The following is a 111,828-nucleotide window of genomic DNA, read 5'->3' as shown; positions in this document are numbered from 1 at the left end:
ATGGTGAACATGGCGCGCTCCAGTGGAGGGGCTGACACGGTGTGAGAGTCAAGCGCGGCCGTCGCTGCGGGGCGGCCGGGGGCGGTCTCCGGGGCGCGGGGGCGCGGCTCGGGGCGGTGTGCGGGGCGGCCGGGGGCGGGCTCAGGTGGGGTCGTCGGCGAGTTCCGCGGCGCCGGTGATGCGGTGCAGGGGGTAGGTGCGGACCTCGTCGGCCGTGTGGTCGTACGCGGTGACGTAGCCGCCCTCGACGCGGACCGGGGCGATGACGCGCTGGCTGGCGGCGCCGTCGGCGTTGACGTAGCCGATCCAGACGGCGGCGCTGCCGAGTGCGGCGGCCTGGAGGACGGCCAGGGTCTCGGCGGAGGGGGTGCGGGGCAGGCCGCCCGGGGGCGGCGTGTCGGTTTCCGGGGTCTGCGGGGCGCCGGTCTCGCGGGTGCCGCCGCCGGGGGCGGTGCGCAGGGGGGCGGTGGCGGCGCGGTCTCCGGCCCGTACGGCGCGGACGGCGGCCGAGAGCAGGGTGGCGTCCGGAACCGGCGGGCCGTCGGGGACGGGCGCCGGCGGCGTACGGGGCGGGGTGCGGTGCTCGGCGGCGCGGGCGACGAGGACGGCGCCGTCCGGCGACTCGGCGGCGGGGGCGTAGCCCATCGCGCGGAGCCGGGCCAGCAGCACGTCGGGCGGGGTGGGGGTGACCAGGACGGTGGGCGCGAGGTGGCGCAGCCGCAGCTCCTCGGAGCGCCGGTCGGCGACGATCTCGGCGAGGAGCGCGTCGTCGTCGCAGCGCAGATACGCGCCGGCCGCTCCGATACGCAGCCTGCCGTGCTTGCGGGCAACGTCGTCGATGAGGTAACTGAGCGGCTGCGGCACGGGGGTGCGGGAGTGGGCGGCGAGGAAGTCGTGCAGCTCGGCGGCGGACCGCCCGGCGTCGAGCGCGCGGCGCACGGAATCCTGGGTGAAGCGGTAGACGGTGGCCCCGCCCTTGGACTCGACCTCGGCGAGCACGCCGAGCACCGCGGCGAGTTCGCGCTTGAGCGGCCCGGGAGCGATGGCGGTGAGGTCGGCCTGGAGGAGCACGTGGTCGACGGGCGGCGGCAGATGCGGCGCCAGCGCCCCGGCGGCACCGGCCGCGGCGGCGCGCGCTTCTGCGGGGGTGGGGGGCGCCGGGTCGCCGGCGTCCGCCCCGGCCGCGGTCAGCAGGGCGCCGCCGTGGGTGGACAGGGCGCCGCGGCCCGTGACGCCGAGGAGTTCCGCCTCCGCCAGCGTCCAGCGGGCCAGCCGCGTACGCAGGTCGTCCTCCTCGCCGTCCGCCGGGCCCCCGCCGCGCGGCGGGCGTTCCCAGCGGAGCCGGGCCACCACCGAGTCCGCCGTCGCCGCCGTGCCCTCCGGCAGCCCCGCGAGGAGCCGCAGCACCGCGCGCCGCACCTCCGGCGCCGCGCCGCGGTCCAGCCCCTCGCCCAGCGCCGACAGCGCCCGGCCCTTGCCGTCCCGGCCGCCGACCAGCCCCGGCGTCCGCGTCGCCGCCAGCCACGCCGCCGCCAGCTCCGCCCACCGCTCGGCCGCGGGCAGCGCCAGCCAGTCGTCGTACGCGGGCGTCGGCGCGTACCGCTCGTCCGTCTCCCCGTCCGACGCCAGCAGCCCGGCCCCGTACGCCAGTTCCACCCAGAACGCCGCCAGCGGCTCCGCGACGTCCAGCGCGGTCGCCGTCCGCTTCAGGTCCCGTACGGCCAGACCGCCCGCCCGCAGCACCGACGGGCTCGCCTGCGCCCACTCCGCGAGCAGCTCCTCGACCGTCTCCACCGCCACCGCCGCCTGCCCCGCGGCCGTCGCGTCCACCACCCGCGTCCCGTACGCACCGGCCGCCTCCGGCTCCGGCGGCACCGCCGCCACGCTCCGGTGCGCCCGGCCGTCGCGCAGGTACAGCGCCACCTCGCGCGGCAGCAGCACGCTCCCCGGCGCCGTCGGCAGCAGCAACCCCCGGTCCAGCAGCCACCGCACGTGCGCCGGCGGCTGCGCCGAGACCGTCCCGTACGGCGGCCCCCACGTCAGCCGGCCCAGCACCGTCAGCGCGTCCGGCGGCGCCTGGTCCAGCAGGTCCGCCATCCGCTTCGGGTCGCAGAACAGCGCGGTCAGCGACTCCACCGCGGAGACGGGGTCATGGGTGGTCGGCAGCCCCGCGTGCGCCAGTACTTGTTGCAGCCGCCCCGGCGACATCCCCATCGCCGCCTCCGCGGCGGCCGGCCCCAGGCCGGTCGGCGAGCCCGACGCCTGCGGCGTCAGCAGCTCCCGGGCCGTACGCACCAGCCGCAGCCGCCGCTCGTCCCCCCACACCAGCGCCTGCGCCCGCAGCTCCGCGACGGCGCGCGGCAGCGCGGCCACGGTCTCGGGCTCGTCGCCCATCAGGCCGGCCAGCACGTCGTACGGGCACGGGTCCGGCCCGATCGCGAGCGCCTGGGCGGTCTGCTGCGTGAACCGGTCGAGCCGTTCGAGCGCGCGGACGACGGAGGCGCGGGTGCCGGCGCGGGTGGCGAGTTGGGTGAGGTCACCCGGTACGGGGGTGAGCAGATCGGGCCGAGCGCGGAGCAGCTCGGCCAGCGCGGTGTCCGGTCGGCCGCGGAGCTCCTCGGCGAGGGTCCGGGCGGGGTTGCCGGTCGTCATCCGCTCCACAGTAGTCCCCGCCCGCCGCGGGGCCGTACGGGCGGAGCCGTGGCCGGGGCCGGAACCGGGGCCCGGGCCGGGGCCGGGGGCCGGGCCGGGGCCGGGGGCCGGGCCGGGATCCGCGGTGCGCGGCCGGCCGCGGCGGCCCGGGCCCGTCCGGGCCGGCACCGCCTCCGGCGGCCACGCGCGGGGCGGCGGCCGGACGTTCGTCCGGCGGGGGACGTACGGCGCGGACCAGCGGACTAGGTCGGGTCCGCGCCCATCGTGTCCAGCACCGGCGGCGCGGGCTCCACCGCCTTCGGCATCACCGCCGCCTCCGAGTGCCCCCCGCAGCCGTACGCGAGCGAGACCACGTGCCCGTCCGCCGGGGCGAACTCGTTCGCGCAGACGCCGAAGGCGCGGCGCAGCGAGCCCGCAAGCGGCATGAGGAAGCCGCAGCTCACGCACGACGCCGGCGCGGCCTGCGCCATCGGCGTCTTGGGGCCGAACTCCTCTTCCCAGCGGTCCGCGGCGCTGTGCAGCCCGTAGCGGGAGAGCACCCGGTGCCGGGTCATGCCCAGTTCGTCGGCGACGGCCGCGATCTCCGCGCGCCGCGGCAGGCCCCCGGGGCGCGCCCGTTCGGCGTCCGCGTCGGCGACCGTGGCCGCGCCCGCTTCCTCCGCGTCCCCGGCGCCGGCCTCCGCGAGGTCCGCGAGGTCCACGGGCAGGGTCGGCTCCAGCTCGTCCTCGCCGACCGCGAGCCCCGGCTCCAGCCGCAGGTCCTGGTCCTCCGTGGGCAGCAGGTCGCCCGGCCCGAGGTCGCCGGGGCGCAGCCGCTCGTGCCACGGCACCCACTCCGGCGCCAGCAGCGCGTCCGTGCCGGGCAGCAGCACCGTTTCGTCGAGCGTCACCGCCCGCGCGCGCGACGCCCGCGCGACGGTCACCGCCCACCGCCAGCCGCGGTAGCCGGGCAGCCGGCACTCGAAGAGGTGGGTCACCACGCGCGTGTCGTCGGCGGTGACGCCGATGTGCTCGCCGACCTGGTCCGCACCCGCGGCCTCTTCGGCCGCCGCGCGGGCGAGATCGACGGCGTCGGCGCACTGCTGGTCGGGGGTGACGCGGCTCCGCACCGCGGCGCCGCGCACCGCGGTCGTCTGGACGGGGCTGTTCGCAGGGCTCATCTGGCTCACAGTCTTTCGGTACGGACGGCCGGGCGAGGCGCGGGAGCCGAGGGAGCGGACCGGGGGGCCGCGTCAACGCTCGTATCCTCACGACACACTCAGAGGCGCGTCATTCACCCTACCTGGCGCCGCGCCTGGACCGTACGCCCACCACCTGCCGTACGGGCCCGCCGCGCCCCTGCGCCCCCGGCCGGGCTGCCGTGTGCCCCGTACGGACCACCCGTGGAAACTCCGGATGACCGCATGCGCCCCCACCGGGTTCTCGCCCAACGGTGCCGCGTGCGGGCACTATGGCGAGGTGGCCGAGGACAGCACCGCTCCGGCGACCGGCCCGCTGAAGCACGCGGGCCGGGCGGTCGGGCGCGCCGTGCGCCTGCCGGTGGTCGGCGCGGGCCGCCGGATCCGCAAGGCCACGCACGCGCAGGGCGCGGGGGAGTCGGGCCTCGGGCGGCTGATGGAGCTGCACATGGTCAACGCCGCCGGCGACATGATGATCACCGTCGCGCTGGCGTCGACCGTCTTCTTCTCCGTACCGACCGACGAGGCCCGGGGCCGGGTCGCGCTCTACCTCGCCATCACCATGGCCCCGTTCGCGCTGCTCGCCCCCGTCGTCGGCCCCCTGCTGGACCGCATCCCGCACGGCCGTCGCGCCGCCATGGCCGGCACGATGCTGGTGCGCGTGCTGCTGGCGCTGGTGTTGTCGGGGGCGGTGAAGACCGGCGACCTGAGCCTGTACCCGGCGGCCCTCGGGGTGCTGGTGTGCTCCAAGTCGTACGGGGTCGTGCGCTCCGCGGTCGTGCCGCGGCTGCTGCCCCGGCGCATCTCGCTGGTGAAGGCCAACAGCCGGGTGACGCTCGCCGGGCTCCTCGCCACCGGGCTGGCCGCGCCGATCGGCGGGCTGCTGCACGTCATCGGGCCGAGCTTCCCGCTCTACGGGGCGATGGTCATCTTCGGCTTCGGCGTCTTCCTGGCCTTCCGGATGCCGCCGGCCGTCGACTCCGCGCGCGGCGAGGGCAAGGCGCGGCTGGCGTCCGGGGAGGGCGGCCGGCTGCGGTCGTCGCGCAAGCCGGGGCTGCGCTCCGTCGGCCCTTCCGTGCTGTACGCGCTCCAGGCCAACTCCGCGCTGCGCGTGCTGTCCGGACTGATGACGCTGTTCCTGGCGTTTCTGCTGCGCGACAACCCGCCGGGCGGGCTGCGGCCGGAACTGACGCTCGGCATGGCGGCCGTCGCCGCCGGCACGGGCAACGCGCTGGGCTCGGTCATCGGCTCGTGGCTGCGCGCCCGCGGACCGGAGAAGCTGATCGCCGTGCTGCTGTCGCTCGCTCTGACGACGACGGTGCTGGCGGCGGTCTTCTACTCGCTGCCGGCGCTGATCTGCGTCGCGGCGATGGCCGGGTTCGCGCAGTCGCTGGCGAAGCTGTCGCTGGACGCGCTGATCCAGCGGGACGTACCGGAGTACGTGCGCACGTCGGCGTTCGCGCGCTCCGAGACGGTGATCCAGTTGTCGTGGGTCGCGGGCGGCGCGACCGGCATCCTGCTGCCGCTCAACGGGGTCGGCGGCATGGCGGCGGGCGCGGCCGTCGTCGCCTTCGGACTGGCCGCGACCGTACGAGGGCTGCTCACCGCCGGCCGCCACGGCACGCCGCACCCGCGCGTGGCCTGACCGGGGGCGACAGGTAGCCTGCCCGCATGACCAGTGCGCCCGCCACCACCGCGTTCTCCCCTGCCCGGGGCCCCCGCGGCGGCCGCCGCAGCCGCCGCACCGCGGCGGCCCTCGGCGCCGTCGTGGTCTCCGCCTTCGCCCTGTCCGCGTGCGAGAAGCCGACACCGCTGGCGCAGATCACGGTGGGCGGCCGGACGGCGAGCACGGAGGCGCAGTGCTACAACGACGGGAAGAACATCCCCAACGACGAGCTTGAGGTGTGCGTCGGGGAGCGGGCGGAGGCGTCGATCACCGTGGACGCGGGCGACCCGGTACGGATCGGCGTGGAGCCGGACATCGCGGACAGCGGGTGGGTGCTGTTCGTGGACGGCCGGCTGGTGACGCCGCGGCCGAGCAAGCACACGTACGCGTCGTACAACTCGGACCAGTTCTTCAACGCGCAGTCGCAGCCGGGGCAGGCGCCGGTGCAGAGCGACAAGGCGAAGGTCGGCATCGTGGAGATCGACGACGACGGCAACTACAAGGGCGCGTGGAGCTTCGACCTGAAGCGGAAGCAGTCCTGACGGGACGACGGCAGTGACGCCCGCCGGCGGCGCGGCGACGCCTGACGGCGGGCGGCGGGGCGCCGGGGGCACAGGGCCGGGCGGGGGCGGCGTGCGCCGTTTCGCGGTCGGCGAGGCGGTGGATTCCGGGGTCGGCCACGGGGCCGGTGGCGCGGGCCGTTGCGGGGGCGGCGACGTGGGCGGTTACGGGGACGGCGTTGCGGTCGGCCGCGGGGGTGCAGTGGTGTCCGGCCGTGGGGATGGCGTTGTGGTCGGCCGCGGGGGCGGCGATGTCGCTGCCCGTGGCGGTGCTGTCGCCCGCGAGGACGCTGTCGGTCGTGCGGACGCGGTGGTGGCGGGCGGTGGGCAGGTGTTGTTGTCAGCGGAGGCGCCTACCCTAGGGCGGGTGCGTGGGGCGCGGGTGTTGGTGATGTGTGCCGTCGCCGCCGAGGCCGAGGCCGTCGGGCGGGCCGGGCGGGGCTTCGACGTCGTGGCCGGCGGGGTGGGTCCCGCTGCCGCCGCCGCTGCCACCGCCACGGCGCTGGCCACGGCGCCCGTTCCGTACGACCTCGTCGTCTCCGCCGGGATCGGCGGCGGCTTCGCGGGGGCCGTGCCCGTGGGCGGGGTGGTCGTGGCGGACGAGATCACGGTCGCGGACCTGGGCGCCGCGACGCCGGACGGGTTCGTGCCGGTCACGGAGCTGGGCTTCGGCGCCGTCGTGCACCGCTCGCCGCCGGAGACGGCGCGGGCGGCGGCGGAGGCGACCGGCGCCGTGCTGGGTACCGTGCTGACCGTGTCCACCGTCACCGGCTCCGCCGAGCGCGCCGCCGAGCTGCTGCGGCGTCATCCGCGCGCCGCCGCCGAGGCGATGGAGGGCTTCGGCGTCGCCGAGGCCGCGGTCCGGCACGGGGTGCCGGTGCTGGAGATCCGCGCGGTGTCCAACGCCGTGGGCCCCCGCGACCGCGCCGCCTGGCGCATCCCGCAGGCCCTTGCCGCCCTGACGGCCGCCTTCGCGGCCCTGCCCGACTTCGCCCCCCTACCTCCCCCGCACTCCCACCCAAGGGTAGGCGGCTCCGCTGACAACCCCGGCGTGCCGCCGTAGGCACCCTCCTCGGTCACGGCGCGATCCCGCCGCCCCCCGACCCCCGTCGCCTCCCGATCCCGACGCCGCAGGCCCACCCCGCCGACACCGGCCCCGCCCGCCGCAGGTCCGCCCGCCGCCGGCCCGGGGCCGTACCGCCCGCCCCGCCCCACCCAGACGGAGAGGAGCCACCGATGACCTCGCCGAGCACCCCCGCGCAGGCGCTCCGGATCGCCTACTCCCCCTGCCCCAACGACACCTTCGTCTTCCACGCCTGGGCCCACGGCCTCGTCCCCGGCGCCCCGCCCCTCGACGTCACCTTCGCCGACATCCACCTCACCAACGGCATGGCCGAGCGCGGCGAGCTGGACGTGCTCAAGGTGTCGTACGCCGTCCTCCCGTACGTCCTCGACCGGTACGCCCTCCTCCCCTGCGGCGGCGCACTCGGCCGGGCCTGCGGGCCGCTGGTGCTGACCGCCGGGCGGCAGGACCCCGCCGACCTCGCCGGCCGCACCGTCGCCGTGCCCGGGGAGCGGTCGACCGCCTACCTGCTCTTCCGGCTCTGGGCCGCGACCGAAGTGCCGGGCGGGGTCGGCGAGATCGTCGTCATGCCGTTCCACGAGATCATGCCCGCCGTCCGCGACGGCAAGGTCGACGCCGGGCTCGTCATCCACGAGGCCCGCTTCACCTACCGGGACTACGGGCTCCACAGCCTCGCCGACATGGGTGAGCACTGGGAGGCCACCACCGGCCTGCCCATCCCCCTCGGCGCCATCGTCGCCCGCCGCGCGCTGGGCACCGAGACGCTGCACGCGCTCGCCGCCGCGGCCCGCTCCTCGGTGCGGATGGCGTGGGACGACCCGGAAGCGTCGCGGGCGTACGTGATGGCGCACGCGCAGGAGATGGACCCGGCGGTGGCGGACCAGCACATCGGGCTGTACGTCAACGAGTTCACCGCCGACCTCGGCGAGGACGGCTACGCGGCGGTGCGCGGGCTGCTCACCCGGGCGGCGGCGGAGGGGCTGGTGCCGCCGCTCGGCCCGGACGCGCTGGCGTTCCCGTAGCGGACGGCCCGCGTCCCCCGCCGCGGGCCCGCGGCAGCGCCGCCCGTACGGGCGGCTGCGTGCCCGTACCCGCAGGCGTACGTACCCGTGCGCGTAGGCGTCCCCGTGCCCCCCGCCCTCAGACGTCCAGCTGATCGGCGACGGCCCGGAGCATCCCGGCGATCTTCCGGCCGGATGCCTTGTCCGGGTACCTGCCGCGTTCGAGCTGCTGCGTCACGTTCTCCAGCAGCGTCGTCAGGTCCTGCACGATCGACGCCAGCTCGTCCGGCTTGCGCCGCTGCGCGGCCGCGACCGACGGGGTGGGGTCCAGCAGCGTCACGGACAGCGCTTGGTCGCCGCGCTGGCCGGCCACCACGCCGAACTCGACGCGCTGGCCCGGCCGGAGCGTGTCCACTCCGTCCGGCAGCACCGACGAGTGCACGAAGACGTCACCGCCGTCGTCGCGGGAGAGGAAGCCGAAGCCCTTCTCGCTGTTGAACCACTTGACTTTGCCGGTAGGCACGTGTCGTCGCCCTGTCTTCGTTTTCGTGCTCGCTGCCGTGAAAGAGCAGGAGAGCGGGTCCAGTGACCCGCCACCTCAAGGCTAATGGTCCCCCGCGTGGTGACAAGATGTCGCCGGGTGCTTCCTCAGCGCATATCCCGCGCCGCCGAGAGCGCCGCCTACCCTGGTGGCGTGAACACCGGAACCTCCCGCCCCGGCGATCTGCTCGTACGCGCCGGAGCGATCGTCTTCCTCGTCGGCGCGCTCGGCACGTTCGTCACTTTTATCCCCTTCTTCATCGGGGCGGATCCGCTGCCGACAGCCGCGTATCTGGTTTCGATGCTGATGGGCGTCGGCTTCGGGCTGGCGCTGGCCGGACTGTTCCGTTCCGCATCCGCGGCCCGGCGCGAGACGCGGCAGGCGGCGCCGTAGCGTACGGGCCGCGCCCCCGGCCCCCGGGCCCGCGCGCAGGACGCGCTCAGCCGGCCCCCGCCGCCCCCGCCCGGTGCTCCGCCAGCCACCCCGGGAACGCCGTCAGATCCGGCAGTACGACATCCGCCCCCGCCGCCCGCAGTTCCTCCGCCGGGCACGGCCCCGTGGCCACCGCCACCGACAGCACCCGCGCCGCCCGCGCGCCCGCGACGTCACCGACGTGGTCGCCGACGTACGCCGACGCGCCGTACTCCGTCAGCGCCTCCGCCTTCGCGTCCGCCCACAGCCCGCCGACCACCGCGTCCGGCGCCAGGCCCAGGTGGTCGATGTGCAGCTTCGCCAGCGGCCGGCTCTTGGCGGTGACCACCAGGGCCCGGCCGCCCGCGGCCCGTACCGCCGCGATGGCCGCGGCGGCGCCGGGCAGGGCGGTGGTGGGGGCGATGCCCAGGTCGGGGTAGAGGGCGCGGTAGCGGTCGCCCAGGGCTGCGACGCGGTCCGCGGGGAACCAGTTCGCCAGCTCGCTCTCCACCGGCGGCCCGAGGCGGGAGGTCACGAGGTCGGTGTCGACGTACACGCCGGTCTCGGCGACGATCGCCTCGTACACCGCCTTGATCCCGGGCCGGGAGTCGATGAGGGTCATGTCCAGGTCGAAGCCGACCGTGAAAGACGGCGGCGCGGAGGGAGTAGGCACACGTCGATTCTGCCCGCCGCCGATTTCGCCGGGACGGGCGGTACGCCGGGACGTGTGGCCGGGCGTGCGTCAGGACATGCGCGAGGCCGGGCGTCAGGACAGCAGGATGGCCTGGAGCCGTTCGTCCAGGAACTCGCCCACCGTGGCGGTGCGCTCCCCCCGCGCGGCGGCGGCCGGCGGCATCGGCGTGTCCGGGCCGGGGTTGTAGAACCAGACCAGCGACATGAGCTGTTCCGCCGGCGCGTCCGCCGGCGGCGGCAGCACCCGGTGCCAGCCCGCCCGCCACCGCTCGCCGCTCCACATGGCGCCCAGCTCACCGAGGTTGACGGTCAGGGCGTCGACCTCGGGGTGGTACGGGGCGTCCTGCCAGCCGGCCTCCCGGCCGTCGTCCGTCTCCGCCTCCGCGTCCGCGGGGTCCGGCGGATCCGTGCGGACCTGGAGGCAGCCCAGGCCGTGCTGGCGGTCCAGTACGGCCATCAGGTCCCAGTCCTGGTGCGCGCCGAGCCGGAACTGCCCCGGGCGCGGCGCGCCGGTCTGCTGCCTGCTCCCGTACCAGTTGATGGTGCACTGCCAGGCCGCGTCCGTGTCGTGGCGGGTGAGGAAGTCGGACGGTTCGCCGAGTGCGGCGGCGAGGAGTCCGAGCAGTTCGCGCGACAGGCGCCGCATCTGGCGCAGGTACTCCTCGACCGGCTCCCGCAGGTCGGGCACCTCGGCCGGCCACACTCCCGGGTGGTGCGGGTAGAAGCTCCACAGCTCCACCAGGTCCGGCGGGCTCGCCGCGTCCTGGATGGCGCCCGCGGATATCCCCCCGGGGCCGGTCCAGCCGCCGCTGCCCACGTTGCGGTAGCCGTCCTTGACTCCCGAGGGCAGGTCGAAGGCGGTGTGCGCGGCCTTCCTGACGGACTCGCGCAGGGCGGGGTCCACGCCGTGGCCGGTGACCATCACGAACCCGGTCCCGCGCAGCGACGCGTCGAGCCGGGCGAGGACCTGCCGCCGCTCGTCCGGGCCGCCGGACCGCCACGCTTCGAGGTCGACGAGGTCGACGGGGGGTCTGCTCATGCGGCTGCCTCTCTCTGCGGAGTGGTGCCTCATTGTGGCGGCGGCTGACGGCTCCGTACAGCGGCCCGGTGCGACCGCCGGGCCCGTACGGTACGGCGCTCGCGACCCGCCGCAGCACGCGGCCCGACCCGCCGCAGCACGCGGCCCGACCCGCGGCCGTACGCCGCCCGACCCGCCGCCGTACGCCGCCCGACCCGCCGCCGTACGCCCGCGGTTCGCCGCCCTACGCCCCCGCCCCCGGCGCTAGCCGCGCAGCCGCCGCCGGGCCCGCCACAGCAGGAAGAGCGTCGAGGCGACCGCCGCGACCCGGATCAGGGTGGGGAGCATGTCCGAGAACTCCTGCCCCATCGTCCCCTCCTTCACCGGCTCACCCCACCGCTCGGTGTACCGCCCCCACAGCCACACCAGCGCACCGAACCCCACCGTGCCCGGCATGCCGAGCGCGGCCCACTTCTTCTCCGTCATCGACAGCCGCCGCGACCCGTACACCAGCAGCCAGCCGACGACCGACGCCATCCACTGACCGAGCGCCGCGCCCCCCAGCAGCGCGCCCATCGCCAGCACCTCCAGCAGGCCGGCGCTGCGCAGCAGTTCGCGGGTGGCGGCGCCGCGGGGGGCCGAGGGGGTGTCGTCCTCGTAGTCCTCCTCGTCCTCGGCCTCCGCCGCCTCGCGGCGGGCCTCCTTGGCCTTCGCGGCCCTGGCCGCGCGCGCCGCGTTCGCCGCCTTCGCCGCCTTCGCGGCGCGGGCGGCGCGTCCCACGGCGCCCGCGCCGCCGCCCTGCTGCGTCCCCGGCTTCTTCCCCGCCCCGTCCTCGGCCTGCTGCTCCGGCGGCTGGAACAGCTCCGGCAGCTCGATGCCGCCGCTGAACCCCGGCACGTTGTCGGCGCCGCCGCCGGCGCCGGGCATCGGGCCGCCGAACGGCGCGGGCTCCACACGCCACCAGTCGGGGTCGCCGTGCGCGGTGTCGAGTTCGTCCTCGCCGGCGAGGTGCGGCGGGGCGGCGGCGGTGGGGGGCGGCTCGGCGGGCGGCGTGAAGTCCGCGGGCGCGGGCGCGGGCCCGGGGACCTCGGGGACGGGGCGCGCGGAGCGCTTCGCCTCCCTGCCGCCCGGCTCGCCGCCGGTACGCGGCCGGGGGAGCCGGCCCCGCCACCCCTCGGACCCGCCGACCCGCGGGCGCGGCAGCCGCGACGCCAGCCCGCCGCCCCCGGCCGGCGGCTCCCCGGGCTGCACCGCGACCTCCGGCACCGCGGAGGCGGGGTCCCGCTTGGCGGCCTCGACGATGTCCCCGGGGCTGCCGAACCGGGCCAGCACCTGCTTCACCGCGGACACGGTGTGCGCGCCCTCGGCGGCGCGCACCTTGTCGATGCCGGCCCGCAGTTCGTTGACCAGCCGCATGCGCTGCCCGGAGGGCAGGGCACGCTGCTGCGCGAGGTCGCCGACGCGGCTCAGGTAGTCGTACACGAGCTGGTCGCTCTCGATGCCCACCGAATCCCCTACGGCCGTGCGCTGTTGACTTCTCGACGGTACCGCGCGCGGGGGCACCCCCTCGCCCCCGCGCACGGCTGTCCGGCGCCCGCGGGGGCCGGTGCGCCGCCCGTACGCGGCCGGGGACCGAATACGCTGCGGCGACCGGCACCCCCCGCGACAAGGAGCCCTCAGTGGACCCCGTGGACCCCCTGGACCCCGTGGCCGACCCCACCGCCCGGCTGCGCGCCGCGGCGCTCGACGCCTGGGCGGCGTCGGCCGCCCGCTTCCGGGAGGACGCCAACGCCGAGGAGGACCTGGCCCTCGGCGGCTACCGCGACCGGCTGGTGGTCGAACTGGCCCAGAACGCCGCGGACGCGGCGGCCCGCGGCGCGGCGGCGGGCCGGCTCCGGCTGACGCTGACCCCGGACACCGCCGCTGCCGCGGACGCCGCCCCGGGGTCCGCCGCGGGTTCCGACCCGGGTTCCGCGACCAGTTCCGCGACGGGTTCCGGCGCGTCCGCCGGGGTGCTGACCGTCGCCAACACCGGTGCTCCGCTCGACGCCGCCGGCGTCGAGTCGCTGTCCACGCTGCGGGCGTCCGCCAAGCGCGGGGAGGACACCGACGAGGCCGTCGGGCGGTTCGGCGTGGGGTTCTCCGCCGTGCTGGCCGTCAGCGACGCGCCGGAGGTCGTCTCCCGGGGCGGCGCCCGGGTGCGGTGGTCGCTGGCGGAGGCGCGGGAGCTGGTCCGTACGACGGCCGAACGCAACCCCGCGCTCGCCGACGAAGCCGACCGCCGCGACGGCCACGTCCCCCTGCTCCGCCTGCCGCTGCCCCTCGCGGAGGCCGACGCCACGGCCGTACCCGAGGGCTACGACACCGCCGTCCGGCTCCCGCTGCGCGACCCGGCCGCCGCCGCCCTCGCCCGCCGCCTGCTCGCCGGCGTCGACGACGCGCTCCTGCTCGCCCTGCCCGGCCTCGCCGAGGTCGTCGTGGAGACCCCCGAGGGCGTACGGACGCTGCGCCGCCGCGAGGACGGCCCGTACACGGTCATCGAGGACACCGGCCGTACGGGCCCACGGCCCCGCACCGGGACGGAACCCGCCGCCCACCCCCTCGCCGCCGACCCGACCGCCGACCCCACCACCGCCCCGGAGCCGGCCCCCACCGCCACCCGCTACCGCACCCGCGCCGCCGCCGGCCGGCTCGACCCCCACCTCCTCGCCGACCGCCCCGTCGAGGAACGCCTCCGCCCCACCTGGATTGTCACCTGGGCCGTCCCCGTGGGCGCCGACGGCGCCCCCGCCGCGCCGACCACGGCTCCCGTGCTCCACGCCCCCACCCCCACCGAAGAGCCCCTCGGCGTCCCCGCGCTCCTCATCGCCTCCTTCCCCCTCGAACCCACCCGCCGCCACCTCGCCCCCGGCCCGCTCACCGACCACCTCGTCGCCCGCGCCGCCGACGCCTACGCCGCACTCCTCGCCGACTGGGAGCCCCTGGGCCCCGGCACCATCGACCTCGTCCCCGGGCCCCTCGGCCGCGGCGAGCTGGACGGCGCCCTGCGCGCCGGCATCCTGCGGCTCCTCCCCGACATCGCGTTCCTGCCGCCCGCCGCGCCCGAGGAGGGCGCCAAGCCGCAGCCGCTGCGCCCCCGCGACGCGCTCGTCGCCGAGGGCGGCGGCGCCGAGACGGTGCGGCGGCTCGGCGACGTCTTCCCGCACCTCCTGCCCGCCGGTCTGGAGCGCCGCGGCGAGCTGCGCACCCTCGGCGTCGCCCGGCTGCCGCTCGGCGAACTCGTCGAGCGGCTCAGCAGCGTCGAGCGGCCCGCGACCTGGTGGCACGCCCTCTACGGGTCCCTCGCCGGCACCGACCCCGAGGAGCTGGGCGGCCTGCCCGTGCCGCTCGCCGACGGCCGCGTCGTCGTCGGCCCGCGGCAGGTGCTGCTGCCGGCCGGCGGCGACGACCGGCAGCCCCCGCGCCTGGCCCGCCTCGGGCTGCGTGTCGCCGACCCCGACGCCGCGCACCCCGTGCTGGAGCAGCTCGGGGCCGTGCCCGCCACGCCGCGCGCCGTGCTGACGACGCCGCAGGTGCGGGCGGCGGTGGCGGGGTCGCTGGACGCGGGGGAGGTGTGGTTCGACGAGGGGCCCGAGCAGGGCGCGCCGGGTCCGGAGGAGCTGGCGGACATCGTCCTCGGGCTGGTCCGCGACGCCCACCTGGAGCCGGGCGACGAACCGTGGCTGGGCGCGCTCGCGCTGCCCGACGAGGACGGCGAGCCGGCCCCCGCCGGCGAACTCGTCTACCCCGGCAGCCCGTTCGCCGCCGTCATCCGACCGGGTGAGCTGGCTGTCTGCGCCGCCGACCTGGTCGAGCGGTGGGGCGAGGAGCCGTTGACGGCGGTCGGGGTGCAGGCGGACTTCGCGCTCGTACGGGCAGAGGACGTCGTCCTCGACCCCGACGAGCTGGAGCCCCGCGAAGCCGACTACCCCGAACCCGACGACGCCGGGCTCCTCGACGCCGTCGACGTGTGGTGCGAGGACGTCCTCGACCAACTGCCGGACACCGGAGTGCCGCCGGTGCTCACCGAGCTGGTGGGCGTACGGGACCTGGACCTCGTGGACGAGGAGCACTGGCCGCAGGCGCTCGCGCTGCTCTCCCGCCCGCCGCTGCGCGAGGCCCTGACGCGCCCGGCGCGCGTCCTGCTGCCGGACGGCGAGGCGCACCTCGTACGCCCGTACACCGCCTGGTGGCTGCGCGGCAACCCCGTGCTCGACGGCCGCCCGCCCGCCGGCCTGCGCGCCGCGGGCGGCGACCCGCTGCTCACCGGCCTGTACGAGCCGGCCGACGCCTCCGCGGTCGCCGACGAACAGGTCCTGCGGGCCCTGGGCGTACGCACCTCCGCCGCCGCGCTCCTCGACGAGCCGGGCGGCGCCGCGGAACTGCTCGCCCGCCTCGCCGACCCCGCCCACGAGGTCACCCCGGACCGGCTGCACGCCCTGTACACCCTCCTCGCCGACCTCGACCCCGCCGACGTCACCCTCCCGGACGACCTCCGCGCGGTCCGCGACGGCGCCACGGAGGTGGTGCCGGCCGGCGAGGCCCTCGTCGCGGACGCCCCCGACCTGGTGCCGCTGGCCACCGCCCACCCCCTGCTCCCGGTCGCCCCGCGGCGGGCGGCGGCGCTGGGCGAACTCCTCCAGGTCCGGCGGCTGACGGAGGCGTACGAGGCCCGGGTGGAGACGGCCGGCGAGGTCCGCGAGGTGCCGTGGGCGGTACGGGACCTGCTGGGCGCGGACACCCCGGCGACGTACCAGGAACACGGACAACTGACCGCCGGCGGCACCGAACTCGACTGGCGCCGCACCCCGGACGGCACGGTCCACGCGGCGACGATGGAGGGCCTGGCGGCGGGTCTCGCGTGGGCGACGGGGCAGTGGGCGCGCCGGTTCGAGGCGGCGGCGCTGCTGGAGGACCCGACGCGGACGCGGGAGCTGGGGGAGGCCCGCTGGTTCGACTGAGGGCCCGTACGGCACGACGGGGGCGCGCACGGCACGAAGTGGGGCCGTACGAAACGTCGTACGGCCCCAGGGAAGGCGAGCGGCAAGAAGGAAAGCAGCCCGGGCGTCAGGCCGCCGGAGCCAGCTCCTCCGCCCGCTGCGACGGCACGAACGCGACGTGCTTGCGCCCCCGCCGCAGGTCTATCCGCAGCCGCAGCCCTCCGACCCGGGCCAGCACCAGCCCCACCGTGACGGCCGCCACCGCCGATATCACCCCGCACGTCAGGAACCCGATCCGCGCGCCGAACGTGTCCGTCGCCCAGCCCACGATCGGCCCGCCGATCGGCGTGCCGCCGACGAACACCATCACGAACAGGCTCATCACCCGCCCGCGCATGGCCTCGTCCGTGGCGAGCTGGACGTTCGCGTTCGCGGTCGTGTTGAACAGCAGCCCGGCCGCGCCCACCGGCACCAGCAGCGCCGCGAACAGCCAGAACGCCGGCGACACCGCCGCGACGATCTCCAGCACCCCGAACGCCACCGCCGCGATCACCGTCAGCCGCATCCGGCTCACCCCGCGCCGCGCCGCGAACAGCGCGCCGCCCAGCGACCCGGCGGCCATCAGCGAGTTCAGCAGGCCGTACGTGCCGGCGTCACCGTGGAAGACCTCGTCCACGTACGCCGTGAGCCAGATCGGGAAGTTGTAGCCGAACGTGCCGATGAAGCCGACCAGCACGATCGGCCACAGCAGCTCCGGCCGCCCGGCGACGTACTTCAGGCCCTCGCGCAACTGCCCCTTGCCGCGCGGCGCGCGCTCGACGCGGTACAGCTCCGCGGAGCGCATGAGCAGCAGCCCGGTGATGGGGGCGATGAAGGACAGCCCGTTGAGCAGGAAGGCCCAGCCGCTGCCCACGGCGGTGATGAGGACACCGGCGACGGCGGGGCCGAGCAGCCGCGCCGTCTGGAAGTTGGCGGCGTTGAGGCTGACGGCGTTCTGCATCTGCTCCTTGCCGACCAGTTCGGCGACGAACACCTGCCGCGCCGGGTTGTCGACGACCGTGGCGAGGCCGAGCAGGAACGCCATCAGGTAGACGTGCCACACCGTGACGGCTCCGCTGAGCGTGAGCGCCGCGAGCGCGAGGCCGATGAGGCCCATGGCGGCCTGGGTGGCGAGGAGCAGCTTGCGCTTGGGCAGCCGGTCGGCGAGTACGCCGCCGTAGAGGCCGAACAGCAGCATGGGCAGGAACTGGAGCGCCGTGGTGATGCCGACGGCGGTGGCGGAGCCGGTGAGGCTGAGCACCAGCCAGTCCTGCGCGATGCGCTGCATCCAGGTACCGGTGTTGGAGACCACCTGGCCGCCGGCGAAGAGCCGGTAGTTGCGGATCCTCAGTGAGCTGAAGGTGCTGCGCCTGCTGCTCTCTTCTTCGTAGTCATCGGGTGCGGGTGCGGAGTCTGCTCCGGGTCCCGTACGCAAAGCTTTCTCCTCCGGTCATCGTCTTCCGTCAGCGTGGTGCGCCTCCGACATGGGCAGGTGTGCCAGCTTTTCGAGCACCGGCGCGGCCTCGCGGAGCGTGGCCCACTCCTCCTCGGACAGCCCCGCGGCCAGCTCGGCGAGCCAGGCGTTGCGCTTGCGGCGGCTCTCTTCGAGCATCGCCTCGGCCTGCTCGGTCTGGCTGACCACCTTCTGCCGCCGGTCCTCCGGGTGCGGCTCCAGCCGGACCAGCCCCTTGGTCTCCAGCATGGCGACGATGCGCGTCATCGACGGCGGCTGGACATGCTCCTTGCGCGCCAGCTCACCGGGGCCGAGGGGGCCGCAGCGGAAGAGGGTGCCGAGCACCGACATCTCGGTCGGGCTCAGCGACTCGTCCACGCGCTGGTGCCGCAGCCGGCGGGTCAGGCGCATGATCGCGGAGCGGAGTGAGTTCACCGCGGCGGCGTTCTCCTCCTGGGACAGGTCAGGCATGGTCATTAGAGTACCTCATTACCTTGTCTAAGTAAAACGCAGAAGTCGAGACAGAGGAGGTTACGGCCTGCGCGCCCCGCGCCACCCGAAAGGATGACCCTGTACGGGAAAGCCCGCCCCCGGTACACACGACGGGCAACCCTGAGCGGCATGGGGACATACGTGCTGAGTCTGCGAATAGACGGCGAACTCCTCGACCGCCTCCGCGACCACGCGGCGAAGCGGGACATGGCGGTACAGGACTACGTGCTGCAACTGCTCCAGCGCAACGACTTCGACGAACGCTTCCGGGCGACCACAGAAGCAACCGCCCGCCTCACCCACTGGCCCACCCCCGGCCCCGGCAACCCGCCCACCGCCCCACACCCCTGGCACCTCGACGCCCCCCACAAGTAACCGCCACGCGGCGGCGCCGTCGGTGTGTGGTGTGGCGCGTTACACCCGCTGGCTCGGCACCAGCGGCGAACGAGTGGTGTCTGCCTGCTTGCGTGGAGCCAGGCGCATCTGAGCAACTACGAACTGCACTGGCCCGCAGACCTGTTCGCTTCGGAAGGTGAACGCGTCCTCCGAACCTCAGATTCTTCGTGGGCAGACCGGGCCGCGTGGCTCATGACCGAGGCGCTCGCCGGTACGACGGCCGTCGCCGACTTCGAGGGACTGGAAGACGGTCGTGGCGAACCCACTGCGGACCCTTGGTCATCCACTGCTAGCGGCTGGGGCGGCAGGACTGGGCCCAGCAAACGTGAGTGGTTTGCTGAGTTGGTCGACATGGAGGTGTGCGGCACGTGAGACCGGCCAGTCTTTCGGGACCGCGAACTCCGACGCATGCCCCGGCGCCCGGCCGTACCCGCGCATCTCGATGGTCGCCGACACCGCGTGGGCCGCGACGTTGGTGGGGCCGAAGGACAGCCAGTGCACGTCCACGGCCTCGCCCACTCGTTCCGCATGCGCGCGGGCCTCGGTGAGATGCGTGTCCACGGCACCGCGGTCGCGGGCTCGGGCCGCGATGATGCAGGCGCCCAGGTGGAGCTGGCCGGCGACCGCGTTCCGCTCCCTCGACGGTGCGGCCTGGCCCAGCAGGCCGTGGCCGGAGGAGATGAGGCGTCGGCCGATCGTGTATTCGCCCTCGCGGAAGTAGACGAGCGCGCGCATGTACTGGCGTACCGCGCCGAGCGGCGGTGGTGATCTCGGCGATCACGTCCGGGAGGTGCAACGCCGCGTCGTGGAGCCGCGTCGCCCGTACCTGGCCGCACAGGTGCGCGGCGGCGGCGAGGAGCTGTGGCGCGGGCCGGGGGGTGACTTCCGGGTCCGCCCCCAGGTCGTAGAGGTCGAGGGCTTCGCGGATGGGGCGGATCAGCTCGGCCAGGCGGTCCTGCTGCAACTCGGTCACGTCGGGCTGGCCGGTCAGCGCCGTGACGTCGATGGCCAGCGTGCGCGCCACGGCGGCGATCAGGTCGGGACTCGCCGGCTTGTGGCCGCTCTCGACCTGGGTGAGGAGGCTGTACGAGTACGGAATTCTGCCGGCCAGGGCGCGCTGGGTCGGCCCTGCCCGCTTCCGGTGGTCAGCGATACGTGCGCCCGGGTGATCGTCGCTGGGGGAGGGCATCCACGGCTTCGTTCCGTCGCTGCTTCCTCGAAGCTACCCGCTTGCGCTGGGCCGTTCCGGCGCGATGGACTGCGCGGGTGGTCGACAAGGGTGTGCTCTATCTGATGGGCTGTGCCGCTCCGCCCGTGGTGCACGTCGGAGGTGTCATCCAACGGGCGCAGGCGCTCGGGTGGACCGTGTGCCTGGGGTTGACGCCCACCGCTGCGCGGTGGCTGGAGGGGGACATCGACCGGCTTGCGGAGATGACCGGGTTTCCCGTGCGGAGCGCGTACAAGATGCCGGGTGAGCCGGACGTGTGGCCGCCCGCCGATGTCGGGGTCGTCGCGCCTGCGACGTTCAACACGCTCAACCAGTGGGCCCTGGGGATCACGGAGAAGTTCGTCGTCGGCTTCGCTGCCGAAGGGATCGGCAAGGGCATCCCGCTGATCGCCATGCCGTGCGTGAACGCGGCCTACGTCCGGCACAGCCAGTTCCACCGCAGCGTCGCCGCGCTGCGCGACATGGGCGTGCGGGTTCCCTACGGCGACGGCGGCTTCGTGCCGAACGAGCCCGGTGAGGGGCGGCCCGAGGCGTATCCGTGGGAACTGGTGCTCGACGCTGCCCAGGCGGCGCGGGGCGGGGTCAGGTGAGGCCGAGCCAGCGTTCGATGGGGTCGAGGGCGAAGTAGACGACGAACACCGCCGACGTCACCCACAGCGCCGGGCGGACGCTCGCCGGGCGGCCCACCGCCGCGCGGAGCAGGGTGTGGGCGAGGAAGCCCATGCCGATGCCGACCGTGATGCTGTACGTGAAGGGCATCAGGGTGATCGTCAGGAAGGCCGGGGCCGCGATCGTCGGGTCGGACCAGTCGATGCTGCGGATGTTCGCCGACAGGATCAGGAAGCCGACCACCACCAGCGCCGGCGTCGCCGCCTGGGCCGGGACGATCGTCACCAGCGGCGTGAAGACCAGGGCCAGCAGGAACAGCGCCCCCGTGACGACGTTCGCCAGGCCCGTACGCGCCCCTTCGCCGACGCCCGCCGTGGACTCCGCGAAGGCCGTGCTCGCCGAGGCGGAGGCCGCGCCGCCGAGGGCGACGGCGGCGCCGTCGACCATCAGGACCCGGTTCATCTCGGGGAGCCGGCCGTGTTCGTCCAGGAGCCGGGCCTCCTCCGTGACGCCGAGGATCGTGCCCATCGCGTCGAAGAAGCCGGACAGCAGCACGGTGAAGACGAAGAGGCAGCCCGTCAGGATCCCCGCCTCGCGGAAGCCGCCGAAGAGGCTCGCCTCGCCCAGCAGGCCGAAGTCGGGGGCCTCGACCAGGCTGTCCGGGACCACGGGGGCGGTCAGGCCCCACGCCTCCTCCGGGAGGTCGCCGGTCGCGTGGATGATCATCGCGACCAGCGTCATCGTCACGATGCTGACGAGGATCGCGCCGCGGAAGCGCCGGGCCAGCAGGGCGAAGGTCAGCCCCAGGCCCGCCACGAAGACCAGCACCGGCCACCCTTTCAGGTGACCCGCGGTGCCCAGGCCGAGCGGGACGGTGGTGTGCGCGGAGTCCGGGTTGCGGGTGACGAAGCCCGCGTCGACCAGGCCGACCAGGGCGATGAACAGGCCGATGCCGATCGCGATGGCCTTGCGCAGGCCGTCCGGGATCGCGGACATCACCCGCTCCCGTAGCCCCGTGGCCACCAGCAGCATGATGACCAGCCCGGCCAGCACCACCATCCCCATCGCGTCCGCCCACGACATCTCCGGCGCGAGCTGGAGCGACACCACGGCGTTGATGCCGAGGCCCGCGGCGCAGGCGACGGGGACGTTGCCGATGACGCCCATGAGGAGCGTGGTCACCGCGGCGACCAGCACCGTGGCCGTGACCAGCTCGCCGTGGTCGAGCTTGTGGCCGAACTTGTCCGTCGCCGAACCCAGGATGATCGGGTTCAGCACGATGATGTACGCCATGGCGAAGAACGTCGCCAGCCCGCCCCGCAGCTCCTGGGTGACGGACGAGCCGCGCCGCGAGATGCGGAAGTAGGCGTCCAGGGGTGAGGGAGAAGGGGACGGGGGAGGGGGCGGGGGCCCGTCGGCGGGGTCCGTGCTGCCGGTCTTCGCGGTGGGGGGCATGCGTGACCTTCGTGCTGAACGGCGGCCGAACTTCGGCGCCCACTCAGTATGCGGCGGCGAGAGGGCCCGTACCCTGGTGACATGGGCAAGAAGGCGTACAGGCATCCGGCGCCGGAGCCGTTCGAGGGCGACATCATGGCGGTGACCGTCGGGGGCACCGTGCTGTGGCTCGTCCTCTTCCTGGTCCAGTTGCCGTTCCTCGGCTGGCTGGACGACCACGACCGCGTGTGGTGGCTGTGGACCTGCCTCGCGGGCGCGGGCCTCGGTGTCGTCGGCATGTGGTACGTACGCCGCCGCGAGGCCGCACTTGCCCGGGGCGGGCGCGCAGGCGCCGGGGCGAACACGTAACGTCGTACGCATGACGCAGCGGGTCGAGACAGCCTCCGACGGCGGCGAGGGGCAGGAGCCGGGAGGCGGGCCGGGTGGGGACGCGGGCGGGTCCGGCGGGGTAAAAGGGGCGGGGGCGGCTGACGTTGCGCGTCGCCACGACGGGCTCACCGCCGCCGAGGTCGCCGAGCGCGTCGCCCGCGGCGAGGTCAACGACGTTCCCGTACGCTCCTCCCGCTCCACCTCCGACATCGTCCGCGCCAACGTCTTCACCCGCTTCAACGCCATCATCGGCGTCCTGTGGGTCATCATGCTGGCCGTCGCGCCCATCCAGGACAGCCTCTTCGGCTTCGTGATCCTCGCGAACACCGGCATCGGCATCATCCAGGAGCTGCGCGCCAAGAAGACCCTCGACAGCCTCGCCGTCATCGGCGAGGCCAGACCCCAGGTGCGCCGCGACGGGCGGACCCTGGAGATCCCCACCGCCGAGATCGTCCTCGGCGACCTCGTCGAGCTGGGCCCCGGCGACAAGGTCGTGGTCGACGGCGAGGTGCTGGAGTCCGACAGCCTGGAGATCGACGAGTCCCTGCTCACCGGCGAGGCCGACCCCGTCGTCAAGCAGCCCGGCGACAAGGTGCTCTCCGGCAGCTTCGTCGTCGCCGGCGGCGGCGCGTTCACGGCGACGAAGGTGGGGCGCGAGGCGTACGCCGTGCAGTTGGCGGAGGAGGCGTCGCGCTTCACGCTCGTCCACTCCGAGCTGCGCAGCGGCATCAGCGAGATCCTCAAGTACGTGACGTACATGATGATCCCGGCCGCCATCGGCCTGGTCATCAGCCAGCTCGTGGTCGAGAACGAGAACCCGCAGGACGCCATCCGCCGCATGGTCGGCGGCATCGTGCCGATGGTGCCCGAGGGGCTGGTGCTGCTCACCTCGGTCGCGTTCGCGATAGGGGTCATCCGGCTCGGCCGCAAGCAGTGCCTCGTCCAGGAGCTGCCCGCGATCGAGGGCCTTGCGCGGGTCGATGTCGTCTGCCTCGACAAGACCGGCACCCTCACCGAGGGCGGCATGGACGTCACCGGGCTGCGCCCGCTGGGCGGGGCGGCGGAGGCGGACGTACGGCGGGTGCTGGGCGCGCTCGGCTCGTCCGACCCGCGGCCGAACGCCAGCCTCCAGGCCATCATCGAGGCGTACCCGGACAGCGAGGAGCTGCGCTGCACGGACTCGCTGCCGTTCTCGTCGGCGCGCAAGTACAGCGGGGCGGCGTTCAGCGACACGGGCGGTGGGGACGGCGGCGGTGGCGGTACGTGGCTGCTGGGCGCCCCCGACGTGCTGCTGCCCGCCGGCGACGCCTCGCTCGCCGAGATCGACGACCTGAACGCGCAGGGCCTGCGTGTGCTGCTCCTCGCCCGCGCCGTACGGGAGCTGGACGACCCGGACGTGGCGCGCGGCGTCGAGCCGACCGCGCTGGTCGTCCTGGAGCAGCGGCTGCGCCCGGACGCCGCCGACACCCTCCGCTACTTCGCGGAGGAGCAGGTCGAGACGAAGATCATCTCCGGCGACAACGCGGTGTCCGTGGGCGCCGTCGCGGCGAAGCTGGACATGGCGGGCGCGGACCGTACGGTCGACGCGCGCACGCTGCCGGCGGACCGCGACGAGATGGCCGCCGTCCTCGACGACAACGCGGTCTTCGGCCGCGTCAACCCGCAGCAGAAGCGGGACATGGTCGCCGCGCTGAAGTCCCGCGGACACGACGTGGCGATGACGGGCGACGGCGTCAACGACGTGCTGGCGCTGAAGGACGCGGACATCGGCGTGTCCATGGGCTCGGGCTCGGAGGCGTCGAAGGCCGTCGCGCAGATCGTGCTGCTGAACAACAGCTTCTCCACGCTGCCCTCGGTGGTCGCCGAGGGCCGCCGGGTCATCGGCAACATCGAGCGGGTCGCGAACCTTTTCCTGGTCAAGACGGTCTACTCGGTGCTGCTGGCGCTGCTCGTCGTCGCCACACAGGTCCCGTACCCCTTCCTGCCGCGGCATCTGACGCTGCTGTCGACGCTGACGATCGGCGTGCCGGCGTTCTTCCTCGCGCTGGCGCCGAACAAGGAGCGGGCGCGGCCGAACTTCGTGCGCCGGGTGATGCGGTACGCGATCCCGGCGGGGCTGATCGCGGGGGCGGCGACGTTCCTGACGTACATGCTGGCGCGGCGGCACTACACCGGGGACGGGGCGCTGGACGCGGAGACGTCGGCGGCGACGCTGACGCTGTTCCTGATCGCGATGTGGGTGCTGGTGATCATCGCCCGGCCGTACACGTGGTGGCGGGTCGGGCTGGTCGCGACGATGGCGCTGGGGTTCGTGATCGTGCTGGTGACGCCGTGGCTCCAGGACTTCTTCGCGCTGAAGCTGGTGGGTACGGAGATGCCGTGGACGGCGGTGGGGATCGCGGTGGCGGCGTCGGTGCTGCTGGAGTTCGCGTGGCGGTGGGTGACGCGGCGGTTCCCGGACTGAGGTGGCAGGGGTGAGGCCGGGGCTGCGGCCGAGGCGGTACGGGAGAGGCTGAGGCGGTACGGGTGAGGGTGCACCGGTGAGGCTGTTCGCCGCCGTGATCCCGCCGGCGGAGACGCTGGCGGAGCTGACGGCGGCGGTGGCGCGGCTGCGGGCGCTGCCCGGCGCCGCCGGGCTGCGCTGGGCGCGGCCCGAGGGGTGGCACGTCACGGTGGCTTTCTACGGGGAGGTGCCGGCCGGGTCCGTCGCGGAGCTGGGCGAGCGGCTGGCGCGGGCGGCGCGGCGCCGGGCGCCGGTCGCGCTGGGGCTGGCCGGCGGCGGGCGGTTCTCCGACACCGTGCTGTGGACGGGGGCGGCCGGCGACGTCGAGGAACTGGGCCGCCTCGCGGCGGGCGCGGCGGCGGCGGGCCGCCGCACGGCGGGGGTACCGGAGCCGGCACCGGGGCACGCCGGGGGCGCCGGCGGCGCCGGAGGGCGGACCGCGGAACACCGCGGCGGACAGGGCGGCCGGCAGGCCCCGGAACGCCGCTACCGCCCGCACCTGACGCTGGCCCGCCAGCGCCACGGCGGCGGCACGGACCTGACCCCGTTCACGTACGCCCTACGCGACTTCACCACCCCCCGGCGCGAGATCGCCACCCTCACCCTCATCCGCAGCCACCCCCCACTCCCCAACCACCCGGGCGCCCAACCCCACTACGAACCCCTCTCCACCTGGCCCCTGGGCCGCGGCGGGCCGTAGCGCCCGGCGACGCCTGCGGGCCCGCCGCCCCGGGTGGGGTGGCGGGCCCGTAAGCTCGTGTGTGTGAACGCCAAGACCCGCATCCGCGTCGTCAGCGCCACGCTCGTGCTGATCTTCGCCGTCGTCGCCATCGCCGCCGCCTTCGGCGGCTGAGTGCCCCGGCCCCCGGGCCGGTCTACGGGCCCTCGGGCCGGTCTACGCCCCGATCACCAGGCGAACGCCTCCGGTGACGGCCCCGGCCCCGGGAAGACCTCGTCGAGCGACGCCAGCAGCTCGTCCGACAGCGTCAGGTCCAGCGCCGGCAGCGCCGACGTGAGCTGTTCCATGGTGCGCGGGCCGACGATCGGGCCCGTGACGCCCGGGCGGGTCAGCAGCCATGCCAGGGCCACTTCCGCCGGGTCCAGGCCGTGCTCGGCGATCAGGTCCTCGTACGCCTGCACCTTCGCGCGCACCGCGGCGCTCGACAGCGCTCCCGCCGACCGCGCGCCGCCGCCCTCGCGCTCCTTGCGCAGCGCGCCGCCCAGCAGCCCGCCGCCGAGCGGGGACCACGGGATGACGCCGAGGCCGTAGCTCTCGGCGGCCGGGATGACCTCCATCTCGGCGCGCCGCTCGTGCAGGTTGTAGAGGCACTGCTCGCTCACCAGGCCCAGCGAGTTGCGGCGCCGCGCCGCCTCGTTGGCCTGCGCGATGTGCCAGCCGGCGTGGTTGGAGGAGCCGGCGTAGAGGATCTTGCCCTGCTGGACGAGGACGTCGACGGCCTGCCAGATCTCGTCCCACGGCGTGTGCCGGTCGACGTGGTGGAACTGGTAGAGGTCGATGTGGTCGGTCTGGAGCCGCTTGAGGCTGGCGTCGACCGCGCGGCGGATGTTGAGGGCCGAGAGCCGGTCGTGGTTGGGCCAGGTGGTGTCGCGGTCCGCGCTCATCGAGCCGTAGACCTTGGTGGCGAGCACGACCTTGTCGCGCCGCCCGCCGCCCTGCGCCAGCCAGGTGCCGAGGATCTTCTCGGTACGGCCCTTGTTCTCGCCCCAGCCGTAGACGTTGGCGGTGTCGAAGAAGTTGATGCCGGCGTCGAGGGCGGCGTCCATGATGGCGTGGCTCTCGGCCTCGTCGGCGTGCGGCCCGAAGTTCATGGTACCGAGCACGAGCCGGCTGACCTTGAGTCCCGTACGTCCCAACTGCGTATACCTCATGGAGATCAAGCCAACTCCTTCGAGCGCGCTCGAAGCAAGCGCATCGCACGCCCTTTGTACGCGCCTCGCAAACCCCGTGCGGGCCGCGTGCCGGCGCGGACGCATGGGAGGCTTGGCGCCATGCGCGCCCACCGTCTGCCGACCGCCGCCGCCCTGCTCACCGCGGCGGCGGTGGCGACCTCCGCCGCGTACGCCCCGCCCGCCGCGGCGCAGGACGACGTCATCCTCACCGACCCCCGGATCACCGAGTCCAGCGGCCTGGCCGCCAGCCGGCAGCACGAGGACGTGTACTGGACGCACAACGACTCCGAGGACGGCCCGTACGTCTACGCCGTCGACGGCAAGACCGGCGAGACGCTGGCCACGGTCACGCTGCGCGGCATAGGGGAGCCGCGCGACGTCGAGGCGATCTCGCTCGGCCCCGACAACCAGCTCTACGTCGGCGACATCGGCGACAACATGGGCGGCTCCTGGTCGTACGTGTGGATCTACCGCTTCCCCGAGCCGAAGCAGCTCCGGGACGCGACCGTGGACGCCGTCCAGTACGAGGTGCAGTACGAGGACGGGGCGCGGGACGCGGAGGCGATGATGGTGCACCCGAAGACGGGGCGGGTGTACATCGCGAGCAAGAAGGAGGACGGGGGCGCGGCGCTGTACGCGGGCCCCGAGGAGCTGTCGACCGGGTCGATGAACGTCTTCCGCAGGGTCGCGCCGATCAACCTGTGGGTGACGGACGGGGCGTTCTCGCCGGACGGTACGCGGATGGCGCTGCGCAGCTACGTCGGCGGGCGGATGTACCGGTTCGAGAAGGGCAGGCCGGAGGAGGCCGGGCGGCTGGACGCGCCGCTCCAGTCGCAGGGCGAGTCGATGACGTACACGGCGGACGGGTCGGCGATCGTCTTCGGCAGTGAGGGCGAGCAGAGCGACCTGGTCTGGCGGGAGGTCGAGGGGGGCGGCGACTCGTCGTCGGACGGCGACGGGGACGGGGACGGCGACGGGTCGGGGGGCGGCTCCGGGGACGGCGCGAGCGACGGCGACGGCGACCGCAACCCGGTGACGACGGTGCTGCTGGTGGGCGGGGGCATCGGCGCGGTGCTGCTGCTGTGCCGCGCGCTCGCGCGACGCCCGCGCCAGCGCTGAGAGGCGGCGCCGCCGCACGGGCGGGGGCGTGCTGCGCGGGTGCCCCGGGCGGTCGTACGAGACTCGCTTGTCGGTGGGGCGGCCTACCCTTGGGCGGGTGCGTGGGGGACGTGCGGGGGGTGCACGCGGACGTGCGGGGGACGCGTGCCGACGTGCGGCGGACGTGCAGCGGACATGCGGCCGACGTACGGCGTGCGGGGGCGGCAGACGTGTGTGGACGCGGTCCCCTCAGGGCGTCCCCTCCGCCCGGCAGTCCTGGCCGTCCACCCAGTCGAAGACCCCCGCCCCGACCGGCGGCGGTGTCCAGTCCGTCCTGCGGCGGTGGTCGAGCAGCGCCTCCAGGCCGTCGAGCAGCCGGTCCATCGCGAACATGAACGTCTCCTCGTCCAGCGCGGAGAAGGAGTCGTCGGCCAGCTTGGCGATCCTCGGGTAGCGCCCGGACGACAGCGCCGACTCCAGCGCCGGCGACTGCGCTTCCCAGAACTCCTGGTCGCTGATCCCGGTCCGCGCCTCCGCCTCCTTGGCGTTGACGTGTGCCCGGGCGAGGCCGGCGGCGGTGGAGTTGATCGAGGTGATGAAGCCGACCTTCTCCTGGTCGGTGAGGAGCAGCCCGTCGAAGCCGCTGAGGGCGAGCTCGAACGAGTCGAGCCCGTTGGGGCCGAGCACGGGCCGGCCCTGGTCGACGTGGAGCAGCCAGGGGTGCTCCAGGTAGTGCTCCCACAGCGAGTGGGCCAGGGTCCGTAGCCGGTCCCGCCAGGTCGGCCGGCTGCGGAAGCTCTCGATCTCCTCCGGCTCGACCGAGCCGACGCCGTCGAGCATCAGGTCGAGCAGTTCGGCCTTGCCGGGCACGTGCCGGTACAGCGACATGGTGCCCACGCCCAGGCACCCGGCGATCTTGCGCATCGAGACCGCCTCCAGCCCTTCGGCGTCCGCGATGCGGATGGCCGTGTCGACGATCCGCGCCACCGAGATCCCGGGCTTCGGACCGCGCTTGCCGCGCTCGTCGACGCCCCAGAGCAGGGCCATGCTGCGGCTGAGGTCGCCGCTGCCGCTGTGTTCCGTTGCCGCCATGAAGACGAGTCTAGCTGCGGACTTGCCATCTGCGTACACCGTATGCGTAAATGAGTACGGCGTACTCAGATAGGGGAGGATGAGCGTGAAGGCAAGCTCGGCCGACGCCGTCGTGGCGGACGGCGTGCAGAAGCGCTACGGAGAGAAGCGGGCCCTCGACGGTTTCGACCTGACCGTGCCGTACGGCACGGTCTACGGCCTGCTCGGCCCCAACGGCGCCGGCAAGACCACGGCGGTGCGGATCCTGTCCACCCTCATCCGCCTCGACGGCGGACAGGCCCGGGTCGGCGGGCACGACGTGATGAAGGAACCGGTCATGGTGCGCCGGCGGATCGGCCTCGCCGGGCAGTACGCGGCCGTGGACGAGGTGCTGACCGGCCGGCAGAACCTGGAGATGTTCGCCCGGCTGTTCCACCTCGGCTCGCGGCGCGCCCGCGAGCGCGCGGCGGAGCTGCTGGAGCAGTTCGGGCTGACCGAGGCCGCAGACAAGGGCGCGAAGGAGTACAGCGGCGGCATGCGGCGCCGCCTCGACCTGGCGTCGAGCATGATCCTCGCGCCGGACGTGCTGTTCATGGACGAGCCGACGACCGGCCTCGACCCGCGCGGTCGCGGCGAGGTCTGGGAGGCGGTACGGGGCCTGGTGGCCGACGGTACGACGGTGCTGCTGACGACGCAGTACCTGGACGAGGCCGACAAGCTCGCCGACCGCATCGCCGTCATCGACGGCGGCCGGACGATCGCGGACGACACCCCGGCCGCGCTCAAGAACACGGTCGGCGGCGACCGTATCGAGGTCGTCGTCGGCTCGGCGGAGGAGATCCCGGACGCGGTGAAGGCCGTCGCCCGGGTCTCGACCGCCGACCCGGCCATCGACCGGGAGGAGCTGCGGGTGCACGGCGCGGTCGCCGACCGCGTCGCGGCGCTGACGGACGTGGCGCGCACGCTTCAGGACGAGGGGGTCGTGGTGGACGACATCGCGCTGCGGCGGCCCACGCTCGACGACGTGTTCCTGAGCCTGACGGGCCACACCGCGGCCGAGACGGAGGCGCAGGAGGAGAGCGAGCAGACCGGCAAGGCAGGGAAGAGCGGCAAGGCCGGGAAGAGCGGCAAGGCAGGCAAGGCAGGCAAGGCAGGCAAGGCCGGGAAGAGCGGCAGGAAAGAGGAGGCCGGCGTCGCATGAGCACCGTCACCGACACCGCGGCGGGAGAGCGGCGGCAGCACCGGCCCCCCGCCCGCGAGCAGGCCCCCGGCGGGGCGCTGAAGTGGGCGTTCGCCGACTGCTGGACCGTCGTGCGCCGTGGTCTGCTGCACTACCGCCGGCAGCCGTCGAACATCGCCTGGCAGCTCGGCTTCCCCGTCGTCTCCGTGCTGCTGTTCGTCTACGTCTTCGGCAGCGCGATGGAGGGCGGCGCGGACGCCTACAAGTCGTACGCGATGCCCGGCATGTTCGCGATGACCATGGCCTTCGGGTTCATGAACACCGCCATGCTGATCGCCATCGACAAGGAACACGGCATCACCGACCGGTTCCGCTCCATGCCGATGTCCCCCTCCGCCGTCGTCAGCGGCCGGGGCGTGTCCGACCTCATCGGCGCCTCGCTGGACCTGGCGGTGATGGCGGCGATCGCGCTGGTCATCGGCTGGCGCTCGGACGGCACGGCGCTGGAGACCGTGGCGGCCTTCGCCCTGCTGCTGTGGCTGCGCTTCGCGCTGATCTGGGTCGGGGTGGTGCTCGGCCTGCTGACGCCCAACCAGGAGGCGGCGGGCAACCTCTTCGCGGTCGCGTTCCCGTTCGGCATGGTCTCCAGCGTCTTCGCGTCGCCCGCGGACATGCCGGGCTGGCTGGGCGCGATCGCGATGTGGAACCCGGTGTCGTCCACGGCCAACGCGGTACGGGAGCTGTTCGGCAACCCGGGCCGGCTGGGCGACTCGTGGATCGAGCAGCACGCGATGCTGATGGCGCTGGTGTGGCCGGTGGTGATCACGGCGGTGTTCCTCCCGCTGGCGGTGCGGAAGTACCAGCGCCTGTCGCACTGACCGAACCCACGGTCCGGACGCACGCCTACGGAACGGGCCCCGCGGCACTGCCGCGGGGCCCGTTCCGTACGACCGGTGTCAGATCCGCTCGACGACGTAGTCGATGCAGCGGGTCAGGGCCTCGACGTCGGCGGGGTCGACGGCGGGGTACATCGCGACGCGGAGCTGGTTGCGGCCGAGCTTGCGGTACGGCTCGGTGTCCACGATGCCGTTGGCGCGCAGCGTCTTGGCGACGGCGGCGGCGTCCACGTCGTCGGCGAAGTCGATCGTGCCGACGACCTGCGAACGCTGCGCCGGGTCGGCGACGAACGGCGTGGTGGCCTTCGCCTCCTCGGCCCAGTTGTAGAGCGTGCGGGCGGAGGTGGCGGTGCGCCGTACCGCCCAGTCGAGACCGCCCTGCCCGTTGATCCAGTCGAGCTGGTCGGCGAGGAGGAAGAGGGTGGTGAGGGCGGGGGTGTTGTACGTCTGGTTCTTGAGCGAGTTGTCGATCGCGGTGGGCAGCGAGAAGAACTCGGGTACGTGCCGCCCGGAGGCGTGCACGCGCGCGGCGCGCTCCAGCGCGGCCGGCGAGAACGCGGCGATCCACAGCCCGCCGTCGGAGGCGAAGGACTTCTGCGGCGCGAAGTAGTAGACGTCCGTCTCGGCCACGTCCACCGGCAGCCCGCCGGCCCCGGACGTCGCGTCGACGAGCACGAGCGCCCCGTCGTCGGCCCCGGCGACCCGGCGCAGCGGCATGGCGACGCCGGTGGAGGTCTCGTTGTGCGTGAGCGCGTACACGTCGACGCCGGCCTCGGCCTGCGCCTCGGGGTGCGTGCCGGGCTCGGACGCGACGACGGTCGGCTCGTCCAGCCACGGGGCGAGCTTGGCGGCCTTGGCGAACTTCGAGGAGAACTCGCCGAAGGACAGGTGCTGCGACTTGCGCTCGATCAGCCCGTGGGTGGCGACGTCCCAGAACGCGGTGGCCCCGCCGTTGCCGAGGACCACCTCGTACCCCTCGGGCAGCGAGAACAGGTCGCGCACGCCGTCACGCACCCGGCCGACGAGGTTCCGCACGGGAGCCTGCCGGTGGGACGTACCGAGGAGGGAGGAGCCGGTGGCGGCCAGGGCTTCGAGTGCCTCGGTGCGCACCTTGGACGGGCCCGACCCGAAGCGTCCGTCGGCGGGCTTGATGTCAGCGGGAATCTCGATCTCAGCCACGGTCGCAGCCTACGGCGCGACCGGGGCGCGACGATGACCCCGTCCACGCTCTGAGACACGAAGCCCCAGAGGGTGGACGGGGTCCCGCCGCGAAGCCGCCCGGACGCCGGCGGTGCCGGCGGTGCCGAAGGTGTCAGCCCAGGGTCAGGGTGGCGGGGGTCGGGTTGCTGCTCGCCCAGGTGCCGTTGAAGCCGAAGGTGACCGAGCCGCCGTCCGGGACGTTGCCGTTGTACGCGGCGTTGGTGCAGGTCACCCTCGCCCCGGACTGCTGGCACGACGCGTTCCAGGCGTTGGTGACGCGCTGGCCGGCCGCGTAGTCCCAGGAGACCGACCAGCCGGTCAGCGAGTCGCCGTCGCAGCTCACCGTCACCGCCGCGGTGAAGCCGCCGTTCCACTCGTTGGGCACGGCGTAGCTCGCGCTGCACCCGTCACCCGGGCCCGGTCCCGGCCCCGGGTCGCCGCCCAGGGCTTCGACCACCGCGCCGTACGCCGCCTTCGGCTGGTAGCTGTCGTTCCACAGGGTCGCCGAGCCCTCGCCGTCGAAGACGCCCGGCACCCAGGAGTACTTGTCCGGGAAGCCCCACACCGTGACGCCGACGCAGCGGGTGACGGCCAGGCAGGCGTCGATGACGTTCGCGTAGTACTGCGACTGGGTGGCTTCCTTCTGGGCGCTGGCCGGCAACTGCATCCGTACGTCCAGCTCCGTGATGGCCACGTCGACGCCGAGGTCCGCGAAGCGCTGCATGTTCTGCCGCAGGTCGCTGGGGAAGCCGTACTGGATGGCCAGGTGGCCCTGGATGCCGACGCAGTCGATCGGTACGCCCTGTGCCTTCAGGTCGCGTACGAGGTTGTACATCGCGGTGCTCTTCGCGTTGACGCCCTCGATGTTGTAGTCGTTGATGCAGAGCTTGGCGTTCGGGTCCGCCGCCTTGGCGGCGCGCAGCGCGTGCGCGACGAAGTCCTTGCCCATGGCGTTGTAGAAGGGGCTCGTACGGAACGTGCCGTCCTCGTTGAACGGCTCGTTGACCACGTCCCAGGCGTAGATGTCGCCCGCGTACCGTCCGGCGACCTGCGTGACGTGGTTCTCCATCGCCGTACGCACCTCGCCGCTCGGCAGGCCGGAGACCCAGCCGGGGAGCTGGTTGTGCCAGACGAGGGTGTGGCCGCGGACCGACTGGCCGTTCTGCTGGGCGAAGTCGACGATCCGGTCGCCGGGACCGTAGTTGAACTGGCCGCGGGACGGCTGGACGGTGTCCCACTTCATCTCGTTCTCGGCCGTGATCTGGCCGAACTCGCTGCCGAGGATCCCGGTGTACTGGGTGTCGGAGAAGTGCGCCGTGGCGGCGGCGGAGCCGATGAACTTGCCGTGCGCCTGGGCGAGGTGGTTCAGCGAGTCGGCGGCGTGCGCGGGGGTGGCGGTGCCGAGGCCGGACAGGCAGAGGGCGCCGGCGAGCGCGGCGAGCAGGGCCCTGGGCCTGCTGCGGAGTCTTCGCATGTTCCCCTTCTTCCCCCGCGGACGGGCGCGGGCGGTGGTGGAGTGATGGCGCCGGATCGAAACATTCGGGACGAGTTTCGAATCTTTCTGAGGTCGGACGGTAGAGGCGGGAGTGGGGCACGTCAATACGCGCGACAGGGCGGGGGTGTCCGGCACGCTGGGGCCATGGATGCTCAGACGAGTGCGGGTGCGGGTGCGGGTACGGGCGTGGGAGCGGACGCCGACGTCGACGTCGTCGCGCTGGAGCGGCGGCTGCGGGCCGCCGTCCGCGGCGAGGTGGGGTTCGGGACCCGGGACCGGGCCCTGGTCACCATGGACGCCTCCAACTACCGCGGCGTCCCCCTCGGCGTCGTCGCCCCGCGCGACGCCGACGACGTCGCCGCCGCGCTGGCCGTGTGCCGCGAGTACGGTGCGCCCGTCGTCGCCCGCGGCGGCGGTACGTCCATCGCGGGCAACGCCGTCGGCGCCGGCGTCGTCCTCGACTTCACCCGGCACCTGAACCGGCTGGTCGACCTCGACCCCGGGACGCGCACCGCCGTCGTGCAGCCGGGGCTCGTGCTCGACCGGCTGCGGAGCGCGGCGGCGGCGCACGGGCTGACGTTCGGCCCCGATCCGTCCACGCACAGCCGGTGCACCGTCGGCGGGATGGTCGGCAACAACGCCTGCGGCCCGCACAGCGTCGCCTGGGGCACGACGGCCGACAACGTACGGGCGCTGGACGTGGTGACGTACCGCGGGCGGGCGCTGCGGCTGGAGCGGGACCCGGGAGTGCTGCCGGGGCTGCGCGAGTTCGTCGCGGAGCACCTGGCGACGCTGCGTACGGGCGGGCGCGGCACCGGGTCCCCGGACGCGGTACGGGACGGAGGCGGCGGCCCCGGTGCGTACCCCGGCGAACTCACCGGCTGGCCCGACCTCCCCCGCCGCATCTCCGGCTACGCCCTCGACGCCCTCCTGCCCGAGCGCGGCGGCGACCTCGCCCGCGCCTTCACCGGCAGCGAGGGCACCCTCGCCGTCCTCACCGGGGCCACCGTCCGCCTCGTCGAGGCGCCCCCCGCCCGCGCCCTCGCCGTCCTCGGCTACGCCGACGAGTCCGCCGCCGCCGAGACCGCCCCCGGGCTGCTGCCGCTGCACCCGCTGACCGTCGAGGGCATGGCCGCCGACCTCGTGCCGCACGCCCACGCGCTGCCCCGCGGCGGCGCCTGGCTGTTCGTGGAGACCGGCGGCGAGACCCCTGCCGCCGCGCGGGCCAGCGCCGACGAGGTGTGCCGCGCCGCCGACGCCGTCGACCACACCGTCGTCACCGACCCCGCCGCGCAGCGCACCCTGTGGCGTATCCGCGAGGACGCCTCCGGCACCGCCACCCGCATGCCCGACGGCAGCGAGGCGTGGCCCGGCTGGGAGGACTGCGCGGTGCCGCCCGCGCGGCTCGGCGCGTACCTGCGCGACTTCCGCGCGCTGCTCGCCGCGCACGGGCTGCGCGGGCTGCCGTACGGGCACTTCGGCGACGGCTGCATCCACGTGCGCATCGACTTCGACCTGCTGACCGCCCCCGGCGTGGGCCGCTTCCGGGAGTTCTCGGGGGAGCTGGCGGACCTCGTCGTCGCCCACGGCGGCTCGCTGTCCGGCGAGCACGGCGACGGTCGGGCGCGCTCCGAGCTGCTGCCGGCGATGTACGGGGACGAACTCGTCGGCCTCTTTGGCGGCTTCAAGGACCTCTGGGACCCCGACGGTGCCCTCAACCCCGGCGTGATCGCCCGGCCCGCGCCGCTCGACGCCGACCTGCGCTTCGCGCCGCTGCCCCGCGGGCCGGTGCCGGTGGCGTTCGGCTATCCGCACGACGGGCCGGACGGCGGCGACTTCGCGGCGGCGGTGCGCCGCTGCGTCGGGGTCGCCAAGTGCCGCAACCCGGCGGGGAGCCCGGGCCTGATGTGCCCGTCGTTCCGGGCCACGGGCGAGGAGCGGCACTCCACCCGCGGGCGGGCGCGGCTGCTGCACGAGATGCTGGCCGGGGAGGTCATCACCGACGGGTGGCGCTCGGAGGAGGTGCGCGAGGCGCTCGACCTGTGCCTGTCGTGCAAGGGGTGCCGCAGCGACTGCCCGGTGGACGTCGACATGGCCACGTACAAGGCCGAGTTCCTGCACCACCACTACGCCGGGCGGCGGCGGCCGATGGCGCACTACGCGATGGGGCGGCTGCCGCAGTGGCTGCGGCTGACGGCGGCGCTGCGCGCGGCGCCGGCGGCGAACGCGCTGGCGGGGGTGCGGCCGCTGGCGGCGGTGGCGAAGCGGCTGGCGGGCCTCGCGGGGGAGCGGGCCATCCCGCGGATCGCGCGGGTGCCGCTGACGCGGTCGCTGGCACGGTCGCGGGGCGGGGGCCCCGACGCGGATCCGGACGTGCTGCTGTGGCCGGACACGTTCACGAACTACCTGTCGCCGGAGGCGGGTGCCGCGGCGGTACGCGTCCTGCGGGCGGCCGGGCTGCGGGTGGGCCTGCCGCGGGAGGCGGGAAAGGTGTGCTGCGGGCTGACGTACGTCTCCACGGGCCAGCTCGACCAGGCCCGCCAGGTGATGCGGCGCACGCTTGACGCGCTGGAGCCGGCGGGCGGGAGCGCGGGCCGCGGTGACACGGGCCCGCCCCTCGTCGTACTCGAACCGCCCTGCGCCGCCGCGCTCAAGACCGACCTCGTGGAACTCCTGCCCGACGACGAACGCGCCCCCCGCCTCGCCGCCCGCGTCCGCACCCTCGCCGAAGCCCTCGAAACCGAGGCCCCCGAGTGGACACCGCCCCGCCTCGACCGCCCGGTCACCGGCCAGACGCACTGCCACCAGCACGCGATCCTCGGCGACGCCGCGGAACGCCGCCTGATGGCGAAGGCCGGCCTGGAGGGGCAGCTCGCCGCCGGCTGCTGCGGCCTGGCGGGCAACTTCGGCTTCGAACGCGGCCACTACGAGGTCTCCGCGGCCTGCGCCGAGGACCAGCTCCTCCCGGCGGTACGCAGCGCACCGGACAACGCCGCGGTCGTGGCGGACGGCTACTCCTGCCGCACCCAACTCGACCAGCTCGCCGGCATCCGCGCGCGCCACCTGGCCGAACTCCTGGCGGAGGGCCTGCCGGAGGAGGGGTGATTCAGTCGGTGGGGAACCTGTCGGTGCGGAGGACGAAGCCGAGAGGGGTCACCTTGAGGTCGAGGGCCGCGCCGAAGGCGACGGTGACCTCCTTGGCGTAGTCGCCGTCCCCGGGCTCGGTGTAGACGTGGCACTTGCGCTGGTACGGATCGGCGATCAGGTAGACGGGGACGCCCGCGAGGGCGTAGGCGGTCTTCTTGGGGCCGTAGTCGTTCTTCCCGGTGCCGCGGGAGACCACCTCGGCGACGAATTCGACATCCTGATGGCGCCAGCGACCCGCATCGTCCGGCTTGGCGTCGTCGCAGAGCTTCGCCACGTCCGGGCAGAAGGCGTTCTCCTCGCCGGGGAAGTCGATCCGTACGTCTGAGAACACCTTGACGTCGCCGTCGAACGTCCTGTCCAGCGCTCGGATGATCTCAAGAATGATCTCCCAGTGAACGCTGCGCCGCGGCACCATGTAGACGACCCCTTCGACGACCTCGATGCGATAGCCCTCGAAGGCGGGGGTCCGCTCGAACACCTCGAACATGTCGTCCAAGGGCGTCTTGTCGTCGGTGTCGGCCATCTCGATCCTGTCGTCGACGAGGGTCATCCGGCTCCCTCCCCGCAGCTCCGTGGCGGCATGCTGCCGTCCGCCCAGCGATACGTGCGGCTGCTCGGTTACAGGGCCGGTCCGATTATCCGGCAAGCGTGCTTGCTTGTTTTGGGCTCCGCTGTCACCCTACTGCGCAGTAGTCACGAGGGGAGCGCAGCATGGCGGGCCCGGAGATCATCTCTCTGCTGGACGACCTCCGCGACGAGGGCGCCGCGTTGGACGGCCTCGTCGGCGGGCTGCCGCCCGACCGGTGGGCGCTCGACACGCCCGCCGCCGGGTGGACCGTCGCGCACCAGATCGCCCACCTCGCCTGGACCGACCGGGCCGCGCTCGCCGCCGCCGTCGACCCCCCGGAGTTCCAGCGGATGCTGGCGCACGCCCAGGAGGCGCCGTACGACTTCGTCGACCACGGCGCCGCGCGCGGGGCCGCACAGGCGCCCGAGGTGCTGCTCGACCGCTGGCGGCAGGGGCGCGAGGAGTTGCGGCGCGTGCTGCTGGCGCAGCCGGCGGGGGCGCGGATGCCGTGGTTCGGGCCGGCGATGAGCGTCGGGGGCGTCGCCTCGGGGCGCCTGATGGAGACCTGGGCGCACGGGCAGGACGTCGCGGACGCGCTGGGCGTACGGCGTGAGCCCACCGCCCGGCTGCGGCACGTGGTCCGTATCGGCGTACGGACGCGGGACTTCGCGTACGCCGTCAACAAGCTCGCGCCGCCCGCCGCGGAGTTCCGCGTCGAGCTGACCCCGCCCGGCGACGGCGGCAGCAGCGACGGCGACGGCGGCGGCGAGGTGTGGGCGTACGGGCCCGAGGACGCCGCCGAGCGCGTCACCGGGCCCGCGCTCGACTTCTGCCTCCTGGCCACCCAGCGCGTGCACCGCGCCGACACCGCGCTCGTCGCCGAGGGCGCGGAGGCGGAGCGCTGGCTCGGCATCGCCCAGGCGTTCGCCGGCCCGCCGGGCGGAGGGCGGCAGCGGGTAACGGCCCGTACCCCCCGGGAGGACCGGCCGTGACCCTCCGCGTCGGCAACGCCTCCGGCTTCTACGGCGACCGCTTCGCCGCCCTGCGCGACATGCTCACCGGCGGCCGGCTCGACGTCCTCACCGGCGACTACCTCGCCGAGCTGACGATGCTCATCCTCGGCCGCGACCGCCTCAAGAACCCCGCCGCCGGCTACGCCAAGACCTTCCTGAGCCAGCTCGAAGAAGGGCTCGGCCTCGCCCGCGACCGCGGCGTCGCCCTCGTCGTCAACGCCGGCGGCCTCAACCCCGCCGGACTCGCCGACGCCGTCCGCGACCTGGCCGACCGCGTCGGCGTCCCCGCCCGCGTCGCCCACGTCGAGGGCGACGACCTCACCGCCACCGGCCGCTGGAACGGCGTCCTCGCCGCCAACGCCTACCTCGGCGGCGCCGGCATCGCCGCCTGCCTGCGCGCCGGCGCCGACGTCGTCGTCACGGGCCGCGTCACCGACGCCGCGCTCGTCACCGGCGCCGCCCAGGCCCGGTACGGCTGGGTCACCGCAGACCCCCACGACCCCACCAAGCCCGACGACCCCGACCTCGACGCCCTCGCCGGCGCCGTCGTCGCCGGCCACGTGCTGGAGTGCGGCACGCAGGCCACCGGCGGCAACTACGCCTTCTTCACCGAGCACGACGTCCGCCGCCCCGGCTTCCCCCTCGCCGAGATCGAGCCGGACGGCAGCGCCGTCATCACCAAGCACCCCGGCACCGGCGGCGCCGTCACCGTCGAGACCGTCACCGCCCAGCTCCTCTACGAGACCGCGGGCGCCCGCTACGCCGGCCCCGACGTCACCGCCCGCCTCGACTCCGTACGCCTCGATCCGGACGGCCCCGACCGCGTCCGCATCACCGGCGTACGGGGCGAGCCCCCGCCGCCCGCCGTCAAGGTCGGCCTCTCCCGCCTCGGCGGCTACCGCAACGAGGTCGTCTTCGTCCTCACCGGCCTCGACATCGACGCCAAAGCCGCCCTCGTACGCGCCCAGATGGACCCCGCGCTCGCCGGTGTCGCCGACGTCCGCTGGACCCTCGCCCGCACCGACCGCCCCGACGCCGACGTGCAGGAGGAGGCGTCCGCCCTGCTCCGTCTCGCCGTCCGGGACCCGGACGAGGCCGCCGTCGGCCGCGCCGTCAGCGGCGCCGCCGTCGAACTGGCCCTCGCCAGCGTCCCCGGCTTCCACGTCACCGCCCCGCCCGGCAGGGCGCAGCCGTACGGCGTCTTCGAGGCCGCGTACGTCCCCGCCGCCGACGTCCCCCACACCGCCGTCCTGCCCGACGGCACCCGCGTGCCCGTCGACCCGTCGCCGCGCACCCGGACGCTCGCGCCCGTACCCGAGCCGCCGCTGCCGCCGCCCCCGCCGCCGGGCCGCACGCGCCGCGCGCCGCTCGGCACGGTGGTCGGCGCCCGCAGCGGCGACAAGGGCGGCAGCGCCAACCTCGGCGTCTGGGCCCGGCCGGGCCGGAGCGACGGCACCGGCTCCGCCGTCCGCGCCGAGGCCGCGTGGGCCTGGCTGGCGCACACCCTCACCGTCGAGCGGTTCCGCGAACTCCTGCCGGAGACGGCCGCGTTCCCCGTCGTACGGCACGTCCTGCCCAACCTCCGCGCCCTCAACTTCACCGTCGACGGCATCCTCGGCGAGGGCGTCGCCTCCCAGGCGCGCTTCGACCCGCAGGCCAAGGCGCTCGGCGAGTGGCTGCGCGCCCGGCACGCCGACATCCCCGAGGAGCTGCTGTGACCGTGCTGGCCTCGTCGCTGGACACCGCAGGTCCCGACTACGCCGCCCACCGCGCCGCGATGCTCGACAAGCTCGCCGCCCTGGACGCCGAGCACGCCAAGGCGGTGGCGGGCGGCGGCGAGAAGTACGTCGCCCGGCACCGCGCCCGCGGCAAGCTGCTCGTGCGCGAGCGCGTCGAGCTGCTGCTCGACCCCGACACGCCGTTCCTGGAGCTGAGCCCGCTGGCCGGCTGGGGCTCGGACTATGCGGTCGGCGCCTCGCTCGTCACCGGCATCGGCGTCGTCTCCGGCGTCGAGTGCCTGATCACCGCCAACGACCCGACCGTCCGCGGCGGCGCGTCGAACCCCTGGACGCTCAAGAAGGCTTTCCGCGCGCACGAGATCAGCCTCGCCAACCGGCTGCCGTCGATTCACCTGGTGGAGTCCGGCGGCGCCGACCTGCCGTCGCAGAAGGAGATCTTCATTCCGGGCGGTGCGCTCTTCAAGCACCTCACCCGCTCGTCCGCGGCCGGCATCCCCACGGTCGCCGTGGTCTTCGGCAACTCCACGGCTGGCGGTGCGTACGTGCCGGGCATGAGCGACCACGTGATCATGGTCAAGGAGCGCGCGAAGGTGTTCCTCGGCGGGCCGCCGCTGGTGAAGATGGCCACCGGCGAGGAGAGCGACGACGAGTCGCTCGGCGGCGCCGACATGCACGCCCGTACCTCCGGGCTCGCCGACTACTTCGCCGTCGACGAGCCGGACGCCCTGCGCACCGCCCGCCGCGTCGTGGCCCGCCTCGCCTGGCGCAAGGCGCACCCCGACCCGCCGCCGGCCGCCCCGCCCGCGTACCCGCAGGACGAGCTGCTGGGCATCGTGCCGGGCGACCTGAAGGTCCCGTTCGACCCGCGCGAGGTGATCGCGCGGATCGTGGACGGCTCGGACTTCGACGAGTTCAAGCCGCTGTACGGGACGAGCCTGGCCACCGGCTGGGCCGGGCTGCACGGCTATCCCGTCGGGATCCTCGCCAACGCGCGCGGCGTGCTGTTCAGCGAGGAGTCGCAGAAGGCCGCGCAGTTCATCCAGCTCGCCAACCAGCGCGACATCCCGCTGGTCTTCCTCCACAACACCACCGGCTACATGGTCGGCAGGGACTACGAGCAGGGCGGCATCATCAAGCACGGCGCCCAGATGATCAACGCCGTCTCCAACTCCCGCGTCCCGCACCTGTCGGTGCTCATGGGCGCCAGCTACGGCGCCGGCCACTACGGCATGTGCGGGCGCGCGTACGACCCCCGGTTCCTCTTCGCCTGGCCCAGCGCCAAGTCCGCCGTCATGGGGCCGCAGCAGCTCGCGGGCGTGCTGTCGATCGTCGCGCGCGCGTCGGCGGAGGCGAAGGGCATGCCGTACGACGACGAGGGCGACGCGGCGCTGCGGGCGATGGTGGAGCAGCAGATCGAGGCGGAGTCGCTGCCGGTGTTCCTGTCGGGGCGGCTGTACGACGACGGGGTCATCGACCCGCGGGACACCCGCACGGTGCTGGGGATCTGCCTGTCGGCGATCCACACGGCGCCGTACGCGGGGGTGCACGACGGGTACGGGGTGTTCCGCCTGTGAGCCCGCCACCTTCGACGACGGAGGACCGAACTCCCGTGATCCGCACCCTCCTCGTCGCCAACCGCGGCGAGATCGCCTGCCGCGTCTTCCGCACCTGCCGGGAGCTGGGCATCACGCCCGTCGCCGTGCACTCCGACGCCGACGCGGGCGCGCTGCACGTACGCACCGCGCTGGCCGCGGGCGGCGCGGCGGTACGGCTGCCGGGGACGGCGTCGGCACAGACGTACCTGCGGGCCGATCTGCTGGTCGCGGCGGCGCTCTCGGCCGGCGCGGACGCGGTCCACCCCGGCTACGGGTTCCTCTCCGAGAGCGCGGAGTTCGCGCGCGCGGTCGCCGCGGCCGGGCTGACGTGGGTCGGGCCGCCGCCGGACGCCATCGAGGCGATGGCGTCCAAGACGCGCGCGAAGGAGCTGATGGGCCTCGCGCCCTTCGACCCCGCGAAGGCGGTGGAAGCCGACCTGCCGCTGCTGGTCAAGGCGGCGGCGGGCGGCGGCGGGCGCGGCATGCGGGTCGTCCGCGACCTCGCCGCGCTGGACGCCGCGCTGGCGTCGGCGTCCGCGGAGGCCGCGGCGGCGTTCGGGGACGGCGCGGTCTTCGTCGAGCCGTACGTCGAGGGCGGTCGGCACGTCGAGGTGCAGGTGCTCTCGGACACGCACGGCGACGTGTGGACGCTGGGCACCCGCGACTGCTCGCTCCAGCGCCGGCACCAGAAGGTGGTGGAGGAGGCCCCGGCGCCGGGTCTGGCGGCGGAGGTGGAGACGTCGCTGGCCGACACGGCGGTACGGGCGGCGCGGTCGATCGGGTACGTGGGCGCGGGGACGGTGGAGTTCCTGCTCGCGCCGGACGGGCGGGCTCAGTTCCTGGAGATGAACACGCGCCTCCAGGTGGAGCACCCGGTGACGGAGGCGGTGTACGGCGTCGACCTGGTCGCCCTCCAACTGCGGGTGGCGGAGGGCGCGCCCCTGCCGCCGGATCCGCCACGGCCCTCGGGCCACGCGGTGGAGGCACGCCTCTACGCGGAGGACCCGGCGGCGGACTTCACCCCCCAGACGGGCACCCTGCACCGCCTCACCCTCGCGACCGCCCCGGCCGCGGGAGGGGAAGCCCCCGCTCTCCGCCTCGACACCGGCTACGCCGCCGGCGACACCGTCACCCCGTACTACGACGCCCTGCTGGCCAAGGTGGTCGCCCACGCCCCGACCCGCGCGGAGGCGGTCCGCCTCCTGGCCACCGCCCTGCACGGCGCCCGCGTCCACGGCCCCACGACCAACCGCGACCTGCTCGTACGCTCGCTGCGGCACGAGGAGTTCGCCCGGGCCGAGATGACGACCGCGTTCTACGACCGCCACCTGGCGGAGCTGACCCGGCAACCCGACGAGACCGCCGGAGCCGCACCCCTGCAACTCGCCGCGCTCGCCGCCGCGCTCGCCGACGCCGCCGCGCGGCACCGGGCGGCCGGTGCCGTGCTGCCCGCGCGGTTCGGGGGGTGGCGCAACGTACCGTCGCAGGCGCAGGCCAAGGCGTACCGGGTGGAACCCGGCGGTGCCGAGGTCGAGGTGCGCTACCGCCTCACCCGGGACGGCGTACGCGCCGACGACCTGCCCGGTGTGCGGGTGCTCGCCGCGGCGCCGGATCGCGTGGTGCTCGAAGTCGCCGGTGTCGCCCGCGCCTTCGACGTCGCCGCGTACGCCCCGGGCCCCGCCGGAGGGCATCAGGTCCACGTCGACTCCCCCCACGGTTCGTACGCCCTGCGCCCCCTGTCCCGCTTCCCCGACCCCCGCGCCGACACCCCGGCCGGCTCGCTCCTCGCCCCCATGCCCGGCACCGTCGTCCGCCTCGCCGACGGGCTCGCCCCCGGGCAGAGCGTCCGGCAGGGCCAGCCGCTCCTGTGGCTGGAGGCGATGAAGATGGAGCACAAGGTCACCGCCCCCGCCTCCGGCGTGCTCACCGCCCTGCACGCCGCCCCCGGCCGGCAGGTCGAGGTCGGCGCCCTCCTCGCCGTCGTCGAAGAAGCGCACGACCGGCCCGACGAACAGCCCCAGGAACAGCCCCAGGAACAGCCCCAGGACCAGGAAGGCCCCCCGCCATGACCAGTGCCGTCCTCGAAACCCAGGAGCACCGCGACCTCCGCGCCGCCGTCGCCGCGCTCGGCGCCCGCTACGGCCGCGACTACTTCACCGCCGCCGTCCGCGACGGCCGGCACACCGACGAGCTGTGGGCCGACGCCGGCAAGGCCGGCTACCTCGGCGTCAACCTCCCCGAGGAGTACGGCGGCGGGGGCGGCGGCATCGCGGAGCTGGCGATCGTGCTGGAGGAACTCGGCGCCGCCGGCTGCCCGCTGCTCATGCTCGTCGTCTCGCCCGCCATCTGCGGCACCGTCATCGCCCGCTTCGGCACCGACCGGCAGAAGGAGACCTGGCTCCCCGGACTCGCCGACGGCACCCGCAAGATGGCCTTCGGCATCACCGAGCCCGACGCCGGCTCCAACTCCCACCGCATCACCACCACCGCCCGCCGCGACGGCGGCGGCTGGGTGCTCTCCGGCCGCAAGGTGTTCATCTCGGGCGTCGACATCGCCGACGCCACGCTGATCGTCGGCCGCACCGAGGACGCCCGTACCGGCAAGCTCAAGCCCTGCCTGTTCATCGTCCCGCGCGACGCCGAGGGCTTCCAGCGCGCGCAGATTCCCATGGAGCTGCACGCCCCGGAGAAGCAGTTCGAGCTGGTCCTCGACGACGTGCGGCTGCCCGCCGACGCGCTCGTCGGCGACGAGGACGCGGGCCTCCTCCAGCTCTTCGCCGGCCTCAACCCCGAGCGCATCATGACCGCCGCCTTCGCGCTCGGCCTCGGACGGCAGGCGGTGGCGCGGGCCGTCGAGTACGCCCGTACGCGCCAGGTGTGGAAGGGCGGCGCCATCGGCGTGCACCAGGCCATCGCGCACCCGCTCGCGCAGGCGCACATCGAACTGGAGCTTGCGCGGCTGATGACGCAGAAGGCCGCCGCGCTGTACGACGCGGGTGATGACACCGGGGCGGGGGAGGCGGCGAACATGGCGAAGTACGCGGCGGCCGAGGCGGCGGCGAAGGCCGTCGACCAGGCCGTGCACACCCTCGGCGGCAACGGGCTCAGCACGGAGTACGGTCTTGCCCAGATGCTCACCGCGTCCCGCGTGGCCAGGATCGCCCCGGTCAGCCGGGAGATGATCCTCAACTACGTGTCGCACCAGACGCTGGGCCTGCCCAAGTCGTACTGAAGCCGCAGACGTACCGAAGGAGCACCCCCACGCCATGACCGACGCACCCGCAGGACCGGCCGCCGCCGACGCGCCCGCGCCCCTCGTCCGGATCGCACGCGACGACCGCGGCGTCGTCACCACCCTCACCCTCGACTCGCCCCACAACCGCAACGCGCTCTCCACCCGCCTCATGGCCGAACTGCACGACGGCCTCGCCGCGTCCGCGGAGGACGACGACGTACGGGCGGTGCTGCTCACCCACACCGGCAACACCTTCTGCGCCGGCGCCGATCTCGGCGAGGCCACGGAGGCGACCGCGCCGACGGACGGGCCGATGGCGCTCGCCCGGCTGCTGCGCGCGGTGGTGGAGTGCCCGAAGCCCGTCGTCGCCCGGGTCACCGGGCACGTACGGGCCGGGGGCCTGGGGCTCCTCGGCGCCTGCGACATCGCGGCGGCGGGCACGGGGGCGACGTTCGCGTTCACCGAGGCGCGGCTCGGGCTCGCGCCCGCGGTGATCTCGATGCCGCTGCTGCCGCGCCTGGACGCGCGCGCGGCGGCCCGCTACTACCTCACCGGCGAGCGCTTCGGCCCGGAGGAGGCGGCCCGTATCGGGCTGGTCACGCTGGCGGGTGACGACGTGGACGCGCTGCTCACGCCGGTGCTCGACGGGCTGCGGGCGGCGTCGCCGCAGGGACTCGCGGCGTCGAAGCGGCTGGTCACGGGCGAGGTGCTGCGCGCCTTCGACCGCGACACGGAGCCGTTCGCGGAGCTGTCGGCGTCGCTGTTCGCGTCCCCCGAGGCCCGCGAGGGCATGACGGCGTTCCTGGAGCGCCGGGAGCCGAAGTGGTTCCGCTGACGGACGCCCCCCGGCAGCCGCGAGGGCGGGGCCCGCAGCAGGACCGCAGCCGCGCCACGCGGCAGCGGCTGCTGGAGGCGGCGGTCGCGTGTCTGGCGGAGCTGGGCTGGGGCGGCAGCACGGTCACCGTGGTCGCGGAGCGCGCGGGCGTCTCCCGCGGTGCGGCGCAGCACCACTTCCCGACCCGGGAGGACCTGTTCACGGCGGCGGTGCAACACGTGGCGGCGGAACGCTCGGCGGCCCTGCGGGCGCTGCCGCCGCGCGCGGCGGCGACCGGCGGGCAGCACGGCGGCCGGGCTCGCGGCGAAACCCACGGCGCGGGCGCCGGGGCCGGGGATGTCACGGCAGCCGGTGCGGATCTCGTACGAGCCGAAGCGACCGCCGCGACCGGCGCCGCGGGCGCCGGCACGCGGGACGCGGCGGACGCGGCGGACGCGGCGGACGCGGCGGACGCGGCGGACGATGCCACCGCCACCGCCGTCGTCGTGCGCGGCATCGTCGACCTCTACACCGGCCCGCTCTTCCGCGCCGCGCTCCAGCTCTGGGTCGCCGCCGCCAACGAGGAGCAGCTCCGCCCCCGCGTCGCCGCGCTGGAGGCCCGCGTCGGCCGCGAGGCCCACCGCATGACGGTGGCGCTCCTCGGCGCCGACGAGTCGGTGCCTGGCGTACGGGAGACGGTGCAGGGGTTCCTCGACATGGCCCGGGGCCTGGGCCTGGCGACGCTGCTCACGGACGACAGCGCCCGCCGCGACCGCGTGGTGGCGCAGTGGTCACACCTGCTGACGACGGCCCTGGCCGACCCCCGCTGACCCGCGGCGGCGGGGAGGCACCCGGGCCCGTCCCGGCCCGTACGCCGTCCGGCCCAACCCCCACCCCCCACGCACCCGCCCAAGGGTAGGCCGCCCCACCGACACTCGACCGTCACAGACACCCGAGTCCCCGCCGCACAGGGCCACAGCCCGCGCAGCAAGGTCCCCGCCGCCCGGCCCGCCCGGCCCGCAAAGCTCAGCCCGTGGCGCCCGACTCCGCGTAGCCCTCGATCTCCTGCGGCGACCGCGACCCCGGTCCCACGTACCGCGCCGAGGGCCGCACCAGGCGGCCCGTCCGCTTCTGCTCCAGGATGTGCGCCGACCACCCCGCCGTCCGCGCGCACGTGAACATCGACGTGAACATATGCGCCGGCACCTCCGCGAAGTCCAGCACGATCGCCGCCCAGAACTCGACGTTCGTCTCCAGCACCCGGTCCGGACGCCGCGCCCGCAGCTCCGCCAGCGCCGCCTTCTCCAGCGCCGCCGCCACCTCGTACCGCGGCGCGCCGAGCTGCTTCGCCGTCCGACGCAGCACCCGCGCCCGCGGGTCCTCCGCGCGGTAGACGCGGTGGCCGAAGCCCATCAGCCGCTCGCCGTTGTCCAGCGCCCGCTTCACGTAGCCCTCGGCGTCGCCGGTGCGCTCGATCTCCTCGATCATCCCGAGCACCCGCGACGGCGCGCCCCCGTGCAGCGGCCCGGACATCGCGCCGACCGCGCCGGAGAGCGCCGCCGCGACGTCGGCGCCGGTGGAGGCGATGACGCGGGCGGTGAAGGTGGAGGCGTTCATGCCGTGTTCCGCGGCGGAGGTCCAGTAGGCGTCGACGGCGGCGACGTGCTTGGGGTCGGGCTCGCCGCGCCAGCGGATCATGAACCGCTCGACGACCGTACGGGCCTTGTCGATCTCCCGCTGCGGGACCATCGGCAGCCCCTGCCCGCGGGCGGACTGCGCGACGTACGACAGCGCCATGACGGCCGCCCGCGCCAGGTCCTCGCGGGCGCGCGGCTCGTCGATGTCGAGCAGCGGGCGCAGCCCCCAGACGGGCGCGAGCATCGCCAGCGCGGACTGCACGTCCACGCGGATGTCGCCGGAGTGCACCGGGATGGGGAAGGGCTCTGCGGGCGGCAGACCGGGTTTGAACGCGCCGTCGACCAGAAGACCCCAGACGTTGCCGAACGAGACGTGACCCACCAGGTCCTCGATGTCCACACCGCGATAACGGAGCGCGCCGCCCTCCTTGTCGGGCTCGGCGATCTCCGTCTCGAAGGCGACGACTCCCTCAAGCCCGGGTACGAAATCGGACATCAGGCGGCTCCCTACTGTGATGCGATGCGCTGCTGTGGGTGTGCAGCGACGGACGGGTCGGCCCCAGGGCGTGGTGTGGTGCGGGGGGTGTGCGTGCTGGCGTGGCTCCGCGGCGCCATCGCTCGCGGTCCGGGGCGTGCATTCGGGGCCACCATAGCCCGGAGGTGTGGGCTTTCCACAGTGGTAGACCGGCCGGTTCTGTCGGGTTACCCACATGCGGCCGGGCGTGAGATCGGGCACACTCCACGATCCCGGGCCCGGAGGGTTGCGGGGTGCGCCGGGTGGGCAAACTCCCGCGCCCGGGCGGCCGCTCATACTGCAAGATATGCGGGTGCGACACGTTGACGTTGACACCGACCGCTCCCTCGATCCGGCCGCCATGCGCGCGCACTACCGCGCCGCGGGACTGCCGGAGGACTCCCTCGCCGCCGACCCCTTCGAGCAGTTCGGCCGCTGGTTCACCCAGGCCGTGGAGAGCGGACTGCACGAGCCCAACGCGATGGTCGTCTCCACCGCCGACGCCGAAGGCCGGCCCAGCTCCCGGACCGTGCTGCTGAAGCACGTGGACGAGCGGGGGTTCGTCTTCTACACCAACTACGGTTCCCGCAAGGGCCGCGAGCTGGCCGCCAACCCGCATGTGTCGCTGCTCTTCCCCTGGCACCCGGTCGCCCGCCAGGTGATCGTCGCGGGGGCGGCGGAGCGTACCGGGCGGGACGAGACGGTGGCGTACTTCCGCACCAGGCCGCACGGCTCGCAGTTGGGCGCGTGGGCGAGCGAGCAGTCCTCGACGGTGGCCTCGCGCGCGGAGCTGGACCGGATGTACGCGGAGCTGGCGGACCGCTATCCGGAGGGCGAGCAGGTGCCGGCGCCGCCGGAGTGGGGCGGCTTCCGGGTCAGGCCGCGGACGGTGGAGTTCTGGCAGGGCCGCGAGAACCGCCTCCACGACCGCCTGCGGTACGTACGCACCGAAGGCGCGGCCGGCGGCGGCTGGACGGTGGAGCGCCTCTGCCCCTAGCCGTACGCGGCGCGGCGCGAGCGCAACGGGACCGCGGCACGCGTGACGACCCGCGGCCCATTCCCCAGGAGGGGAGCCGGTCGGACGTACCGGCGGACCGCGGGTCGGGTGAACTGCTTGGGATATGGGCCGGCTGGGCGCGTCCTAGGCGCCCGGGTCCGGCATTGCGCTCAAGCGCGACGGCGGACCACTAGCCCGCAGTCACCTCACGCGTCCGGTTCTTCATCATCTGCCGAACCACCTCCCTTCTCGTGTGCCTCACACATTAGGCACGCCCCCGGCGCCCCTCAACTGATTTCTGCCTCGCAACGATTTCGGCGGAACGGGTGTGTGCTGCGTCACGTTCGAGTTGAATGATCCTGGTGCACCACACCACCCACACGACGCCGCGGCGAGCAGGGGGTGCCTGATGAGCGCGACCCGGCGTACCAACCGGGACCGCAGGAACGCCTCCGGCGAGCAGGCCGCGGACGCTCCGGACACGGGAGACGACGCCGCCGGGTCCCCGTCCGCGGCGACGGACGCCGCGGACGCGCCGCCGCAGGACCGCCGCGCCGCCGCCCCCGACCTGCTGGTGGCGCTGCTCGACGGCATGGACGCCGCCCTGTGCGCCTTCGACGCCGACGGCGTCGTCACCCACTGGAACCGCGAGGCCGAGCGGCTGCTCGGCTGGACCGCGGCGGAGGCCGTGGGCCGCCGCGGGCTGGCCGGCTGGGCCGCCCGCGCGGAGGACGCCACCGAGGTCGAGGCGCGGCTGATGGGCGCCATGGACGTGCCGGGGCGGCAGGTGCAGGAGTTCGCGCTGGTGCGCAAGGACGGCGGCCGGGTGCTCGTACGCACCCAGACCTCCGCCGTGCGCCCCGGCGGCGGGGACGCGGGCGGCGGTGTCGCCGTCGGGGTCTACTGCGCGTTCAGCGAGGTCCACGCGCAGATGGACCTGGAGCGGTCCATCGCGTTCAGCGAGGCGCTGTGCGAGGACGCCGCCTGGGGCGTGCTCCTCGTGGACGCCGACCTGCGGCCCGCGCTGGCCAACGGCCAGGCGGCGCGCGTGCTGCGCGCCCGGCGCTCGGGGCTTCTCGGGCGCCCCTTCGGCGAGCTGCTGGAGCAGGGCGCGGAGGAGGTCGAGAGCGCCCTTCAGCACGTACTGGCGCAGGGCAGCACCGCGGTCCCCGCCGACGTGTGGGTCACGGTGCGCGGCGAGACGGGCGGCGATCCGGCGATACGGCGGCGGTGCCTGCGCGGCGCGTTCGTACGGCTCGCCTCGCCGCTGGCCGAGCACCCGGTGCCGCTCGGCGTCGGATGGCTCTTCCAGGACGTCACCGAGGCGAAGCTCGCCGAGGACGCCGCGTCGGTGCTGCGGTTCCGCGACCACCAGTTGCACCGCGCCTCGCGCGCGGCGGCCGAGTGCGAGGACCCGATGGAGGCGGCGACCGTCTACCTGGACTTCGCGCTCGCCGGCTTCGCCGACCACGCGCTGGTCGACCTGGCCGCCGCCCCCGCGGAGCCCGGCTCGCCGCCCGGCCCCGGCGCCCCGCACGACCCGGGCTCGCCGCCCGGCCCGGTGCAGCTCACCCGGGCCGCGGCCACGCCCGCCGAGGGCCCGGGCCCGTGCCTGCCGGCCGGGCCGCACGGCTTCCCCGTGCGCTACCCCGCCGGCCATCCCGCGCTCCAGGCCGTGGAGCGCGGCGGTACGGTGCGCGCGGGCTGCGGCGGCGTGGACCCGGAGGTCGCGGAGGGCTGGTCGGTGGCGCGGAAGTGGCCGCCGGGCACGATGCACGCGCTGTGTACGGTGCTGCGCAGCCGCGGGCGCACACTGGGTGTCGTGACGTTCCTGCGCGGCGGTGGGCGCCGCGGTTTCACCCGGCAGGACGCGGCGTATGCGGAGGACGTGGCCGTACGGGTCGCGGCCTCGCTGGACCTGGCGGAACTGCTGGGTTAGAAGACCTGTACCGGTGGCGGGGCCTGGTGGCCGCGTCCCTCGGGCCGGGTGCGGATCGCCTTTTTCCCGCAGATCAGCGGCAAAAGTCAGGCGAAAGGAACGCGCCAGGTCCACTTGTCACCGGGATGAGTCAGAATTGGTGCAGGGCCACCGCACGAGAAATCTAGGGGCACGCATGTCCGGACTGATCGACACAACGGAGATGTATCTCCGCACCATCCTCGAACTCGAAGAGGAGGGCGTCGTCCCCATGCGCGCGAGAATCGCGGAGCGGCTCGACCAGAGCGGCCCCACGGTGAGCCAGACCGTCGCCCGCATGGAGCGGGACGGCTTGGTGCGCGTGGCCGGGGACAGGCATCTGGAGCTGACGGAAGAAGGGCGCAAGCTCGCGACCCGGGTGATGCGCAAGCACCGCCTGGCGGAGTGTCTGCTGGTCGACGTGATCGGCCTGGAGTGGGAGCACGTGCACGCCGAGGCGTGCCGCTGGGAGCACGTGATGAGCGAGGCCGTGGAGCGCCGTGTGCTGGCGCTGCTGCGGCACCCGACGGAGTCGCCGTACGGGAACCCGATCCCCGGCCTTGAGGAGCTGGGCGAGGAGGCCGAGGCGGACCCGTTCCTGGACGAGGGCATGGTGAGCTTGTCGGCGCTGGGGCCGGACGCCGGGACGGTGATCATCCGCCGTATCGGGGAGCCGATCCAGACCGACTCCCAGCTCATGTACTCGCTGCGGCGGGCCGGTGTCCAGCCGGGCGCGGTGGTCAGCGTGACGGACTCGGCCGGCGGTGTGCTCGTCGGCAGCGGCGGCGAGGCCGCCGAGCTGGACGCCGAGGTCGCCTCGCACGTCTTCGTGGCCAAGCGCTAGACCCGTTCGGGCCCGTCCGGTGGCGGGTTTGCGCCGATGCCGCGGTTGGCGTCAAGCGGACCGCGGGATTCCTGTCCGAACGGCAGCGCGCCGGAGCCGGGCGTGCCACGCTGTCGCTGACGGCACCAGGGAGGGGTGGGTCATGCCGCTGACATACCCGGGCCCCCGCACACCTGCCGGGGGACGGTTCGAAGGCCCCGGCGCCTGGCTCGCCGGGGCCCCGCCTCCCCGTTCCGACCCGGAGCCCCGAGCTCCCAGGGTCGTCTCCCCACGGACCCGATGTCCCCGATGCGGGCCCGCCTCCCGGTCTCTGTCTCCCCGCGAGGACCGCGGCCAATCCCGGGCCGCGGTCACTCGAACGAGGGGTGTTGGGCCCAGTACCGCGATGTTCGAATAAACATTCGATAGCGTGAACTTCGCCGAACGGATTGGGGGTGTCGGCACACATGGTGCGTCGTATCAACGTGACGGGGGCGGGCGGGCTGCGTCTCGCCGCCTGGGAGTACGGAGCCCCGCCGAAGCGCGGTGCCGACAGCATCGCGGCGCGCCGGCGGACCGCCGCGGCGGCGAACGGAGGCCCGCCGGGCGGCGGGCCGCAGGACCGCCCCGGCGTGCTGTTATTGCACGGTCTGATGGGCCGCGGGTCCCACTGGGCGACCACCGCCCGCTGGCTGTCGGCCCGCTCCCGAGCCATCGCGCTCGACCAGCGCGGGCACGGGCGCAGCGACAAACCGGGGGACGGCCCGTTCGACCGCGACGCCTACGTGGCGGACGCCGAAGCCGTCATCGAGCAGCTCGACCTCGCGCCGGTGGTCCTCGTGGGCCACTCGATGGGCGCGCTGACCGCCTGGCAGCTCGCCGCCCGCCGGCCGGACCTGGTGCGGGGGCTGGTCATCTGCGACATGCGGGCCTCCGCGCTGGGCGCGGCCTCGCAGCGCGAGTGGGAGGAGTGGTTCCGCTCCTGGCCGGTCCCGTTCGCCACGCTCGCCGACGTCCGCAAGTGGTTCGGCGAGGACGACCCCATCCTGGAGCGCCCGCGCCCCACGCGCGGCGAGTTCTACGCCGAGGTGATGGCCGAGCGCGCCGACGGCTGGCGCCCGGTCTTCTCCCGCCGGCAGATGCTGCGGGCCCGCGAGACGTGGGTGCACGACGCGCACTGGGAGGAGCTGGCCCTCGTGCAGTGCCCGACCCTGGTGATACGCGGCATCGACGGCGAGCTGGGCCGCGCGGAGGCCCAGGAGATGGTCCGCGTCCTGCCCCGCGGCGGGTACGCCGAGCTGGACGCCGGCCACCTGCTGCACCTGGAGGACGTCGAGGCGTTCCACCGCGCCGTGGAGCCGTTCCTGGAGGACGTGCTCACGCCCGGGTGACCCGGCGGTCCGGCGCTATTCGCCGACGAACCGGAAGGTCGACGTGATCGCGTCGAACACGTCGAAGAACGAGTCCGCCAGATCCAGCACCTGGCTGCTGCCCGCGACCAGCGCCACCTTGCCCTCCTGGCCGGGCACCGGGATGAACGTCTGCATCAGCACGGCGCGGATCGTGCGGTCGTCGCCGGGGATCGTGATGTCCTCGACGCCCTGCGTGCGGGCCGCCGTGCCGACGCCCTCGATCTCGACCGTCGAGACCTTCCTCCAGGCGTCGCCCTCCTTCTTCGGCCGGATCTGCTTGATCTGGCCCACGATCAGCGACGGGTCGGTCGGCAGCAGCTCGCCGCTCTCGGTGCGGGCGCCGATGAGGGAGACGGTGATCGAGCCGGTCACCGGCACCTCGCCGCCGAAGGTCTCCGCCATGCAGCCGCAGTACAGGGCGCCGGAGGCCCAGGCGTCCTTGGCGGCCTTGCGCAGGAACGCCTCCAGCACGCCGCGCCGCTCGGCCAGTTCGGGGTTGCGGCGGACGCGGTCGTTGACCATCTCCCGGATGCCGTCGTCCCGGGACTCGGGCCGTACGTCGAACTCCCACCACGACTCCGGGACCCGGATCCGGAAGCCTCCGCGCTCGATCGTGAGCGCCTCCATCCAGCGGCTCATGCTGCCCCCTTTGTCGCACGTCCGGCCGTCGCCGGTGACCCGCGGCCGTGCCGCGCCGCGGTAGTTATCCACAATCCCGGATACGCGCTGTTCCCGCGAAGCCCGGGGCGGATATCGTTTCGTAGACCCTAGTGTCCGAGCTGAACGCATTTCCGCGGGGGGAAAGCCGGGGAACAGCCGGGGACGTTCGAGGAGGATCACAGCGTGCGCCTCACCCTGACCGTCGTCGATCCGCTCGGGGGCGACCGTGCCGACGTCGTCCTCGACGCCGAGCCGGAGTCGTCCGTCGGCGATATCGCCCGCATCCTGGCCGGCCAGCTCGACTCGGCACCGCCGCCGGCCGCTCCCGCGCCGCAGCAGGCGGTGCCGCATGCCGTCCAAGTCCCGGCCCAGCACGCCCAGCAGGCACAGCACGCCCACGCCGCGCCGGCCCAGATGCCCGGGGGCTGGGCCACGGCCGGCCCGCCGCCGGCCGCCCCGCCCGGAGCGCCGCCGGCGGCCGTCCCCTTCGGCGCGCCCGGCGCCCCGCCGCCGCAGCCCGGCGCGGCGGCGGCGCCCCCGCCCGTCTTCGTCGACGGCTTCGCCGTCGACCCCGGCATGCCCGTCGCCCAGTCGCCGCTGCGCGAGGGCACGGTCGTCAGCCTCTACGACCCGGTGGGCTGCCCGCCCCGCGAGGTCACGGGCCTGGTCGAGCTGCGCGTCGTCGGCGGCCCCATGGCCGGCGCGGTGCACCGCCTGGGCCTCGGCCGCGTCGACGTCGGCAGCGGCAACGCGACGCACATCCGGGTCAACGACCCCGAGTTGCCCGAGCGCGCGTTCAGCCTCACCGTCTCCGCCGACGGCACGTGCAAGGTCCACGTCCACGGCGACCAGGAGAAGGCCACCCGCGACGGCACGACGTTCGCGGAGCTGGCCAAGCCCAAGGAGAGGTCGGACGACGAGGACAGCCGCCGGGCCCGCAGGCGCCGCCGCCGCGAGGCGCGGCGTGAGGCCCGCCGCAGCCGCCGCGGGGGCGCTGACGCCGCCGCCGCCCCGCCGCCGCTGCCGCCGGAGCCGCCGCTGAGCAAGGACGCCTGGCCGTACGGCGCCCAGGTCGCCATCGGCAACTCCCTGTTCGAGCTGGTGCGTTACGGCCGGCCGGACGCCGCCGTCGCCGTCTCGGAGGACGGCGCCGGGCTCGACTACAACCGCCCGCCGCGCCTGCTGCCGCCCGACCGCGAGACCCGCTTCAAGCTGCCCGCGCCGCCCAAGGAGGGCCAGGCCCGGCCGCTGCCGTGGCTGATGGCGCTGATGCCGGCCGTCATGGGCGTGACGATGTGCCTGGTCATGGGCCGCTGGTACTACCTGCTGATGGCGTTCATGAGCCCGATCATCATGATCGGCAACTACTTCATGGACAAGAAGCACGGCCGCAAGTCCCATGTGAAGGCCGTCGCCGAGTACAAGGAACACAAGGCCCGGATCGAGAAGGACGCCCGCGACGCCCTCGTCGCCGAGCGCAACGAGCGCCGGCTCAACGGCCCCGACCCCGCCCTCCTGCTGTCCACCGCCACCGGCCCGCGCACCCGGCTGTGGGAGCGTCGGCGTACCGACGCCGACCATCTGCTGCTCCGCTTCGGCACCGCCGAGCTGGACTCCGAGGTCCTGCTGGAGGACCCCGAGCAGGACGAGCACCGCCGCCAGGTGCTGTGGAAGATCCAGGACGCGCCCGTCACCGTGCCCCTGCGGCAGACCGGCGTCCTCGGCATCGCCGGCGCCGGCGACACCCCGCGCTCCCTCGGCCGCTGGGCCGTCGCGCAGACCGCCGTCCTGCACAGCCCGCTGGACGTCCAGTTCTACGTGCTGACCGAGCCCGGCGGCCAGGCCGGCTGGGACTGGATGCGCTGGCTGCCGCACGCCCGCCCCGCCGGGGAGTACGACACCAACGCCCTCGTCGGCACCGACACCGAGACCGTCGCCGCCCGGATCGCCGAGCTGACCCAACTGCTCGACGCCCGGCAGAAGGCCGCCAAGGACCAGCGGTCCAACGGGCCGACGTCCTTCAAGGACCCCGACATCGTCATCGTCTTCGACGGCTCGCGCCGGCTGCGTTCCCTGCCCGGCGTGGTGCGGCTGCTGCGCGAGGGCCCGGCGGTGTCGATGTTCGCCATCTGCCTCGACTCCGAGGACCGCTTCCTGCCCGGCGAGTGCCAGGCGATCGTCGTCGCCGAGCCCAAGCCGGAGGAGCACGACCCGCGGGTCGCCGCCGCGCACGGCGGCATCCCCATGCAGCAGGTGTCCGGCGCGGGCGGGCCCGGCGGCGCCGGCGGCTATCCGCCGTTCCGTGTCGGCGCCTGGGGCACCGGCCCCTCGCAGGACGCCGCGCAGCGCGCCGCCGCCGCCGAGGGCACCGGCCCGATCCGGCTGCGCGTCCAGCAGGCCGGCGCCGAGCGGCGCCGCGGCGTGCGCCCGGACTTCGTCTCGCCCGCGTGGTGCGCGCTGGTGGCGCGCGGCCTGTCGCCGGTGCGCGACATCAGCGGCGAGGCCGAGGACGCGGCCATCCCGTCGTCCAGCCGGCTGCTCGACGTCGTGGAGCTGGAGCCGCCGACCGGGGACGCCATCGCCGCCCGCTGGCAGATCGGCGGGCAGTCGACGACCGCGGTCATCGGCGAGTCGTACGACGGCCCGTTCGCCATCGACATCCGCAAGGACGGCCCGCACGGCCTCATCGCCGGCACCACCGGCTCCGGCAAGTCCGAGCTGCTCCAGACGATCGTCGCGGCCCTCGCGGTGACGAACACCCCCGAGAACATGACCTTCGTCCTGATCGACTACAAGGGCGGGTCCGCGTTCAAGGACTGCGTCAAGCTGCCGCACACCGTCGGCATGGTCACCGACCTCGACAACCACCTGGTCACCCGCGCCCTGGAGTCGCTGCGCGCCGAGCTGCACCGCCGCGAGCACATCCTCGCCGACGCCGAGGCCAAGGACATCGAGGACTTCCAGGACCTGCTGCGCCGCGAGCCCGGGCGGTACGCGCCGCTGCCCCGGCTGCTGCTCGTCATCGACGAGTTCGCCGCCATGGTCCGCGAGCTGCCCGACTTCGTCACCGGCCTGGTCGACATCGCCGCCCGCGGCCGTTCGCTCGGCATCCACCTGATGCTCGCCACCCAGCGCCCCAGCGGCGTGGTCTCCCCGGAGATCCGCGCGAACACCAACCTGCGGATCGCGCTGCGCGTCACCGACGGCGGCGAGTCCGCGGACGTCATCGACGCCCCCGACGCCGGCTTCATCGCCAAGTCCATGCCCGGCCGTGCGTACGTGCGCCTGGGCCACGCCTCCCTCGTCCCCTTCCAGTCCGGCCGCGTCGGCGGTCGCCGCCCCGGCGCCGCCGACCCGGCGACCGCCCGGCCCTGGGCCGGCCGCCTCGGCTGGGCCGAGCTGGGCCGGGGCGCCCTGAAGCGGCCCGCGGGAGCGCAGCAGGAGGAGGACGAGATCACCGACCTGAAGGTGCTCGTCGACGCGGTCAACGAGGCCAACGAGCGCCTGGGCATCCCCGAGCAGCACAGCCCGTGGCTGCCCGCGCTGCCGGACAGCGTCGAGCTGGACGCGCTGCCCGCGCCGCAGGCCACCGGCCCGCTGCCCCCGGCCCCTTACGGCATCGAGGACCTGCCCGCGCAGCAGGCGCGGCGCACCGTCGCCATCGACTTCACGGACTTCGGGCACCTCATCGTCGGCGGCGCCCCGCGCAGCGGGCGTTCGCAGATGCTCCGTACGATCGCCGCCTCCCTGGCCCGTACGCACTCGGTCGCCGACCTGCACCTGTTCGGCATCGACTGCGGCAACGGCGCGCTCAACGCGCTGACCCGGCTGCCGCACTGCGGCGCCGTGGTCAGCCGCAATCAGACGGAGCGCGCGGTGCGCCTCATCGGCCGGCTCAAGCAGGAGCTGGGCCGCCGTCAGGAACTGCTGGCCGCCGACGGCTTCGCCGACATCGCCGAGCAGCGGGCCGCGGCGTCGGACCCGGAGCAGAAGCTGCCGTACACGGTGGTGCTCCTCGACCGCTGGGAGGGCTGGCTGCCCACCCTCGGCGAGATCAACCACGGCGATCTGACCGACGAGATCTACGGGTTGCTGCGCGAGGGTGCGAGCGTCGGCATCCACATGATCATCACCGGTGACCGCAGCGTGCTCACCGGCCGGATCAGCACGCTGACGGAGGACAAGTTCGCCTTCCGGCTGCCCGACCGCTCCGACTTCTCCATGATCAGCCTCAACGCCCGCAACATCCCCGAGGACATCGAGCCCGGCCGGATGTTCCGCGCGGAAAGCGGCCTGGAGACCCAGATCGCGGTCCTCTCCGACGACCTGTCCGGCGCAGCCCAGGCCGCCGCCGTCGCCGCCATCGGCGAGGCGGCGACGGAGCGGGACGCGGCGGTGCCGCGCTCGCTGCGGCCGTTCCGCGTCGACGTGCTGCCCAGCCGCCTCGGCTTCGAGGAGGCGTGGGAGATGCGCGACGTACAGGCGCAGGAGAGCAGCAAGCTGTGGGCGCTGGTCGGCGTCGGCGGCGACGAGCTGATGGGCTTCGGGCCCAACCTGGCCGACGGCATCCCGGCGTTCATCATCGGCGGCCCGGCCAAGTCCGGCCGCAGCACGGTGCTGAAGTCGATGGCGCTCACGCTCCTCCAGCAGGGCGCACGGCTCGTCATCGCCGCGCCGCGGCCCTCCCCGATGCGCGATCTGGCGGACCGCGAGGGCGTGCTGCACGTCTTCACCGAGGACGACATCGACGAGGACGAGGTGCACGACCTGCTCAAGCAGGCGTCGCCGGACGAGCCGATCGTCGTGCTCGTGGACGACGCGGAGATGCTGACGAACTGCGACGCGGGCGACGAGTTCAAGGCCATCGCCCGGCGCGGCGCGGAGCGCGGCTGGGCGCTGGTGCTCGCGGGCGACGAGGAGGAGGTCGCCTCGGGCTTCTCCGGCTGGCAGGTGGAGGCCAAGAAGGCGCGCCGTGGCGTCGCCCTGTCGCCGCAGGACCCGTCGGCGGGCGACCTCATCGGCATCCGGCTGAACCGCGGTTCCGTCGGCGACCAGGTGCAGCCGGGCAAGGGCCTGCTGCACCTGGGCGACGGCGAGCCGTTCGCGGTGACGACGCCCCTGGCGTGAGTGCCGTCACGGCGGCCGGACGGGCCCTGCAACCGCGGGGGCGGATGATTGCGTCTACGGTTGCGAGATACGCACGATGCATGACTGACGTCTCGGGGACGGCCCTCGCGACGACGAGAAAAACGGGAGGGTAGCTGCCATGGGCAAGGCCGATGTCGATGTTACGTATCAGGATATGCGGGATGCCGCGAAGCGGCTGAAGGACGAGCGGCAGGACATCGACCGCAAGCTGGATGACCTTCGCAAGTACATCCAGAGCCTGGTGAGCGACGGCTACGTGACCGGTCGGTCCTCGAAGCAGTTCGACCAGTCCTTCGACGAGTTCACCACCGGTGCGAAGAAGACCATCGAGGGCCTTGAGGGAATGGGCGACTTCCTGAAGTCCGCCGCCGACGCCTTCGAGAACCTGGACTCCGAGCTGGAGAAGGGCCTCAAGGGCTGACCTTCGCGATTCGGTTCGGTTCGTTTCGCTTGGCCGGGGCGCCGTGGCATCGTTGTTCGGTGCAGCGGCGCCCCGCTTCGTCAGCGACTGGGGGAGAGACGCATGGGCAGTGACGGCGACAGGCTCGCGATTCCGCTCAGCGAGCTGGACGGTTTCGGCGGGCGGCTGCGCAGCATCAAGAGCCGGATGAACCGCACGAAGGCCACCTTCGAGTCGTACCGCGACGACATCGGGGACGGCGGCGTGGTCGACAAGCTGGAGGACTTCGAGTCGGGCTGGAAGGACGGCCGCGGCGACATCGACGACCAGTTGTCGAGCCTGGCGGAGATGTCCGACACCGTGGTGCGCGAGGCCCACAAGGTCGACGTCGACCTGGAGAACGAGCTGAAGAAGGGCACGAAGAAGGAGGAGAGCCAGGTGGGCGGCGGCAACAAGTAGCCGCCTGCGCCCGGCTCCCGGCCGCTACGCGATCGGCTCCTGCCCGATCGGTCCCTGCCCGGTTCCGCCGCTCCCTTCCGCCGCCTTCCCGGGCGGGTCGAAGCCGAAGGTGCGGCCGATGTGGGCGAGCCGCATGCAGTAGGAGTCCAGCAGGAAGACGGACGGCGTGGCGATCGTGACGTACGCGCAGTAGCCGTACGGCGCGGGCACGATGAGCTGGAGCGACGCGAACGGGATCATCGGTGCCCCGGCCGCCCCGTTGCCTGCCACCTCGCTGTCGGCCACCACCTCGCCGGCCACCGCATCCCCGCCGGCCACCTCGTCGCCGACCACCTCACCGGCCGCCCCGCCCGCGCGGGGCAGGGTGAGCGACCGCAGCGACGCGGACATCACCCCGGGCCCGCCGGGGAGCTTCACCGCCAGCAGCATGTCCTGCGTGCCCTGGAGCCCCTTGCCCAACTCGTAGTCCAGCTCCAGGGGTTCGCGCTCCCCGGTGAAGAACTTCCGCTCCTTGGCGCGGTAGATCCCCTCCGCGGCGATGAGCTGGTCGTCGTGGCCGCTGGCCCGGACGGACACCGCGAGCAGCCCCATGGAGAGCCGTTCCTCGCCCGCCACGTCCTCGGTGCCGACGCACATGGCGGTGAGGACGGTGGTCTCGCCGCCCTCGGAGAGCAGGGGCAGGAACCGGCGCAACTGGAGTGCGGCGGCGGCGCGTTCCTCGGCGTTCGCGTCCGGCGTGAGCCGGGCCAGCGCCTCGTCCCAGCCGGCGAGGGTGTCGGTCTCGGGCAGGCGCACGAACTCGTCCGGCACCCGGTAGCTGAAGGCGTACGGGATCTTGCGGGCGCCGTCGGCGGCGCGGGAGGCACCGGTCACGCCGCCGTCCCCATCTGCGAGGGGCTGAGCCCGCGGGTGAAGCTGGCGCCCGCCGAGGCCAGCATCGCGGGCGGGTCGATCCGGGGCGGCAGCGGGCCGGGCGCGACGACTTCGGGCTCCGGCGGCCGGTACTTCGTCAGCGCCGAGATCGGTCCGAGGACCGGGAAGTCGGCGATGTTCCAGTCGTTGTCGGTCCACCGGCCGGGGTTGATGTTGGAGCCGATGGCGAACCCCGCGCCGGCGATGGTCGCCGACCAGTCGACGAGGAGGCCCGCGGCCACGTGCGTCCACCCCTGGCCCGAGAGGGCGAAGCCGCGCAGCGAGTTGGCGACGCCGCTGGGGAGCCGGGCGAGGTTGCCCCAGGCGCCGGGCCCGATCCGGCTGAGCGTGGCGGCGAGGCCCTGGGTGGCCCGCAGGTCCCGCCCGGCCTCGACCAGCACCCGGCCCGACTGCGCGAGCCGCGTCCCGGCGAGGCTGAGGCCGCCCGCCAGCACCCCGGCCGCGTCCCAGGCGAGCGTCTGCCAGGTCATGCCCTCGGCGCCGCCGGCCAGTGCGATGGCGTGTGCCGCGAAGGCGCCGATCCCGACGTACAGGCCGATCAGGGCCAGGCCCGCGATGCCGCCGAACGGGATGGCGAACAGGCAGATGATGCCGATGACCATGGCGACGTCGGCGAGGATGTCGCCGATGAGCTTCCAGAAGTTCGGGTCGGTGATCGCGTCCCACGCGCCGTCGAGGAAGTCCCCGAGGTCGTCGAGGCGCCGCTCGAACCAGTTGGGCTCCGGCGGCGCGTCGTCCGCCGCGTTCTTGATCTGCCGCGCGGCGGTCTCGGCGTCGCCGTTGAACTCGCCGTTCAGCGTGCGCGCCCGGCCCCGGATCGCCGCCAGCTCGGCCGCGGCGGCGTCGTACGAGGCGGTCTTGCCCTTCTTGTCCTTCTTGTGCTCTTCCTTTTCCTTGTCCGTCATCCCCTCGGTGTCGCCCGCCAGCCCGTCGAGGGCGCGCTGCGCCGAACCGACCCGCCCCGCGGCGGCCTCGGCCTCCCGCTCCAGCTTGCGGGCGCGGCTCTGGAAGCCGGTCAGGCTCGTCTCCCACGACGACAGCGCGCGGTGGGCGGCGTTGAGGGAGGTGAGGGCCTTCTGAAGGTACGGGGGGATCTCGGAGACCGACTCGCTGAACGCGGAGGCCGCCTTGCCGACCCAGATGCCGTCCGTCTCCCCGATCCGCTTGAGCTGCGACTGCGCCGTCCCGCTCTGGCCGGTGACCGTGCCGAGGGCGGCGACGAGGCGGCGTACGGTGTCGAGGTCACCGGGCGCGGGGTCGAAGCCGAGGTGGGGGAAGTCCTCGGGGCGCGTCACTTCTTCCCCGCCTTCTGGAGTTCGTCGTGGAGCTTCTTGTCCAGCTTCTCCAACTCCTCGGCCGCCGTGACGACGAACTCCGAGACGCCCTTGGTCAGCTTGGAGAGCTGGCCGAAGCCGTAGTTCCACGAGTCCGCGAAGTCGTCGCACGCCGACCGCAGCCCGTCGTGGCCGACGAGACCCGCGTCGGTGTCGGCGATCTTCTTCGAGGACTCCTTCATCCGCTCCCCGCTGGATTCGAGGGTCCTGGCCATCGCCATGACGTCGTCGTGGATGAACCTGAGAAATGACACGAATTCCCCCCGGTGCCGGAAGCTGGTGTCCCACCGAACGTGCGCGCCGCTGCATGATAGGAAGCGGAACAGGCTCTCACGGTTCCAGTCGGAGGAGGCCATGTCTCTACGTTCCGCAAACCGGTCCCCGCTCCGGTCCCGGCTGTCGGCGTTACTCCAGGCCGGAGAGCGGGGCGCCGGGACGTACACGACGATCAACCCCTGGAATTCCTGGCACACGTTTGCGGCTTTCGCCTATCTGGCCGAGCAGTACGGCTACCGCTACGCCGGCCTCTCGCCGAACCACGCGCCGAGCCGCAGCCACCCCGTCTTCGCCTTCGAGCGCCTCCCCGACGCCGTGGCCCGCGCCACCCGTACCCGCGCCCGCTATCCGGACGCCCCCCTCGGCGGCCCCCTCCCGGGCCTGACCCCGGGCCGCAGGCCGAGGCCGCTCCCGGAGGCACGGCGGGAGGTGGAGCTGCTGTACGCCCGGATCAAGGTGGACCTTTACGGCACCTCAAGCCGCCGCCGGCTCCGGATGCTGGCGGTGGCGGTACCGCTCGGCGTACTGATCGCCCTCGCGGTCAACGGCTCGCTGGACCCCGCGCCCCTGGCCGCGGCGGGCGGGATCGCGCTGGTCTGGTGGCTGTACCTGTGGCTGGCGGCGGCGCTCATGCGCCGCGGCCGGGTCAGGTACGGCCGGGTGCTGGCGCAGGCGGGGGTGGAGTGGCCGCCGGTCAGCCGCGGGAGTGGGTGAAGTCGCCGCGGGCGATGCGCGGGGCCAGGGGGTCCCGGGTGAGGGAGCCGTAGCCCGTGGCCGCCCAGACGCTCGACTCCGCCGGGACCTCGAAGTACGGGATCTCGCGGTCGTCCGCCGTGTCCGTCAGCACCTCGGGGGCGCGGCGTTCGCGCAGGGCCGTGGTGCAGGTGTCGCAGGCGGCGACGGGGAGTTGACGGCGGCTGCCGAGGGGGCGCCAGCGGGTGCGATGGGTGGCGCGGCCGTGGAGGGGGTTGAAGAAACACAGGGGGAGCGGGACGGTGCGCCGGGGGCGCGGGGTGCGGGCGGCTTCCATGGCGTCGCGCCCCTCGGCGACCAGGGCCAGCACACCTGCCAGGTCCGCGCGGCTCCGGGCGCCGTCGAGCACCGTGCCCGCGGCGGCGTACGCGTCGAGCGCGGCGTGGAGGTGCGCGGCCCGGTCCGAGCCGTCGGCCTCCACCTCCCGTACGGCCTCGCCCAGGGCCACGACCTCCTCCTCCGCGCGGCGCCTCAGCTCCGCCTCGTCCGCCGCGCGGGCGGCGGCGAAAACCGCGTGCGGCGTGGCGAACGGCGCCGTGGCGGCGCGGGATCCGGCGCCGCGGCGGCGGGCGTAGAGGAGCGCCCCGGCGGCCAGGACGAGTGCGACCGCCGCTCCGCCGAGGACCGGGGGCAGGGGCGAACCGCTGTCGTCCGCCCCTTTCTCCGCCCCCTTCTCCGCCTCGTCCGCGAGATCCGCGGGCGGCCCGTCCGTGCCCAGGTCGGCCACGGCCTCGTCGTAGACCTCCGTGCCGTTGCCCGCGGCGATCAGCTCGACGGCCTTGTCCACGCGGGCCGCGAGCCCGGCGTCGGTCATCTCGTCCAGGTGCCCGACGGCGCCCACGGCGTCCTGTGCCTGGTGCGCGTCGCCGGGCCACTCGAAGCCCTGGAGCCAGTCGGCCTGTTCGCTGGTGGTGACGAGGATCAGGTCACCGTCGCCGAGCCGCCCGCGCACCACCTCGGCGAGCGTGCCGGGGTCCCCGGCGAAGTCGTCGCCCTTGGCGAGCGGTACGAGCACCACCTTGACCGGCAGCCCGGTCTTCTCGATCCGCGCGGCGATCTCGCGCTGCCGCGCGCGGTCCACGGCCCCGGTGTAGGCGTCGTGCACGTAGACGGGGGAGTCGCGGAGGCGGTCGGCGATCTCCTGGCCGGGGCTGGGCGCGGCGAGGGCGGAGGGGGCGGGGAGGAGGACGAGCAGGAGGGCGGCCAGGGCGGCGAGCAGCGGGCCCCGTGCGCCGGCCGGGGCGGTGCGGCCGGGGTCGCGTTCAGTCGTGGACACCGGCGGACTCCTGTACCTCGCGGATCAGTCGGGGGACCCCCGCGCCCGCCGCGCGCAGCGGGCCGGGCGCCGTGTCGTACGGGATGCGCGCCTTGCCGCGCGGCGACGGGAGCGTGAGGCGCAGGGTGTGGGCCGTGGCCGGGGCCGACGACGCCGCCGTGCGGCAGCCCGTGCAGAGCGGGACCGCGCGGGCGGGTGCGCCCGGTGCCAGGCGGGTGCGCTGCTTGCCGTGGGCGGGGCCGTGCATCGGGTTCAGCGTGCACAGGTGCGCCGGGGTGCCGGGGCGGGCGAGCGCCGCGCGGCCGGCGCGGGCCAGGACGATCGCCGCCGCCAGCGCCTCCGGGGGCGCGTCGGCGTCGATGCGGCCGTCCTCCGCCACGTCGACCAGCAGCCGGGCGGCGTCCAGGCAGTCCCACACCCGGGTACGCACCGCGCCGCCGGGGTCCGCCGCCTCGAACTCCCGGGCCAGCGCCTCCAGCTCCGCGTGCGCCGTGCGCCGGAGGTACGTCTCCGAGGGGTCCGGTGGCGCCGCGTACAGTGGCCCGGCCGCGGCTCCGGCGGCGACCGGGGACCGCCGCCTGCCGAGGACCCCCACCGCCCCCGCCACCACGCCGAACGCCAGCGCCGCCGCCAGCGCCCCCACGACCAGCCCCGGTACGAAGTCCCCCGCGAAGACCGACGGCAGCGCGTCCTCCGACACCGGGTCCGGCGGGTCCACGGGCGACGGCGCCTGCCCCGCGCCGCCGCCGCGCCGCGCCCCGGTCAGCTCCTCGACCAGCATCCCGACCCGCTCGCCGAGCCGCAGGTCGTCCTCCGCGTCCCGCGGCGGGTACCCGATCTCCTCCGGCAGCAGGTACAGGTCGACGTCCAGCCCGATCCCGTGGTCCACGGCGTTGACGTAGCCGCTGCCCGGGTCGGCCAGGACGTAGACGCCGTCCTCGCCGACCGTCCGGCCGAGGGACCTCAGGAACGTGTCCCCCTGCCCGCCGGACTCGTCCTCCGGTGCCATCGGTACGGAGGCCACGTACACCGGCACGTCGAGGCCGCCGATCTTCGTGCGCAGCCCCTTCAGTTCCGCCGCGTCGATCTCCGCGGGCGACTCCGGGTCCACGTACACCGGGTCCCGCGCGAGGCCCGCCGCGACCCGGTGCAGCCGGGCGTCCATGTCCGCCCGGGTCGGCGGGGGGCCCGGGTCCGAGGTCTTGTCGTCGAACATCAGCGCCGCGCCCACCGCGATGCCCCCGGCCAGCACGGCCGCCGCCGCGACCGCCGCGGTCAGCCCGCGCCTGCCGACGCCCGCGAAGCCGCCGGGTGCCGCCTGCTTGCCGCCCGCCGCCGCCCCGCGGCGCCGGGTCCGCCGCCGCAGCACGTACGGCACCAGCATCAGCGCCAGCAGCGGCACCCCGGCCAGCAGAATGCCGGTCAGGAAGGACTGGTTCTCGCGGTCGGTGCGCGTGCTGTGCAGCCGGTCCGGTTCCTCGGCGGGTCCGCTGTCCGCGTCGCTGCCGTACTTCTGCCGCGCCGCCTCCGCGCGCCCCTCCGGGTCGTCGTCGGTCAGCGCCTCCACGAAGCGCTGGAACGTCAGCAGCGGCCCGGCGTCGTAGGGCAGTTCGTACAGCGCGACGGCCGTCGCCGAGGACGCCGGCACATCGACGCCGAAGGGCACGGCGGTGACGCCGATGCCGCTGCTGTCCAGCAGGACGTACAGACCGTCCCGGCGCAGCCTGTCGTGCACGGCGCCGAGCAGCCGCTCGTCGAACGGCCCGCGCCGCGGCAGCAGCACGACGTACGTCGGCACGCCGGTCCGCTTCGCGGCCTTCGCGAACTCCGCCGCCGCCGAGCGCGGTATTTCGCGCGGGGCCTGGTCCGTGACGTAGACGGGGTTCTCCCGCAACCGCTCCGCCAGATACGCCGCCCGCCCTCCGCCGTCTCCCTCGGCCCGGTCCGCCGCGACCGCCGCCGCGCCGGGGAGGCACGCCAGAAGCAGCAGCAGTCCGAGGGCCACCGCCCGTCGGACGCGTACGGTACGGGCCGACGCCCCGGCGCCCCCCACGAGCTTCACCATCCCCCCGAACCCCGCAACCCCGCCGCGCACCCGCTGCCGTACCGGCCGTCGCATGTGTATCCCCCTTTCCCACCGGATCGTAGCGACGACCACCGACATCCGTAATCGCGCCCCGACACCCGCGGAATTCCACCCTATTGACGAGTTGGCGAGTGCACATATCCGGATTCGCCAATACCCGGTCCACAGGTCTGTCACAGAGCACCCCGCCAACGCCGCCGCCGACCCTGCTCCACGGCGCGTGCGAGGGTCCGCGCGTACGCCGTAGCGGACCCCGCACGCCCCCGCAAGCTGGTGATTTGCCGCCTCCGCGCGGTTGGCGTCTCAGCTATCGGAACTGTCGATGGGCTGTGACGCTCTCGTTGCCTGACGCGGGTTGAGGGGGGTTTAGGCTACTGCTACGGTTCGATGGCTTGACAACCTGTTGCGGCGTTCTCGGCCGATCAGGTAGGGGAATTTCGGCCAGGAAACGGCGAGTTACGGGGTGATTCCGTGAAGACCAGGGAACGCACGGCAGCCGCGGGCGGCAGGTCGGCCGCCCCTGTTCCGCAGTCCGGCGACAGACTGCCGTTTGCTCCTCGCGAACGCAAACCCGCGCTGGCGGCGCTGGCCGTGCTGCTCATCCTCGCGGGCGCGTTGGGCACGGCCGTGCTCGTGCTGCGCGCCGGCAACCAGGTGGCCGCGGTGCAGATCTCCGAGCGCGTCCCGGCGGGCGAGGGCATCTCCGACAGGCACGTCGAGCAGGTGATGATGCCGAAGGACAGCGATGTCCCGTACATCCGCTGGGACCTGCGCGGCCAGCTCGACGAGTTCTACGCCACCACCGACCTCGTCCCGGGCAGCGTCCTGGTCCCGGAGATGATCCAGGAGGGCAAGGGCCTCAAGGACGGCCAGACCGTCGTGGGCGTGACCATGGAGTCGGGGCAGATGCCCGGCGGCCTGGTCGACGGCGCCCGCGTGGACGCCTACTTCGTCGGCGACGACCCGAGCACGTCCGGCAGCGACGACGGCAGCACCGACTCCTCCGGTACCTCCGGTACGGTCGCCAAGGGCGAGGTGCTCGCCGAGGGCGTCAAGGTGCAGCGCATCGTCAAGGGCGACGAAGGCACGGTCACCAGTGGAACCGTCACCGTCAATCTCCTCGTCGACAAGACGCAGGCAGGTCCCCTCGTGGCGGCGGCGTCCGAGAAGGAAGTCGGCCTGACTCTCGTATCCAGCGGTAGCTGACGTCGTACACGGGTCTTCACGGGAGCGAGGGAACTCACCATGGCGCTGATCGCAGTCGCGGCCGACAAGGGCGCGCCCGGCGTGACGACGACCGCCGTCGCGCTGGCCGCCGTCTGGCCCCGGCGTGCGCTGCTCGCCGAGGCGGACCCGGCGGGCGGCGACCTCGTCTACCGCTCGGTCGGGCAGAACGGCAACTCACTCGACCCGAACACCGGCATGCTGTCGCTGGCCGCCACCGCCCGCCGCGGGATCGCCGCGGAACAGTTGTGGGACCACGCCCAGCCGATGTCCGGCGGGCTCGACGTCATCGTCGGCCTCGGCAACTCCGACCAGTCCGCCGGGCTCACCCGGCTCTGGCCCACGCTGGGGCGGGCGTTCGCCGCGCTCGCCGAGTCGCCGCACGGCGGCGCGGACGTGATCGCGGACTGCGGTCGCGTCGGCGTGGACTCCGGCACCGTCGAGCTGTTCTCGCACGCCGCGCTGGTGCTGCTGGTGGCCCGCGCGCTGCCCGAGCAGATCGCGCGGGTACGGGACCGGGCGTCTTCCCTGTCCGCGCGGCTGCACGGCACGCAGCGCGGCGCGGCGGCGCTGGGCACGCCGCTGATCGGCGTGCTGCTGGTCACCGAGCCGTCGGGCGCCACGAAGGTCGCCGCACAGGTCAACGACATGCTCACGGCGTCGCAGTCGGGCGCCCGGGTGCTCGGGGTGGTCGCGGACGACGTCGCGGGCGCCGAGCAGTTGGCGGGGCGGCGGCGCGGGCGCGCGGAGAAGTCGATGCTCGTACGGTCCATTCGCAAGGTCGCCAGCGATCTGCACCAGCACTTCGGCAGCTCGCTGCTCGCCGAGCCGGCCGCCGCGGGCACCCCGCAGGCGCCGTACGGCGGCGGCGGGCCGCAGGCACCGTACGGTGCGGGCGCCACGGGTCCGGCGGCGGGCGCCGCACCGCAGCAGCCGGGCCAGCAGGCCCAGCAGGCCCAGCAGACCCACCAGGCCCAGCAGCCCCACGGCCGGCAGCCCCACCAGCAGCCCCAGACCCCGGGCGGGCCGGGCGCCACCGGCCAGCCCGGAGCGCCCGCCGCCCCGGCCGCACCCGCCGCCCCAGGCCAGCCAGGCCAGCCAGGCCAGCCCGGTCAGCACCCCGCCTACGGCGCCCCCGGCGCCACCCCCGGCCCCGGCACCACGGGCCCCGGCCCCCGCCATGGAGCCGCCCGATGACCAGCGGACCCGCAGTGGACCACGGCCTCGTCAAACGCTTCCGCCAGGAAGCCGGCGACCGGATAGCCCGCCAGCGCCACGAGGACCAGCTCGCCGGCGTCACCCCCATGTCCGCCGAGGACGAGCGGCACTTCGCCCGCGCCGTCATCGCGCAGATCCTGGAGGACTACGCCCGATCCGAGATCAACTACGGCCGTACGCCGCAGGACGCCGAGACCGAGGAGGCGTACGCCGCGGCCGTGCACGCCGCCCTCTTCGGCGTCGGCCGGCTCCAGCCGCTGCTGGACGACCCCGAGGTCGAGAACATCGACATCAACGGGTACGACCACGTCTTCGTCGGCTACGCCGACGGCCGCGAGGCCAAGGTCGACCCGGTGGCCGAGAGCGACGAGGAACTCGTCGAGCTGATCCAGATACTCGGCGCCTACTCGGGTCTGTCGTCCCGCCCCTTCGACTCCGCCAACCCGCAGCTCGACCTGCGCCTGCCCGACGGCTCCCGGCTGTCGGCGGTCATGGACGTCACCCGCCGCCCGGCGCTGTCCATCCGCCGCGCCCGCCTCGGCAAGGTGTTCCTGCCCGACCTGATCGGCAACGCGACGATCACGCCGGAGCTGGGCTCCTTCCTGACGTGCGCCGTGCGGGCCCGTAAGAACATCATGATCGCCGGCGCCACCAACGCCGGCAAGACGACGCTGCTGCGCGCGCTGGCCAACGAGATCCCCGCGCCCGAGCGCCTGATCACCGTGGAGCGCGCGCTGGAGCTGGGCCTGGACCAGTTCCCCGAGCTGCATCCCAACGTGGTCGCGTTCGAGGAGCGGCTGCCCAACTCCGAGGGCCACGGCGCCATCACGATGGCCGAGCTGGTGCGCAGGTCGCTGCGTATGAACCCGTCGCGCGTCATCGTCGGCGAGGTGCTCGGCGACGAGATCGTCACCATGCTCAACGCGATGTCGCAGGGCAACGACGGCTCGCTGTCCACGATCCACGCCAACAGCTCCTCCGAGGTGTTCAACCGCATCTCGACGTACGCCCTCCAGGCCAGCGAGCGGCTGCCGGTGGAGGCGAGCCAGATGCTGGTCGCCGGCGCCATCGACTTCGTCGTCTTCGTGGAGCGGCGCAACCTCTACCACCAGGGCGGCGGCCTCCAGCGCATGGTCACCTCGGTGCGCGAGGTCAACGGCGTGGACGGCCGCGTGATGTCGTCCGAGGTCTTCAAGGAGGGCCGGGACGGCCTGCTGCACCCGCACGCGCCGATCCACTGCATCGAGGAACTCATTCCGTTCGGTTACCAGCCCAGCGGGGATTGGAGGTAGCGGCACATGAACGGTTCGGTCTTCTCCGTCACGATGGGCTACGGGCTGCTCGCCGGCGCGGTGGTCGGCGGCGGTATCGCGCTGCTCATCGTCGCGCTCCGCGGGCTGCCGGCGAAGCCGGAGCACGAGAAGGCGCAGCAGGGCGAACGGGCCGCGGAGCTGGTCAGGTTCGCCAGCCAGCGGGCGACGCTCGCGGGGGTCGCCGGCCTGCTGGTGCTGCTGCTGACCCGCTGGCCGGTCGCGGGCCTTGCCACCGGCGTGCTGGTGGCGTTCTGGGACAAGCTCTTCGGCGGCGCGGCGGCCGAGCGGATCGCGATGAAGCGCGTCGAGGCGCTGGCCCAGTGGACGGAGTCGCTGCGCGACACGATCGCCGGCGCGGTCGGCCTGGAGCAGGCCATCCCGGCCTCCGCCCGCGCCGCGGCGCCCGCGCTGCGGCCGCACCTGGACGCGATGGTGGACCGGCTGCGGTCCCGTACGCCGCTGCCGGACGCTCTCCAGCACCTCGCCGACGACCTGGACGACGCCTCCGCCGACCTGATCATCGCGGCCCTGATCCTCAACGCCCGGCTGCGCGGCCCCGGTCTGCGCGAGGTGCTGGGCGCGCTGGCGAAGTCGGCGCGCGAGGAAGTCGACATGCGCCAGCGCGTGATGGCGCAGCGCGCCTCGACGCGGCGCAGCGTGCAGATCGTCGTCAGCGTATCGGTGGCGTTCGTGCTCGGCCTTTCGGTCTTCAACCGGGGCTTCGTCGAGCCGTACGGGTCGCCGGTCGGCCAGGCCGTCCTGGCCTGCGTCTGCGGCCTGTTCGCGGCCGGCTTCTGGTGGCTGCGCAAGCTGTCGACCATCGAGACGCCGGAGCGCTTCCTGGCCGGCGCGAAGCAGGCGCCGCAGCAGGTCGCCTTCGTCCGGCCGCGTGAGGAGGTCTCCTGATGAACTTCCAGGGTGCGGACACACTGACGTACTCCGTCGTCATCGGCGCGGTGATGGGCCTGGGCATCTTCCTGCTCGTACGGGCCCTCGCGCCCGGCCGCCGCGGCGCCGTCGCGACGGTCGCGCGGGTCGACGCGCTGCGCGCCCGCGGCTCCGGCCGGACGACGACGTCCTCGGCGCAGCAGCAGGAGGAGGGGCGCTTCGGGGGGCTGCGCGCGCAGGTCGGGGAGCGGGCCGCGGAGTTCTATCTGCGGCAGGGCTGGGAGCAGCGCTCGCTCCGCTCCGACCTGGCGGTGCTGGACCGCTCCTGGGAGAGCTTCCTGGCGACGAAGGTGCTGCTGTCCGCGGTGGGGCTGGTCTTCGGCCCCGGCGTGTACGCGCTGATCTCGGTGGCCGGCTTCGGCCTGAACCCGGTCATCCCGGTCTGGCTCGCGCTGGTCGCCGCGCTGCTCTTCTTCCTCCTGCCCGACCTGGAGGTACGCAGGGACGCCGCCGACAAGCGCAAGGACCTGCGCCGCGTCGTCGGCGCGTACCTGGACCTGGTGGCGATGAACCTGGCGGGCGGGCGCGGCCTGCCCGAGGCCCTGATGGCCGCGGCCGACATCAGCGACGGCTGGGCCCTGCGCAAGGTGCGCAACGCACTTGCCGACGCGCGTATCACCGGCACCAGCCAGTGGCAGGCGCTCGGCAATCTCGGCGACGAGCTGGGGATCGAAGAGCTGAAGGACCTGTCGGCGTCGCTGGCGCTGGTCTCCGACGACGGCGCGAAGGTGCGCGAGTCGCTGGCGTCCAGGGCGGAGACCATGAGGCACCGCGAGCTTGCCGAAATCGAGGGGGCGGCAGGCGAGAAGTCGCAGTCCATGCTCGTCGCACAGCTACTGCTGTGCGCCGGGTTCCTGGTCTTCCTGGTCTATCCCGCGGCGATCCGCGTGTTGCAGGTCTGAGTCATCCCCCCACTACGCAGAGAGGACGTACGACGTCATGAAGAACCGCTTCACCAGCACCGGAAATCCGGCGATCGACTTCCTGGTCACCTTCCTGCGCGGCCGCGTGGAGCGCGCCCGCTCGGGTGAACTGGACCGCGGCGCCTCCGCCGTGGAGTGGGTGATCATCTCCGCCATCGTGGTCGCGATCGTCAGCGCGGTCGCGGTCATCATCAACCAGGCGCTGTCCGACGGCGCGAACGACGTCAAGGACTGCATCAGCAACGCCGGTGCGGACGGCTGCTGAGCCGCCGGCTGACGGGGTGGGCTGAGGATCATGGCGACAACGGCACAGCCGCAGGCACCGGCGTGGCTGCGGCGCAGGCTGGACGCCTGCCGCGGCGACGGCGGCGGCGGTGACACGGGGCCGGCGAGCGGGCGGCGCGGCGCCGGCGGAGGCGACCGCGGGATGACGGCGATCGAGTTCGTGCTGCTCACCCCGGTGCTCTACTTCATGATCTTCGCCACGGTGCAGTTCGGGCTGTACTTCTTCGCGGACCACGTCGCGCAGGCCACCGCGCAGGCGGGGGCGCGCGAGGCGCGCAGGACCGCGGAGTCGAACCCGGGCGGGTGGCAGGGCCTGGCGCAGGCCAAGGCGCAGGAGCGGCTGAACACGGTCGGCCCGAAGCTGCTCACCGGCCCGGACATCGAGACGTACGAGTCCGACGGCGACCGGGTCGGGGTGTCGGTGGAGGGCGGCGTGGTCAACGTCTTCCCGTTCATCGACCTCAGGGCGCGGGCGGAGTCGGAGGGGCCGATCGAGCGGTTCGTACCGGATCTGGGATGACGGCGACGGGGGACCCATGTCTGTGAGGAAGGCGCACGGCGGCCCGGGGGAGCGGGCGGCCGGGGAGCCGGGGTGGGGCCGGGACGTCCGGTCCGACCGGGGGGTGACGACCATCGAGGTGGTGATCCTCGCCCCGGTGATGTTCCTGTTCATCCTCGTCCTCGTCGCCTTCGGCCAGTTGGTCGACGGCCGCGGCGGGGTCGACGGAGCGGCGCGCGACGCGGTACGTGCCGCGTCCCTCCAGCGCACCGTGGGCGAGGCGCGCAGCGCCGCGCAGGCGGCGGCGGAGTCGCAGTTGGAGGGCGACGTGTGCTCCGGCCCGGTGGACGTGGACCTGTCCGGCGACTTCTCGGCGCCGGAGCCGGGCGCCGACAGCAACGTCATCACCGTGGAGGTGAGCTGCGAGGTGAAGGGCCTGGGGATGCTGGGCCTGGACATCGACCCGCGGATGACGGGCTCGTCGTCCGCGCCGCTCGACCCGTACCGGAGGGCGGCATGACGGGGGTACGTGCCCTGGCCGCGCGGCTGCGCGGGAGCCTTGCGAGGCGGGCGGACCGGCTCGACGACCGGGGCTCGGGCGCTGGCGCGGTCATCATCTTCGCGTTCCTGTTCATGGCGCTGGCCGCGTTCGTGGTCGACGGCGGTCTGGCGATCTCGCAGCGCGAGCGGGCCGCGGACATCGCGGAGCAGGCGGCCCGGTACGCGGCGCAGGACACCGACAAGGAAGCGCTGTACGAGGGCCAGACGGACCTGGAGGCGCCGATCCGGTTCGAGAACTGCGACAGCCGGGTGCAGGAGTTCATGTCGCATGTGACGGTCCACAACGGTGACGTCGAGGCGGCGACGTGTACGAGTGCGGCGGCCGACCACGTCGAGGTCGAGATCGTCCTCAGCTACCGCCCGCTGCTGACGGGCCTGGCCCTCAGCGGCCCCCTGGAGGCCACCGGCACGGCGCGCGCGGAGCCCCGCACGGAGGTCGGCGAGCCGTAGGCCCACCCGGGGCGGGTCTGTGGGCCGTACGCGGGAGGCTGTCCTGCCAAACGGGCGAAATAGCCCCTTCTCGACGCGCTGTCCCCCGGACATCGGTCAGATAGTCATACAAACCGGACCGAGGCGACCGCCTCACTCCGATCGACTGTCAAGGGGCATCTGTGCTGAAGAGAACGAAGACCGCCGTCGCGCTCACCGCGGGAGCCATGGCGCTGGGGCTGCTGGGCGCGGCCCCCGTGGCGGCCACCGCGACGTCGGGCGCCGCCAAGCCCGCGGTGAAGACCTGGGACGACTGGAGCCACTCGCAGCGCGGTGTGGTGATCGCCAAGCCCGGGATCCTGATCCGCTCGCAACCCACCACCGCCTCCCACGAGAAGGGCTTCATCCCGCGCGGCGAGATCGTCTGGATCGACTGCAAGGTCGACGGCCAGGACGTGTGGGGCAACGCCATCTGGTACAAGATCAGCTCCCACAACGGCTTCATCGCCGCGCGCTACGTCAAGAACGTGGATCACATCCCGTACTGCTGACCGCGCACGGGCGCTGCCCGTACCGCGGGCCGCCGGGGCCGCACCGCCGCACGCGGGGCGACTCCGGCGGCCTTTGCGCGCGCGGGCGCGGGCGGGGCTCGACGGCGTCCCGCGCGGGTGCCGCCCGGGCGCCGCCGCCGTACGCCGCACTCCCGCGGTGACGAGGTCGTGACGAGGCAGTCACCCGTCTGGGCTCGACCCCCAAAACGGCCTTCGGTAACGTCAGGTGGGCAAGTACGGGGACGCCGCCCAGCGGCCTGCGCGCGAAAGCGCGCACCATGGGGGGCCGCGGTCCGCGCCGCGCCGACCGGGAGGGCTCAGGACCAGCGATGGCACGCAGCAGTGCGAACAGGACACCGGTGCCGGTACGCATCCGGCGCAGGACCTTCGGCGACGTCGTCAGGGCGTTCTTCGCCTTCCTCGCGCTCGTCGTGCTCGTCGTCGGCGTACCGGGCGCGCTCGCCTACTTCATCGGATGGCCGCTGCCCGACTCCGCGCCCTCCTTCAGCATGCTCAACGAGGACGTGACCGCCGACGTCTTCGTCAAGGTCTTCGCCGTCGTCGTCTGGCTGGCCTGGGCGCAGTTCGCCGCCTGCGTGCTCGTCGAGGCCAAGGCCGCCGTCTCCGGGATGGGCATGCCCGGCCGGGTGCCGGGCTCCGGCGCCAGCCAGGCGCTCGCCCGCCAACTCGTCGCCGCCGTGCTGCTGCTCACCGCCGGCGCCGCCAGCTTCGCGCCCGGCCTCTCCCAGCTCGGCCAGCAGTTCGACCAGCACAAGCCGCCGCCGGTCGCCTCCGCCCAGCAGACCCCGGGGCAGCACGCGGACACCGCCAGGCCCGCCGTGGACGTCGAGACCCCCCAGGGCCAGGGCGCCGGCGGCGAGGTGCGCAAGGACACCCGCGAACAGGCCGAGCGGGACACGAAGTTCTACCGCATCCAGCCGCCCGAGGGCCGCCACCACGACTCGCTGTGGGAGATAGCCGAACGGCACCTCGGCGACGGCCGCCGCTACGGCGAGATCTACCAGCTCAACAAGGACCGCATCCAGCCCGACGGCTCCAAGCTCAGCCAGGCCAGCCTGATCCGCCCCGGCTGGATCATGGAGATGCCCGCCGACGCCCGCGGCGGCGACCTGGTCGAGATGCCCGAGGACCACGACGAGGTGTCGAAGTCCGAGGCCGAGCAGATCCAGCGCTACGACAGATCCAGCCCCACCCTCGACGAGCGCGGCAAGGGCGGCGACAACCAGCAGGCCACCTCCGGCCGCGGCGACCGCCTCGTGCCCGACACCCCCGCCGTCGACCGCGACTCCGGCGACCGCGCCGGCGAGCAGACGCAGGTCCAGCAGATCCCCACCCAGGAGAGCGGCGGCGACCAGGGCGCCGGCGACCGGGACACCCCCGAGGTGCACAGCGACGGCGGCGGCATCGGCCTGCCCGAGGCGCTCATCGCCGCGCCGCTGCTCGCCGCCGGCGTGCTCGGCGCGCTGAGCCGGCGGCGGCGGCAGGCGCTGTGGCAGGCGGCGTTCCACACCGGCGGCGCGGGCCGTACGGGCGCGGAGCCCGCCGGGCGCGCCGCGCTGGCCCGCGACGCGCTGCTCGTGGGCGCCGACCCCGCCGGCGTGAGCTTCCTCGACCGGGCGCTGCGCGGGCTGTCCGCCGCGCTGACGGCCGAGGCCCGCCCGCTGCCCACCATCTACGCCGCCTGGCTGACCGACGCCGACCTGTACCTGCAACTGGCCGGCGTGGCGGGCGAGCCGCCCGCCCCGTGGCGTACCGGCCAGGACCAGACGTTCTGGCGCATCGACCGCGCCGACATCGAGAGCTACCCGCAGCCCGAGGAGGGCGACGGCGCCGCGGCCCCGTACCCCGGGCTGGTCAGCCTCGGCACCCGCGAGGAGGCCCGGCTGCTGCTGAACCTGGAGGCCGTCCCCGGCATCGCCGCAGTCAAGGGCGCCCCCGCGGACCGGCTCGCGGTGCTGTCGTCGATCGCCGCGGAGCTGGCCACCAACGGCTGGTCGGACCGGATGTCGGTGACCGTCGTCGGCTTCGGGGCGCGGCTGACGGAGCTGGCGCCGACGCGCGTGCGCTTCCTGGAGGACGTACCGGCGCTCATCGAGGTCATGGAGGCCGAGTCGGCGCAGCGCGCCAACGCCCTGGGCAACGCCGGGCACGACAGCGTGCTCACCGGCCGCGCCGGGCAGACGGGGCGCACCCAGTGGGCGCCGCACCTCGTCATCGTCGCCAACGAGCCGACCGCGGCCGAGGCCGACCGGCTCGCGCACCTCGCCGGCGGCTCCTCGCGCCTGGGCATCGGCTACCTCGTCGGTACGGGGCAGGAGGAACTGGCCGGCGCCTCGTGGGAGTTCGAGATCACCCGCGACGGGCGGCTGCGCGCCCCGCTGCTGGGCCTGGAGCTGGCCGCGCAGCGGCTGCCCGAGGAGCAGCACGACGCGCTGGTCGAGCTGTTCTCGCAGGTGGGCTTCGAGGGCCCGGCGACCAGCGGCACCGAGGGCCGCGGCATCTCCGTCACCCGCGCCGCCGGCGACGTCGGCTTCACCGTGGACCTCTCCGAGCAGGGCCGGCCCGCGGTGTACGCGCGGCTCCTCGGTTCGTACGAGGTCATGGGCCTGACCGAGCCGGACGGCGAGCGCAGCCCGCTGCTGCGCGAGGCGCTGGCGCTGCTGCTCTTCCACCGTGAGGGCGTGCACCCGCAGGTGCTCGCCGCCGCGCTGTGGCCGCGCGGCGTCACCGACGACGTGCGGGACGCCTTCGTGGAGCGGCTGGTCACCTGGCTGGGCCGGGACCCCTCCGGCACGGCGCGGCTCGCGCCGGACGCGGACGGGCGGCTGGCGCTGTCCACGTCGGTCGTCTCCGACTGGGACGTGCTGCGCACGCTGCACCTCGAAGCGACCGACCCCGACCGGCAGGCGAGCCCGCAGACGCGCGAGCGGCTGCTGAACGACGCGCTGGCGCTGGCCGCGGGCCCGCTGCTCGCGGACCGGCCGCAGGGGCGGTACGGCTGGCTGTCCAACGAGATCGTGGAGGCCCAACTGCCGCTGCTCGTCGCCGACGCGGGCCTGGCGCTCTCCGCGCTGCGCCGCGAGTCGGGGCAGGCGGACGGCGCGGTCGGCGCGGTGCAGGCGGCGCTGGTCGTCGCCCCGGCGGACGAGCGGCTGTGGAACGAGCTGCTGCGCGCGGTGCACGCCACCGGCGAGACCGCCCGTCTGGAGGCCACCGCCTCCGACCTCCTCGACCGCGCCGCGGCCCTGCACGGCGCCCGCGGCCTGCCGCCGCGGACGGAAGCGCTGCTGGACGAGCTGCTGCCGGGCTGGCGGGCGCAGGCGGGCTCCGCCGGGGCGGCAAGCTGAGGGTCCGGCCCCGGGGGAGCGCTACGCCCCCCGCCGCGCCCCCACGCGTTCGCGCCCGCACGCGTACGCCAGCGTGCTGACCAGGTCGGCCACGTCGGGCAGCCACGAGTTGGACATCGTCGGCCGCCGCACCCACTGCACCGACCCGCTCACCCCGAAGCGCGTCGGGGGCGCCGCCGCCCAGTCGCCCTCGCCGCGTACGGCCAGGTCCAGGGCCGCCGACGAGGCGTAGCCCAGGGCGTGCAGCCCGTCGATCACCTTCGGCGTGGCGCCCGGGAGCACGAAGAAGTACATCCGCCGGTCCGGCGTCGCCGCCACCGGCCCCAGCTCCGTGCGCGTCCGCTCCAGCCGCGCCAGCGCCAGGCATCCGGCGTTCTCCGCGACGTCCACGACGTCGAACATCCGCCCCGTGGGCAGTAGTACGGCCGCCCGGGGGTACCTCGACCACATGCGGCGTGCGGTGGTGGCGCTGGCCGTGGCGGCTGCCTTCCAGTCGCGCCGCGCGGGGTGCGCGCCCGGCGCGTGGCACTCCGGGTCGCCGCAGGAGCACCGCAGTGCGCCGGTCCCGTCGTCGGTCTCCATCCAGGTGCCCGGCACGACGTCCCAGTGCCGCTCTTCCGCGTACCGCAGGGCTGCGGACAGCAGTTCTTCGCTCTGCTCGCGCGGGTTCTCCTGTCGGGGTACGTGCGTCGCGTCTGCTCCCGAGGTCTCGTTCACGAACGGCTCAACTCCTGCCGTGAGCAGGGGTTACGGGCCCTCGGGGGGTTGGGCCGAAGCAACGTTACGGCAGCGGGGCGCACGGATGCGCGGGTAGGGAGCACGGCGTTTTCCGCTTATTTCGCGGGAAATGATCGTCCTGGCGGTTCCGGCAGGAACCGGCCGAGCACGGCCCCCTGAGGGAGGACTACCCATGGCCGCCAGGCCAATCGAGGCACGCACGCCCAACGTACGACTTCAGGTGGTGATCGAAGAGGCCGGCTGCTCCAACGCGGGGCTGGCCCGCCGCGTCAACATGTGCGGCCGTGAACACGGCCTCGACCTGCGCTACGACAAGACCTCCGTGGCCCGCTGGCTGCGCGGTCAGCGCCCCCGCGGCCAGGCGCCCGCGATGATCGCCGAGGCGCTGGGCCGCAAGCTCGGCCGCGCGGTCACCCTGGACGAGGTCGGCATGGCCGACTCCCGGCACTCCGGCACCGCCCTGGGCCTCGTCTACGCCCCGACCGTCACCGCCGCCGTCGAGCAGGTCTGCGAGCTGTGGCGCGCCGACGTGGGCCGGCGCGAGGTGCTGACCCGCGCCACCCCCGTGGCCTCCGCGCTCGTCGAGCCCAGCCGCGACTGGCTGATCAGCGCGCCCGGCCCGCCGCTCGCCCGCACCTCGGGCCGGCCCGTCACCCGTACCGACGTGACCGCCGTACGGGACACCACCGCCACCCTCGCCGCCCTCGACCGCCGCTACGGCAGCGGCCACTACCGGCCGGTGACGGTGCACTACCTCAACTCCGTCGTCTCCGGCCTGCTCGCCGGCCGCTACGACGACACCACCGGCCGCGAACTGATCGCCGCCGCGGCCCGGATGACCGAGCTGGCCGGCGGCATGGCCGTCGACACGGGCCTCCCGGGCGTCGCGCAGCGGTACTACGTCCAGGCCCTGCGCCTGGCCGACGCCGCCGGCGACCGCGCCTTCGGCGGCTACGTCCTGGCCGCCGGCATGAGCCGGCTGGCCGCCGCGCTCGGCAACCACCGGGAGGTCGTCCAACTGGCCCGTACCGCCCGGGAGGGCACCCGCGACCGCGTGCCGCCGCGCGCCGAGGCGCTGTTCAGCGCCGCCGAGGCGCGCGGCGCGGCGGGCCTCGGCGACGAGGCGGCGTTCCGGGAGGCGGCGGGCCGGGCGCGGGCCGCGATGGAGCAGGCGGAGTCGAGCGGGACCCGGGTGCCGGGCCCGGCGAGCGCAACAGGAGGGACAGGAGGGCCAGGAGGAACGGGAGGAACGGGCGCGGCGGGCGCGACAGGCGCGGCGGGCGGGCCGGGCGGCGTGCGGGATCCCGCACGCGACCCGGCGCGCGGGCGCGAACCGGCGTGGCTGGCGCGCTTCGGCCGCCCCGCCCTCGCCTACGAACTGGCGTGCAGCCTGCTCGAACTGGGCCGCTACGAGGCCGCGCAGCGGCGGGCGGAGGAGGCGCTCGCCGGGCTGCCGGAGTCGTCGACGCGGCTGCGCTGCCTGGCGCTTGCCGCGCTGGGGCGGGCGCAGAGCGGGCGGCGCGAGCCGGCCCAGGCGTGCCGTACGGGCGTACGGGCGCTGCGGCTGCTGGACGGTCTCGCCTCGGGCCGGGCGGCGGCCGAACTGGCGCGGCTGGCGCGGAGCCTGGAGCCGTACGAGGCGGAGCCGGCGGTGCGGGAGTTCGCCGCCCGGTGCCATGGGCTGGGCTCTTGGCTCACCGTGGCACCGAGCAGGTAGTGTCCGGACGGTCAGAGTCCGTACATATGAGGAGTCCCGTTGACCCACAACGGACACGGCAGCGAGCCCCGCCGCGAGGAGCGCGCGGGAGCGGTGCCCCCCGCGTCGGACGGCGCCGGGCCGCCTCCGGGCGGCGAGCCGTGGTGGGCCCAGGACCCGTCGCCGGCCGCGGCTGCCGCGGAGACCGAGGACGAGTCGACGCAGCAGATACGCCACCTCGGGAACCGCCCGGAGCGCCCGCAGCCGCCCCAGGGCGGCCCGCAGGCCGACCAGCAGCCCTGGCCGCTCCCGGCCACCCCCGGAGCGCCGGGAGCGCCGGGCGGCGGCGCCGGTGCCGGACCCGGTACGGGCCACCGCCCGCCCGGCGTCGCCCCGCAGCCGCCGTACGGCGGCCCGCCGCAGCAGCCGCCCGCCGGCCCGCCGCCCGGCGCGGCGGACGACGGGGCCGCGACCCAGCTCATACCCCCGATTGCCGCCGGACCGCAGCAGAGATCCGGTGACGACGCCGACGCCACCCAGCTCATCCCGCCGTTCTCCGGCTCGTACGAGGGCCCCCCGCCCGGCGGCTACGACCCGCAGGCCGCCGATCCGCATGCCGCGGACCCGCATGCCGCCGGCGCGCAGCCGCCCCCGCAGCCCGGCGCACCGCCTGCCCAGCCCCCGGCGCAGCCGCCCTTCGCCCCGCCGGCCTTCGACGAGGACTCGCCGCGCTCGCGCCGCCACGCGGCACCGGTGCACACGCAGTTCGAGGGCCTCTTCCGCGACGGCCCCGGCGGGCCCGGGGCCCCCGCCGGCGACCCGGGTGCCACGCAGCGGCTCCCGCCCGTCTCCGCGGCGGGCCCCGGCGGCCCGGCCCGCGGCGGCCCGCCCTCCGGTTCGTACCCCGCCCAGGGCCACGGGGCCCCGGGCCCCGCCCAGCGCCCCGGCTACGGCTACCCCGGCCCCGACGGGGCCCGCCCCGGCGGCCCGCCCCCCGGCCCGTACGGCAACGGCCCCGGCAGCGGCGGCCCCGACCCCCGCTACTACGACGACGACGGCGACCGCCGCGGCGGTATCCCCCGCTGGGCCGCCATCGCCATCGGCACCGCCGCCTGCGCCGCCGTCGGCATCACCGCCGGCTGGCTCCTGAGCAGCGGCGGCGACGACGGCGGCGGCACCGCAGGCGGCGCCACCCCGAGCGCCAGCGCCGACGAGAACCCCGGCGGCAAGGACGACGGCGGCGACGGCGGCAAGAAGCCGGTCAAGGACGACCCGGCCGAGGCGCAGGCCGAGGAGCTGGACGCGCTGCTCGCCGAGAGCAACAACAGCCGGGACGCGGTCATCAGCTCGGTGGAGAACATCCGCGCGTGCAAGGCGCTCGGCAAGGCCGCCAAGGACCTGCGCGCCGCGGCCGGCCAGCGCCGCGACCTCGTCACCCGGCTCTCGGACCTGACCGTCGACAAGCTCCCGGACCATGCGGAGCTGACCCGCTCGCTCACCGACGCCTGGAACGCCAGCGCCTCCGCCGACGACCACTACGCGAAGTGGGCCGACGCCGCCAAGCGAGGCAAGGGCTGCGGCGGCGGCGGGAACCACCTGTCGGCGGGCAACACCGCCAGCGGCGAGGCCACCACCGCCAAGGAGGAGGCCGCCGGGCTCTGGAACCCGATCGCGGACGAGTACGGCCTCACGCGGCGCCAGGCGACACAACTGTGAGCCCGGCGAGCCCCGCGGGCACGGCGAGCCCCGCGGGGGGTCCCGTCGGTGAAAGGGCTTCCCGCCGCGACCGCCGTTACTCCACCATGGTGCCCATGCCCATCAACGACATGCCGTGGTGGCGCTGGCGCGCCAATGTGCGCTCCGCGCTGCACATGATCTCCGACACCGACTTCCAGCGGGAGTACTGGGCGGCGGGGACGGCGGGGTACGGGGACGTCACCGACGCCGTCTACCGCCTCGTCGAGGACACCTGGCTGGACAACTGGTCGGCGGAGAAGTACGTCGGAACGATCTTCCGCGACTCCCGCGAGGCCGCGCTCGTCGACGTCGCCGTGCTGCGCGTGCTGCGCATCATGCACCAGGTCGGCGCGGACGCGCCGGTCTCCGCGTACATGGAGAACCACGCCTGGCCCGAGGCCGTGCGCGCGGCGCGCGAGGCGCACGTACGGCTCGCGGAGAACGACGGCGAGGACCCCGACACCCCGCCGCGCTCCCTCGAAGTGCTGGCGATCATGACGGGCACCGCCTGAGGGGTATGGGATCGTAGGCCCATGAGCGAGTACGTACTGACGCTGTCCTGCCCGGACAAAAAGGGCATCGTGCACGCAGTCTCCAGTTATCTGTTCATGACGGACTGCAACATCGAGGACAGCCAGCAGTACGGCGACCCCACCACCGGCCTGTTCTTCATGCGGGTGCACTTCTCCGCCGAGTCGCAGGCGAACGTCGAGAAGCTGCGCGCCAGCTTCGCGGCGGTGGCGGAGTCGTGGGCGATGGACTGGCAGATCCACGAGCAGGGCACGCGGATGCGGGTGCTGATCATGGTCAGCAAGTTCGGGCACTGCCTGAACGACCTGCTGTTCCGCGCCCGCATCGGCGCGCTGCCGGTGGAGATCGCGGCCGTGGTCTCCAACCACACCGAGTTCGAGGAGCTGGTCGGCTCCTACGGCGTCCCGTTCCACCACCTGCCGGTCACGCAGGACACCAAGGCGGAGGCGGAGCAGCGCCTGCTGGAGCTGGTCCGGGCCGAGGACGTCGAGCTGGTGGTGCTCGCCCGCTACATGCAGGTGCTCTCCGACGACCTGTGCAAGCAGTTGGAGGGGCGGATCATCAACATCCACCACTCCTTCCTGCCGAGCTTCAAGGGTGCGAAGCCGTACCACCAGGCGCACGCGCGCGGGGTCAAGCTGATCGGCGCCACCGCCCACTACGTGACCGCGGATCTCGACGAGGGCCCGATCATCGAGCAGGAGGTCGAGCGCGTCGGGCACGAGGTGACGCCGGAGCGGCTGGTGGCGGTCGGCCGGGACGTGGAGTGCCAGGCGCTGGCGCGGGCGGTGAAGTGGCACAGCGAGCACCGGGTGCTGCTGAACGGCACCCGCACGGTGGTCTTCACCTGACGTCGGTCCTCGCCTGACGTCGGTCCTCGCCTAGAGCCGCGACAGCGACACCGTCGCGTACAGGAAGTCGTCCACCGCCTCCCGGTCCCCGTCGCGCCCCACCGCCGCCTCCTCGGGCGCGACGTGCCCCGCCGCCAGCCGGCAGAACTCCAGGCCCTCCAGTGCCACATGCGCCACCGCCCGCTCCGGTGCGGCGACCGCCGCGGGCGAGTCCAGCGGGAGGTACCAGTTCCCGCCGGCCTTCCCCTCGACCTCCAGGTGCAGCGTCCGCCCCGGCGCCCCCGCCGCCACCAGCGTCCGCGGCGGCGCGGCGAGCCCCGAGCGGCGCCGGTCCGCGAGCGTCTGCGGCAGCAGCCGCGCCGCCAGGTCGATCATGAGGTGCATGTGCTCCGGCGTGGGCGGTACGTACGGGTAGTCCACGGCCTCCGCGATGTCCCAGGCGTGCATCCAGCACTCGAAGGCCCGGTCCAGAAAGGCGTCGCGCAGCGGCAGGGCCACCCCGCCGCCGTACGGCACGGGCAGGTCCGCGACGCCGCCGCCCGCGAACCCCGCGGTCCTTATCAGCGCGTACGTCTGGTCCCGCCAGTGGCCGCGCATGGTCCCCGCGTGCTTGCGCCGGAACTCCCGTGCGAGCGACTGCTGTTCCGCGTACGACGACCCCGCCTCCCGCCACAGCGCCTCGGTGCGCTCGGCGGGGGAGGCGACCGTGCGCGGGTGGGTCTCGTCGGCGGGCGCGTCCGTGGCCAGCGGGTCGCGGAGGCCGAGCGCGAGGGCCAGCAGGCCGTCCACGGCCAGGAGGTGGCCGATGACCCCGGCCACCGACGTCTCGCGGACCGACGGCAGGTCGTCGTCGTACCACGCGAGGTGGACCGGAGCGCCCCAGTCCGCCTCGCCCATGTCGTCCAGCAGCGCGTCGAGCCGGGCGGCCTCTGCGTCGTAGGGCACCGACCAGCCCGGCATCGGGATTCCGGGCATCCGCCGCGTCAGACAGACCTCCAGCACCCGGCTGCGCAGCGCCGGGTCCATGTCGAGGTTGTCGTGCGGGTGCAGCAGGCGTACGGCATCGCGCAGCCGGAGCGCCTCGTCGGCGCAGGGCGCGCAGTCGGTCAGGTGCGCCTCCACGGCCGCGGTCTCCTCGGGTGCGCAGGCCGCCAGCGCCCACGCGCCGAGCAGGGACATCAGCCGGCGGTGGTCGTAGGGGCCCATGATCATGAGGGCCGCCCGCCCTCGTTGTGCGCGGTGGCGAGCAACTGGAGCCCGAGGCGCAGGCGCCGGCGGGCCTCGTCGGGGGAGACGCCGAGTTCGGCGGCGGTCTGCCGGTAGTCGCGGCGCTTGAAGTACGCCAGCTCCAGCGCGGCGCGCAGCGGTTCGGGCATGGACGTGACGATGTAGTCGGCGCGGGCGGCGACCGAGACGGCGCGGATGCGCTCCTCGCAGTCCTCGATCTCGCCGGCCGCGCCGGCCTGGATCACGGCCCAGCGCAGCCGCCGCACGGCGTGCTTGTGCGCGAGCTGGGCGAGGAAGGTGCGCAGTTGGCCGCGCTTCGGGTCGTACGCGTCCGGGTGCTGCCAGACGTAGGAGAACACCTCGGACAGCACGCCGTTCGCCTCCTCCTCGTTCTCCAGCACGCGCACCGCGAGGCCGTAGACGAGGGGCGCGAAGCGGTCGTACAGCTCACTCAGCGCGGCGGCTTCGCCGCGCGCGAGCCGCTGCTGCATCTTGCGGTTCCAGCGGGGCGGGGTGGAGCCCTGTCCGGTTCCGTGCGGTCCGGTGCCGTGCGCCATGCGCCCCCCATCCGTCGCCCGCCCCTTGGATACCGGTGTCAACGAATGTAGCGCCGGGGAGTGGGGGCGTACGCCCTCGGAGCGTTATCTGTACCGCATGACGTGCAACAGAAGGCAACGAATTGCCAACGGTTATCCGGCGCTGACCGGAATGCGGGGGACGTGTGGGGTGATTGCGCATAGGGTCGGTGTTTCATCTTGTGTGCTGTGGGCACAGGGGGTGACACGTACAACACGGCAGATGCAGATGGCGGAAACGGACGGGCGAGCGGGCGCGACAGGCTGACAGGCGACGGAAGGACTGCGACCGGGTGTCTTTGCTGCGGGTGACCACCGACAACCGAGGCGACTGGTACGTCCTGTGGGTCTGCGGCGAGCTGGACCTGGTCACCTCGCCCCGCGTGCGCCAGCATGTGCACGACGCCGTCGCGCAGGGCCGCCGCCGTCTCGTCCTCGACCTCTCCGCGGTCCGCTTCTGCGACTCCAGCGGCGTCGGCGTGCTCATCGCCGCACGCCGGCTGCTGAGTTCCTGCGGCGGCGAGTTCCGCCTGATCCTGCCGGCGGACGGCGGGGCGGGTGCCGCGGGGGTGTCCGGGGGCGTCTCCGGGAGCATGGTCTCCGGCGGGGCGCATGTGAACCGGGTGCTCGCGGCGCTGGGCGTACGGCGGCTGTTCGCGGTGTACGCGGACGTGGACGACGCGACGAGCGGCACGGCCGAACCGCTGTCGGCGTAAGGGCCGCAGGCGCAACCGGTCGTGGTGCAAAGCCTGTCGGTGTAACGGCCGTCGGCGTACCGGCTTTCTGGCGTAACGGCCGTCGGCAATTTCCCGCTTACACCGCGGCTGACGCCGTCGCCGGTGATCTGACGCCTCACTCCTCCCCGAACTCCGACTCCTCCGCGGGCTCGTCCCGCGCCTGAAGCCCGGCGACCCACAGCGGCATCAGCCACGTCGCCGCCAGCGCGTACACCAGCACCCACACCGCCGGCACCCCCGGCAGCCCGTCCGCGCCCGCCGCCTCGGCGAGCACCAGCACCCCTGCCGCCACGGCCAGCAGCGCCGTCGCCGCCCGGTGCGCCACCGCCCGCGCGCGGTCGCGCTCGGCGAGCTGCCGCTCGTCCAGCATCCGCGTACGCAGCTCCAGCAGGCCGCGCGTGCCGCCGTTCAGAAAGCCGGTGGCGACCATCCACGCCACCAGCAGGACGGCCAACGGCGAGATCAGCCAGGCGCCGTCGAGGGTGTAGAGCAGGGTGGTGCACGCCAGGGTCGCGCCCGTGAGCGCCACGTGTGCCCCGACGACGGCGCGGCGGCGCCCGGTGGTGGCGAACACCGGGCGTCCGGCCGGGTCGTTCATGAGCCGGAACATGGTGCGGTCGTGCTTCGTGGCCTCCTTCCCGTCGCCGAAGGAGGGCTGGGCGGTGGGCTGGGCGGAGGGCCGGGCGGGGGGCTGCGGGGTGGGCTGGGTCATCGTGCTCCCCTGTCTGCGCTGTCTTTCGTGCGGTCGTTCCCGTGGTCGTTCCTGTGGCCGTTCCCGTCCGTTGTGTCCGCCCTGGGTACACCCGGCCCGTACAGCTCGTCGCTGAGCGGGCGGAACGGCCGGAGGGCGAACAGGACTTCCACCGGCAGCTCGAAGTACTCGGCTATGCGCAGAGCGAGGTCGAGGCTCGGGTTGTACTGCCCGCGCTCGATGTGTCCGATCGTCTGGTAGTGCGCGCCAACGGCTTCGGCCAACTGCTTCCGCGACACGCTCCGCTCTGCGCGGATCACCGCCAGTCTGTTGTGGACCTGCTCGCTCATGTATAAGAACTTATACGTCGATGCCCGCATGCGCAAGGGAGAAGAAGAGGCGGGTCGACTACGGAGAGTGCCGAAACTGGGCAGAGCCCCAACACGCTTGGGGGAACTCTTCCGTTACGCAACGAAGTCGGCCCCGACTCCACTACCCTTCATCGGGTGCGAGTTGTCATGCGGCGACACGGACCCGCGGCCTTCGAATCGGTGGCCGCGGCGGTGCGGACGTGCCGGACTCGTGCAAGGTCACAGCAGCATGAGTGGTCGACGCCGGACCGGCGTTCGACCCTCGGACGCGAGCGTCGCACAGTATGCCGCAAGCGCACTCTTTCGCGCTGGGATATGTCCGAAGCGCTTGTTGTCGTGACGCTACGTCAATCATCCTGGACAGAAGAGAGATCACGCAGCGTGATCCCGAGGATGGTGTGAGCGGTGCAGACCCTTCAGGTACAGCTCAAGCTGTGGCCCGACCCCGTCGAGGTCGGCCGGGCCAGGCGGTGGACGCGGGCGCGGCTGGCGTGGACCGGGGTGACGGCCGACGAGCCGTACGCCGAGTCGCTGGTGATGCTCGTCTCGGAGCTGGTCACGAACGCCGTCGTCCACACCGAGCGCCCCGCGGAGCTTCGTCTCTCCCTCCCCGCGTCGCCGGCCGACTGCGGCCCGTACCGGGTGGAGGTCGTCGACAACTGCGCCGCCCCGCCCCGGCAGCGGCGCGCGCAGGAGTACGAGACGCACGGCCGCGGACTGGAGCTGGTCGATGCCATCGCCGACCGCTGGGGGTGGCAGGCGGAAGGATTCGGCAAGGTCATCTGGTGCGAGATCGACCGCGCATGCGCGCTCGCCCTGCCCCCGGGGGAGCGCGCGGACGGCGCGGACGGCGCGCTCTTCGCGGGCGCACACGAACACGCACGCGCCGGCACGAACAGCACGTGACACCTCCGGTGCGGAACAGGTGTTGACGAGTCGTACGGGGCTGATCACCCTGGTGGGCAGCGATTCGTTGTGAGGGGACGCCGAGGGCTGCCGGCCGGTCGGACGCCCTTGGCGAAGGCGGGTCGCGCATCCGGCGACAGTCCCCATCCGCCGATGCCGGGTGGCGGTTCGCCGTGCAGGGCTCGGGGTTGCACGGGCGCACCGCCACTCGACCCTCTCGCGCCCCGGTGGCCCGACCCGTGGCCCGACCCGTGGCGCGATTCTTGCGAATGATGGCGAGACGGCTCTCGTCCCGGGCCCGCCGCGGCGCGAGGCTCGAAGCATGAACGTCCTCTGGCTCTTCGCCCACCCCGAGCACCGCTCCCTCAACGCCGCACTCCGCGACGACGGCATCCGCGCGCTGCGCGACGCGGGCCACGAGGTTCGACAGAGCGATCTGTACGCCATGGGCTTCAAGGCCGTACTCGACGCGGACGACTACCCCGCCCCCGATGACGACCCCGCCCCCGACCCCGCGTCCGCCGCCGGGCGCCTCCTGGTCGGCGACGCCCAGGAGGACGCCTGGCGGGCGGGGGGCGTGCGCCCCGACATCGCCGCCGAGCACGAGAAGCTGGCGTGGGCGGACGTCCTCGTCGTGCACTTCCCGCTGTGGTGGTTCGGGCCCCCGGCGATCCTCAAGGGCTGGTTCGACCGCGTGCTCGTCCAGGGCCTCGCGTCGAAGGTCAAGGACGCGGACGGCAGGACGCGGCGGTACGGGGACGGAGGGCTGGCCGGGAAGCGCGCCATGGTGGTCACGTCGGTCGGCGCCCGCGAGGCGAGCTTCGGCCCGCGCGGCATCCACGGGCACATCGACCAGGTGCTGTGGCCGCTGCACCACGGCACGTTCTTCTACACGGGGATGGCCCCCCTGCCGCCCTTCGTCGTCTACGGCGCCGACCGCCTCACGCCGGACGCCTACCCGCCGGTGGCCGCGGCCCTGCGCGAACGGCTGCGCACGCTGCGGACGACGGACCCGCTGCCGTACCGGACGGAGCGCAGCGGGGACTACGACGAGCGGCTGGTGCTGAACCCCGAACTCGCCCCGGGCGAAACGGGCCTGAGCATCCACACCCCCACCGGCCCCGCCACCCCGGCCACCCCGCACACAACCGCCGCCCTTCCCGCGCTTCCCCCCATCTCCCCGCACACCCACCCAAGGGTAGGCGGCTCCGCTGACAAGCCCGGATCACCGCCGGAGCCGCCCCGGGCCCCCAGCGGCCGGGCCCCGGCCAACTGCGCCCATAGCGACGCCACCTCAACCGCCCCCACCGCAAGCGGCCCCGCTCCGAGCAACGCCACCCCATCCGCCCCCGCTCCAACCGCCCCCGGCGCCCCCGCCTCAGGCAGCAGCCCCGCCGCCCTCCGCCCGGAAGGTGCGCCGGTACGCGCTGGGTGACACCCCCAGCGCCGCCTGCATGTGCTGCCGGAGCGACGCCGCCGTCCCGAACCCCGCGTTCGCCGCGATCCGGTCCACTCCCAGGTCCGTGTCCTCCAGCAACTGCCGCGCCCGCTCCACCCGCTGCACCGTCAGCCACTGCCCCGGGCTCAGCCCCACCTCGTCCCGGAACCGCCGCGTGAACGTCCGTACCGACATCGACTCGCACGCCGCCAGGTCCCGGAGCGCCAGCGGCTCGTGCAGCCGCGTCAGCGCCCACGCCCGCGCCTTCGCCGTCGTCGACACCGCCGGCTCCGGCACCGGCCGCCGGATGAACTGCGCCTGCCCGCCGTCCCGGTGCGGCGGCACGACGGTGCGCCGCGCCACGTCGTTGGCGACGGCGGAGCCGTGGTCGAGCCGGATCATGTGCAGGCACAGGTCGAGCCCGGAGGCCACCCCCGCCGACGTCAGCACGTCGCCATCGTCCACGTACAGCACGTCCGGGTCGAAGTGCACCTTCGGGAACAGGGCGCGGAACCGGTCGGCCGCCGTCCAGTGCGTCGTCGCCGGCCGCCCGTCCAGCAGCCCGGCCGAGGCGAGCACGAACGCCCCGGTGCAGATGGACGCCAGCCGCGTCTCCGGTCGTACGTACGCGAGCGCGCCCGCCAGCTCCTCCGGCAGCCGCCCGTGCGTGAACGCCTCGTCCGCCTCGTGCGACGCGGGCACGACCACCGTGCGGGCCTGGGCCAGCGCCCTCGGCCCGTACCGCACGTTGATGCTCACGTCCGAGTCCGTACGCACCTCGCCCGGTGTGACCGTGCAGGTCACGACCTCGTACAGCAACTCACCCGCCGCGCTGCGGGCCCGGCCGAAGAGACGGTGCACGATCCCCATCTCGATCGGCAGCAACCCGTGCCGTACGAAGACCGCGACGGGATGCCGCTCCGGATGCCGGAAAACGGGCGGTCCGGGATCGGGGGTGGCGGGGCGCTGGGCACGGCTCATGGCCCGATCCTTGCATACCTTGGCCGTCGGGCCACTCGTTCGGGCACGGTCGCCGGGCCATCCTCGATTGGTGACGCAGCCACCGCCGCCCGCGGCCGAGACCGAGCCCGGATCCACCGAGGCCAGGACCGAGGCCGACACCGCGCCCGCCGACAGCACCCCCGCCCTCACCAAGCCCGCGGCCCGGTGGCGGGCGCCCCGGGTGCACCGGGCGTGGTTCGTCGTCGCCGTGACGTTCGTGACGGTCGTGGCCGCGGCCTCGTTCGTCGCGCTCCCCGGCCTGCTGATCGGCCCCCTCCACGACGAGTTCGGCTGGTCCCGCGGCACCATCGGCCTCGCCGCCTCGGTCAACCTCACCCTGTACGGCGTCACCGCCCCCTTCGCCGCCGCGCTCATGGACCGCTTCGGCATACGCCGCGTGGTGGCCGTGGCGCTCATGATGATCGCCACCGGCGCCCTGCTGAGCCACTGGATGACCGAGAGCTGGCAACTGCTCCTCTACTGGGGTCTGCTCGTCGGCCTCGGCACCGGCTCCATGGCCCTCGCCTTCTCCGCCACGGTCACGAACCGCTGGTTCGTCAAGCACAAGGGCCTCGTCACCGGCCTCCTCACCGCCGCCACCGCCTCCGGACAACTCGTCTTCCTCCCGCTGCTGTCCTGGATCGTCGACACCCACGGCTGGCGACCGGCCACGGTGACCGTCGCGCTGGTCTCCGCCGCCGCCGTCCCCTTCGTCTGGCTCCTCCTGCGCGACCACCCCGCCGACGTCGGCGCCACCCCCTACGGCTCGGACGAGTTCGTCCCCAAGCCCCCGCCGCAGCGCGGCGCCGCCGGACGAGCCCTGACCGTCCTGCGCGACGCCTCCCGCAGCGGTACGTTCTGGCTGCTCTGCGGCGCCTTCGCGATCTGCGGCGCCTCCACCAACGGCATCATCCGCACCCACTTCGTCCCCTCGGCCCACGACCACGGCATGGCGATGACCGTGGCCGCGTCCCTCCTCGCGATCGTCGGCATCTTCGACATCATCGGCACCATCGCCAGCGGCTGGCTCACCGACCGCTACGACGCCCGCCGGCTGCTCGCCGTCTACTACGGACTCCGCGGCCTCAGCCTGATGTTCCTGCCCCTGCTGCTCGGCCCGTCGATCCACCCGCCGATGATCTTCTTCATCGTCTTCTACGGCCTCGACTGGGTCGCCACCGTCCCGCCCACCCTCGCCCTGTGCCGCGAGTACTTCGGCGAGGACAGCGCGATCGTCTTCGGCTGGGTCCTCGCCTCCCACCAGATCGGCGCGGCACTGGTCGCCTGGCTCGGAGGCGTGGCACGCGACGTGACGGGCTCGTACGACATGGTGTGGCTGGCATCGGGCGGGCTGTGCGCGCTGGCGGCGATGATGTCGCTGGTACTGAGGCGAGGACAGGCGGCTGAGCCGGTACGGGCGGCGTAGGTCTACGCCCTCAGCTCACACCACACGATCTTCCCCACGCCTCTCCGATCGGCCACCCCCCACCGCTCCACCAGCGCATCCACCAGCAGCAACCCCCGCCCCGACTCCCCGTCCACGGCCGACGACCGCCCCAGCACCGGCACCCGCTCCCGCCGCGCGTCCGCCACCTCGATCCGGATCACGCCATCCACGTGCAACCGCATCGCGACGTGGAAGTCCCGCCCGGCCACGCGCCCGTGCAGCACGGCGTTCGCACACAACTCCGCGACGACCGTCTCCACCTTCAGCGACACCTCCCCGCCGCGGGGATAGCCCCAGGTGCCGAGCCGCTGCACGGCAAGCAGACGGGCCAGGCGGGCGCCACGGCGGCTGGACGTGAACTGCATCGTGAACGTCCGGGCGGGCGCGGCTGGTTGTGCGCCAGGGGCGCGTTCCGGTTCTCGTGCAATCGTTGAGGGGTTCATGCATCCCCACGGTGCCGCTGATGCGAATAGCCTGGCCAGGCGTACAGGTCTTACGCAGAGTGATGTAGGAGGCACGTAGTGCAAGTGGGGAGGCGGTTCAGTATGGCGGAATCCAAGCGTCCGAGTCGACCGGTCGAGGGTGAGGGGGCGGGGATCCTCCGCGCCTTCGGGCGGCAGCAGAAGATCCTGCGGGACCGTCTCGGCATCACACAGCCGCAGTTGGCCGAGCGGATCGGGTACAGCGAGCACATGATCGCGGCGGTGGAGCAGGGGCAGCGGATCCCGCGGCCGGAGTACATCGACCAGACGGATGTGGCGCTCGACGCGGGTGGGTTGCTGAAGGCGATGAAGGAGGAAGTGGCGCGGGCGCGGTATCCGGCGTTCTTCGAGGACTTCGCGGCCCTGGAGAAGGAGGCGGTGGAGCTTCAGGCGTACGACTCGCAGGTGATCAACGGCCTCCTGCAAACCGAGGAGTACGCCCGCGCGGTCCTGGGCGCCCGTCGTCCACCGGTGCATCCGGACGTCATCCAGCAGCGAGTGGCCGCTCGACTGGACCGACAGGCGATCTTCGACCGTCAGCCCCCGCCGATGCTGAGTTTCGTGCTGGAAGAGACCCTGCTGCGACGGCCGATCGGTGGAAAAGGCGTGCTCCGCGGCCAGTTGGAGCACCTGCTCCTGGTCGGACGGCGGCCGAACGTCGAGATCCAGGTGATGCCGACGGACCGCGAGGAACATGCCGGGCTGAACGGGCCGTTGACCTTGCTTGAGACCGAGGACCAGCGCAGGATTGCGTACGTGGAGGTGCAGGGCACCAGCCAACTGATCGTGGACCGGAAATCGGTCCATGAGATCGAGGTGCGGTATGGCATCATCCGGGCGCAGGCGCTGACGCCTCGCGAATCGCTGGACTTCATCGAGAAGGTCTTGGGAGAGCTATGAGTACGCTGGCTTGGTTCAAGAGCAGCTACAGCGGCAGCGACGGAGGGCAGTGCATCGAGGTCGCCCTCGACTGGCGCAAGTCGTCCTACAGCGGCGATGACGGCGGTCAGTGCGTGGAGGTCGCAACGACCCCCACCACCATCCACGTCCGCGACTCGAAGGACCCCGAAGGCCCGGTGCTCACCTTCTCCGCCGACGCCTGGCAAGCCTTCACCGCCTACGCCGCCACCGCCCCCCACTGACGCCACCCACCCCTGCAACCGGGCCCCGCGTTCCGGCCCGGTTCAGGCGGTGCGGGGCGGGTCGATCAACTCGATGCCGAGGGCCACGACGCCGAGGGCTTCGCGCTCGGGCGGGTAGATCTGGCGGATGTTGGCGAGTTGCTCTTCGCGGGTGGCCAGAGGATTGACCGAAGCGACTTCCTCGTGGTCGAACATCTCGTCGAACGTCTCGTAGCGGTTGACCCGGGTGACGCGGGTGAGGACCTCGTCCCCCTGGCAGCGGAACCGGATGAGCGAGCCGCGCTTGATCTTCCGGCGGCTGGAGTCGTTGACGCGGATTTCGGTGGTCTTGCGGCCGGCGGCGATGAGGTCGAAGTAGCGCTTGTAGATGCCCATCTCGTGGGCCCGTACGGCGGGTTCTGTGGGACGTGCGGTCATGATGCGGCCGAGTTCCTAGACGGTGAAGGAGCGGAAGAAGTTCAGCGCTCCGAGGGCGCCGTCGACGAGTTGGCAGCCGAAGACCCAGTCGCCCCCCCTTCATCATGACGTGCAGCGTGCTCGGGTCGCGACCGAGCGCTCGTTCCTTGACCAGGTTGCGGTAGAGGGTGGCCAGGTCGAGATAGGGCTGGTCGTCCTCGGGGTCGATGTGCGCCTCGTAAGGGCCGTGGTCGAAGCAGACCGCGGTGAAGGCGACGGCTTCCCCGGTGCGGCTCAACGAGATCAGGCTCCTCGGCTGGGCTTGGGCAGGCGCAGGTTGGCGCAGAGGAAGTCCAGCCGTGCTGCTGCGGAGTCGGGGGGGACGAAGACCGGTTCGTAACCGGCGTCGTAGTAGCCCTGCACGATCAGTTCGTGGACACGACGGATCTCCCGGTCCTTGGCCCAGACGATGTCGTCGGGGTCCTCGAAGGTGTCCAGCGGGTCGAGCACGAAGACGGCGTCGTAGCGGTAGCGCCGCGTGGCATCCTCCAACTGCGGGGTAGGTCGCAGCCCGAAAAAGCCTTCCCACCCGTAGCCGTCCGGGATTCCCCTGTTGTAGAAGCGGATCCCGTGTTCGTGCGCGGTGTACTCGGCGATGAACGCGTCGAGGACCTCCAGGGAGTAGGCGCGACGGTCCTCCTTGAGCAGGTGGCGGCCTAGGCGTTCCCGGTGCTTGCGGTAGATCTCCCGGCCGGGTTCCTCGGCCATGCAGGGGACTCCGGCGGCGTGGACCGCCTCAAGCAGGTCGTCCTTGCCGGAGGACGGGCCGCCGGTGATGACGTAACGGCGGGGGTCACCGGTCGCCGCCGCCTGGAGAGCGGTGGCCAGGGCGGGGTTGGTGGGGGTCAAGGCAGTTGTCCGTTCTGTTCAACGGGGGTGGTCCCGGGGGCGGTGAGGAGCCCGTGGGTCCAGGCGTTGGCAAGCCCGGTCTCGCCGTGCAGGGCGGCTACGAACTGTTCCCGGTCGGCGCCGCCGGCGGCGGCTTCGGTCAGCCGGGACTTCTGCGCCTCGGTCAGGGCGGGGGTCCAACCGGCCAGCGCGACAAGTTCGTCCGCCGGGGACTGCCGATCGGGGGCGAACGCGGTGGTGTAGCTGATCGCCTCGGCGCGCGCCGCGGCCCACCGCCATGCGGCGGTAGTTGCCGTGTGCAAGGTGGTCGTCCGGTCGGCCTGGAGGCTGATCAGCCGCTCCACGGCGAGCAGTTCAGCGCGGGCGGCGTAGATCGCCGACCAGAGTCTGCTGAGTTGCTCTTCGTGTTCCGCGACCTCCCAGGCGAACGGGTCCGCCTGGACCTGCTGCCGCCCGGTGGCGGCGGCGAGGCGGGGCGCGATCATCGGGGAACGGACGAACCGGTCGGCGTCGGCCAGCAACTCCCAGGCGATCTTCTCGATCAACTTGGGCTCGACGCGCTTGCGGAAGTGGTGGACCTCGTGTCCGGCTTGTTCGGCCGCCAGCTCGCGCCGAGCGGTGAGGCTTTGGCCCGGTTCGGCCGGTGGAAGCGCGAACAGTGCTCGCGCCGCTACGGCGTAGCGGGCGTCCGGGAACCGGGCCAGCAGTCCACGTAGCGCGCCGTCGAGCGCTGCGGTACGGCTGGCCTCGTCAGCGGGGTCGACGGCCCTGGCGACGACGCCGCGCAGGTCGAGCAGGGCGGCGTCCGCGGTGGCCGGGGTGACCGGCAACCCGCGCCGCAACACTCGCCCGACTGCGGCGACCACCTCGTCCTCCGCTGGGCTTTTTCTGGGCATGAGGTGAGTGAAGCATGGTGCCCAGAAAAAGCCCAGTGCCCGACCGGTGTCCTCCCGAGGCGGCGAGGTCGATCCGCTGGGTTCTACTTCTTGCCGCGGCGGCGCAGGGCGGCGGCCCGGTGGTGGAGGGATTGGGCGGTGGCGTAGGCCGTGCCTCGGTGGCGGAGGGCCAGGTCGCGGAGAGCCCTTCGGGGGTGGGCGCGTTCGAGGAGGTCGGTGTAGAGCGCTTCGTGCTGGGCTGCGATACGGGCCGGGTCGAAGCGTTCCGACGCGGTGAGGGCGGCGGCGCCGGTGCGGCGGCGTAGGTCGTCGTCCTCGATCAGCTCCAGCAGGGCGGCGGCGACGGCGTTCGCGTCGCCGACCGGGACCAGGCGGCCGTCCACGCCGTTCTCGATGATCTCGCTCGGTCCGTGCGGGCAGTCGGTGGCGACGACGGGGAGCGCGCAGCGCATCGCCCCCACAATCGTCATGCCGAAGGACTCCTTGCACGATGTGACGGCGGCGAGGGAGCCCTTGGCCCACTCCGGCTCCATGGGGTTGGCGTTGCCCATGAGGTGGACGTGGTCCTGGAGGTGGCGCTCCTTGATGAGCGCCTTGAGCGACTTGCGCTCGTTGCCGGTGCGGTCGCCGCTGCCGTAGATCCTCAACGTCCAGTCGGGGCGGGCGGCGACGACCTTGGCGAACGCCTCGATGAGGAGGTCGTAGCGCTTGACGCGGGTCAGGCGGCCGGCGGCGACGACCACCTTGGCGGTGCCGTCGGAGGGGGTGACGGTCGGTCTCGGCACGCTGTTGGGGACGGCTTCGATGCGGACGCCCCGGAGGTTCAGGCGGGTGCGGTAGGCGCGGGCGTCGGCTTCGGTGACGGTGGTGACGGCGTCGAGGAGCCCGTAGCGGATGCCGAGTTCGCGGCGGAGGCGGTGGCCGTGGCCGTCGAGGGTGAGGTGTTCCTGCGCGACGCGGACGGGGCCGCGGCGGGTCTGGCGGGCGATGTGGACGTTGAGCCCGGGGCGGGTGCCGACGACGACGTCGGCGTCGACGGAGCGCAGGTAGGCCCCGATACGGGCGTCGGTGAGCCGGCTGTACTGCTGGTACCTGCGGTCGCCGCGGGCGAAGACCCGGGCGGGCTTGCGGTGGTCCGGCAGGTCCCCCGCGTAGTCGGGGCTCCCCCGGCGCAGGTCGACCAGGACGCGTACGGGGACGCTGCCCGGTTTCCCCATCATGGGCTCGTCGCGGTGCCGGAAGACGGAGACGATCTCCACGTCGTGCCGCTCCGCGAGGGCTTGGGCGAGGTTGTAGGTGGTGCGGATGGTGCCGCCGATGCCGAACGTGTTGTGCAGAAGGAATGAAATGCGCATGCGCTGACGTGACCCCCCAGATGCAGTCGAACAGGACTCTACTTGTCGCCCTTCCGTACGACGGACTCGCCCCGGTGGCGAAAGGGGCGAAACGGTCGTAGCGTCGGATGGGGGACTACGGCATCGGAGGAAGGCGACGATGGTGAAGAATTCCGCGGGCAACCTGCGCTACATCATCGGGGCCATTCTCGTGCTACTCGGAGCGGTGGGCGTGGTCTGGAGCGCCTGGCGGCCCTGGTACAACGGCCGCGACGGGCGGCAGTACGCGCTGGACGACGTCTTCGACGGGATCACGGACGCCGGCGTCCAGCTCTTCGCCTCGATCTTCCTGCCCATGGCGGTAGCCGCGCTGCTGGCCGTCCTCGGGATCCTGATGCGCTCGCGCCTCCTCGTCGTCCTGGGTGCGCTGCTGGTGCTGTTCATCACCGTCCTGTGGATGATCCGGCAGAGCCAGGTGTCCGACGGGCTGAAGGTCAACAGCCAGGGGACCGGGCTGGACGTCGGGACGGCCAACGCGGTGATCGGCGCCGCGCTGATGCTGATCGGCGCGGCCGTCTGGGGCAACCAGCGCCGCCGCCGGGCCATCCCCCACCCCGTGGACGAGACCACCCCCGGACCCGACCGCTCCGGCTCCTCGGCCGCGTACCCCCGGCACGGCGAGCAGGACGCCCCCGACGACCACCGCCAGGACCCGCCCCGCGCCGCCTAGGTATCCCTGCGGTGCCACGGGAGGCGTCGGAGTCGCGACACGGTCGATACGCGACGAGGGCCCGGCCGGTGGCCGGGCTCTCGTCGGTGTGGTGGCTCCAGCCGCGGGCGAGGGTCGCTTCGGGTGGTCAGATGCCGAGTTGTCGCTGTACGGCCTGGGCGTCGATCAGGTAGTTCATCTCGTAGAAGCGTCCGTCGCGCACCTTGTGGAAGGAGTACTCGGCGTACTCGATCGTTTCGCCGGTCGGGGCGACGCCGAACCACTCCTTCGCGGGGGTGCCCTTGTTGAACAGGCGGGCTGCGACGCGGTCGCCGTCGATGGCCACGTCCCGTACCCGCCAGGTGAAGTCCGGCACCGCGTCGCTGTGCCCCTTCAACTCCGCGATGACGTCGTCCCGGGTGACGGGGCGGCCGTTCTCGGTGAGTTCGTCGTGGATGAACTCGGTCATCCGGTCGAACTCGTGGGCGTTGAGCGCCTCGATGTAGCGCTCGAAGACTTCGCGTACTTCCTTCTCGGACATGCCGGCCTCTCTGCCGCCCCGAACCGCGGGGCGTGTACTCGGACGATGGTCGACCTGTGACGGCGCCCTTCCGCGAACTCGCCGTGGTGCGTGCCGCCTTGGATGGGAACCGGGAGCGCGAGCTTTCTATTCCGATCGGTACAGAAGTCGTGCGGATCACCGCCGGGAGTACGCTGCACGCATGGCTGGTTCGCGGAGCACCGTCATGGGTCGGCCTCGGGAATTCGACACCGACGAGGCGCTAGAGCGCGCCATGCAGGTGTTCTGGGAACGGGGCTACGAGGGGGTCAGCCTCACCGACCTGACCAAGGCCATGGGCATCACGAAGCCCAGCCTGTACGCCGCCTTCGGCAACAAGGAGGAGCTGTTCCGCAAGGCTGTGGAGCGCTACACCGAGGGTCCGGCCGACTACGGGACGCGCGCCCTTCAGGAGCCGACCGCGCGAGGCGTGGCCGAGGCGATTCTCCGCGGTGCGGTTCGGACCACGACGCGTCCCGAAGGCCCCGCGGGCTGCCTGGTCGTGCAGGGCGCGCTGGCGTCGAGCGATGCGGGTAGGCCCGCGCACGACCTGCTGGTCGAGTGGCGGAACGACGTGGGTCTACGCCTTGAGGAGCGCTTCCGGCGGGCCGTCGACGAGGGCGATCTTCCGCGCGGCGCCGACCCCCGACGGCTCGCCCGGTACGTCATGACGGTGACGTTCGGCATCGCCGTCCAGGCCGCCGGCGGCGCCGGCCGCGACGAACTCCAGGGCATCGCCGACATGGCGCTGGAGCGCTGGCTGCCGTAGCGGGCGTGCGGTGGACGCGCACGGGGCGTTCCGGCCGGTACGGGCTGACCCCTCGGCCCCGAGCCGGACCCCGCGCCCGGCCCCGACACAGAGGCGAATCAGGCAGGGACTCGCGTTCCGCCCCTCAGGGGCGGTAGATGGACTCCGCGATCGTGGCGTGCTTCTTCCAGCCCAGTGCCTCGTAGAGCGCGCGTCCGGCGTCGGTCGCGCCGAGGATGCCGTGGGTGGCGCCCCGGTCCACGGCGTGGGCGGTGAGCGTACCCATGACGAACGTGCCCAGGCCGCGCCGCTGGTGGGCCTCCTCCGTCTGCACCCGGTCCACCACCGTGGCCTCCCCGAGGAGCGCCATCTGTCCCTGAGCCGCCTGCTCGCCCGCCGCGTCCCGTACGCGGACGTGGACGACGGCGCCGACGGTCTCCACGCTCACGCGGTACCCCTCGGGCGCGCCCGGGGCCGTCGTCGCCGCCAGGTCGACGGCCATCAGGTGCCCGGTCTGCTCCCGGGCCACCACCCATCCCGCCGGCAGCCAGGGCGCTATCTGCGCCGGCTCGGCGGGCATCTTCATCCACGTCCGCGGCACGTCGACCGAGGCGGCGGCGCTGCGGACCAGGGACTCGTCGGCTGCCGGCAGGACATGGCGGCCCCGCTCCGCCGGGTTGCCGGTCTCGATGTAGAAACCCCAGGGCTTCTCGACCGGCGGGGGAGTCCGCCGTGACACGGCCCAGCCCGCCACCCACGTCCTGACCATGTCCGCAACCATCGGGCCCTCCCGGTGAAGTAATAGGCGCTAGTGATGTGCGCATATTACGCCCGTCCGGTGGTGCACGCGATGGCGTGCCCGTATGCCGGACGAGGGGGCCCGGCCCGACTCCAGGCCGGGCCGGGCCACCTCGCCGTGCTGCTCCTCGGCGAGTGCCGCTAGGCCGTCGCCGCCGGGTGGAAGTTGATGCGTTCGCTCACGACGGGGAAGCCGGCCTTGGTGAAGTTCGCGGCCATGGGGAAGTTGCCCCGGTCCGTCGCTCCGCTGATGAACTCCGCGCCCTCCTGCGCGAGGAAGTGGGTGCACTCGGCGAGGAGGTCGTAGGCGTAGCCGTTGCCGCGGTGCTCGGGGACGACTCCGATGAAGCCGATCGTCGGGCCGGAGGGGTTGTGGGCGGGGATGTGGATTCCGGCCAGGTCGCCGTCCGGGGTGTACGCGGTCTGCCACCACTCCCGCGGGGAGGGGAACCAGTGGAAGATGTCGATTTCCTCCTGGGCGGCCTGGTCGAGGCCGCCTTCCTCGATCGCCTTGAGCGCGTGCGCGTCGAGGGTGACGGAGTGGATGCGGCGCAGCGCGTCGAAGAACACGCCGTCGTCGGGCTCGGCGCCGAAGCGCAGGCGGCCGGGGCGCTCGGGGAGGCCCTGGTCCGGGGTCCAGCGGTAGAGGAAGCGTTCTACGAGGAGTTCGTACCCGGCGGCGCGGGCGGCGGCGAAGCGGGCGTCGGCGGCGGTGCGCAGGGCGGGGTCGTCGCGCCAGGTGCCGGGCAGGTTGATTTCGAGTTCGACCTGCCAGGGCGCGGAGCGCAGGAGTTCGGCCCCCGCCCCCTCCTCGCCCTCGGCCACGTCGAACCAGTTGACGGTGACGGGCTCCGCGTCGTCCGGGCCGCCCCACCAGGCGCCACGGGCGACGACCTCGCCGTCGCGCAGGGCGACGCGCTTCCACTCCGTACGGAAACGGGTGCGGCGGTGGCTTTCTCGGGCGCCGAGGGGGTCGGGCAGGGTGTCGAAGAGATGGGCGTCGCTCGGGGAGAGCGCGCGGATGACCGGATCGGTCATGGATTCCTCCGGGGTACGGGCTGTTTGCAGCGCGCTCCCGTCAGGACTTGCGAACCACGCCGGACTGCGGACGAGGGGAGCGCTGGAAAGGTGTGGACTTCACGACACTCGCCTCCTTCCGGTCGTCTCAGGGCGTGACGTCACACGGTAGGTGATCACCCGCGGGCCGTCCACGTGATTTACGGCATGGGAAAAACCGGTGGAGCGGCGCCGCACCGCGCCCGTACCGTGGCGGCGACCGAGTCGTCGAGGCAAGGGCGTGCCGTTGTACACCGTGTGAGACCTCCCAAGCGCTGATTGGTCGCGCGCCGTGCGTCGCTCTGTGCGAACGCCGTCGCGCTGCTTTTTGCTGCGGTTTTCTCACACAGATACCGGTGTACTTCTGTGCTCACAGACTGGTTGGTCATGCCCACCCGCCTGCCGCTCGTCCGCCGCCGCTGCCACGCGTGCGCGTCCGAGCGTTTCCGGGCGAACGGCAAGTTCCGTGTCAACGCAAACCACAAACTCCTCGACGCCTGGCTCCTCGCGCTCTGTACGGGCTGCGGGGAGACCGCCAAGCTCTCCGTCCTGGAGCGGGTCAACGTCCGCTCCGTACGCCCCGAACTGCTCGCCCGGCTGCACCACAACGACATCGGCCTCGCCGCCACCCTGCTCCAGGACCCGGCCGTCCAGCGCCGCAACCGCGTCGCGCTCGACTGGACCGGCGCCTGGCGCCTGGACACCGGCGGCACGGAGCATCTGAACCGCGAGGTCATCGACGTGGCGGTGCGCTTCGCGGCGCGGATCCCGGTCCGGCCGGTGCGGTTGGTCGCCGACGGCTGCGGGCTCTCGCGGGCCGAGACGGAGCGGCTGGTCGAGGATGGGAGGCTCGTCTCCGCGGTCCGCCTGACCGGCAGACTCACGGGCGACTTCACGTTCACGCTCAAACGGTGAGCGTCCCCGGTCCCGGTGGCCCGCGCGGTGCGGGCGGCCGGGACCGGGCTCAGCGGCGCGGGGCCGTCGGGCCGTAGTGGACGTGGAAGCTGATGGTCCGGCGGTCGCCGAAGTCCGCGATCATGGCCGCTGCCCGGGCCGGCCCGCGGTCAGGGTGGCAGGGCCGCCCCGGGACCCGTCCCCGGGCGGCCCCCGGGTTCAGGCGACGGCGGTTCCTTCGAGTTCGACCATGAGGGTCGGGATCGCCAGGCGGGTCACCCCGAGCATCGTCGTCGCGGGCGCGGCCTTCGCGGCGGCCAGGCGGCCGGCCAGCTCGCCGTAGTGCTGGAAGAGGAGGTCGACGTCCGTGGCGTAGACGTTGAGGCGGACGAGGTTTGCCAGGGCCATGCCCGCGTCCGCGAGGACCGCTTCGAGGTTGTCGGCGCTGAGCGCGAGCTGCGCGGCCATGTCGCCCGCGTGCTGCGGCCGGCCTTCGGCGCTCATGGCGGTCTGGCCGGAGAGGTAGAGGGTCCGGGTGTGGCCGGAGACCAGTTCGCCCTGGTGGAAGCCCATCTCCGTGGACCAGGTCACCGGGTTGATCGCTGTACGTTCCATGGCGTCAGCCTCGCAACGAATGACGACATCCTGTGTCGTATATCCTGCTACGTTTTTGCGTATGCGCGCCGATCGTCTGGTCTCGCTGGTCCTGCTGCTGCGCCAGCGCGGCCGGCTCTCCGCCGCCACGCTCGCCCGCGAGCTGGAGGTCTCCACTCGCACCGTGCTGCGCGACATCGACGCGCTGTCCGCGGCCGGCGTCCCGGTGCACTCCGAACGCGGCCGGCACGGCGGGTTCGCGCTGCTGCCCGGGTTCCGCACGGAGCTGACCGGGCTGAACCACGACGAAGCCCTCGCCCTGCTGATCGCCGGGTCGCGGCGCGGCGCGCAGGCGTTCGGCCTCGGCTCCGCGCTCGCCGCGGCGATGCTCAAGGTGGTCGACGCGCTGCCCGCCGGGTACCGCGACACCGCCGCCGGGGTCGCCGAACGGCTCCTCGTCGACCCCGAGACCGACCTCCTCGCCCGCCCCCTGACCGCCGACGACGTCGCGGACGACGTGCTGGCCGAGATCAGGAGCGCGGTGTTCGCCGGGCGGAAGCTGCGGATCCGCTACGCCCCTGAGGGGCGCGCGGCGGCGTGGCGCACGGTGGACCCGATCGGCCTGGTGACCGTACGGGACAAGGGCTACCTGCTCGCCCTGCGGGCCGGCGAGGACCGCACCTACCGGCTCTCGCGCGTCCGGGCCGCCGAGGAGCTGCCCGAACCGGCCGAGCGCCCCGAGCGCGTCGACCTCGACCGGGCCTGGCAGGAGCGGAGCGCCCGGTTCCGTAGCGGAGGCGTCCACGTCGCCGCGGAGGTACGGGTGACGGCGCGGCGGCGCGAGGAACTGGTGGGCACCGCGCTGGCCGTACTCGCCGAGGAACGGGAGCCGGACGGGCGGCTGCGGCTGGAGGTCGCGTTCCAGGACGCGCGGCACGCCGAGTGGGCGGTGTGGCAACTCGCCACCGACGCCGAAGCGCTGGCGCCCGGGTGGCTGCGTACGTCCCTGCACGACCGCGCGGCGGCCCTCGCCGCCCACTACGCGGACGGGGCCGGGGCGGCCTGAGCGGCGCCCCGGCTACGGCGGCGGGGCGAGGGCGATACGGAACTCCTGGTCGGCGGCGTCCGAGCAGTCGCGCTGGACGATCTCGGCGCCGGGGGCGGTGTCCTCGTCGCGCAGAGCCAGGCACTGGCCGGTGTCGGGGCGGATGCGGAAGTGCGGGGTGGCCTGCCGGCCGGCGGACTCGGCGGAACCGGTGGGCTCGACCGGCTCGGCGGGCTCCAGGCGGAAGCGCTGGCCCGGGTCGTCGTCCGCGCAGTTGTCGCGCGGTTCCAGCAGCCCCCGGCCCGGGCCCGCGCGCAGGGCCGTCAGGCAGCCGATGCCGTGCTCGGGGTGGTGCCACTGGATCTGCACCGCGCCGTCGCCGACGGGTTCGAGGAAGACGCGGGGATGCTCGGCCCGCGCGCAGAGCTGCTGGGCCGCGACCGCCGTGCGGTAACTCCCGCTGCGGTCCGTCCCCTCGCTGACGCAGAGGTCCGGCGTACGGGCCGGATGGATCCGCGCCCAACTGCCCACCGCCTTCATGTCCAGCCCCGGTATCGGATCCGCGCCGCGCGCCGCGCGCGGCTCGCCGGACTCGGACGAGCCGGACAGCGCCTGTACGCCCAGCGTGCCGCCGACGCCGATCCCCACCGCCGCGACCAGCCCGGCCGCCCACCGCCACCGCGGCGCGCCCCGGGCGGGCGGGGCGGTCGGCGGGCCCGTGTCGCCGCTCGCGGGCGGGGGTGCGGACCCGGCGGCGGGGGGCGCGTGTTCGTCCGTGGCGATGCGGCGGCGCGCCTCCAGCCACCGGTCGGCGTCCTGGTCCGCCAGGCCGCAGGCGCGGGTGAAGGCGTCGACGAAGCGCTCCCGGGGCAGCGAGGCCCGGCCCAGGGTGGTGGCGATCGTGCTGGCCGGCAGGGAGTCGGCGTGCGCGGTGGCCTTGGCCTCCAGCTCGCGGTACGTCAGCCCCGACCACGTACGTAACGCGCGCAGCGCTGCGACGTACTCGGCCCGCGTACGGAGCTGCCCGGGCTGCGGCGCTTCCGGCCGGGGTGCTCCCGGCTGCGGCGCTCCCGACTGCGGCCCGGCAGAACCGCCGCCCTCTTGGCTCATGACCACAGCATGGCGGCACCCCCGGCTGCCCTGCGACCTGGAAACCGGCCGTGTTCGCACACGTTCGGAACGGCTGAGCAGCGTTCCGAACACACGTGAACACTCAGGTGCCTTGTCAACGCCGCGGTACGGCGCACATTCTCGATGTCCGACGGCCCGTCCGCTCCACCGGGGGAGCCGTCCGGGGCCCCGACCGGGGGGCGGGGTCCCGGACGGTGTCGGAGCGACGGCGCTGGGCCCACGTCATGTGGGAGCGGAGGCGGACGCGGGCGAGGGTGTGGACACAGGCGCGGGTGCGGGTGCGCGGGTGAAGGCGTGCAGGACGTCGACCTCCGTGAACCCCGCCCGGTCGTAGAGCGCGCCCGCCGCCGTACGGTCCCTGACGTCCTGGGCCGTGGCGTCGGTGTCGTCGTCGTCCAGCAGCAGGATCACCTGCGACGCGCCCAGGTCGTCCGTCAGCGTGGCGAGCGCGGAGCCCAGCAGGCGGCGGGCGAGGCCGCGGCCCCGGGAGTGCTCCTCGACGCCGATCCACCACAGCGCGCCGTAGCCGTCGTGGGCGCCGACGAGGGCTTCGGCGACGTCGGTGCCGGTGGCCTCGTCCCGTACGGTCAACTGCCGCTTCCGCTGGTCGCCGTCGGGGCCCGGGCCGATGACCGGGCCCGGGAGGCGGGGGAGTTCGGGGGCGGGGAGTTCGCGGCGGAGGTAGCGCCAGCGGCGGTTGTCCGCGAAGCCGGCGCGGGCCAGGGCGGCGCGGGTGGCGGGGCGGTTGCGTACCGGCAGGCACTCCAGGCCGAGGCTGAGCGCCGAGGTGATGTGGAAGGCGTCGATGGCGCGCGGCGCGAGGGCGGCGACGGCGTGGCCGACCAGCGCGTGGGCGACCGGCGGGCGTTCGCGGCAGTGCGCCCACAGGATCACGCCGGTGTCGTCCCCGGGGCGCAGCGCGTACGACACGATGCCGAACACGGCGCCGCCGGGGCCGGTGGCGACGGCCGTGGCGGGCGGGTCGAGTTCGGCCCACCAGTCGGCGTCGGCGCGGGAGCGGCCGGCGAGGGCGTCGGCGAGCATGGCGGGGGTGGCGGGCGGCTGGCCGGGCAGGCGGTCGGCGTTGACGAGGTCGAGCGCGGTGCGCTCGTCGGCGGGGGTGTAGGGGCGTACGGCGAGGTCGGAGGGGGACGGTATGGCCAGGTGACGGGGGTAACGGCACATCTAGCCGGCCCGCTTGGCGCTGCCGCGGGCGGCGGGGACGCGGCCGGGGGACGGGCCGGTGGACGGACCGGGGATACGCGCGCGTGGCGGCTGCGCGGCGGCGGTGCGCGCGTCGGCGGTGCGCGCGGGAGCGCCCCGCTCGTCCGTGGCCCGCGCGGCGGCGGCGTGCTCGCCGGAGGTCTGCTCGCCGCCCGGGGCCGGCTCGTCTGCGGCTCCTGTACCGGTCGCCTGCCCGTCCGCGGCGTGCGCGGCGGCGCGGTCCCGGCCCCAGGTCGCCAGTGGCACCAGGGCCGCGTTGAGCCGGATGCCGTCAGCCGTCAGTGAGTACTCGACGCGGGGCGGCACTTCCTCGTACGACACCCGCCGGACGATCCCGTCCGCCTCCATCTCGCGCAGGTGGGACGCGAGCACCTTCTCCGTGATCCCCGGCAGCAGCCGGCGCAACTCGCCGAAGCGGCGGGCCGGGCGGTCGTCCAGCGCCCAGAGGATCAGCACCTTCCACTTGCCGCCGATGATCTCCATCGCGGCGTCGATGCCGCAGACATGGCCGTCCGGCGCGCCGGGCCGGTTCAGTGTGGTCATGCTCCGCCCTTCAGTCGTCCACCGCTTCCGCACCCCCGCCGACGTGCTTGCTCACCCCAGGGTAACCACCCACTCCAAAGTGCGTACTTGTCCGTCCACAGGGCTGTGACCAGCCTTGTCGTCATGACAACGGACACCGATGACAAGACTCCCGTGACCCTTCTCGGCCTCGGTGCCATGGGCACCGCACTGGCCCGCGCCTGGCTCGCCGCCGGCCACCCGACGACAGTCTGGAACCGCACCCCCGCCCGCGCCGACGCGCTGGCCGCCGAAGGCGCCCGTACCGCCGAGAGCGCTGCGGCGGCGGTCGCGGCCGGCGAGCTGGTCGTCCTCTGCCTGCTGGACGACGTGTCGGTCGGCGAGGTGCTGGCCGGCGCGGACCTCGCCGGCAGGGACGTGGTGAACCTGACGACGTGCACCCCCGCCCAGGCCCGCACCCGCGCCGCGTGGGTGACCGAGCGGGGCGCGCGCTACCTCGACGGCGGGATCATGGCCGTACCGCCGATGATCGGCGTCCCGGAGGCCGGCGGCTACGTCTTCTACAGCGGCCCGCGAGCGCTGTACGACCGGCACCGCGCGACGCTGGCGGTCCCGGCCGGCACCGCCTACGTCGGCGCGGACCCGGGCTTCGCGGCGCTGCACGACGTGGCGCTGCTGAGCGCCATGTACGGCATGTTCGCCGGCGTCACGCACGCCTTCGCGCTGATCCGCGGGGAGGACGTGGACCCGGCGGCGTTCGCCGGGCTGCTGGCCGACTGGCTGACGGCGATGGCCCCGGCGGCGCACCGGATCGCCGCCGACCTCGCCGCGGACGGCGGCGGGCAGGCGGAGGAGGAGGTCGCCGCCCTCGCGATGCAGGTGGCCGGTACGCCCACGTTCCTCGACACCGCCCGCCAACAGGGCGTCAGCACCGAGCTGCTGACCCCGTACTTCGAGCTGATGCGCCGCTGCCTGGCGGAGCGCGACGAGGCGGGGAGGCCGAGGGGCATGGTCGACCTGCTGCGCTGAGGCGGGGCGGCCGGGCGGGCGGCGGGCGACCGGGCCGGGCCGGCGGGTCGCGCGGTCAGGCAGGCGGCCGGGCGGGCAGACGGACCGGCGGGCGGCCCCGGGTCAGCGGCGGGCCGTGCCCTTCTCGGCGTCCAGGGCGTAGACGCAGCGGTCCTTGCTACAGGCGTACACGACGCCGTTCGCGACCACCGGGGACCCGGTGATCTCGCCGTCCGTCGCCAGCTTCCAGCGGAGCTGGCCGCCGACCGCGTCGACCGCGTAGATGCAGTGGTCCGCGGAGCCGAAGTGGACGCGGCCGTCCGCGGCCACCGGGGCGCCGATCAGGTCGCCGCGGGTGGCGAAGCGCCACATCGGGGTGCCGGCGACGGCGTCGAGGGTGTAGAGCGCGGCGCCGCTGCCGACGTGGACGTGGCCGTCCGCGACGAGCACGGGCTCGATGGACTGCCGGGCCTCCGTGGCGATGCGCCAGCGCTCGCGGCCGTCCGCGGCGTCGAGGGCGTAGACCGTACCGAGGTGGTCGGCGACGAAGACGCCGCCGCCCGCGAGGGCCGCGCCCGGGGCGTACGCGGGCGGGCTGAGGATCACCGCCGGGGCCTCGAACGTCCAGCGCAGCGTGCCGTACGCCGCGTCCAGGGCGAGGACCCGCTTGCCCGCCGCCGCGAAGACCGTCGCCCCGGCGGCCGTACCGGCGGTGGCCTCCACCGGGAGCAGCCGCACCGGGACGCCGCCGCAGGCGGCGGCGTCGCCGATCGGGTACGACCAGCGCTCGGCGCCGGACCTGGTGTCCAGGGCGCGCAGCCGGCCGTCCCCCCAGACGTACACCGTGCCGTCGTGGACCAGCGGCCCGGCCTCCTGCGTCTCGAACTCCGTCTGGGCGCCGTTCAGCTCCCACAGCGGCTCGCCGGTCGCCGCGTGCCGGGCCTGCATGCCGCCGCCGCGGGTGCCGGTGACGACGGTGCCGGCGGCGACCTGGAGCGAGTACACCCAGCCGCCCGTGCCCTGGCGCCAGCGCTCGCGGCCGTCGGCGGCGTCGAGGGCGTAGAGGCTGGGGCCGTCCGAGGCGTGGATCAGGCCCTCGGACAGCGCCATGGACCAGGCGACCTCGCGGGTCTTGAACTGCCGCCTGCCGCTGGTCACGTCCAGGGCGTGGACCTCGAAGGAGGTGACGTAGAGCAGGTTCCCGGAGACGACGGGCTTGCCCCAGACGTCGTTCGACATCCGGAACCGCCACGGCCGCCACCGCGCCGGCTCCGCCGGCACGGCCTCGGCGGGGGGCGCGGGCGCGGTGGTGGGCGGGGAGGCGCCGGGCCGGTGGCCCGAGTGCGGGCCGGGCGCCGGCTGCCCGGCGTGCGGTGCGCCGCCGCGGGGGCGGGCCCAGCCGAGGTCGAGCCCGCCGTCGGCGGCGGCGCGGGCACGCGCGGCGCGGGCGTCCACGACGCGGGGGCCCGGGCCGATGGGCACGGGCGCGCCGGCCAACTGGACCTCGGGGCCGGCGTGCGGAGGCGCGGCGGCGGCCCCGGCGGCCGGGGGCGCGGAGACGCGCTCCGGCGGCGCCCCGGGGGGTGCGGGCGGAGCGCCGCCGGGCGCGGCATGGGCGGGCCCGGAACCGCCGGGTCCGGGGCCGTGCGCGGAGCCGGGTGCACCGGCGTGCCGGCCGGGGCCGTGGGAGTGCGGCGCGGGCTGCTGCGCCGAATGCGGCGGAGACTGCGGTACGGGCCCGGCCCCCGGCCCCGCGGACGGCGCCGCCCCGGGCGGCGGTCCCGGCGGGTGCGTGGGCCGCGGCGGCATCGACCGGCGCGAAGCGGAGGACCCCCGCGACCCCCCGTTGCGCCCCGCGGAACCCCCGGACCCGGCCCCGCCCAGCGTGGCCGCGGCCCCGCGGCGCGCCTCGATCATCCGGATCGCGGTACGCGGCAGCCACGCCGACGCCGTACCGCTGTCGTCGCCCGCGGCGCCGAAGAGATGCGGCGCCAGGTCGGACTGGAGCGCCTCCGGGCTGGGCCGGTGGTCGGCGGTCATCTGCATGCACGCCTCGATGAGCGGGCGCAGCTCCGCCGGCAGCCCCTCCAGGTCGGGCCCCTCGCGCAGCAGCATGAACACGGTCTCGACGGGGTTCGCGCCATGGAACGGCGCGTGGCCCGTAGCCGCGAAGACGAGGGTGGAGCCGAGCGAGAAGACGTCGCTGGCGCCCGTCACGCTGCGCGAGTCGCGCGCCTGCTCCGGCGACATGTACGCGGGCGTGCCGACGGCGACGTTGGTCATGGTCAGCCGGGTGTTGGAGACACCGGAGGCGATACCGAAGTCGATCACGCGCGGCCCGTCCTCCAGGACGAGCACGTTGGACGGCTTGAGGTCGCGGTGGACGAGCCCGGCGCCGTGGATGGACTGGAGCGCCTCCGCGACGCCGGCGGCCACCCACCGCACGGCCTGCGGCGGCAGCGGCCCGCAGTCGTTGACCATCTCCTCCAGCGACGGCGCGGGCATGTACGCGGTGGCCAGCCACGGCACGGCGGCCCGGGGGTCGGCGTCCACGACGGGGGCGGTGTAGAAGCCGCTGACGGCCCGGGCGGCCTCGACCTCGCGGGTGAAGCGCACGCGGAAGAGCTGGTCCTCCGCCAGCTCGGTGCGGACGGTCTTGATCGCTACGCGGCGGCCGGACGCCGACCGCGCGAGATAGACGAGCCCCATGCCGCCGGCGCCCAGCCTGCCGAGCACCTCGAAAGGACCGATCCGCCTCGGGTCGTGCTGCGCAAGCTGCTCGACCACGTAACCCTCCACCTCCCCGTCGGGGGCTCCCGGGAACCGGGCCCCCCTCAGCCTCTCACCGCAGGCGTACGGCCGTCAGTCCCGAAAGTACGCCTGCCGATTCTCCACTCCGGAACGTGCCGGGCCTAACCCGGGGGGCGGCTCGGGGCACCGCCGCCCCTGGAACCGCCGGGTCCGGCGGAACCCCGCGCGCCGTACGGTCCGCGAGGCGCGGGACAGCACGGGGTCAGGCCCCGTCGGCGCTGGTGGTGGGGGTGGAGGGGGCCTCCGCGGCCCGCCCGCCGGCGTCGGCACCGCGGGCATCGGCACCGCGGGCGTCGGCAGCCTCGGCCGCGACCCCCGCGCCCTCGCCGCCCGACTCGCCGTCCCCGCCCGACTCGCCGTCCATCACCGCGAACGCCGCCCCCTGGTTGTCCACGACGACCGCGAACGTCGCCCCCGGAATCTCCTGCCGCTCCACCAGCACCCGCCCGCCCTGGCGCCGTACCGTCCTGAGCGCGTCGTCCACGTCGCCCACCCGGAAGTAGACGAGGAAGTGCGGCGGCATCTCCGCCGGCAGCACGTCCCCGACGAGCGCCCGCCCCGCCACCTGCCGGCCCGAACCCGGCAGCGTCCACGCCTTGAAGTCGCCCGCGTCGAACGGCGGATCCTGCAACTCGTAGCCGAAGACGGCCGGGTAGAAGGCGTCGGCCGCCGCCGCGTCGCGTACGTAGACCTCGGTCCAGCAGAAGGCGCCCGGCACGTCCGTCGCGCCGAAGCCCGGCCGTGTGCCGCCCTGCCAGACGGCGAACACCGCGCCGTCCGGGTCCGCGACCACCGCCGAGCGGCCGGCGTCCGAGACCCCCGCGGGCCCGGTGAGCACGGTGCCGCCGGCCCGCTGGATCTTCGTCACGGTCTCGGTGAGGTCCGGGCTGGCCAGGTGGACGCCCCAGACGGTGGGCATCCGGCCGTCCCGCTTGGCGACGAGCGCGGCGACCGGCTTGCCGTCGAGGAGCGCCCGGGAGTGCCGGGGGAAGGCCGTGCCGGCGTCCGTTCCCGCGCCGCCCTCCGTGAACGTCCAGCCGAACAGCTCGCCGTAGAAGCGCTCGCCGGCGCGGAGGTCGGGCAGGGTGGCGTCGGCCCAGCAGGGTGAGCCCTCGGCGAATACGTCCATCCGTCGTCGTCCTTCCACGTGACCGTGAGGGGGGTGGGCGTGAGGGGGGCGTGACGGGGATCGTGCGTGGGGTCGCCTCGCCAACGTATCGGTAGGGGACATCGACTGTTGCGAAAATACCCCGAACGTCGGGTCAATTCTGTTCGAGAGTGGCAATTCGCGCACTTCCGACCGTGTGACCTCCCCGTTTGCCCTCGCCAGATCGCGGTTCGATCACCCGTCGGTAAGCTGACGGCATGACAGGTCAAGTTCGGACGGTCGACGGCCGTGTCGCCGGCCGGCGCGGCCAGGCGACCCGCACCAAGTTGCTCGAATGCCTCGGCGAGATGCTCGACTCCTCGCCGTACCGGGACGTCAAGGTCATCGACGTCGCCCGCCGGGCGGGCACGTCGCCCGCGACCTTCTACCAGTACTTCCCGGATGTGGAAGGCGCCGTCCTGGAACTTGCGGAGCAGATGGCGAAGGAGGGCGCCGGGCTGACCGAACTGGTCGCCGGCCGCTCGTGGGCCGGCAGGTCCGGCGCGCAGGCCGCGGAGGAACTGGTCGACGGGTTCCTGGGGTTCTGGCGGCGGAACGAGGCGATCCTGCGGGTCGTCGACCTCGGGGCCGCGGAGGGCGACAAGCGGTTCTACAAGATCCGGATGAAGATCCTCAACTCCGTCACCAAGTCCCTGACCGAGTCGGTCCGGGAGCTTCAGGCGAAGGGCAAGGTCGACGAGGCCGTGCACCCGGCGGCGGTGGCCGGGTCGCTGGTGGTGATGCTCGCGGGAGTGGCGGCGCACCAGAAGGCGTTCCAGACCTGGGGCGTGAAGCAGGCGGACCTCAAGCCGTCACTGGCGCTGCTGGTGCACCTCGGGGTGACGGGGCGGAAGCCGCCGAAGCAGGCGTGAGCGCCGGGGGCAGCCGCTGCTGAATCGTTAGTGCTACGAGCCCCGCAACCCACCGGACGGCGGCCGTCGCCGCACTACGCTCACCGGCATGGCTGATGACCGTGTCCCTTCAGAACGCGCGCATCCGTTGCCAGCCCCCGGCGCCCGGGACGACCGACCGGTTCTCGTCGTCGGCGGCGGCCCCGCGGGGCTCGCGACGGCCGCGGCACTGCGGGCGGCCGGGACCCGGGCCGTGGTCCTGGAGCGGGCCGCCCGGGTCGGCGACTCGTGGCGCCGGCACTACGACGGGCTGCGGCTGCACACCCCGCGGGGCATCTCGGCGCTGCCGGGC

99 protein-coding genes and 3 pseudogenes (2 of these 102 running past the window's edge) are annotated in these 111,828 nt (G+C 74.1%); 59 read left to right on the top strand and 43 right to left on the bottom strand.

The features are described from left to right. The 3 genes from QBL21_RS31415 to QBL21_RS31405 form a co-directional block, all read right to left on the bottom strand. On the bottom strand, positions 1-11 hold the start of the coding sequence (locus tag QBL21_RS31415; RefSeq protein ID WP_407566630.1) for a MerR family transcriptional regulator. It extends 817 nt beyond the left edge of the window; 11 of the gene's 828 nt are visible here — the first part of the coding sequence; it begins with the start codon at positions 9-11; the stop codon falls past the left edge of the window. Between the two features lie 130 nt (positions 12-141). Further along, positions 142-2,652, bottom strand: coding sequence for a helicase-associated domain-containing protein (locus QBL21_RS31410; protein ID WP_407565609.1), 2,511 nt, complete (start codon positions 2,650-2,652; stop codon positions 142-144). A 242-nt stretch (positions 2,653-2,894) separates the two neighbouring features. Next, positions 2,895-3,776, bottom strand: coding sequence for a DUF3027 domain-containing protein (locus tag QBL21_RS31405; protein ID WP_407566629.1), 882 nt, complete (start codon positions 3,774-3,776; stop codon positions 2,895-2,897). A 334-nt stretch (positions 3,777-4,110) separates the two neighbouring features. On the opposite strand from QBL21_RS31405, the gene QBL21_RS31400 reads away from it, so the two are divergent. The 4 genes from QBL21_RS31400 (at position 4,111) to QBL21_RS31385 (ending at position 8,162) form a co-directional block, all read left to right on the top strand. Next, on the top strand, positions 4,111-5,475 hold the full coding sequence (locus QBL21_RS31400; RefSeq protein ID WP_407565608.1) for an MFS transporter: 1,365 nt from the start codon (positions 4,111-4,113) through the stop codon (positions 5,473-5,475). A gap of 26 nt (positions 5,476-5,501) precedes the next feature. Continuing rightward, positions 5,502-6,038 (top strand): hypothetical protein, encoded by a 537-nt coding sequence (locus QBL21_RS31395; protein WP_407565607.1) that lies wholly within the window; start codon positions 5,502-5,504, stop codon positions 6,036-6,038. Between the two features lie 409 nt (positions 6,039-6,447). Beyond that, entirely contained in the window at positions 6,448-7,119 is a 672-nt protein-coding gene (locus tag QBL21_RS31390; protein ID WP_407566628.1) for a futalosine hydrolase, read from the top strand. Positions 7,120-7,292: 173 nt separating this feature from the next. After that, entirely contained in the window at positions 7,293-8,162 is an 870-nt protein-coding gene (locus QBL21_RS31385) for a 1,4-dihydroxy-6-naphthoate synthase (RefSeq protein WP_407565606.1), read from the top strand. A 118-nt stretch (positions 8,163-8,280) separates the two neighbouring features. On the opposite strand, the gene QBL21_RS31380 is transcribed toward QBL21_RS31385, so the two are convergent. Beyond that, entirely contained in the window at positions 8,281-8,664 is a 384-nt protein-coding gene (locus tag QBL21_RS31380; RefSeq protein WP_407565605.1) for a cold-shock protein, read from the bottom strand. Between the two features lie 171 nt (positions 8,665-8,835). Here QBL21_RS31380 and QBL21_RS31375 point away from each other — a divergent pair, with 171 nt between their 5' ends. Next, the gene (locus QBL21_RS31375; RefSeq protein ID WP_407565604.1) at positions 8,836-9,075 is read left to right on the top strand and encodes a hypothetical protein; all 240 of its coding nucleotides are present in this window, start codon (positions 8,836-8,838) and stop codon (positions 9,073-9,075) included. Between the two features lie 46 nt (positions 9,076-9,121). Here QBL21_RS31375 and QBL21_RS31370 read toward each other — a convergent pair whose 3' ends face one another. The 3 genes from QBL21_RS31370 to QBL21_RS31360 form a co-directional block, all read right to left on the bottom strand. Continuing rightward, a complete protein-coding gene (locus QBL21_RS31370) occupies positions 9,122-9,766 on the bottom strand; it encodes an HAD family hydrolase (protein WP_407565603.1) in 645 nt (214 codons plus the stop codon). A 93-nt stretch (positions 9,767-9,859) separates the two neighbouring features. After that, entirely contained in the window at positions 9,860-10,825 is a 966-nt protein-coding gene (locus QBL21_RS31365; protein ID WP_407565602.1) for a 2-oxoglutarate and iron-dependent oxygenase domain-containing protein, read from the bottom strand. Between the two features lie 243 nt (positions 10,826-11,068). Beyond that, on the bottom strand, positions 11,069-12,310 hold the full coding sequence (locus tag QBL21_RS31360) for a hypothetical protein (RefSeq protein WP_407565601.1): 1,242 nt from the start codon (positions 12,308-12,310) through the stop codon (positions 11,069-11,071). A 173-nt stretch (positions 12,311-12,483) separates the two neighbouring features. Here QBL21_RS31360 and QBL21_RS31355 point away from each other — a divergent pair, with 173 nt between their 5' ends. After that, entirely contained in the window at positions 12,484-15,804 is a 3,321-nt protein-coding gene (locus tag QBL21_RS31355; protein WP_407565600.1) for a sacsin N-terminal ATP-binding-like domain-containing protein, read from the top strand. 106 nt (positions 15,805-15,910) lie between these two features. Here the strand turns inward: QBL21_RS31355 and QBL21_RS31350 are convergent, their stop codons facing one another. Both QBL21_RS31350 and QBL21_RS31345 read right to left on the bottom strand, forming a co-directional pair. Further along, positions 15,911-17,257 (bottom strand): MFS transporter, encoded by a 1,347-nt coding sequence (locus QBL21_RS31350; RefSeq protein WP_407565599.1) that lies wholly within the window; start codon positions 17,255-17,257, stop codon positions 15,911-15,913. 15 nt (positions 17,258-17,272) lie between these two features. Beyond that, entirely contained in the window at positions 17,273-17,746 is a 474-nt protein-coding gene (locus QBL21_RS31345; protein ID WP_407565598.1) for a MarR family winged helix-turn-helix transcriptional regulator, read from the bottom strand. A gap of 150 nt (positions 17,747-17,896) precedes the next feature. Here QBL21_RS31345 and QBL21_RS31340 point away from each other — a divergent pair, with 150 nt between their 5' ends. Next, a complete protein-coding gene (locus QBL21_RS31340; protein WP_407565597.1) occupies positions 17,897-18,142 on the top strand; it encodes a hypothetical protein in 246 nt (81 codons plus the stop codon). Positions 18,143-18,250: 108 nt separating this feature from the next. Beyond that, a pseudogene (locus tag QBL21_RS31335) lies at positions 18,251-18,514 on the top strand (hypothetical protein); the annotation flags it as partial. On the opposite strand, the pseudogene QBL21_RS31330 reads toward QBL21_RS31335, so the two are convergent. Further along, positions 18,506-19,352, bottom strand: a pseudogene (locus QBL21_RS31330) (helix-turn-helix domain-containing protein); the annotation flags it as partial. The pseudogenes QBL21_RS31335 and QBL21_RS31330 overlap by 9 nt on opposite strands. A gap of 104 nt (positions 19,353-19,456) precedes the next feature. On the opposite strand from QBL21_RS31330, the gene QBL21_RS31325 reads away from it, so the two are divergent. Continuing rightward, positions 19,457-19,981: a flavoprotein gene (locus tag QBL21_RS31325; RefSeq protein WP_407566627.1), complete on the top strand. Its 525-nt coding sequence runs from the start codon at positions 19,457-19,459 to the stop codon at positions 19,979-19,981. Here QBL21_RS31325 and QBL21_RS31320 read toward each other — a convergent pair. Beyond that, positions 19,974-21,455 (bottom strand): NCS2 family permease, encoded by a 1,482-nt coding sequence (locus tag QBL21_RS31320; protein ID WP_407565596.1) that lies wholly within the window; start codon positions 21,453-21,455, stop codon positions 19,974-19,976. The two genes, QBL21_RS31325 and QBL21_RS31320, sit on opposite strands and share 8 nt — an antisense overlap. Before the next feature lie 81 nt (positions 21,456-21,536). On the opposite strand from QBL21_RS31320, the gene QBL21_RS31315 reads away from it, so the two are divergent. From QBL21_RS31315 to QBL21_RS31305, 3 genes are all read left to right on the top strand, one after another. Continuing rightward, entirely contained in the window at positions 21,537-21,803 is a 267-nt protein-coding gene (locus QBL21_RS31315; RefSeq protein WP_407565595.1) for a DUF2530 domain-containing protein, read from the top strand. 10 nt (positions 21,804-21,813) lie between these two features. After that, a complete protein-coding gene (locus QBL21_RS31310; RefSeq protein WP_407565594.1) occupies positions 21,814-24,288 on the top strand; it encodes a cation-translocating P-type ATPase in 2,475 nt (824 codons plus the stop codon). 76 nt (positions 24,289-24,364) lie between these two features. After that, entirely contained in the window at positions 24,365-25,027 is a 663-nt protein-coding gene (locus tag QBL21_RS31305) for a 2'-5' RNA ligase family protein (RefSeq protein WP_407565593.1), read from the top strand. A 206-nt stretch (positions 25,028-25,233) separates the two neighbouring features. On the opposite strand, the gene QBL21_RS31300 is transcribed toward QBL21_RS31305, so the two are convergent. After that, positions 25,234-26,217: an aldo/keto reductase gene (locus tag QBL21_RS31300; protein WP_407566626.1), complete on the bottom strand. Its 984-nt coding sequence runs from the start codon at positions 26,215-26,217 to the stop codon at positions 25,234-25,236. Positions 26,218-26,337: 120 nt separating this feature from the next. Between QBL21_RS31300 and QBL21_RS31295 the strand changes: the two genes are divergently transcribed. After that, a complete protein-coding gene (locus tag QBL21_RS31295; RefSeq protein ID WP_407565592.1) occupies positions 26,338-27,357 on the top strand; it encodes a WD40 repeat domain-containing protein in 1,020 nt (339 codons plus the stop codon). Positions 27,358-27,585: 228 nt separating this feature from the next. Here QBL21_RS31295 and QBL21_RS31290 read toward each other — a convergent pair whose 3' ends face one another. Then, on the bottom strand, positions 27,586-28,428 hold the full coding sequence (locus QBL21_RS31290) for a TetR/AcrR family transcriptional regulator (RefSeq protein WP_407565591.1): 843 nt from the start codon (positions 28,426-28,428) through the stop codon (positions 27,586-27,588). Between the two features lie 85 nt (positions 28,429-28,513). Here QBL21_RS31290 and QBL21_RS31285 point away from each other — a divergent pair, with 85 nt between their 5' ends. Continuing rightward, entirely contained in the window at positions 28,514-29,608 is a 1,095-nt protein-coding gene (locus QBL21_RS31285) for an ATP-binding cassette domain-containing protein (protein WP_407565590.1), read from the top strand. Beyond that, on the top strand, positions 29,605-30,465 hold the full coding sequence (locus tag QBL21_RS31280) for an ABC transporter permease (protein ID WP_407565589.1): 861 nt from the start codon (positions 29,605-29,607) through the stop codon (positions 30,463-30,465). Before QBL21_RS31285 ends, QBL21_RS31280 begins: the two co-directional genes overlap by 4 nt. A 78-nt stretch (positions 30,466-30,543) precedes the next feature. On the opposite strand, the gene serC is transcribed toward QBL21_RS31280, so the two are convergent. Together serC and QBL21_RS31270 are read right to left on the bottom strand one after the other, a co-directional pair. Then, a complete protein-coding gene (gene serC / locus QBL21_RS31275) occupies positions 30,544-31,662 on the bottom strand; it encodes a phosphoserine transaminase (protein ID WP_407565588.1) in 1,119 nt (372 codons plus the stop codon). Between the two features lie 133 nt (positions 31,663-31,795). Then, a complete protein-coding gene (locus QBL21_RS31270) occupies positions 31,796-33,157 on the bottom strand; it encodes an endo-1,4-beta-xylanase (protein WP_407565587.1) in 1,362 nt (453 codons plus the stop codon). Positions 33,158-33,322: 165 nt separating this feature from the next. Between QBL21_RS31270 and QBL21_RS31265 the strand changes: the two genes are divergently transcribed. Further along, positions 33,323-36,283, top strand: a complete 2,961-nt coding sequence (locus tag QBL21_RS31265) for an FAD-binding and (Fe-S)-binding domain-containing protein (protein WP_407565586.1) — start codon at positions 33,323-33,325, stop codon at positions 36,281-36,283. A 1-nt stretch (position 36,284) separates the two neighbouring features. Here the strand turns inward: QBL21_RS31265 and QBL21_RS31260 are convergent, their stop codons facing one another. Then, positions 36,285-36,875, bottom strand: a complete 591-nt coding sequence (locus QBL21_RS31260) for a Uma2 family endonuclease (protein WP_407565585.1) — start codon at positions 36,873-36,875, stop codon at positions 36,285-36,287. Positions 36,876-37,036: 161 nt separating this feature from the next. Here QBL21_RS31260 and QBL21_RS31255 point away from each other — a divergent pair, with 161 nt between their 5' ends. The 7 genes from QBL21_RS31255 to QBL21_RS31225 are packed head-to-tail and all read left to right on the top strand — an operon-like array spanning position 37,037 to position 46,119. Next, positions 37,037-37,885, top strand: coding sequence for a TIGR03084 family metal-binding protein (locus QBL21_RS31255; protein ID WP_407565584.1), 849 nt, complete (start codon positions 37,037-37,039; stop codon positions 37,883-37,885). Further along, positions 37,882-39,624 carry an acyclic terpene utilization AtuA family protein gene (locus QBL21_RS31250; protein ID WP_407565583.1) on the top strand — a complete coding sequence of 581 codons (1,743 nt, stop codon included), beginning with the start codon at positions 37,882-37,884 and terminating at the stop codon, positions 39,622-39,624. The genes QBL21_RS31255 and QBL21_RS31250 overlap by 4 nt, the downstream gene beginning before the upstream one ends. Next, a complete protein-coding gene (locus QBL21_RS31245; RefSeq protein ID WP_407565582.1) occupies positions 39,621-41,219 on the top strand; it encodes an acyl-CoA carboxylase subunit beta in 1,599 nt (532 codons plus the stop codon). Before QBL21_RS31250 ends, QBL21_RS31245 begins: the two co-directional genes overlap by 4 nt. Positions 41,220-41,254: 35 nt before the next feature. After that, on the top strand, positions 41,255-43,309 hold the full coding sequence (locus QBL21_RS31240) for a biotin carboxylase N-terminal domain-containing protein (RefSeq protein ID WP_407565581.1): 2,055 nt from the start codon (positions 41,255-41,257) through the stop codon (positions 43,307-43,309). Then, positions 43,306-44,472 carry an acyl-CoA dehydrogenase family protein gene (locus tag QBL21_RS31235; protein WP_407565580.1) on the top strand — a complete coding sequence of 389 codons (1,167 nt, stop codon included), beginning with the start codon at positions 43,306-43,308 and terminating at the stop codon, positions 44,470-44,472. The genes QBL21_RS31240 and QBL21_RS31235 overlap by 4 nt, the downstream gene beginning before the upstream one ends. Positions 44,473-44,506: 34 nt before the next feature. Further along, entirely contained in the window at positions 44,507-45,310 is an 804-nt protein-coding gene (locus QBL21_RS31230) for an enoyl-CoA hydratase family protein (protein ID WP_407565579.1), read from the top strand. Beyond that, a complete protein-coding gene (locus QBL21_RS31225; protein WP_407566625.1) occupies positions 45,307-46,119 on the top strand; it encodes a TetR/AcrR family transcriptional regulator in 813 nt (270 codons plus the stop codon). The genes QBL21_RS31230 and QBL21_RS31225 overlap by 4 nt, the downstream gene beginning before the upstream one ends. A 196-nt stretch (positions 46,120-46,315) precedes the next feature. On the opposite strand, the gene QBL21_RS31220 is transcribed toward QBL21_RS31225, so the two are convergent. Continuing rightward, complete coding sequence (locus tag QBL21_RS31220) at positions 46,316-47,422, bottom strand: citrate synthase 2 (protein ID WP_407565578.1); 1,107 nt, start codon at positions 47,420-47,422, stop codon at positions 46,316-46,318. Positions 47,423-47,747: 325 nt separating this feature from the next. Here QBL21_RS31220 and pdxH point away from each other — a divergent pair, with 325 nt between their 5' ends. The 4 genes from pdxH to QBL21_RS31200 all read left to right on the top strand — a co-directional run bounded on the left by pdxH (position 47,748) and on the right by QBL21_RS31200 (position 52,608). Then, positions 47,748-48,437 (top strand): pyridoxamine 5'-phosphate oxidase, encoded by a 690-nt coding sequence (gene pdxH / locus QBL21_RS31215; protein WP_407565577.1) that lies wholly within the window; start codon positions 47,748-47,750, stop codon positions 48,435-48,437. Positions 48,438-48,846: 409 nt separating this feature from the next. After that, entirely contained in the window at positions 48,847-50,376 is a 1,530-nt protein-coding gene (locus tag QBL21_RS31210) for a PAS domain-containing protein (protein WP_407565576.1), read from the top strand. 175 nt (positions 50,377-50,551) lie between these two features. Next, positions 50,552-51,238, top strand: coding sequence for an iron dependent repressor, metal binding and dimerization domain protein (locus QBL21_RS31205; RefSeq protein WP_407565575.1), 687 nt, complete (start codon positions 50,552-50,554; stop codon positions 51,236-51,238). Positions 51,239-51,684: 446 nt separating this feature from the next. Next, on the top strand, positions 51,685-52,608 hold the full coding sequence (locus QBL21_RS31200; protein ID WP_407565574.1) for an alpha/beta fold hydrolase: 924 nt from the start codon (positions 51,685-51,687) through the stop codon (positions 52,606-52,608). A 15-nt stretch (positions 52,609-52,623) separates the two neighbouring features. On the opposite strand, the gene QBL21_RS31195 is transcribed toward QBL21_RS31200, so the two are convergent. Beyond that, a complete protein-coding gene (locus QBL21_RS31195; protein ID WP_407565573.1) occupies positions 52,624-53,268 on the bottom strand; it encodes a hypothetical protein in 645 nt (214 codons plus the stop codon). A 204-nt stretch (positions 53,269-53,472) separates the two neighbouring features. Here QBL21_RS31195 and QBL21_RS31190 point away from each other — a divergent pair, with 204 nt between their 5' ends. From QBL21_RS31190 to QBL21_RS31180, 3 genes are all read left to right on the top strand, one after another. Continuing rightward, positions 53,473-58,416, top strand: coding sequence for an FtsK/SpoIIIE domain-containing protein (locus QBL21_RS31190; RefSeq protein ID WP_407565572.1), 4,944 nt, complete (start codon positions 53,473-53,475; stop codon positions 58,414-58,416). A gap of 139 nt (positions 58,417-58,555) precedes the next feature. Then, a complete protein-coding gene (locus QBL21_RS31185) occupies positions 58,556-58,858 on the top strand; it encodes a WXG100 family type VII secretion target (RefSeq protein ID WP_027770582.1) in 303 nt (100 codons plus the stop codon). A 102-nt stretch (positions 58,859-58,960) separates the two neighbouring features. Beyond that, positions 58,961-59,296, top strand: coding sequence for a hypothetical protein (locus QBL21_RS31180; RefSeq protein ID WP_407565571.1), 336 nt, complete (start codon positions 58,961-58,963; stop codon positions 59,294-59,296). Between the two features lie 24 nt (positions 59,297-59,320). Here the strand turns inward: QBL21_RS31180 and QBL21_RS31175 are convergent, their stop codons facing one another. The 3 genes from QBL21_RS31175 to QBL21_RS31165 are packed head-to-tail and all read right to left on the bottom strand — an operon-like array spanning position 59,321 to position 61,817. Continuing rightward, positions 59,321-60,169: a hypothetical protein gene (locus QBL21_RS31175; RefSeq protein ID WP_407565570.1), complete on the bottom strand. Its 849-nt coding sequence runs from the start codon at positions 60,167-60,169 to the stop codon at positions 59,321-59,323. Then, entirely contained in the window at positions 60,166-61,524 is a 1,359-nt protein-coding gene (locus QBL21_RS31170) for a putative T7SS-secreted protein (protein WP_407565569.1), read from the bottom strand. Before QBL21_RS31170 ends, QBL21_RS31175 begins: the two co-directional genes overlap by 4 nt. Next, the gene (locus QBL21_RS31165; protein ID WP_407565568.1) at positions 61,521-61,817 is read right to left on the bottom strand and encodes a hypothetical protein; all 297 of its coding nucleotides are present in this window, start codon (positions 61,815-61,817) and stop codon (positions 61,521-61,523) included. The genes QBL21_RS31170 and QBL21_RS31165 overlap by 4 nt, the downstream gene beginning before the upstream one ends. A gap of 100 nt (positions 61,818-61,917) precedes the next feature. Here QBL21_RS31165 and QBL21_RS31160 point away from each other — a divergent pair, with 100 nt between their 5' ends. Beyond that, positions 61,918-62,553 carry a hypothetical protein gene (locus QBL21_RS31160; RefSeq protein WP_407565567.1) on the top strand — a complete coding sequence of 212 codons (636 nt, stop codon included), beginning with the start codon at positions 61,918-61,920 and terminating at the stop codon, positions 62,551-62,553. On the opposite strand, the gene QBL21_RS31155 is transcribed toward QBL21_RS31160, so the two are convergent. Together QBL21_RS31155 and QBL21_RS31150 are read right to left on the bottom strand one after the other, a co-directional pair. Then, the gene (locus tag QBL21_RS31155; protein WP_407565566.1) at positions 62,534-63,868 is read right to left on the bottom strand and encodes a hypothetical protein; all 1,335 of its coding nucleotides are present in this window, start codon (positions 63,866-63,868) and stop codon (positions 62,534-62,536) included. The two genes, QBL21_RS31160 and QBL21_RS31155, sit on opposite strands and share 20 nt — an antisense overlap. Further along, positions 63,855-65,933: a hypothetical protein gene (locus QBL21_RS31150; RefSeq protein ID WP_407565565.1), complete on the bottom strand. Its 2,079-nt coding sequence runs from the start codon at positions 65,931-65,933 to the stop codon at positions 63,855-63,857. The genes QBL21_RS31155 and QBL21_RS31150 overlap by 14 nt, the downstream gene beginning before the upstream one ends. A gap of 492 nt (positions 65,934-66,425) precedes the next feature. On the opposite strand from QBL21_RS31150, the gene QBL21_RS31145 reads away from it, so the two are divergent. The 11 genes from QBL21_RS31145 to QBL21_RS31095 all read left to right on the top strand — a co-directional run bounded on the left by QBL21_RS31145 (position 66,426) and on the right by QBL21_RS31095 (position 77,273). Next, a complete protein-coding gene (locus tag QBL21_RS31145) occupies positions 66,426-67,160 on the top strand; it encodes a hypothetical protein (RefSeq protein WP_407565564.1) in 735 nt (244 codons plus the stop codon). 39 nt (positions 67,161-67,199) lie between these two features. After that, positions 67,200-68,375, top strand: coding sequence for a hypothetical protein (locus QBL21_RS31140; RefSeq protein WP_407565563.1), 1,176 nt, complete (start codon positions 67,200-67,202; stop codon positions 68,373-68,375). Next, positions 68,372-69,688 carry a CpaF family protein gene (locus QBL21_RS31135; RefSeq protein WP_407565562.1) on the top strand — a complete coding sequence of 439 codons (1,317 nt, stop codon included), beginning with the start codon at positions 68,372-68,374 and terminating at the stop codon, positions 69,686-69,688. Before QBL21_RS31140 ends, QBL21_RS31135 begins: the two co-directional genes overlap by 4 nt. 6 nt (positions 69,689-69,694) lie before the next feature. After that, a complete protein-coding gene (locus tag QBL21_RS31130) occupies positions 69,695-70,615 on the top strand; it encodes a type II secretion system F family protein (RefSeq protein ID WP_407565561.1) in 921 nt (306 codons plus the stop codon). Continuing rightward, positions 70,615-71,559, top strand: a complete 945-nt coding sequence (locus QBL21_RS31125; RefSeq protein ID WP_407565560.1) for a type II secretion system F family protein — start codon at positions 70,615-70,617, stop codon at positions 71,557-71,559. Before QBL21_RS31130 ends, QBL21_RS31125 begins: the two co-directional genes overlap by 1 nt. Before the next feature lie 37 nt (positions 71,560-71,596). Then, the gene (locus tag QBL21_RS31120) at positions 71,597-71,845 is read left to right on the top strand and encodes a hypothetical protein (protein WP_388897023.1); all 249 of its coding nucleotides are present in this window, start codon (positions 71,597-71,599) and stop codon (positions 71,843-71,845) included. A 30-nt stretch (positions 71,846-71,875) separates the two neighbouring features. Then, a complete protein-coding gene (locus QBL21_RS31115) occupies positions 71,876-72,385 on the top strand; it encodes a TadE family protein (protein WP_407565559.1) in 510 nt (169 codons plus the stop codon). A gap of 103 nt (positions 72,386-72,488) precedes the next feature. Next, positions 72,489-72,884, top strand: coding sequence for a TadE family protein (locus QBL21_RS31110; protein ID WP_407566624.1), 396 nt, complete (start codon positions 72,489-72,491; stop codon positions 72,882-72,884). Continuing rightward, a complete protein-coding gene (locus QBL21_RS31105) occupies positions 72,881-73,375 on the top strand; it encodes a TadE/TadG family type IV pilus assembly protein (RefSeq protein ID WP_407565558.1) in 495 nt (164 codons plus the stop codon). The genes QBL21_RS31110 and QBL21_RS31105 overlap by 4 nt, the downstream gene beginning before the upstream one ends. Positions 73,376-73,536: 161 nt before the next feature. Next, on the top strand, positions 73,537-73,905 hold the full coding sequence (locus QBL21_RS31100; protein WP_407565557.1) for an SH3 domain-containing protein: 369 nt from the start codon (positions 73,537-73,539) through the stop codon (positions 73,903-73,905). 329 nt (positions 73,906-74,234) lie between these two features. Next, the gene (locus QBL21_RS31095) at positions 74,235-77,273 is read left to right on the top strand and encodes a LysM peptidoglycan-binding domain-containing protein (RefSeq protein WP_407565556.1); all 3,039 of its coding nucleotides are present in this window, start codon (positions 74,235-74,237) and stop codon (positions 77,271-77,273) included. 21 nt (positions 77,274-77,294) lie between these two features. On the opposite strand, the gene QBL21_RS31090 is transcribed toward QBL21_RS31095, so the two are convergent. Then, the gene (locus QBL21_RS31090; RefSeq protein ID WP_407565555.1) at positions 77,295-77,990 is read right to left on the bottom strand and encodes a bifunctional DNA primase/polymerase; all 696 of its coding nucleotides are present in this window, start codon (positions 77,988-77,990) and stop codon (positions 77,295-77,297) included. A 193-nt stretch (positions 77,991-78,183) separates the two neighbouring features. Here QBL21_RS31090 and QBL21_RS31085 point away from each other — a divergent pair, with 193 nt between their 5' ends. The 4 genes from QBL21_RS31085 to purU all read left to right on the top strand — a co-directional run bounded on the left by QBL21_RS31085 (position 78,184) and on the right by purU (position 82,826). After that, positions 78,184-79,728, top strand: coding sequence for a transcriptional regulator (locus QBL21_RS31085; RefSeq protein ID WP_407565554.1), 1,545 nt, complete (start codon positions 78,184-78,186; stop codon positions 79,726-79,728). 39 nt (positions 79,729-79,767) lie between these two features. Continuing rightward, positions 79,768-81,423, top strand: a complete 1,656-nt coding sequence (locus QBL21_RS31080; protein ID WP_407565553.1) for a hypothetical protein — start codon at positions 79,768-79,770, stop codon at positions 81,421-81,423. Positions 81,424-81,518: 95 nt separating this feature from the next. Then, complete coding sequence (locus QBL21_RS31075; protein WP_407565552.1) at positions 81,519-81,956, top strand: SCO4402 family protein; 438 nt, start codon at positions 81,519-81,521, stop codon at positions 81,954-81,956. 21 nt (positions 81,957-81,977) lie between these two features. Next, positions 81,978-82,826, top strand: a complete 849-nt coding sequence (gene purU / locus QBL21_RS31070; RefSeq protein ID WP_407565551.1) for a formyltetrahydrofolate deformylase — start codon at positions 81,978-81,980, stop codon at positions 82,824-82,826. A 30-nt stretch (positions 82,827-82,856) separates the two neighbouring features. Here the strand turns inward: purU and QBL21_RS31065 are convergent, their stop codons facing one another. Both QBL21_RS31065 and QBL21_RS31060 read right to left on the bottom strand, forming a co-directional pair. Next, on the bottom strand, positions 82,857-84,038 hold the full coding sequence (locus QBL21_RS31065) for a zf-HC2 domain-containing protein (protein WP_407565550.1): 1,182 nt from the start codon (positions 84,036-84,038) through the stop codon (positions 82,857-82,859). Further along, a complete protein-coding gene (locus tag QBL21_RS31060) occupies positions 84,035-84,610 on the bottom strand; it encodes a sigma-70 family RNA polymerase sigma factor (protein ID WP_407565549.1) in 576 nt (191 codons plus the stop codon). The genes QBL21_RS31065 and QBL21_RS31060 overlap by 4 nt, the downstream gene beginning before the upstream one ends. A gap of 317 nt (positions 84,611-84,927) precedes the next feature. On the opposite strand from QBL21_RS31060, the gene QBL21_RS31055 reads away from it, so the two are divergent. Beyond that, positions 84,928-85,344 carry an STAS domain-containing protein gene (locus QBL21_RS31055; RefSeq protein ID WP_407566623.1) on the top strand — a complete coding sequence of 139 codons (417 nt, stop codon included), beginning with the start codon at positions 84,928-84,930 and terminating at the stop codon, positions 85,342-85,344. A gap of 136 nt (positions 85,345-85,480) precedes the next feature. Here QBL21_RS31055 and QBL21_RS31050 read toward each other — a convergent pair whose 3' ends face one another. Then, entirely contained in the window at positions 85,481-86,077 is a 597-nt protein-coding gene (locus QBL21_RS31050) for a PT domain-containing protein (protein WP_407565548.1), read from the bottom strand. Next, positions 86,074-86,406: a helix-turn-helix transcriptional regulator gene (locus tag QBL21_RS31045; RefSeq protein WP_407565547.1), complete on the bottom strand. Its 333-nt coding sequence runs from the start codon at positions 86,404-86,406 to the stop codon at positions 86,074-86,076. Before QBL21_RS31045 ends, QBL21_RS31050 begins: the two co-directional genes overlap by 4 nt. Positions 86,407-86,832: 426 nt before the next feature. Here QBL21_RS31045 and QBL21_RS31040 point away from each other — a divergent pair, with 426 nt between their 5' ends. Next, complete coding sequence (locus tag QBL21_RS31040; protein ID WP_407565546.1) at positions 86,833-87,333, top strand: ATP-binding protein; 501 nt, start codon at positions 86,833-86,835, stop codon at positions 87,331-87,333. A gap of 322 nt (positions 87,334-87,655) precedes the next feature. Further along, positions 87,656-88,453 (top strand): annotated as a pseudogene (locus tag QBL21_RS31035) (NAD(P)H-dependent oxidoreductase); the annotation flags it as partial. A gap of 258 nt (positions 88,454-88,711) precedes the next feature. On the opposite strand, the gene QBL21_RS31030 reads toward QBL21_RS31035, so the two are convergent. Further along, the gene (locus tag QBL21_RS31030) at positions 88,712-89,752 is read right to left on the bottom strand and encodes a GlxA family transcriptional regulator (RefSeq protein ID WP_407565545.1); all 1,041 of its coding nucleotides are present in this window, start codon (positions 89,750-89,752) and stop codon (positions 88,712-88,714) included. Between the two features lie 202 nt (positions 89,753-89,954). On the opposite strand from QBL21_RS31030, the gene QBL21_RS31025 reads away from it, so the two are divergent. Then, positions 89,955-91,199: an MFS transporter gene (locus QBL21_RS31025; protein WP_407566622.1), complete on the top strand. Its 1,245-nt coding sequence runs from the start codon at positions 89,955-89,957 to the stop codon at positions 91,197-91,199. 2 nt (positions 91,200-91,201) lie between these two features. Here the strand turns inward: QBL21_RS31025 and QBL21_RS31020 are convergent, their stop codons facing one another. Then, positions 91,202-91,585, bottom strand: a complete 384-nt coding sequence (locus QBL21_RS31020; protein ID WP_407565544.1) for an ATP-binding protein — start codon at positions 91,583-91,585, stop codon at positions 91,202-91,204. Positions 91,586-91,765: 180 nt separating this feature from the next. Here QBL21_RS31020 and QBL21_RS31015 point away from each other — a divergent pair, with 180 nt between their 5' ends. Both QBL21_RS31015 and QBL21_RS31010 read left to right on the top strand, forming a co-directional pair. Beyond that, the gene (locus tag QBL21_RS31015) at positions 91,766-92,602 is read left to right on the top strand and encodes a Scr1 family TA system antitoxin-like transcriptional regulator (protein ID WP_407565543.1); all 837 of its coding nucleotides are present in this window, start codon (positions 91,766-91,768) and stop codon (positions 92,600-92,602) included. Further along, entirely contained in the window at positions 92,599-92,844 is a 246-nt protein-coding gene (locus tag QBL21_RS31010) for a DUF397 domain-containing protein (RefSeq protein ID WP_407565542.1), read from the top strand. The genes QBL21_RS31015 and QBL21_RS31010 overlap by 4 nt, the downstream gene beginning before the upstream one ends. Positions 92,845-92,886: 42 nt before the next feature. Here QBL21_RS31010 and QBL21_RS31005 read toward each other — a convergent pair whose 3' ends face one another. The 4 genes from QBL21_RS31005 to QBL21_RS30990 form a co-directional block, all read right to left on the bottom strand. Next, positions 92,887-93,261 (bottom strand): ASCH domain-containing protein, encoded by a 375-nt coding sequence (locus QBL21_RS31005; RefSeq protein ID WP_407565541.1) that lies wholly within the window; start codon positions 93,259-93,261, stop codon positions 92,887-92,889. A 282-nt stretch (positions 93,262-93,543) separates the two neighbouring features. Continuing rightward, complete coding sequence (locus QBL21_RS31000) at positions 93,544-94,149, bottom strand: AAA family ATPase (RefSeq protein ID WP_407565540.1); 606 nt, start codon at positions 94,147-94,149, stop codon at positions 93,544-93,546. Then, positions 94,146-95,045, bottom strand: coding sequence for a hypothetical protein (locus tag QBL21_RS30995; protein WP_407565539.1), 900 nt, complete (start codon positions 95,043-95,045; stop codon positions 94,146-94,148). Before QBL21_RS30995 ends, QBL21_RS31000 begins: the two co-directional genes overlap by 4 nt. Positions 95,046-95,128: 83 nt before the next feature. After that, on the bottom strand, positions 95,129-96,400 hold the full coding sequence (locus QBL21_RS30990; RefSeq protein ID WP_407565538.1) for a glycosyltransferase family 4 protein: 1,272 nt from the start codon (positions 96,398-96,400) through the stop codon (positions 95,129-95,131). Between the two features lie 139 nt (positions 96,401-96,539). Between QBL21_RS30990 and QBL21_RS30985 the strand changes: the two genes are divergently transcribed. Beyond that, on the top strand, positions 96,540-97,109 hold the full coding sequence (locus QBL21_RS30985) for a hypothetical protein (RefSeq protein ID WP_407565537.1): 570 nt from the start codon (positions 96,540-96,542) through the stop codon (positions 97,107-97,109). Positions 97,110-97,236: 127 nt separating this feature from the next. On the opposite strand, the gene QBL21_RS30980 is transcribed toward QBL21_RS30985, so the two are convergent. Further along, positions 97,237-97,629 carry an ester cyclase gene (locus QBL21_RS30980; RefSeq protein ID WP_407565536.1) on the bottom strand — a complete coding sequence of 131 codons (393 nt, stop codon included), beginning with the start codon at positions 97,627-97,629 and terminating at the stop codon, positions 97,237-97,239. 181 nt (positions 97,630-97,810) lie between these two features. Here QBL21_RS30980 and QBL21_RS30975 point away from each other — a divergent pair, with 181 nt between their 5' ends. Then, complete coding sequence (locus QBL21_RS30975; RefSeq protein ID WP_407565535.1) at positions 97,811-98,416, top strand: TetR/AcrR family transcriptional regulator; 606 nt, start codon at positions 97,811-97,813, stop codon at positions 98,414-98,416. Between the two features lie 124 nt (positions 98,417-98,540). On the opposite strand, the gene QBL21_RS30970 is transcribed toward QBL21_RS30975, so the two are convergent. Both QBL21_RS30970 and QBL21_RS30965 read right to left on the bottom strand, forming a co-directional pair. After that, positions 98,541-99,176 (bottom strand): GNAT family N-acetyltransferase, encoded by a 636-nt coding sequence (locus QBL21_RS30970; protein WP_407565534.1) that lies wholly within the window; start codon positions 99,174-99,176, stop codon positions 98,541-98,543. Between the two features lie 158 nt (positions 99,177-99,334). After that, complete coding sequence (locus tag QBL21_RS30965; protein ID WP_407565533.1) at positions 99,335-100,231, bottom strand: GNAT family N-acetyltransferase; 897 nt, start codon at positions 100,229-100,231, stop codon at positions 99,335-99,337. Positions 100,232-100,636: 405 nt separating this feature from the next. Between QBL21_RS30965 and QBL21_RS30960 the strand changes: the two genes are divergently transcribed. After that, positions 100,637-101,164: a DUF1062 domain-containing protein gene (locus QBL21_RS30960; RefSeq protein WP_407565532.1), complete on the top strand. Its 528-nt coding sequence runs from the start codon at positions 100,637-100,639 to the stop codon at positions 101,162-101,164. Between the two features lie 198 nt (positions 101,165-101,362). On the opposite strand, the gene QBL21_RS30955 is transcribed toward QBL21_RS30960, so the two are convergent. Further along, positions 101,363-101,758, bottom strand: coding sequence for a RidA family protein (locus tag QBL21_RS30955; protein WP_407565531.1), 396 nt, complete (start codon positions 101,756-101,758; stop codon positions 101,363-101,365). A 61-nt stretch (positions 101,759-101,819) separates the two neighbouring features. Here QBL21_RS30955 and QBL21_RS30950 point away from each other — a divergent pair, with 61 nt between their 5' ends. Then, a complete protein-coding gene (locus tag QBL21_RS30950) occupies positions 101,820-102,803 on the top strand; it encodes a helix-turn-helix transcriptional regulator (protein ID WP_407565530.1) in 984 nt (327 codons plus the stop codon). A gap of 12 nt (positions 102,804-102,815) precedes the next feature. On the opposite strand, the gene QBL21_RS30945 is transcribed toward QBL21_RS30950, so the two are convergent. From QBL21_RS30945 to QBL21_RS30935, 3 genes are all read right to left on the bottom strand, one after another. Further along, complete coding sequence (locus QBL21_RS30945; protein WP_407565529.1) at positions 102,816-103,892, bottom strand: XRE family transcriptional regulator; 1,077 nt, start codon at positions 103,890-103,892, stop codon at positions 102,816-102,818. 243 nt (positions 103,893-104,135) lie between these two features. Continuing rightward, positions 104,136-105,098: a GNAT family N-acetyltransferase gene (locus QBL21_RS30940; protein WP_407565528.1), complete on the bottom strand. Its 963-nt coding sequence runs from the start codon at positions 105,096-105,098 to the stop codon at positions 104,136-104,138. Next, entirely contained in the window at positions 105,099-105,680 is a 582-nt protein-coding gene (locus tag QBL21_RS30935; RefSeq protein ID WP_407565527.1) for a winged helix-turn-helix transcriptional regulator, read from the bottom strand. Positions 105,681-105,803: 123 nt separating this feature from the next. Here QBL21_RS30935 and QBL21_RS30930 point away from each other — a divergent pair, with 123 nt between their 5' ends. Beyond that, positions 105,804-106,688 carry an NAD(P)-dependent oxidoreductase gene (locus tag QBL21_RS30930; RefSeq protein WP_407565526.1) on the top strand — a complete coding sequence of 295 codons (885 nt, stop codon included), beginning with the start codon at positions 105,804-105,806 and terminating at the stop codon, positions 106,686-106,688. 102 nt (positions 106,689-106,790) lie between these two features. Here QBL21_RS30930 and QBL21_RS30925 read toward each other — a convergent pair whose 3' ends face one another. After that, positions 106,791-109,454 carry a serine/threonine-protein kinase gene (locus QBL21_RS30925; RefSeq protein WP_407565525.1) on the bottom strand — a complete coding sequence of 888 codons (2,664 nt, stop codon included), beginning with the start codon at positions 109,452-109,454 and terminating at the stop codon, positions 106,791-106,793. Positions 109,455-109,680: 226 nt separating this feature from the next. Then, entirely contained in the window at positions 109,681-110,607 is a 927-nt protein-coding gene (locus tag QBL21_RS30920) for a VOC family protein (RefSeq protein ID WP_407565524.1), read from the bottom strand. Positions 110,608-110,843: 236 nt separating this feature from the next. Between QBL21_RS30920 and QBL21_RS30915 the strand changes: the two genes are divergently transcribed. Both QBL21_RS30915 and QBL21_RS30910 read left to right on the top strand, forming a co-directional pair. Next, a complete protein-coding gene (locus QBL21_RS30915) occupies positions 110,844-111,497 on the top strand; it encodes a TetR family transcriptional regulator (protein WP_407565523.1) in 654 nt (217 codons plus the stop codon). An 88-nt stretch (positions 111,498-111,585) separates the two neighbouring features. Next, positions 111,586-111,828, top strand: partial view of a flavin-containing monooxygenase gene (locus QBL21_RS30910; protein WP_407565522.1) — the beginning only. 1,038 nt of this gene lie beyond the right edge of the window; 243 of the gene's 1,281 nt are visible here — the first part of the coding sequence; the start codon lies at positions 111,586-111,588; its stop codon lies off the right edge, out of view.

It is taken from the genome of Streptomyces sp. 184, from assembly GCF_045781775.1.
GTDB lineage: Bacteria > Actinomycetota > Actinomycetes > Streptomycetales > Streptomycetaceae > Streptomyces.
This window is presented reverse-complemented; position numbering and strand designations above follow the sequence as displayed.

What these genes read in the sequence shown, in the direction of transcription:
- QBL21_RS31200 (WP_407565574.1), top strand. Translation starts at nt 51,685, where the DNA reads ATGGTGCGTCGTATCAACGTGACGGGGGCGGGCGGGCTGCGTCTCGCC.
- QBL21_RS30985 (WP_407565537.1), top strand. Translation starts at nt 96,540, where the DNA reads ATGGTGAAGAATTCCGCGGGCAACCTGCGCTACATCATCGGGGCCATT.
- QBL21_RS31150 (WP_407565565.1), bottom strand. Translation starts at nt 65,933, where the DNA reads ATGGTGAAGCTCGTGGGGGGCGCCGGGGCGTCGGCCCGTACCGTACGC.
- QBL21_RS30935 (WP_407565527.1), bottom strand. Translation starts at nt 105,680, where the DNA reads ATGACCACACTGAACCGGCCCGGCGCGCCGGACGGCCATGTCTGCGGC.
- QBL21_RS31095 (WP_407565556.1), top strand. Translation starts at nt 74,235, where the DNA reads ATGGCACGCAGCAGTGCGAACAGGACACCGGTGCCGGTACGCATCCGG.
- QBL21_RS31045 (WP_407565547.1), bottom strand. Translation starts at nt 86,406, where the DNA reads ATGAGCGAGCAGGTCCACAACAGACTGGCGGTGATCCGCGCAGAGCGG.
- QBL21_RS30995 (WP_407565539.1), bottom strand. Translation starts at nt 95,045, where the DNA reads ATGCCCAGAAAAAGCCCAGCGGAGGACGAGGTGGTCGCCGCAGTCGGG.
- QBL21_RS30955 (WP_407565531.1), bottom strand. Translation starts at nt 101,758, where the DNA reads ATGGAACGTACAGCGATCAACCCGGTGACCTGGTCCACGGAGATGGGC.
- QBL21_RS30940 (WP_407565528.1), bottom strand. Translation starts at nt 105,098, where the DNA reads ATGTGCCGTTACCCCCGTCACCTGGCCATACCGTCCCCCTCCGACCTC.
- QBL21_RS31270 (WP_407565587.1), bottom strand. Translation starts at nt 33,157, where the DNA reads ATGCGAAGACTCCGCAGCAGGCCCAGGGCCCTGCTCGCCGCGCTCGCC.
- QBL21_RS30945 (WP_407565529.1), bottom strand. Translation starts at nt 103,892, where the DNA reads ATGAGCCAAGAGGGCGGCGGTTCTGCCGGGCCGCAGTCGGGAGCGCCG.
- QBL21_RS31205 (WP_407565575.1), top strand. Translation starts at nt 50,552, where the DNA reads ATGTCCGGACTGATCGACACAACGGAGATGTATCTCCGCACCATCCTC.
- QBL21_RS31255 (WP_407565584.1), top strand. Translation starts at nt 37,037, where the DNA reads ATGGCGGGCCCGGAGATCATCTCTCTGCTGGACGACCTCCGCGACGAG.
- QBL21_RS31185 (WP_027770582.1), top strand. Translation starts at nt 58,556, where the DNA reads ATGGGCAAGGCCGATGTCGATGTTACGTATCAGGATATGCGGGATGCC.
- QBL21_RS31235 (WP_407565580.1), top strand. Translation starts at nt 43,306, where the DNA reads ATGACCAGTGCCGTCCTCGAAACCCAGGAGCACCGCGACCTCCGCGCC.
- QBL21_RS31340 (WP_407565597.1), top strand. Translation starts at nt 17,897, where the DNA reads ATGGGGACATACGTGCTGAGTCTGCGAATAGACGGCGAACTCCTCGAC.
- QBL21_RS30975 (WP_407565535.1), top strand. Translation starts at nt 97,811, where the DNA reads ATGGCTGGTTCGCGGAGCACCGTCATGGGTCGGCCTCGGGAATTCGAC.
- QBL21_RS31060 (WP_407565549.1), bottom strand. Translation starts at nt 84,610, where the DNA reads ATGGCGCACGGCACCGGACCGCACGGAACCGGACAGGGCTCCACCCCG.
- QBL21_RS31085 (WP_407565554.1), top strand. Translation starts at nt 78,184, where the DNA reads ATGGCCGCCAGGCCAATCGAGGCACGCACGCCCAACGTACGACTTCAG.
- QBL21_RS31120 (WP_388897023.1), top strand. Translation starts at nt 71,597, where the DNA reads ATGAAGAACCGCTTCACCAGCACCGGAAATCCGGCGATCGACTTCCTG.
- QBL21_RS31210 (WP_407565576.1), top strand. Translation starts at nt 48,847, where the DNA reads ATGAGCGCGACCCGGCGTACCAACCGGGACCGCAGGAACGCCTCCGGC.
- QBL21_RS31395 (WP_407565607.1), top strand. Translation starts at nt 5,502, where the DNA reads ATGACCAGTGCGCCCGCCACCACCGCGTTCTCCCCTGCCCGGGGCCCC.
- QBL21_RS31020 (WP_407565544.1), bottom strand. Translation starts at nt 91,585, where the DNA reads ATGCAGTTCACGTCCAGCCGCCGTGGCGCCCGCCTGGCCCGTCTGCTT.
- QBL21_RS31130 (WP_407565561.1), top strand. Translation starts at nt 69,695, where the DNA reads ATGAACGGTTCGGTCTTCTCCGTCACGATGGGCTACGGGCTGCTCGCC.
- QBL21_RS31345 (WP_407565598.1), bottom strand. Translation starts at nt 17,746, where the DNA reads ATGCCTGACCTGTCCCAGGAGGAGAACGCCGCCGCGGTGAACTCACTC.
- QBL21_RS31280 (WP_407565589.1), top strand. Translation starts at nt 29,605, where the DNA reads ATGAGCACCGTCACCGACACCGCGGCGGGAGAGCGGCGGCAGCACCGG.
- QBL21_RS31135 (WP_407565562.1), top strand. Translation starts at nt 68,372, where the DNA reads ATGACCAGCGGACCCGCAGTGGACCACGGCCTCGTCAAACGCTTCCGC.
- QBL21_RS31265 (WP_407565586.1), top strand. Translation starts at nt 33,323, where the DNA reads ATGGATGCTCAGACGAGTGCGGGTGCGGGTGCGGGTACGGGCGTGGGA.
- QBL21_RS31315 (WP_407565595.1), top strand. Translation starts at nt 21,537, where the DNA reads ATGGGCAAGAAGGCGTACAGGCATCCGGCGCCGGAGCCGTTCGAGGGC.
- QBL21_RS31140 (WP_407565563.1), top strand. Translation starts at nt 67,200, where the DNA reads ATGGCGCTGATCGCAGTCGCGGCCGACAAGGGCGCGCCCGGCGTGACG.
- QBL21_RS31260 (WP_407565585.1), bottom strand. Translation starts at nt 36,875, where the DNA reads ATGACCCTCGTCGACGACAGGATCGAGATGGCCGACACCGACGACAAG.
- QBL21_RS30965 (WP_407565533.1), bottom strand. Translation starts at nt 100,231, where the DNA reads ATGACCGATCCGGTCATCCGCGCGCTCTCCCCGAGCGACGCCCATCTC.
- QBL21_RS30990 (WP_407565538.1), bottom strand. Translation starts at nt 96,400, where the DNA reads ATGCGCATTTCATTCCTTCTGCACAACACGTTCGGCATCGGCGGCACC.
- QBL21_RS31390 (WP_407566628.1), top strand. Translation starts at nt 6,448, where the DNA reads ATGTGTGCCGTCGCCGCCGAGGCCGAGGCCGTCGGGCGGGCCGGGCGG.
- QBL21_RS31160 (WP_407565567.1), top strand. Translation starts at nt 61,918, where the DNA reads ATGTCTCTACGTTCCGCAAACCGGTCCCCGCTCCGGTCCCGGCTGTCG.
- pdxH (WP_407565577.1), top strand. Translation starts at nt 47,748, where the DNA reads ATGCGGGTGCGACACGTTGACGTTGACACCGACCGCTCCCTCGATCCG.
- QBL21_RS31385 (WP_407565606.1), top strand. Translation starts at nt 7,293, where the DNA reads ATGACCTCGCCGAGCACCCCCGCGCAGGCGCTCCGGATCGCCTACTCC.
- QBL21_RS31015 (WP_407565543.1), top strand. Translation starts at nt 91,766, where the DNA reads ATGGCGGAATCCAAGCGTCCGAGTCGACCGGTCGAGGGTGAGGGGGCG.
- QBL21_RS31010 (WP_407565542.1), top strand. Translation starts at nt 92,599, where the DNA reads ATGAGTACGCTGGCTTGGTTCAAGAGCAGCTACAGCGGCAGCGACGGA.
- QBL21_RS31320 (WP_407565596.1), bottom strand. Translation starts at nt 21,455, where the DNA reads ATGCCCCCCACCGCGAAGACCGGCAGCACGGACCCCGCCGACGGGCCC.
- QBL21_RS30920 (WP_407565524.1), bottom strand. Translation starts at nt 110,607, where the DNA reads ATGGACGTATTCGCCGAGGGCTCACCCTGCTGGGCCGACGCCACCCTG.
- QBL21_RS31050 (WP_407565548.1), bottom strand. Translation starts at nt 86,077, where the DNA reads ATGACCCAGCCCACCCCGCAGCCCCCCGCCCGGCCCTCCGCCCAGCCC.
- QBL21_RS31005 (WP_407565541.1), bottom strand. Translation starts at nt 93,261, where the DNA reads ATGACCGCACGTCCCACAGAACCCGCCGTACGGGCCCACGAGATGGGC.
- QBL21_RS31310 (WP_407565594.1), top strand. Translation starts at nt 21,814, where the DNA reads ATGACGCAGCGGGTCGAGACAGCCTCCGACGGCGGCGAGGGGCAGGAG.
- QBL21_RS31195 (WP_407565573.1), bottom strand. Translation starts at nt 53,268, where the DNA reads ATGAGCCGCTGGATGGAGGCGCTCACGATCGAGCGCGGAGGCTTCCGG.
- QBL21_RS31065 (WP_407565550.1), bottom strand. Translation starts at nt 84,038, where the DNA reads ATGATCATGGGCCCCTACGACCACCGCCGGCTGATGTCCCTGCTCGGC.
- QBL21_RS30980 (WP_407565536.1), bottom strand. Translation starts at nt 97,629, where the DNA reads ATGTCCGAGAAGGAAGTACGCGAAGTCTTCGAGCGCTACATCGAGGCG.
- QBL21_RS31180 (WP_407565571.1), top strand. Translation starts at nt 58,961, where the DNA reads ATGGGCAGTGACGGCGACAGGCTCGCGATTCCGCTCAGCGAGCTGGAC.
- QBL21_RS31230 (WP_407565579.1), top strand. Translation starts at nt 44,507, where the DNA reads ATGACCGACGCACCCGCAGGACCGGCCGCCGCCGACGCGCCCGCGCCC.
- QBL21_RS30930 (WP_407565526.1), top strand. Translation starts at nt 105,804, where the DNA reads ATGACAACGGACACCGATGACAAGACTCCCGTGACCCTTCTCGGCCTC.
- QBL21_RS30950 (WP_407565530.1), top strand. Translation starts at nt 101,820, where the DNA reads ATGCGCGCCGATCGTCTGGTCTCGCTGGTCCTGCTGCTGCGCCAGCGC.
- QBL21_RS31325 (WP_407566627.1), top strand. Translation starts at nt 19,457, where the DNA reads ATGGGCTGTGCCGCTCCGCCCGTGGTGCACGTCGGAGGTGTCATCCAA.
- QBL21_RS31125 (WP_407565560.1), top strand. Translation starts at nt 70,615, where the DNA reads ATGAACTTCCAGGGTGCGGACACACTGACGTACTCCGTCGTCATCGGC.
- QBL21_RS31075 (WP_407565552.1), top strand. Translation starts at nt 81,519, where the DNA reads ATGCCCATCAACGACATGCCGTGGTGGCGCTGGCGCGCCAATGTGCGC.
- QBL21_RS31220 (WP_407565578.1), bottom strand. Translation starts at nt 47,422, where the DNA reads ATGTCCGATTTCGTACCCGGGCTTGAGGGAGTCGTCGCCTTCGAGACG.
- QBL21_RS31300 (WP_407566626.1), bottom strand. Translation starts at nt 26,217, where the DNA reads ATGAGGTATACGCAGTTGGGACGTACGGGACTCAAGGTCAGCCGGCTC.
- QBL21_RS31115 (WP_407565559.1), top strand. Translation starts at nt 71,876, where the DNA reads ATGGCGACAACGGCACAGCCGCAGGCACCGGCGTGGCTGCGGCGCAGG.
- QBL21_RS31290 (WP_407565591.1), bottom strand. Translation starts at nt 28,428, where the DNA reads ATGGCGGCAACGGAACACAGCGGCAGCGGCGACCTCAGCCGCAGCATG.
- QBL21_RS30960 (WP_407565532.1), top strand. Translation starts at nt 100,637, where the DNA reads ATGCCCACCCGCCTGCCGCTCGTCCGCCGCCGCTGCCACGCGTGCGCG.
- QBL21_RS31030 (WP_407565545.1), bottom strand. Translation starts at nt 89,752, where the DNA reads ATGAGCCGTGCCCAGCGCCCCGCCACCCCCGATCCCGGACCGCCCGTT.
- QBL21_RS31365 (WP_407565602.1), bottom strand. Translation starts at nt 10,825, where the DNA reads ATGAGCAGACCCCCCGTCGACCTCGTCGACCTCGAAGCGTGGCGGTCC.
- QBL21_RS30915 (WP_407565523.1), top strand. Translation starts at nt 110,844, where the DNA reads ATGACAGGTCAAGTTCGGACGGTCGACGGCCGTGTCGCCGGCCGGCGC.
- QBL21_RS31410 (WP_407565609.1), bottom strand. Translation starts at nt 2,652, where the DNA reads ATGACGACCGGCAACCCCGCCCGGACCCTCGCCGAGGAGCTCCGCGGC.
- QBL21_RS31295 (WP_407565592.1), top strand. Translation starts at nt 26,338, where the DNA reads ATGCGCGCCCACCGTCTGCCGACCGCCGCCGCCCTGCTCACCGCGGCG.
- purU (WP_407565551.1), top strand. Translation starts at nt 81,978, where the DNA reads ATGAGCGAGTACGTACTGACGCTGTCCTGCCCGGACAAAAAGGGCATC.
- QBL21_RS30970 (WP_407565534.1), bottom strand. Translation starts at nt 99,176, where the DNA reads ATGGTTGCGGACATGGTCAGGACGTGGGTGGCGGGCTGGGCCGTGTCA.
- QBL21_RS31105 (WP_407565558.1), top strand. Translation starts at nt 72,881, where the DNA reads ATGACGGGGGTACGTGCCCTGGCCGCGCGGCTGCGCGGGAGCCTTGCG.